105 protein-coding genes, 3 tRNA genes and 2 pseudogenes (1 of these 110 running past the window's edge) are annotated in these 114,158 nt (G+C 61.7%); 40 read left to right on the top strand and 70 right to left on the bottom strand.

The annotated features are described in order from the left end of the window. Positions 1-1,027 carry the 5' portion of an argininosuccinate synthase gene (locus tag G7016_RS19075; RefSeq protein WP_181117295.1) on the bottom strand. Its footprint begins 191 nt before the window's first position, so 1,027 of the gene's 1,218 nt are visible here — the first part of the coding sequence; it begins with the start codon at positions 1,025-1,027; its stop codon lies beyond the left edge, outside the window. 121 nt (positions 1,028-1,148) lie between these two features. Further along, positions 1,149-2,153, bottom strand: a complete 1,005-nt coding sequence (locus tag G7016_RS19070) for a flagellar protein MotY (protein ID WP_181117294.1) — start codon at positions 2,151-2,153, stop codon at positions 1,149-1,151. A 244-nt stretch (positions 2,154-2,397) separates the two neighbouring features. On the opposite strand from G7016_RS19070, the gene pyrC reads away from it, so the two are divergent. The 4 genes from pyrC (at position 2,398) to bfr (ending at position 5,100) form a co-directional block, all read left to right on the top strand. Next, complete coding sequence (gene pyrC, locus G7016_RS19065) at positions 2,398-3,444, top strand: dihydroorotase (protein WP_181117389.1); 1,047 nt, start codon at positions 2,398-2,400, stop codon at positions 3,442-3,444. Continuing rightward, entirely contained in the window at positions 3,441-4,115 is a 675-nt protein-coding gene (gene rnt, locus G7016_RS19060) for a ribonuclease T (RefSeq protein ID WP_181117293.1), read from the top strand. Before pyrC ends, rnt begins: the two co-directional genes overlap by 4 nt. A gap of 125 nt (positions 4,116-4,240) precedes the next feature. Further along, complete coding sequence (locus G7016_RS19055) at positions 4,241-4,459, top strand: bacterioferritin-associated ferredoxin (RefSeq protein WP_181117292.1); 219 nt, start codon at positions 4,241-4,243, stop codon at positions 4,457-4,459. Positions 4,460-4,620: 161 nt separating this feature from the next. Then, on the top strand, positions 4,621-5,100 hold the full coding sequence (gene bfr / locus G7016_RS19050) for a bacterioferritin (protein WP_181117291.1): 480 nt from the start codon (positions 4,621-4,623) through the stop codon (positions 5,098-5,100). A 67-nt stretch (positions 5,101-5,167) separates the two neighbouring features. Here the strand turns inward: bfr and grxD are convergent, their stop codons facing one another. Together grxD and G7016_RS19040 are read right to left on the bottom strand one after the other, a co-directional pair. Continuing rightward, the gene (gene grxD, locus G7016_RS19045) at positions 5,168-5,509 is read right to left on the bottom strand and encodes a Grx4 family monothiol glutaredoxin (protein WP_181117290.1); all 342 of its coding nucleotides are present in this window, start codon (positions 5,507-5,509) and stop codon (positions 5,168-5,170) included. Positions 5,510-5,637: 128 nt separating this feature from the next. Next, positions 5,638-5,931 carry a hypothetical protein gene (locus tag G7016_RS19040; protein WP_181117289.1) on the bottom strand — a complete coding sequence of 98 codons (294 nt, stop codon included), beginning with the start codon at positions 5,929-5,931 and terminating at the stop codon, positions 5,638-5,640. Positions 5,932-6,270: 339 nt separating this feature from the next. Between G7016_RS19040 and argF the strand changes: the two genes are divergently transcribed. Further along, positions 6,271-7,191 carry an ornithine carbamoyltransferase gene (gene argF, locus G7016_RS19035; protein ID WP_181117288.1) on the top strand — a complete coding sequence of 307 codons (921 nt, stop codon included), beginning with the start codon at positions 6,271-6,273 and terminating at the stop codon, positions 7,189-7,191. Continuing rightward, complete coding sequence (locus G7016_RS19030) at positions 7,188-8,255, top strand: ABC transporter ATP-binding protein (protein WP_181117287.1); 1,068 nt, start codon at positions 7,188-7,190, stop codon at positions 8,253-8,255. The genes argF and G7016_RS19030 overlap by 4 nt, the downstream gene beginning before the upstream one ends. Before the next feature lie 19 nt (positions 8,256-8,274). On the opposite strand, the gene G7016_RS19025 is transcribed toward G7016_RS19030, so the two are convergent. Beyond that, entirely contained in the window at positions 8,275-9,081 is an 807-nt protein-coding gene (locus tag G7016_RS19025; RefSeq protein WP_181117286.1) for a PhzF family phenazine biosynthesis protein, read from the bottom strand. Between the two features lie 33 nt (positions 9,082-9,114). Beyond that, the gene (gene ybaK / locus G7016_RS19020) at positions 9,115-9,585 is read right to left on the bottom strand and encodes a Cys-tRNA(Pro) deacylase (protein ID WP_181117285.1); all 471 of its coding nucleotides are present in this window, start codon (positions 9,583-9,585) and stop codon (positions 9,115-9,117) included. 274 nt (positions 9,586-9,859) lie between these two features. On the opposite strand from ybaK, the gene G7016_RS19015 reads away from it, so the two are divergent. From G7016_RS19015 to G7016_RS18975, 9 genes are all read left to right on the top strand, one after another. Continuing rightward, positions 9,860-10,723 carry an MIP/aquaporin family protein gene (locus tag G7016_RS19015; protein WP_181117284.1) on the top strand — a complete coding sequence of 288 codons (864 nt, stop codon included), beginning with the start codon at positions 9,860-9,862 and terminating at the stop codon, positions 10,721-10,723. 50 nt (positions 10,724-10,773) lie between these two features. Further along, positions 10,774-12,255 (top strand): glycerol kinase GlpK, encoded by a 1,482-nt coding sequence (glpK, locus tag G7016_RS19010; RefSeq protein ID WP_181117283.1) that lies wholly within the window; start codon positions 10,774-10,776, stop codon positions 12,253-12,255. 83 nt (positions 12,256-12,338) lie between these two features. Further along, complete coding sequence (locus G7016_RS19005) at positions 12,339-13,097, top strand: DeoR family transcriptional regulator (RefSeq protein ID WP_181117282.1); 759 nt, start codon at positions 12,339-12,341, stop codon at positions 13,095-13,097. Positions 13,098-13,266: 169 nt separating this feature from the next. Beyond that, positions 13,267-14,796 carry a glycerol-3-phosphate dehydrogenase gene (glpD, locus tag G7016_RS19000; RefSeq protein WP_181117281.1) on the top strand — a complete coding sequence of 510 codons (1,530 nt, stop codon included), beginning with the start codon at positions 13,267-13,269 and terminating at the stop codon, positions 14,794-14,796. 70 nt (positions 14,797-14,866) lie between these two features. Beyond that, positions 14,867-16,732, top strand: a complete 1,866-nt coding sequence (locus G7016_RS18995) for a sensor histidine kinase (RefSeq protein ID WP_375139184.1) — start codon at positions 14,867-14,869, stop codon at positions 16,730-16,732. Then, positions 16,729-18,075, top strand: coding sequence for a sigma-54-dependent transcriptional regulator (locus G7016_RS18990; protein WP_181117279.1), 1,347 nt, complete (start codon positions 16,729-16,731; stop codon positions 18,073-18,075). The genes G7016_RS18995 and G7016_RS18990 overlap by 4 nt, the downstream gene beginning before the upstream one ends. Before the next feature lie 59 nt (positions 18,076-18,134). Next, positions 18,135-22,574, top strand: coding sequence for a hypothetical protein (locus G7016_RS18985; protein ID WP_181117278.1), 4,440 nt, complete (start codon positions 18,135-18,137; stop codon positions 22,572-22,574). 116 nt (positions 22,575-22,690) lie between these two features. Then, positions 22,691-23,608, top strand: a complete 918-nt coding sequence (metR, locus tag G7016_RS18980) for a transcriptional regulator MetR (RefSeq protein WP_181117277.1) — start codon at positions 22,691-22,693, stop codon at positions 23,606-23,608. 67 nt (positions 23,609-23,675) lie between these two features. Then, positions 23,676-27,971, top strand: a complete 4,296-nt coding sequence (locus tag G7016_RS18975; RefSeq protein WP_181117276.1) for a DEAD/DEAH box helicase — start codon at positions 23,676-23,678, stop codon at positions 27,969-27,971. Positions 27,972-27,980: 9 nt separating this feature from the next. Here G7016_RS18975 and nadA read toward each other — a convergent pair whose 3' ends face one another. Both nadA and G7016_RS18965 read right to left on the bottom strand, forming a co-directional pair. Next, on the bottom strand, positions 27,981-29,039 hold the full coding sequence (gene nadA / locus G7016_RS18970; protein WP_181117275.1) for a quinolinate synthase NadA: 1,059 nt from the start codon (positions 29,037-29,039) through the stop codon (positions 27,981-27,983). A gap of 96 nt (positions 29,040-29,135) precedes the next feature. After that, on the bottom strand, positions 29,136-30,380 hold the full coding sequence (locus G7016_RS18965) for a sensor domain-containing phosphodiesterase (protein ID WP_181117274.1): 1,245 nt from the start codon (positions 30,378-30,380) through the stop codon (positions 29,136-29,138). A gap of 91 nt (positions 30,381-30,471) precedes the next feature. On the opposite strand from G7016_RS18965, the gene G7016_RS18960 reads away from it, so the two are divergent. Then, entirely contained in the window at positions 30,472-30,678 is a 207-nt protein-coding gene (locus G7016_RS18960) for a hypothetical protein (protein ID WP_181117273.1), read from the top strand. A 297-nt stretch (positions 30,679-30,975) separates the two neighbouring features. Here the strand turns inward: G7016_RS18960 and G7016_RS18955 are convergent. Further along, positions 30,976-31,110: pseudogene (locus G7016_RS18955) on the bottom strand (general stress protein); the annotation flags it as partial. Positions 31,111-31,570: 460 nt separating this feature from the next. Between G7016_RS18955 and G7016_RS18950 the strand changes: the two are divergent. Beyond that, a complete protein-coding gene (locus G7016_RS18950) occupies positions 31,571-32,857 on the top strand; it encodes an Nramp family divalent metal transporter (protein WP_181117388.1) in 1,287 nt (428 codons plus the stop codon). Positions 32,858-32,930: 73 nt separating this feature from the next. Here the strand turns inward: G7016_RS18950 and G7016_RS18945 are convergent, their stop codons facing one another. Then, positions 32,931-33,437: a DUF4142 domain-containing protein gene (locus G7016_RS18945; RefSeq protein ID WP_181117271.1), complete on the bottom strand. Its 507-nt coding sequence runs from the start codon at positions 33,435-33,437 to the stop codon at positions 32,931-32,933. Positions 33,438-33,546: 109 nt separating this feature from the next. Beyond that, positions 33,547-33,900 (bottom strand): copper homeostasis periplasmic binding protein CopC, encoded by a 354-nt coding sequence (gene copC / locus G7016_RS18940; RefSeq protein WP_181117270.1) that lies wholly within the window; start codon positions 33,898-33,900, stop codon positions 33,547-33,549. Positions 33,901-34,034: 134 nt separating this feature from the next. Here copC and G7016_RS18935 point away from each other — a divergent pair, with 134 nt between their 5' ends. After that, entirely contained in the window at positions 34,035-35,042 is a 1,008-nt protein-coding gene (locus G7016_RS18935) for a LacI family DNA-binding transcriptional regulator (protein ID WP_181117269.1), read from the top strand. A gap of 2 nt (positions 35,043-35,044) precedes the next feature. Here G7016_RS18935 and G7016_RS18930 read toward each other — a convergent pair whose 3' ends face one another. From G7016_RS18930 to G7016_RS18905, 6 genes are all read right to left on the bottom strand, one after another. Continuing rightward, positions 35,045-35,782: an SDR family oxidoreductase gene (locus G7016_RS18930; protein ID WP_181117268.1), complete on the bottom strand. Its 738-nt coding sequence runs from the start codon at positions 35,780-35,782 to the stop codon at positions 35,045-35,047. Further along, the gene (locus G7016_RS18925) at positions 35,775-37,316 is read right to left on the bottom strand and encodes an FGGY-family carbohydrate kinase (RefSeq protein WP_181117387.1); all 1,542 of its coding nucleotides are present in this window, start codon (positions 37,314-37,316) and stop codon (positions 35,775-35,777) included. Before G7016_RS18925 ends, G7016_RS18930 begins: the two co-directional genes overlap by 8 nt. A gap of 10 nt (positions 37,317-37,326) precedes the next feature. After that, a complete protein-coding gene (locus tag G7016_RS18920; protein ID WP_181117267.1) occupies positions 37,327-38,418 on the bottom strand; it encodes a zinc-binding dehydrogenase in 1,092 nt (363 codons plus the stop codon). Positions 38,419-38,493: 75 nt separating this feature from the next. After that, positions 38,494-39,498 (bottom strand): ABC transporter permease, encoded by a 1,005-nt coding sequence (locus G7016_RS18915; protein WP_181117266.1) that lies wholly within the window; start codon positions 39,496-39,498, stop codon positions 38,494-38,496. Next, on the bottom strand, positions 39,461-40,975 hold the full coding sequence (locus G7016_RS18910) for a sugar ABC transporter ATP-binding protein (protein ID WP_181117265.1): 1,515 nt from the start codon (positions 40,973-40,975) through the stop codon (positions 39,461-39,463). The genes G7016_RS18915 and G7016_RS18910 overlap by 38 nt, the downstream gene beginning before the upstream one ends. Before the next feature lie 36 nt (positions 40,976-41,011). After that, positions 41,012-41,941 carry a substrate-binding domain-containing protein gene (locus G7016_RS18905; protein WP_181117264.1) on the bottom strand — a complete coding sequence of 310 codons (930 nt, stop codon included), beginning with the start codon at positions 41,939-41,941 and terminating at the stop codon, positions 41,012-41,014. Positions 41,942-42,121: 180 nt separating this feature from the next. Between G7016_RS18905 and G7016_RS18900 the strand changes: the two genes are divergently transcribed. Both G7016_RS18900 and G7016_RS25820 read left to right on the top strand, forming a co-directional pair. After that, complete coding sequence (locus G7016_RS18900; RefSeq protein ID WP_181117263.1) at positions 42,122-42,850, top strand: DUF4198 domain-containing protein; 729 nt, start codon at positions 42,122-42,124, stop codon at positions 42,848-42,850. Positions 42,851-42,960: 110 nt separating this feature from the next. After that, positions 42,961-43,047, top strand: coding sequence for a hypothetical protein (locus G7016_RS25820; protein ID WP_442087941.1), 87 nt, complete (start codon positions 42,961-42,963; stop codon positions 43,045-43,047). A 1-nt stretch (position 43,048) separates the two neighbouring features. Here the strand turns inward: G7016_RS25820 and G7016_RS18895 are convergent, their stop codons facing one another. The 19 genes from G7016_RS18895 to G7016_RS18805 all read right to left on the bottom strand — a co-directional run bounded on the left by G7016_RS18895 (position 43,049) and on the right by G7016_RS18805 (position 58,654). Continuing rightward, a complete protein-coding gene (locus tag G7016_RS18895; protein ID WP_181117262.1) occupies positions 43,049-44,908 on the bottom strand; it encodes a bifunctional diguanylate cyclase/phosphodiesterase in 1,860 nt (619 codons plus the stop codon). A gap of 144 nt (positions 44,909-45,052) precedes the next feature. Beyond that, positions 45,053-45,128, bottom strand: a tRNA-Lys gene (locus G7016_RS18890). 61 nt (positions 45,129-45,189) lie between these two features. Continuing rightward, a complete protein-coding gene (queC, locus tag G7016_RS18885) occupies positions 45,190-45,864 on the bottom strand; it encodes a 7-cyano-7-deazaguanine synthase QueC (protein ID WP_181117261.1) in 675 nt (224 codons plus the stop codon). Positions 45,865-45,888: 24 nt separating this feature from the next. Continuing rightward, positions 45,889-46,536, bottom strand: coding sequence for a 7-carboxy-7-deazaguanine synthase QueE (queE, locus tag G7016_RS18880; protein WP_181117260.1), 648 nt, complete (start codon positions 46,534-46,536; stop codon positions 45,889-45,891). Between the two features lie 161 nt (positions 46,537-46,697). Next, positions 46,698-47,534, bottom strand: coding sequence for a tol-pal system protein YbgF (gene ybgF, locus G7016_RS18875; protein WP_181117259.1), 837 nt, complete (start codon positions 47,532-47,534; stop codon positions 46,698-46,700). 6 nt (positions 47,535-47,540) lie between these two features. Continuing rightward, positions 47,541-48,050 (bottom strand): peptidoglycan-associated lipoprotein Pal, encoded by a 510-nt coding sequence (gene pal / locus G7016_RS18870; RefSeq protein ID WP_181117258.1) that lies wholly within the window; start codon positions 48,048-48,050, stop codon positions 47,541-47,543. Between the two features lie 52 nt (positions 48,051-48,102). Beyond that, on the bottom strand, positions 48,103-49,401 hold the full coding sequence (gene tolB, locus G7016_RS18865) for a Tol-Pal system beta propeller repeat protein TolB (protein WP_181117257.1): 1,299 nt from the start codon (positions 49,399-49,401) through the stop codon (positions 48,103-48,105). Further along, the gene (gene tolA, locus G7016_RS18860; RefSeq protein ID WP_181117386.1) at positions 49,398-50,501 is read right to left on the bottom strand and encodes a cell envelope integrity protein TolA; all 1,104 of its coding nucleotides are present in this window, start codon (positions 50,499-50,501) and stop codon (positions 49,398-49,400) included. Before tolA ends, tolB begins: the two co-directional genes overlap by 4 nt. Continuing rightward, positions 50,501-50,953: a protein TolR gene (gene tolR, locus G7016_RS18855; protein ID WP_181117256.1), complete on the bottom strand. Its 453-nt coding sequence runs from the start codon at positions 50,951-50,953 to the stop codon at positions 50,501-50,503. The genes tolA and tolR overlap by 1 nt, the downstream gene beginning before the upstream one ends. Before the next feature lie 13 nt (positions 50,954-50,966). Beyond that, the gene (tolQ, locus tag G7016_RS18850; protein ID WP_181117255.1) at positions 50,967-51,662 is read right to left on the bottom strand and encodes a protein TolQ; all 696 of its coding nucleotides are present in this window, start codon (positions 51,660-51,662) and stop codon (positions 50,967-50,969) included. Continuing rightward, positions 51,652-52,119, bottom strand: a complete 468-nt coding sequence (ybgC, locus tag G7016_RS18845; protein WP_181117254.1) for a tol-pal system-associated acyl-CoA thioesterase — start codon at positions 52,117-52,119, stop codon at positions 51,652-51,654. The genes tolQ and ybgC overlap by 11 nt, the downstream gene beginning before the upstream one ends. A gap of 140 nt (positions 52,120-52,259) precedes the next feature. Continuing rightward, positions 52,260-53,297, bottom strand: a complete 1,038-nt coding sequence (gene ruvB / locus G7016_RS18840) for a Holliday junction branch migration DNA helicase RuvB (protein WP_181117253.1) — start codon at positions 53,295-53,297, stop codon at positions 52,260-52,262. A 1-nt stretch (position 53,298) separates the two neighbouring features. Beyond that, a complete protein-coding gene (gene ruvA / locus G7016_RS18835; RefSeq protein WP_181117252.1) occupies positions 53,299-53,910 on the bottom strand; it encodes a Holliday junction branch migration protein RuvA in 612 nt (203 codons plus the stop codon). A 116-nt stretch (positions 53,911-54,026) separates the two neighbouring features. Continuing rightward, positions 54,027-54,557 (bottom strand): crossover junction endodeoxyribonuclease RuvC, encoded by a 531-nt coding sequence (gene ruvC / locus G7016_RS18830; protein ID WP_181117251.1) that lies wholly within the window; start codon positions 54,555-54,557, stop codon positions 54,027-54,029. Beyond that, complete coding sequence (locus G7016_RS18825) at positions 54,554-55,300, bottom strand: YebC/PmpR family DNA-binding transcriptional regulator (RefSeq protein ID WP_181117250.1); 747 nt, start codon at positions 55,298-55,300, stop codon at positions 54,554-54,556. Before G7016_RS18825 ends, ruvC begins: the two co-directional genes overlap by 4 nt. A 93-nt stretch (positions 55,301-55,393) precedes the next feature. After that, on the bottom strand, positions 55,394-57,169 hold the full coding sequence (aspS, locus tag G7016_RS18820) for an aspartate--tRNA ligase (RefSeq protein WP_181117249.1): 1,776 nt from the start codon (positions 57,167-57,169) through the stop codon (positions 55,394-55,396). A gap of 83 nt (positions 57,170-57,252) precedes the next feature. Then, positions 57,253-57,474 (bottom strand): FmdB family zinc ribbon protein, encoded by a 222-nt coding sequence (locus G7016_RS18815; RefSeq protein WP_181117248.1) that lies wholly within the window; start codon positions 57,472-57,474, stop codon positions 57,253-57,255. A gap of 123 nt (positions 57,475-57,597) precedes the next feature. Beyond that, complete coding sequence (locus G7016_RS18810) at positions 57,598-57,942, bottom strand: ribbon-helix-helix domain-containing protein (protein WP_181117247.1); 345 nt, start codon at positions 57,940-57,942, stop codon at positions 57,598-57,600. Positions 57,943-58,180: 238 nt separating this feature from the next. Next, the gene (locus G7016_RS18805; RefSeq protein WP_181117246.1) at positions 58,181-58,654 is read right to left on the bottom strand and encodes a Dps family protein; all 474 of its coding nucleotides are present in this window, start codon (positions 58,652-58,654) and stop codon (positions 58,181-58,183) included. 368 nt (positions 58,655-59,022) lie between these two features. Here G7016_RS18805 and G7016_RS25395 point away from each other — a divergent pair. Both G7016_RS25395 and G7016_RS25195 read left to right on the top strand, forming a co-directional pair. Then, positions 59,023-59,343: pseudogene (locus tag G7016_RS25395) on the top strand (cold shock domain-containing protein membrane protein); the annotation flags it as partial. An 84-nt stretch (positions 59,344-59,427) separates the two neighbouring features. Beyond that, positions 59,428-59,625, top strand: coding sequence for a cold shock domain-containing protein (locus G7016_RS25195; RefSeq protein ID WP_225776263.1), 198 nt, complete (start codon positions 59,428-59,430; stop codon positions 59,623-59,625). Positions 59,626-59,632: 7 nt separating this feature from the next. Here the strand turns inward: G7016_RS25195 and G7016_RS18795 are convergent, their stop codons facing one another. Together G7016_RS18795 and G7016_RS18790 are read right to left on the bottom strand one after the other, a co-directional pair. Next, positions 59,633-59,842, bottom strand: coding sequence for a SlyX family protein (locus G7016_RS18795; protein ID WP_181117244.1), 210 nt, complete (start codon positions 59,840-59,842; stop codon positions 59,633-59,635). After that, complete coding sequence (locus G7016_RS18790; protein ID WP_181117243.1) at positions 59,842-60,267, bottom strand: HIT domain-containing protein; 426 nt, start codon at positions 60,265-60,267, stop codon at positions 59,842-59,844. The genes G7016_RS18795 and G7016_RS18790 overlap by 1 nt, the downstream gene beginning before the upstream one ends. Positions 60,268-61,013: 746 nt before the next feature. Here G7016_RS18790 and G7016_RS18785 point away from each other — a divergent pair. The 3 genes from G7016_RS18785 to G7016_RS18775 all read left to right on the top strand — a co-directional run bounded on the left by G7016_RS18785 (position 61,014) and on the right by G7016_RS18775 (position 65,112). Next, complete coding sequence (locus G7016_RS18785; RefSeq protein ID WP_181117242.1) at positions 61,014-62,321, top strand: OprD family porin; 1,308 nt, start codon at positions 61,014-61,016, stop codon at positions 62,319-62,321. 119 nt (positions 62,322-62,440) lie between these two features. Further along, complete coding sequence (locus G7016_RS18780; RefSeq protein ID WP_181117241.1) at positions 62,441-64,156, top strand: proline--tRNA ligase; 1,716 nt, start codon at positions 62,441-62,443, stop codon at positions 64,154-64,156. A 17-nt stretch (positions 64,157-64,173) separates the two neighbouring features. Further along, positions 64,174-65,112 (top strand): hypothetical protein, encoded by a 939-nt coding sequence (locus tag G7016_RS18775; protein ID WP_181117240.1) that lies wholly within the window; start codon positions 64,174-64,176, stop codon positions 65,110-65,112. A gap of 74 nt (positions 65,113-65,186) precedes the next feature. Here the strand turns inward: G7016_RS18775 and dinB are convergent, their stop codons facing one another. Continuing rightward, complete coding sequence (gene dinB, locus G7016_RS18770; protein WP_181117239.1) at positions 65,187-66,248, bottom strand: DNA polymerase IV; 1,062 nt, start codon at positions 66,246-66,248, stop codon at positions 65,187-65,189. Between the two features lie 173 nt (positions 66,249-66,421). Between dinB and G7016_RS18765 the strand changes: the two genes are divergently transcribed. The 4 genes from G7016_RS18765 (at position 66,422) to G7016_RS18750 (ending at position 70,871) form a co-directional block, all read left to right on the top strand. Then, positions 66,422-66,498: transfer RNA gene (locus tag G7016_RS18765), tRNA-Met, on the top strand. 162 nt (positions 66,499-66,660) lie between these two features. Next, positions 66,661-66,737: transfer RNA gene (locus G7016_RS18760), tRNA-Met, on the top strand. Between the two features lie 217 nt (positions 66,738-66,954). After that, on the top strand, positions 66,955-69,597 hold the full coding sequence (gene mprF / locus G7016_RS18755) for a bifunctional lysylphosphatidylglycerol flippase/synthetase MprF (protein WP_181117238.1): 2,643 nt from the start codon (positions 66,955-66,957) through the stop codon (positions 69,595-69,597). After that, positions 69,597-70,871, top strand: a complete 1,275-nt coding sequence (locus G7016_RS18750) for a virulence factor family protein (protein WP_181117237.1) — start codon at positions 69,597-69,599, stop codon at positions 70,869-70,871. Before mprF ends, G7016_RS18750 begins: the two co-directional genes overlap by 1 nt. Positions 70,872-70,931: 60 nt before the next feature. Here the strand turns inward: G7016_RS18750 and G7016_RS18745 are convergent, their stop codons facing one another. Further along, entirely contained in the window at positions 70,932-72,773 is a 1,842-nt protein-coding gene (locus G7016_RS18745; protein WP_375139183.1) for a potassium transporter Kup, read from the bottom strand. 300 nt (positions 72,774-73,073) lie between these two features. Here G7016_RS18745 and rimO point away from each other — a divergent pair, with 300 nt between their 5' ends. From rimO to tsaA, 4 genes are all read left to right on the top strand, one after another. Next, complete coding sequence (gene rimO / locus G7016_RS18740; RefSeq protein WP_181117235.1) at positions 73,074-74,411, top strand: 30S ribosomal protein S12 methylthiotransferase RimO; 1,338 nt, start codon at positions 73,074-73,076, stop codon at positions 74,409-74,411. Between the two features lie 66 nt (positions 74,412-74,477). After that, on the top strand, positions 74,478-74,945 hold the full coding sequence (locus tag G7016_RS18735) for a GNAT family N-acetyltransferase (RefSeq protein ID WP_181117234.1): 468 nt from the start codon (positions 74,478-74,480) through the stop codon (positions 74,943-74,945). 62 nt (positions 74,946-75,007) lie between these two features. Further along, a complete protein-coding gene (locus tag G7016_RS18730; protein ID WP_181117233.1) occupies positions 75,008-75,469 on the top strand; it encodes a YehS family protein in 462 nt (153 codons plus the stop codon). A 1-nt stretch (position 75,470) separates the two neighbouring features. After that, complete coding sequence (gene tsaA, locus G7016_RS18725) at positions 75,471-76,166, top strand: tRNA (N6-threonylcarbamoyladenosine(37)-N6)-methyltransferase TrmO (RefSeq protein WP_181117232.1); 696 nt, start codon at positions 75,471-75,473, stop codon at positions 76,164-76,166. A 49-nt stretch (positions 76,167-76,215) separates the two neighbouring features. On the opposite strand, the gene fpr is transcribed toward tsaA, so the two are convergent. Beyond that, positions 76,216-76,995 carry a ferredoxin-NADP reductase gene (gene fpr, locus G7016_RS18720; RefSeq protein ID WP_181117231.1) on the bottom strand — a complete coding sequence of 260 codons (780 nt, stop codon included), beginning with the start codon at positions 76,993-76,995 and terminating at the stop codon, positions 76,216-76,218. Between the two features lie 150 nt (positions 76,996-77,145). Here fpr and G7016_RS18715 point away from each other — a divergent pair, with 150 nt between their 5' ends. Continuing rightward, the gene (locus G7016_RS18715) at positions 77,146-78,072 is read left to right on the top strand and encodes a LysR family transcriptional regulator (protein WP_181117230.1); all 927 of its coding nucleotides are present in this window, start codon (positions 77,146-77,148) and stop codon (positions 78,070-78,072) included. Here G7016_RS18715 and G7016_RS18710 read toward each other — a convergent pair. Both G7016_RS18710 and erdR read right to left on the bottom strand, forming a co-directional pair. Continuing rightward, complete coding sequence (locus G7016_RS18710; RefSeq protein WP_181117229.1) at positions 78,069-78,431, bottom strand: diacylglycerol kinase; 363 nt, start codon at positions 78,429-78,431, stop codon at positions 78,069-78,071. The two genes, G7016_RS18715 and G7016_RS18710, sit on opposite strands and share 4 nt — an antisense overlap. A 68-nt stretch (positions 78,432-78,499) precedes the next feature. Beyond that, positions 78,500-79,150: a response regulator transcription factor ErdR gene (gene erdR, locus G7016_RS18705; RefSeq protein ID WP_181117228.1), complete on the bottom strand. Its 651-nt coding sequence runs from the start codon at positions 79,148-79,150 to the stop codon at positions 78,500-78,502. Positions 79,151-79,316: 166 nt separating this feature from the next. On the opposite strand from erdR, the gene G7016_RS18700 reads away from it, so the two are divergent. After that, positions 79,317-80,201 (top strand): DMT family transporter, encoded by an 885-nt coding sequence (locus tag G7016_RS18700; protein ID WP_181117227.1) that lies wholly within the window; start codon positions 79,317-79,319, stop codon positions 80,199-80,201. Here the strand turns inward: G7016_RS18700 and G7016_RS18695 are convergent. Next, positions 80,120-80,887 carry a tRNA-uridine aminocarboxypropyltransferase gene (locus G7016_RS18695; RefSeq protein ID WP_181117226.1) on the bottom strand — a complete coding sequence of 256 codons (768 nt, stop codon included), beginning with the start codon at positions 80,885-80,887 and terminating at the stop codon, positions 80,120-80,122. The two genes, G7016_RS18700 and G7016_RS18695, sit on opposite strands and share 82 nt — an antisense overlap. 162 nt (positions 80,888-81,049) lie before the next feature. On the opposite strand from G7016_RS18695, the gene G7016_RS18690 reads away from it, so the two are divergent. Then, complete coding sequence (locus tag G7016_RS18690) at positions 81,050-81,460, top strand: quorum-sensing-regulated virulence factor family protein (protein WP_181117225.1); 411 nt, start codon at positions 81,050-81,052, stop codon at positions 81,458-81,460. A gap of 61 nt (positions 81,461-81,521) precedes the next feature. Then, on the top strand, positions 81,522-82,604 hold the full coding sequence (locus tag G7016_RS18685) for an LOG family protein (RefSeq protein WP_181117224.1): 1,083 nt from the start codon (positions 81,522-81,524) through the stop codon (positions 82,602-82,604). Between the two features lie 177 nt (positions 82,605-82,781). On the opposite strand, the gene recX is transcribed toward G7016_RS18685, so the two are convergent. The 3 genes from recX to G7016_RS18670 all read right to left on the bottom strand — a co-directional run bounded on the left by recX (position 82,782) and on the right by G7016_RS18670 (position 84,983). Continuing rightward, entirely contained in the window at positions 82,782-83,243 is a 462-nt protein-coding gene (gene recX, locus G7016_RS18680; RefSeq protein WP_181117223.1) for a recombination regulator RecX, read from the bottom strand. Between the two features lie 41 nt (positions 83,244-83,284). After that, on the bottom strand, positions 83,285-84,370 hold the full coding sequence (recA, locus tag G7016_RS18675) for a recombinase RecA (RefSeq protein ID WP_181117222.1): 1,086 nt from the start codon (positions 84,368-84,370) through the stop codon (positions 83,285-83,287). A 112-nt stretch (positions 84,371-84,482) separates the two neighbouring features. Next, on the bottom strand, positions 84,483-84,983 hold the full coding sequence (locus G7016_RS18670) for a CinA family protein (RefSeq protein ID WP_181117221.1): 501 nt from the start codon (positions 84,981-84,983) through the stop codon (positions 84,483-84,485). A 257-nt stretch (positions 84,984-85,240) separates the two neighbouring features. Here G7016_RS18670 and mutS point away from each other — a divergent pair, with 257 nt between their 5' ends. Then, a complete protein-coding gene (gene mutS, locus G7016_RS18665; protein ID WP_181117220.1) occupies positions 85,241-87,808 on the top strand; it encodes a DNA mismatch repair protein MutS in 2,568 nt (855 codons plus the stop codon). A gap of 189 nt (positions 87,809-87,997) precedes the next feature. After that, positions 87,998-88,321, top strand: coding sequence for a ferredoxin FdxA (gene fdxA / locus G7016_RS18660; protein WP_181117219.1), 324 nt, complete (start codon positions 87,998-88,000; stop codon positions 88,319-88,321). Between the two features lie 442 nt (positions 88,322-88,763). Here fdxA and rpoS read toward each other — a convergent pair whose 3' ends face one another. The 8 genes from rpoS to G7016_RS18620 form a co-directional block, all read right to left on the bottom strand. Then, positions 88,764-89,768 (bottom strand): RNA polymerase sigma factor RpoS, encoded by a 1,005-nt coding sequence (rpoS, locus tag G7016_RS18655; protein WP_181117218.1) that lies wholly within the window; start codon positions 89,766-89,768, stop codon positions 88,764-88,766. A 108-nt stretch (positions 89,769-89,876) separates the two neighbouring features. Further along, complete coding sequence (locus tag G7016_RS18650) at positions 89,877-90,758, bottom strand: peptidoglycan DD-metalloendopeptidase family protein (RefSeq protein ID WP_181117217.1); 882 nt, start codon at positions 90,756-90,758, stop codon at positions 89,877-89,879. Between the two features lie 172 nt (positions 90,759-90,930). Next, entirely contained in the window at positions 90,931-91,566 is a 636-nt protein-coding gene (locus G7016_RS18645) for a protein-L-isoaspartate(D-aspartate) O-methyltransferase (RefSeq protein ID WP_181117385.1), read from the bottom strand. A gap of 38 nt (positions 91,567-91,604) precedes the next feature. Then, on the bottom strand, positions 91,605-92,354 hold the full coding sequence (surE, locus tag G7016_RS18640) for a 5'/3'-nucleotidase SurE (RefSeq protein ID WP_181117216.1): 750 nt from the start codon (positions 92,352-92,354) through the stop codon (positions 91,605-91,607). An 11-nt stretch (positions 92,355-92,365) separates the two neighbouring features. After that, positions 92,366-93,400, bottom strand: a complete 1,035-nt coding sequence (truD, locus tag G7016_RS18635; protein ID WP_181117215.1) for a tRNA pseudouridine(13) synthase TruD — start codon at positions 93,398-93,400, stop codon at positions 92,366-92,368. After that, positions 93,397-93,870: a 2-C-methyl-D-erythritol 2,4-cyclodiphosphate synthase gene (ispF, locus tag G7016_RS18630; protein ID WP_181117214.1), complete on the bottom strand. Its 474-nt coding sequence runs from the start codon at positions 93,868-93,870 to the stop codon at positions 93,397-93,399. The genes truD and ispF overlap by 4 nt, the downstream gene beginning before the upstream one ends. A gap of 73 nt (positions 93,871-93,943) precedes the next feature. After that, positions 93,944-94,792: an S-formylglutathione hydrolase gene (gene fghA / locus G7016_RS18625; protein ID WP_181117213.1), complete on the bottom strand. Its 849-nt coding sequence runs from the start codon at positions 94,790-94,792 to the stop codon at positions 93,944-93,946. Positions 94,793-94,802: 10 nt separating this feature from the next. After that, entirely contained in the window at positions 94,803-95,915 is a 1,113-nt protein-coding gene (locus G7016_RS18620) for an S-(hydroxymethyl)glutathione dehydrogenase/class III alcohol dehydrogenase (protein ID WP_181117212.1), read from the bottom strand. Between the two features lie 100 nt (positions 95,916-96,015). On the opposite strand from G7016_RS18620, the gene G7016_RS18615 reads away from it, so the two are divergent. Beyond that, complete coding sequence (locus G7016_RS18615) at positions 96,016-96,939, top strand: LysR substrate-binding domain-containing protein (protein WP_181117211.1); 924 nt, start codon at positions 96,016-96,018, stop codon at positions 96,937-96,939. Here the strand turns inward: G7016_RS18615 and ispD are convergent. The 15 genes from ispD to bamA form a co-directional block, all read right to left on the bottom strand. Continuing rightward, positions 96,936-97,622 carry a 2-C-methyl-D-erythritol 4-phosphate cytidylyltransferase gene (ispD, locus tag G7016_RS18610; RefSeq protein WP_181117210.1) on the bottom strand — a complete coding sequence of 229 codons (687 nt, stop codon included), beginning with the start codon at positions 97,620-97,622 and terminating at the stop codon, positions 96,936-96,938. The genes G7016_RS18615 and ispD overlap by 4 nt on opposite strands. Further along, positions 97,619-97,897: a cell division protein FtsB gene (gene ftsB, locus G7016_RS18605; protein ID WP_181117209.1), complete on the bottom strand. Its 279-nt coding sequence runs from the start codon at positions 97,895-97,897 to the stop codon at positions 97,619-97,621. The genes ispD and ftsB overlap by 4 nt, the downstream gene beginning before the upstream one ends. A gap of 139 nt (positions 97,898-98,036) precedes the next feature. Further along, the gene (gene eno, locus G7016_RS18600) at positions 98,037-99,326 is read right to left on the bottom strand and encodes a phosphopyruvate hydratase (protein WP_181117208.1); all 1,290 of its coding nucleotides are present in this window, start codon (positions 99,324-99,326) and stop codon (positions 98,037-98,039) included. A gap of 116 nt (positions 99,327-99,442) precedes the next feature. Next, entirely contained in the window at positions 99,443-100,288 is an 846-nt protein-coding gene (kdsA, locus tag G7016_RS18595) for a 3-deoxy-8-phosphooctulonate synthase (protein WP_181117207.1), read from the bottom strand. Between the two features lie 3 nt (positions 100,289-100,291). Further along, positions 100,292-101,935 carry a CTP synthase gene (locus tag G7016_RS18590; RefSeq protein ID WP_181117206.1) on the bottom strand — a complete coding sequence of 548 codons (1,644 nt, stop codon included), beginning with the start codon at positions 101,933-101,935 and terminating at the stop codon, positions 100,292-100,294. Between the two features lie 296 nt (positions 101,936-102,231). Further along, a complete protein-coding gene (gene tilS, locus G7016_RS18585) occupies positions 102,232-103,542 on the bottom strand; it encodes a tRNA lysidine(34) synthetase TilS (protein ID WP_181117384.1) in 1,311 nt (436 codons plus the stop codon). 43 nt (positions 103,543-103,585) lie between these two features. Beyond that, positions 103,586-104,533 (bottom strand): acetyl-CoA carboxylase carboxyltransferase subunit alpha, encoded by a 948-nt coding sequence (locus G7016_RS18580; RefSeq protein ID WP_181117205.1) that lies wholly within the window; start codon positions 104,531-104,533, stop codon positions 103,586-103,588. A gap of 152 nt (positions 104,534-104,685) precedes the next feature. Next, positions 104,686-108,207 (bottom strand): DNA polymerase III subunit alpha, encoded by a 3,522-nt coding sequence (gene dnaE, locus G7016_RS18575; protein ID WP_181117204.1) that lies wholly within the window; start codon positions 108,205-108,207, stop codon positions 104,686-104,688. Positions 108,208-108,286: 79 nt separating this feature from the next. Then, positions 108,287-108,907: a ribonuclease HII gene (rnhB, locus tag G7016_RS18570; protein ID WP_181117383.1), complete on the bottom strand. Its 621-nt coding sequence runs from the start codon at positions 108,905-108,907 to the stop codon at positions 108,287-108,289. A gap of 29 nt (positions 108,908-108,936) precedes the next feature. Then, positions 108,937-110,067 carry a lipid-A-disaccharide synthase gene (gene lpxB, locus G7016_RS18565; RefSeq protein ID WP_181117203.1) on the bottom strand — a complete coding sequence of 377 codons (1,131 nt, stop codon included), beginning with the start codon at positions 110,065-110,067 and terminating at the stop codon, positions 108,937-108,939. Beyond that, a complete protein-coding gene (gene lpxA / locus G7016_RS18560; protein WP_181117202.1) occupies positions 110,067-110,843 on the bottom strand; it encodes an acyl-ACP--UDP-N-acetylglucosamine O-acyltransferase in 777 nt (258 codons plus the stop codon). The genes lpxB and lpxA overlap by 1 nt, the downstream gene beginning before the upstream one ends. Beyond that, the gene (gene fabZ / locus G7016_RS18555) at positions 110,840-111,280 is read right to left on the bottom strand and encodes a 3-hydroxyacyl-ACP dehydratase FabZ (protein ID WP_040261126.1); all 441 of its coding nucleotides are present in this window, start codon (positions 111,278-111,280) and stop codon (positions 110,840-110,842) included. The genes lpxA and fabZ overlap by 4 nt, the downstream gene beginning before the upstream one ends. Positions 111,281-111,411: 131 nt before the next feature. Next, positions 111,412-112,473 carry a UDP-3-O-(3-hydroxymyristoyl)glucosamine N-acyltransferase gene (gene lpxD, locus G7016_RS18550; protein WP_181117201.1) on the bottom strand — a complete coding sequence of 354 codons (1,062 nt, stop codon included), beginning with the start codon at positions 112,471-112,473 and terminating at the stop codon, positions 111,412-111,414. After that, positions 112,470-112,973, bottom strand: coding sequence for an OmpH family outer membrane protein (locus tag G7016_RS18545; RefSeq protein ID WP_181117200.1), 504 nt, complete (start codon positions 112,971-112,973; stop codon positions 112,470-112,472). The genes lpxD and G7016_RS18545 overlap by 4 nt, the downstream gene beginning before the upstream one ends. Before the next feature lie 43 nt (positions 112,974-113,016). After that, positions 113,017-114,158 (bottom strand): outer membrane protein assembly factor BamA (bamA, locus tag G7016_RS18540; RefSeq protein ID WP_181117199.1); only part of this gene is annotated, 1,142 nt, incomplete at its 5' end.

Raw genomic sequence — 114,158 nt, 5'->3', positions numbered from 1 at the left:
CTACCCCATTCACATGGGCCTGGGAGGCATCGATCATCTGCTGCAGCATCAGCCGCTCGGGGCTCCACCAGTAACCGGTGTAGATCAGGCTGGCATAACGCGGCATCAGCTCATCCTTGAGGTGAGCGACTTCGCGGTCGAGGGTGATCGACTCGATCGCCCGGTGCGCCTTGAGCATGATGGTGCCGCCGGGGGTTTCGTAGCAGCCGCGGGATTTCATGCCCACATAGCGGTTTTCGACGATATCGAGACGGCCGATACCGTTCTCGCCACCGATGCGGTTGAGGTCAGCCAGCACGGTTGCCGGGCTTTTTTCCACGCCGTCGATAGCGACGATATCGCCGTTGCGGTAGGTCAATTCCAGATAGGTCGGCGTATTCGGCGCGGCCTCGGGTGAAACCGTCCAACGCCACATATCCTCTTCGTGCTCGGTCCAGGTGTCTTCCAGCACACCGCCTTCGTAGGAGATGTGCAGCAGGTTGGCATCCATCGAGTACGGGGACTTCTTCTTGCCGTGGCGCTCGATCGGGATAGCGTGCTTCTCGGCGTAATCCATCAGCTTCTCGCGGGACAACAAGTCCCATTCACGCCACGGAGCGATCACCTTCACGCCCGGCTTGAGCGCGTAGGCGCCCAACTCGAAGCGCACTTGATCATTGCCCTTGCCGGTAGCACCATGGCTGATGGCATCCGCGCCGGTTTCGTTGGCGATTTCGATCAGGCGCTTGGCAATCAGCGGACGGGCGATCGACGTACCCAGCAGGTACTCGCCTTCGTATACGGTATTGGCGCGGAACATCGGGAATACGAAATCACGCACGAATTCTTCGCGCAGGTCGTCGATGTATACCTCTTTCACGCCCATTGCCTGGGCCTTGGCACGCGCGGGCTCGACTTCCTCGCCCTGGCCCAGGTCAGCGGTGAAGGTCACCACTTCGCAGTTGTAGGTATCCTGCAGCCACTTGAGGATCACCGAGGTGTCCAGGCCGCCGGAATATGCCAGAACGACCTTTTTTACGTCCGCCATGCCATCACTCCACGGGGTTTTGCTGAAAGCCGCCGATTCTACCGCCGACCGCCGTGGAATTACAGTAGCGCGACAGGCACTGTTAGTGAAGCGACAATAAACGCGGCCATTCGCGCGGTCTTCAGCCCTTCGCGGCCGGTTTGCCTGCAGCCGGAGCAGAGGCAGGCACCGCCGCCGGTGCGCTTGCGGGTGCTGGCGCGGCGGCCGGCGCTGGTGCTGCCTCGGTTGGTGCAACCGCAGGGGCCGGCGCAACATCAGCCACCGGTTTTTTCGCAAGCTCGATGTTCACCCGCCGGTTACGGGCACGGTTGGCAGCGGAGTTGTTGGGCACCAGGGGGTACTGCTCGCCGTGGAAGCGCACGTCGATGCGCTCTTCCGGCACGCCATGGGCTTTGAGGTAGTCGGCCACAGCCAGCGCTCGTCGGCGCGACAATTCGCGGTTGGTGAGGCGATTGCCGCTGTTGTCCGAATGCCCATCCAGTTCGATATGGTTGACCGCAGGATCTGCCTTCATGAACGCCAGGATAGTGTCCAGGCGCGCCTTGGCCCCCGCACTCAGGTCCACACCGGTGCCCGGGAAGGGAATCTGGCTCATGCGCACCTGATCGAAATTCATCGGCAACAGCTTTGCCGTGCACGCTTGATAGTCATTCCATGCCTTGGTGAATTTGACCGGCAACAGGCGTACTTCCATTGGCTGCCCCGTCTCGCTGGAGACAGTGCGCACCACCGTGCTGCGACCTTCCATCAGCCCGCTGATAAGGCCGCTGGCCTGTCCTTGACTGGACGTCAGCACAACAGGCCCACCGCTCAGACGCGCCGCGCCAAGACTGATGTCTGCCCTGCCCGGCTGCCAAGGCGCCGCAGCGGCCATCAGTGTGGCGCTGCCCGTCCCCAGCGCGGCAATGCTGGTATTAAGGCGGAACACCACTTTTTCGCCAGCCCGGCGAACGAACTGGCCTTCGCCGAAATCAGCGACTGGCTGGCTCAAGCGGCATTCGAAGGCATCGCCCTCGACCTTCCACTCCACATTTTCCAGCCTTGTCTGGAAGGTGAACGCCATCGCCGGCGCTGTAGCGAGGCCACAGGCGATCAAGGATAAACAGGCAAGGAAACGATGGCCCACGGCGGACTCCGGTGCAGATGACTACGTACCCACTGCGTATCGGTCGTCTCGCGTCAAACTTGATAGCGGATGCTGCCACGAGGCTTTTCCGGTAGCATTCGCCCAAGCCCGTCATACTGGCAGCTAGCAGCGACGCCTCGGCGATGGCAGCGCCTGGCCGGGCCGCGCTCGGCCAGGGCTGCGGTTTCGCCGTACCCGCTTCGCTGCCGGCGCCCCCATGAGTTCGACCCGCCTGGTACCTTTCATGTCCGACCGCATTACCCTGCTACGTCCAGACGACTGGCACATTCACCTACGCGACGGCACCGCCCTGGCCCAGACCGTTGCCGACGTCGCGCGCAACTTCGGCCGCGCAATCATCATGCCCAACCTTGTGCCACCGGTGCGTAACGCCGAGCAGGCGGGCGAGTATCGTCAGCGCATCCTGGCCGCTCGCCCGGCCGGCAGCGCTTTCGAACCTTTGATGGTGCTCTACCTCACCGACCGTACCCAGCCCGATGACATCCGGTCGGCCAAGGCCAGTGGTTATGTACATGCCGCCAAGCTGTACCCGGCAGGCGCAACCACCAACTCCGATTCCGGTGTAACGTCCATCGATCGGTTGTTCCCGGTGCTTGAAGCCATGGCCGAGGAAGGCATGCCGCTGCTGGTGCACGGTGAAGTGACCCACGCGGATATCGACGTCTTCGATCGCGAAAAAGCCTTCATCGACGAACACATGAGCCGGATCGTCGCGCGCTTTCCCACGCTCAAGGTGGTGTTCGAGCACATCACTACCGCTGACGCGGTTGCGTTCGTGAACGCTGCCAACAGCAACGTGGGCGCCACCATTACCGCCCACCATCTGCTGTACAACCGCAACCACATGCTGGTCGGAGGCATTCGGCCGCACTTCTATTGCTTGCCGATCCTCAAGCGCAATACCCATCAGGACGCGTTGATCGAAGCCGCTACCAGCGGCAATACGAAGTTCTTTCTGGGTACCGATTCTGCGCCTCATGCACGTCATGCCAAGGAAGCCGCCTGCGGTTGCGCGGGTTGCTACACCGCCTATGCCGCGATCGAGCTGTATGCCGAGGCCTTCGATCAGGCGGGCAGGCTTGATCAGCTGGAAGGTTTCGCCAGCCTGCACGGGCCCCGGTTCTATGGCCTGCCGGTCAATACCTCGAAGATCACCCTTGCCCGCGAAAGCTGGATAGCGCCGTCGGCCCTGGCCTTCGGCGAACATGAAGTCGTGCCCCTGCGTGCGGGTGAAGCCCTGCAGTGGCGAGTAGTGGAGACACAAGCGTGAGCGAAGACCAATTCGAAGACGACCTCGACGGCCCGTCCTCATCCAGCAGCCGCCACCCCATGGCGGCTCGCTTTCGGGGCTATCTGCCGGTAGTGGTGGATGTGGAAACCGGTGGTTTCAACAGCGCCACCGACGCGTTGCTGGAAATTGCAGCGACCACGATCGGGATGGACGAAAAGGGCTTTGTGTTTCCGGACCATACCTGGTTCTTCCGTGTAGAGCCGTTCGCCGGCGCTAACATCGAGGCGGCCGCGCTTGAGTTCACCGGTATCAAGCTCGACCACCCGCTGCGCATGGCAGTGAGCGAGGAAAGCGCGCTCACGGATATCTTCCGCGGCGTGCGCAAGGCGCTCAAGGCCAATGGTTGCAAGCGCGCGATCCTGGTGGGCCACAACAGCAGTTTCGATCTTGGCTTCCTCAATGCGGCGGTCGCCCGCAACGACCTCAAGCGCAACCCGTTCCATCCGTTCTCCAGCTTCGACACCGCTACGCTTGCCGGGCTGGCTTATGGGCAGACGGTTCTGGCGAAGGCGTGCCAGAGCGCGGACATCGACTTCGACGGGCGCGAGGCCCACTCGGCCCGCTACGACACCGAGAAAACCGCCGAGCTGTTCTGCGGCATCGTGAACCGCTGGAAGGACATGGGTGGCTGGCGCGATTTCGACGCCTGATTTCATGACAAGCGCCGGGTACCTTTCATCGCCCGGCGCTTCAATCTCTCCTTGTCGTTTTGACACGCATTCTCATTAACATTAAGATCCGGGCATTCGAGTCATACAGCGACGGTGCCAGCGATATGTATGTTTGCCTCTGCACAGGTGTTACCGACGGTCAGATCCGTGAAGCCATCTATGAAGGCTGCTGCAGTTATCGGGAAGTCCGCCAGGCTACAGGGGTAGCCAGCCAGTGCGGGAAATGCGCCTGCCTTGCCAAGGAAGTGGTTCGTGACACCCTCGCGGAAGTCCGCACTGCCCAAGCCGTTTCGACCTTTCCAGCAGAGTTCACGGCTGCCTGACCAAACCGCCTGCTTTTCATTCGCTTTCCCATTGGCGGTTTAACGCAAATTCCTTCCATTGCCGTTCACATTCGCGATGGTTTGTGCTGCAAATGCCCGTTTGACACCGCCTTTTCCGGCGCGCAAACTTTCGGGCATCTGCACCTGCACAGGCAAAAATCATGAAAGGTGACGTCAGCGTCATACAGCATCTCAATCGTGTTCTCGGCAACGAGCTGATCGCCATCAATCAGTATTTCCTGCATGCGCGCATGTACGAAGACTGGGGCCTTAACAAGCTCGGCAAGCACGAGTACGACGAGTCCATCGATGAGATGAAACACGCCGACAAGCTCATCAAGCGGATTCTGTTCCTGGAAGGTATTCCCAACGTTCAAGAGCTGGGCAAGCTGTTGATCGGTGAGCATACCCGCGAGATGCTCGAATGCGACCTGAAGCTTGAGCAGAAAGGCGTAATGGACTTGCGCGCCGCCATCGCCCACTGCGAAACCGTAGGGGATTACGGTAGCCGGGACCTGCTCGAGGATATCCTCGAATCCGAGGAAGAACACATCGACTGGCTGGAAACCCAGCTGGGCCTGATCGACAAGATCGGCATCGAAAACTACCTGCAATCCGGAATGGGCGACGAAGACGCCTGATGTTCCCGAGCGCAATTAAAAAGCCCCGCCAGTGCGGGGCTTTTTATTCCAGGCTGCCGTCAGGCATTCATGCGCCGGCCTGAGGCTCTGCCGTTTTGGCGACAGCGCCTTTGATCAGGGTTTGCAGCTCGCCATTGGCCGCCATCTCGGCAACGATATCGCTGCCGCCTACCAGTTCGCCCGCTACCCACAGCTGCGGGAACGTAGGCCAGTTGGCGTACTTGGGCAGGTTGGCGCGAATTTCGGGATTCTGAAGAATATCCACATAAGCGAATTTCTCGCCGCAACCCATGATCGCTTGCACCGCACGTGCGGAGAAGCCGCATTGCGGAGCGTTGGGCGAGCCCTTCATGTAGAGCAGGACGGTGTTGCTGGCGATCTGGTCTTTGATGGTTTCAATGATATCCATGGGCACCTCAGGCTTGGCTACTCGACACCTGCGCGTCGACACGTGCCGCCATTGTAACGGAAAGCCGAGTGCAACGCTCGGTCTTCACCGGGCTGGCCTGCTGTTCCACCTGCTCCAGACAGCAACGCCTACTGCATCGCATTGCCGGAAGGCGGACTGAGCATTTCGATCTCGATAATGGTTTCGACTTCGTCCTGCGAAACATTTACGCCGGTCATCTCGCCGATGATCTGCCAGTGGGCGTCCAGCTCCGAGCTGATTGTCGCCATTCGATCGATCATGCGCCGACCCGTCTCGCGGGCTATCTTGTCTTCGCTTCGTAGCAACTCGAATGACATGGTGGTGATCGCTGCGGTGAGATGGGTCAGCGTGCGGGCCGTTAACCCAAGCAACTCCATCAACTGTTTTTCCTTCGCTTCCATTCGGGACTCCCTGTGTCGCGTGGGGCGCATTATCACCCACGGCAGAGCGTTGTGGAATGCTGTCACGTCAAAGCAGCCTGTTTGATGTGACACCCCTCAAGAAACGGACTCCACCCTGCGGCCGGCGTTCACCCCGATAGCGACGAATGGCATGGTGACATGCCCGGCAATGGTATGGCGTTGAAAATCTGTGACAGCCGTTGGTAATAGGCGACATTTTTTTATACCATCGCGTCCTCCTTAACGATTCGCCGCCCCGTGCGGCCTTCGCCGACAGGTGCTCGCCTCCCCAGGGTCAGCGCGGCCCTGTGTCCGGCATGTTGCAAAAAGGTAGTCAAAATGAGCGCCAGGCACTTTCTTTCCCTTATGGATCTCAGCCCCGACGAACTCTCGCGGGTGATTCGCCGAGGAATCGAGCTCAAAGGCCTGCGCGACCGAGGCGTGCTGCACGAGCCGCTGAAAAACCGCGTACTGGGGATGATTTTCGAAAAATCCTCAACGCGCACGCGCGTGTCCTTCGAGGCGGGGATGATTCAGCTCGGCGGCCAGGCAATCTTCCTGTCATCGCGAGACACGCAGCTGGGCCGTGGCGAACCCGTCGAAGATTCCGCCATCGTGATGTCGAGCATGCTCGACGCCGTGATGATCCGCACCTTCGCTCACTCCACCGTAACGACGTTCGCGGCAAATTCCCGCGTACCGGTTATCAACGGGCTATCGGATGATTCGCATCCCTGCCAATTGCTGGCAGACATGCAAACCTACCTCGAACATCGCGGCTCCATTCAGGGCAAGACCGTGGCGTGGATCGGCGATGGCAACAATATGTGCAACAGCTACATCGAAGCTGCCGTGCAATTCGATTTTCACCTGAATGTGGCATGTCCCGAAGGGTATGAGCCAGATGCGCGCTTCCTGGCCCAGGCCGGGGATCGTGTGACAGTGCTCCGCGACCCTCGCGAGGCGGTCCGCGGTGCTCACCTCGTCAGCACCGACGTGTGGACCTCCATGGGCCAGGAGGATGAAGCGCAACAGCGCCTGGCGCGCTTCAAGCCTTACCAGGTCACCAAGGAACTGCTCGATCTGGCCGCTCCGGACGTGGTATTCATGCACTGCCTGCCTGCCCACCGCGGCGAAGAGATCAGCCACGATCTGCTCGACGATCCGCGATCGGTCGCTTGGGATCAGGCAGAAAACCGCCTGCACGCCCAGAAAGCGCTGCTTGAATACCTCGTCAAACCTGCCATCCGAGCCGAATGAACGCTTCCGCATTATTGAGCTTGAACGCCCTGGCCTGTGGTTATGCAGGCCAACGCGTTGTCCAGAACCTCGACCTGCACCTTGCCCCGGGCGAAATCGGCTGCCTTCTCGGAGCCTCCGGCTGTGGCAAAACCACCACGCTGCGAGCCATTGCCGGCTTCGAGCCTGTGCACGAAGGAGAGATTCGCCTTGCCGGCGAAGTGATCTCCAGCCACGGCTACACCCTGGCCCCGGAAAAACGCCGTATCGGGATGGTGTTCCAGGACTACGCCCTGTTCCCCCACCTTACCGTCGCCCGGAATATAGCGTTCGGCCTGGGCAAGCGCGCCGACGCCCCCCAGGTGATCAACGAGATGCTGGAACTGGTGAAGTTGCAAGGGTTGGGAGAACGCTTCCCCCACGAGCTGTCCGGTGGGCAGCAGCAACGCGTCGCCCTTGCTCGGGCGTTGGCCCCCGAGCCCCAGCTGCTATTGCTCGATGAGCCCTTCTCCAACCTTGATGTGGAACTGCGCCGCCGCCTGAGCCGCGAGGTCCGCGATATCCTGAAGGGCCGTGGCATCAGTGCGATCCTGGTGACCCACGACCAGGAAGAAGCCTTCGCGGTGAGCGACAAGGTCGGGGTTTTCCGCCGGGGGAACCTTGAGCAATGGGATACGCCCTACAACCTGTACCATCAGCCGCAAACGCCTTTTGTGGCCAGTTTCATCGGCCAGGGATATTTCATCCGCGGTGAGCTCACCAGCCCTACCACGGTTCATACCGAACTGGGCGAACTGCGCGGTCACCGCTCTTACGGGTGGCCCACCAGTGCTGCGGTGGACGTGCTGCTGCGCCCCGATGATATCGTGCTGGCACCCGACAGCAGCCTGCGAGGGAAAATCACCGGCAAGAGCTTCCTGGGGGCATCCACCCTCTATCAGTTACGCTTACCCACGGGAAGCCAGGTCGAAGCATTGTTCCCCAGCCATGCGGATTACCCTGTCGGCGAAGCCGTAGGCATCGCTGTCGCGGCCGAGCATCTGGTGCTGTTCGAAGCGCCTGGCAGCGTTCCGGCACACCTGTAAACCATCCTGGCATCGCCGCTCAGGCGGCTCCCTGCTCCGCACCCACCCCCGCGAGCAACCGCCCGGAAGCCATCAGCGTTACCTGGCCCCCGATGTGAACCCGCTCACCCTCCAACCGGCAGGCCAGTTGGCCACCGCGCCGGGAGCACTGGTACGCGCTGAGCGTGTTCTTGCGAAGCCGCCGGGCCCAGTATGGGACCAGGCTACAGTGAGTTGTGCCCGTTACAGCGTCTTCTGGAATGCCCAGGCGGGGCGCGAAAAACCGGGAGACAAAGTCGTGCTGCTCACCTCGCGCGGTAATCACTACCCCGATCCACATCAGCCGCCCCAAGGCCGCGAAGTCGGGCTGGCAGGCACGCACCGCCGCCTCGGACTCCAGCACCACGAACAACTCATTGGCGCCTAGCACGTCGATGATATCCACGCCCAAGGCACGCTGGACCTCCAGGCTTACACCCTCCTCGTCGGGGTATTGGGCTGGCAGGTCCAGCCACAAGCGCTCGCTGTCACGGCTCACGATGAGTGGGCCGCTGCGGCTGATGAACTCCAGCGTGTCTGACGCTTCAGCGTAGATCAGCTGCAGCACATGGGCTGCGGCCAACGTGGCATGACCGCACAGTGGCACCTCCACACGCGGGGTAAACCAGCGGATGCGCCACCCTCCTCCCTCGCGAACCACGAAAGCGGTTTGTGAAAGGTTATGTTCAGTGGCTATCCGCTGCAGCAGCTCATCGGGCAGCCAGCGGTCCAGGCGATACACAATGGTCGGATTGCCGCCAAAGGGGCCGCTCGAAAACACATCAACCTGGTGATACTCCAGATGCATACACCCCCCTGATGCACTCCACCGTCTACCCGCTCAGCCTTTCCCTATAGCCGCGAACGCAGCTGTAGTGAGAGTGGCCAATGCACTGGCGGGCAGTTCAACTTCCAAGCCACGTCGCCCTGCACTGACGAATATAGTTTCGAAGCCGCTTGCGCGCGCGTCGATGAACGTGCGCAGGCGTTTCTTTTGCCCCAGGGGGCTGATACCCCCTAGCAGATAGCCCGTGGCTCGCTGAGCGGCCAAAGGATCTGCCATGTCACACTTCTTCACCCCGGCAGCCTGGGCCAGTGCCTTGAGGTCCAGGCTCCCCACCACCGGCACTACTGCGACCAGCAGCTCATGCCGCTCGCTGGCGGCAAGCAATGTCTTGAATACCCGCTCAGGCTCCAGCCCGAGCTTCTCGGCAGCTTCGAGCCCGTAGGAAGGCGCTTTGGGATCATGCTCATAAGCATGGACCTGATAGGTGACGCGGTGTTTCTTCAACAGGTCAATGGCGGGGGTCATGGTTTCGACGGCAACCGAAGCAACGATTTGAAGCCCAAGCTTATATGCAAAGACGCGAATTGGCGCGGCCCCCGTGCTCGGGCAAGGTTTTGACTCAAAAAGGTTCGAATCCGATCTTTACATACGCATTTACTGGTTATATTTTTTCGTTTACGAATGCAGGGCAGAACCTTTTTGCCTTGAGTTCGTCTATTCCGTCCGAGAACGTCGCCGGCTGATTTTGTGGCCACGCCGCGTGACGGTACGCTGAACAACAACAAAAATGAGGTACTGGATGTACAACGATGCAAGCAAGCCCCTGCTGTCCGGCCAATGCACGGCCGAGTTCCTGGGCACCGCCCTGCTGATCTTCTTCGGCACCGGCTGCGTCGCGGCTCTCAAGGTTGCCGGCGCCAGTTTCGGGTTATGGGAAATCAGCGTGATCTGGGGCGTAGGCGTAAGCATGGCGATCTACCTTACGGCTGGAGTATCCGGTGCGCATCTCAACCCGGCCGTCAGTATTGCCCTGTGCCTGTTCGGTGATTTCGAGCGGCGCAAGCTGCCGTTTTATATCGTTGCGCAGGTGGCAGGCGCGTTCTGCGGAGCAGCCTTGGTATATACCCTGTACAGCGCGCTTTTTTTCGAATATGAACACGCGCATCAGATGGTACGTGGCACCGAGGCGAGCCTGGAGCTGGCAAGCGTCTTCTCTACCTACCCCAACGCGGCGCTGAGCGATGGCCAGGCGTTCCTTGTGGAAGCGGTGATCACTGCCATCCTGATGGCCGTCATCATGGCGCTTACCGATGACAACAATGGCCTGCCGCGTGGGCCTCTGGCCCCCCTGCTGATCGGGCTGCTGATTGCCGTCATCGGTAGCGCCATGGGGCCGCTGACCGGCTTCGCCATGAACCCGGCACGGGATTTTGGCCCCAAGCTGATGACCTTCCTGGCCGGCTGGGGCGACATTGCCTTCACCGGTGGCCGCGAGCTTCCCTACTTCGTGATCCCCATCGCCGCTCCCATTCTGGGCGCATGCTTCGGGGCAGTGAGCTATCGCCTGCTGCTGGCGCGCCATCTCCCGGTCGCCTCCCCTGCAAGCCATACTTCCAGCACGGCCGAAGATCCCGCAAAAGAGGCCGATGCGCGCGTGTCCTGACCTGACCTGCGTGACAGTCGACCCAACCAACAACAATCAAGGCAACCGCCATGAACGACAAGAATTACATCATCGCCCTTGACCAAGGCACTACCAGTTCCCGCGCAATCATCTTCGACCGGGATGCCAACGTTGTCTGCTCTGCCCAGCGAGAGTTCGCTCAGCACTATCCTCAACCTGGGTGGGTAGAGCATGACCCGATGGAAATCTTCGCCACGCAAAGCGCGACCATGGTGGAAGCCCTCGCCCAAGCCGGCCTCAGCCATGCCCAGGTGGCGGCACTGGGCATTACCAACCAACGGGAAACCGTCGTGGTATGGGACAAAGCGTCCGGCCGCCCGATCCATAACGCTGTCGTCTGGCAATGCAGGCGCAGTACCGAAATCTGCGAACAGCTCAAGCGCGACGGCTTTGAGGATTACATCCGCGAAACCACGGGCCTGGTCATCGACCCCTATTTTTCCGGTACCAAGGTCAAGTGGATTCTCGACCATGTGGAAGGAAGCCGCGAACGCGCACGGCGCGGCGAATTGCTGTTCGGGACGGTGGATACCTGGCTGATCTGGAAATTCACTGGCGGCAAGGTGCATGTCACCGACTATACCAACGCTTCCCGCACCTTGATGTTCAACATCCATACGCTGCAGTGGGACAAGCGGATGCTGGAGGTGCTGGACATCCCTGAGCAGATGCTGCCGCAGGTGCGTTCGTCGTCTGAAGTGTATGGCCAGACCAAAAGCGGTATCGACATCGCAGGTATTGCCGGCGATCAGCAGGCCGCGCTATTCGGCCAGATGTGTGTCAACCCGGGCGAGGCCAAGAACACCTACGGCACGGGCTGCTTCCTGTTGATGAACACCGGCAGCAAAGCGGTATCGTCCCGCCATGGCCTGCTCACTACCCTCGCTTGCGGCCCGCGTGGCGAAGTGGCTTACGCACTGGAAGGCGCGGTGTTCAACGGGGGCTCCACCGTGCAGTGGTTGCGCGATGAGCTGAAGGTAGTCAATGACGCCCTCGATACCGAGTATTTCGCCACCAAGGTAAAGGACAGCAATGGCGTTTACCTGGTGCCCGCCTTCACAGGCCTGGGCGCGCCCTACTGGGACCCGTACGCTCGCGGTGCGCTGTTCGGCCTGACCCGTGGCGTGAAGGTGGACCACATCATTCGCGCCGCGCTGGAATCCATCGCCTATCAAACCCGTGATGTACTCGATGCCATGCAGCAGGATGCCGGTGCACGGTTGAGTGCACTGCGGGTGGATGGCGGCGCGGTGGCCAACAACTTCCTGATGCAATTCCAGGCCGACATCCTCGGCACACCGGTGGAGCGGCCGCAAATGCGCGAGACCACGGCCCTGGGCGCAGCGTATCTGGCGGGCCTGGCCTCTGGCTTCTGGGGTAGCCTGGATGAGCTGCGCAACAAGGCGGTGATCGAACGTACGTTCACGCCACAGATAGACGAAGCTCAGCGGCAGGCCAGTTATGCGGGCTGGCAACGGGCGGTCGAGCGCACCCGCGGCTGGGCCGAATGATCACCCTGCCCGCACCGGGCTAGCGAAACCGGGGGGCGCTGCGGCATCATGGGAAAATTTTGTTACTGCGACAAGGACTTCCCATGAACCTGCCCCCCCGTCAGCAGCAGATCATCGAACTGGTGCGAGAGCGCGGCTACGTGAGCATCGAAGAGATGGCTCAACTGTTCGTGGTCACGCCTCAAACCATTCGCCGGGATATCAACCAGCTTGCCGAGGGCGGGCTGTTGCGCCGCTACCACGGTGGTGCTGCCTACGATTCCAGCATCGAAAACACCGCATACGCCATGCGCGCCGACCAGATGCGCGATGAAAAACAACGGATCGCCGAAGCCATCGCGGCTCAGGTCCCGGACCACGCTTCGCTGTTCATCAATATCGGTACCACCACCGAATCCATCGCCCGCGCTTTGCTCAACCACAACCAGCTGAAGATCATCACCAACAATATCCATGTGGCGTCCATCCTCAGTGGAAAGGAGGATTTCGAGGTGCTGTTGGCCGGCGGTACCGTAAGGCGTGACGGCGGCGTGGTGGGCCAGGCATGCGTGGACTTCATCAGCCAGTTCAAGGTGGATTACGCACTGGTAGGCATCAGTGGGATCGACGAGGAAGACGGCAGCCTGCTGGATTTCGATTACCAGGAAGTACGGGTCTCCCAAGCGATTATCGCCAACGCGCGCCAGGTCATCCTCGCGGCGGACTCCAGCAAGTTCGGCCGCAATGCCATGGTACGGCTGGGCTCGATCGCCCTGATCGACTGCCTGGTAACGGACAGCGCGCCAGCCCCGGCCCTTGTTCAGCAGCTCAACCAGCACAAGGTGCGCCTGGACGTGGTGTGAAGCTCAGCCCCGGTCAAAGGTTCCTCGCATTTTCATAATTGTTGTTTTCCGCTCACCCGATGAAGATTTTCAATCATCATTGGGTAGCGGCTGCGCGAATGTTGGGCTACCATTTTCGAAAATGAACATTTGATGTTCGGATAAATTTCGAATCCGCCTGGAGGCCCACATGCCCGATACCTCAGCTTCGACCGAAACCCTTTACGACGTTGCGGTGATCGGCGGCGGTATCAATGGCGTGGGCATCGCTGCGGATGCCGCTGGCCGTGGGCTGTCGGTGTTCCTTTGCGAAAAGGACGATCTGGCCAGCCATACGTCATCAGCCAGCAGCAAGCTGATCCATGGTGGGCTGCGCTATCTGGAGCATTACGAATTCCGCCTGGTGCGAGAAGCCTTGGCTGAACGTGAAGTGTTGCTGGCCAAAGCGCCACACATCGTCAAGCCCATGCGGTTTGTGCTCCCCCATCAGCCGCACCTGCGGCCGGCCTGGATGATCCGCGCGGGCCTGTTCCTTTACGATCACCTGGGCAAGCGTGAAAAGCTGCCGGCCTCACGCAGCTTGCGCTTCGGGCCGCGAAACCCACTCAAGGCCGACCTCAAGCGCGGGTTCGAATACTCCGATTGCTGGGTAGATGACGCTCGGCTCGTAGCCCTCAACGCCATCGCCGCGCGCGAGCACGGCGCCCATGTACGCACGCGTACGCGCTGCCTTCAGGCGCAACGCAACAATGGCGTGTGGGAAGTGCAGCTCGAAGGGCCCGCGGGTGAGCGTTACACTGTTCGGGCCAAGGCGTTGGTGAATGCTGCGGGCCCTTGGGTCGCCCGTTTCATCCGGGAAGACCTCAAGCTGACCTCGCCTTACGGCATTCGCCTGATCCAGGGCAGCCATTTGATCGTCCCGCGGCTCTATGAAGGCGAGCACGCCTACATTTTGCAAAACACTGACCAGCGCATCGTGTTCGCGATTCCTTACCTTGATCGCTTCACCATCATCGGGACCACCGATCGCGAGTACACCGGTGACCCGTCCAAGGTTGCGATCACGCGCGAGGAAACGGACTACATCCTCAGGGTGGTGAATGACCACTTCAAGCACCAGCTCACCGCCGAAGACGTCCTGCGTACGTATTCCGGGGTGCGCCCATTGTGCAACGACGAGTCCGATAACCCATCGGCCATCACCCGTGACTACACCCTTGCTCTGAGCCACGAGCCCGGCCAGGCGCCGCTGCTGTCCGTGTTCGGCGGCAAGCTCACCACTTATCGCAAGCTGGCGGAGTCGGCCATGGCGCAGCTCAAGCCCTTCTTCCCTGAAATGGGCGCAGGCTGGACCGTCAACGCGCCATTGCCGGGTGGCGAAGGCATGACCACGCCAAAGGCACTGGCCGAGGCATTCCAGGCTCGCGCACCCTGGTTGCCTGCCGCCCTGGCCGCGCGGTGGTCCGTCACTTATGGCGCACGCGGCTGGAAGCTTTTGGAAGGCTGCGAACGCTTGTCCGACCTGGGCCAGCTGTTTGGTGAGGGCCTCTACAGCCGCGAAGTCGATTACCTCGTTCAAGAGGAATGGGCGCGCTCGGCCGAGGACATTCTCTGGCGGCGGACCAAGCTGGGGCTGTTCCTGGACGATGCCGCGCAGCAGGGGCTCGAGAACTACCTGGCTCGGGCGGTTATCAGCAACGGCAACCACCGCGCCGCCTGAGCCATTGAGCTCCGCCAGCATTGGCGGGCGGGTGTGCCTGTGTTGAAATGGCGCCCCGCTTGCCAATACCATCTTCGCTGCCGTGATTACCCCATTCATTCGCCGGTGGCTGCTGCTGCCACTGGCTGCCCTGGCTATTCCCGTGATAGGCCTGGCCGGCTACCTGTTGAGCGAAGCCATCGGTTTGCGCAACCAGGCAGACAGCGGCGCTCGCCAGTTGGAGCTTCACGCCCGCGCGGTCGAAAGCGAGCTCGATAAATACACCTACCTTCCCAGCGTGCTGGAGCTCGAGCGCAGTGTTCTGGATCTGCTCACCAGCCCTACTCCTGAAGGGCAACAGACAGTCAATGCTTACCTGAGCGGGCTGCAGGCCCGCAGCGCCAGCCGCGCCATTTTCCTGATGGACCTTCAAGGCCACGTCGTCGCCAGCAGCAACTGGCGTGAGCAAGACAGTTTCGTAGGGGAGGACCTGTCGTTCCGCCCGTACTTCAAGGATGCGATCGAGGGACGGCCCGGGCGCTATTACGGAGTAGGAAGCACCACCGGCGAGGCGGGTTATTTTCTGGCCCATGGGCTACGAGACCACGGCACATTGATTGGCGTGGCGGTGGTCAAGGTACGCCTTGACGCGCTTGAAGCACGCTGGCAAAAAGCCCGGCTGGAAGCCTTCGTCAGTGACGAGAACGGCATCATCATCCTGTCCAGCGACGCCACTCGCCGGCTGAAGTCGGTAGAGCCGCTGGATGCCGAGCATCGTGAACGCCTGGCCCGCAGCCTCCAGTACTACTGGGCACCGCTAAGCGAGTTGCAACCGCTTGAGCGCGAGCCGCTGAGCGCTGGAGCCGAGCGGCTTACACTCAATCGGGAAGACGGCGGCGGCCATGTACGCCCCGCCCGCTACCTCGCTCAAAGCTTGTCGATCACAGATACGCGTTGGCGCATGACGCTGCTCACGCCGTTAAAGGACCAGCGGCGGGAGTCCATCATCCACGGCGTTCTGGCCGCCATTGCTTTTGCCCTGATGGCGATCGTGTTGATTGCTCGCAACGAGCGCCGCAAGGTAATCGCTACCCGCCTGGCTGCGCGCGAGGCATTGGAGGCGGCGAACAGCCTGCTGGAAAAGCGAATCGCCGATCGCACCCAGGACCTGCGCAACAGCAACGAACGGCTCAAGGAGCAGATTCGCGAGCGCCGCCACGCCGAACAGACCTTGCGCCGCACCCAGGACGATCTGGTGCGGGCCGGCAAACTCGCCGCGATTGGCCAGATGTCCACCAGTATCGCCCATGAGCTGAACCAGCCCCTGGCGGCATTGCGTACGCTATCCGGAAACACGGTACGTTTTCTGGAGCGGGGCCGCCTTGACGTCGCCAGCACCAACCTTCACACCATCAACGACCTGGTTGATCGCCTTGGGCGGATCATTGCCAGCCTGCGAGCATTCGCCAGGGGCAGTGAACACAGCGGCCGCGCCCAGGTTGACGTCGCGGTGGATACGGCCCGGGGCGTGCTGGATCAGCGCCTGCAGGCGCGGCCGTTGACGCTGGGTTGCACGCTGGAACCGGCGCAAGTGAGCATCGACCAGACGCGACTTGAACTGATCCTTATCAACCTGATCGGTAATGCACTCGATGCGCTCGAGGGCGAAACGGCCCCGCGAATAGACATAACAGGGCAGATCATGGAAACGCATTATCAGCTCACCGTCAGTGACAATGGCCCGGGTATCGATGCCGAGAGCCGCGCCCACTTGTTTGAACCCTTCTTCACTACCAAACCCGGCGAGCAGGGGCTTGGCCTGGGGCTCACGCTTTCGGCGCAGTTGGCCGCAGCCGCCGGCGGCCAACTGCGCCTTGACACCGAGGCAACCCCTGGCGCCAGCTTCACCCTCATTCTGCCTTTGTACAACGCACAGCCCGGGAACGCCCAGCCATGAACGCAGCTTTGAGCGTATTGATCGTCGAGGATGACCCTCATGTATTGCTGGGTTGCCAGCAGGCCCTGGGGCTTGAGGACATCCCCAGTGAGGGCGTGGCCAGCGCGGAGCTCGCGCTGGAGCGGGTCGGGGCGGATTTTCAGGGCGTGGTAGTGAGTGACATCCGGTTACCGGGCATGGACGGCCTTCAGTTGCTGGCGCGGCTGAAGGCAATCGACGCCAGCCTTCCGGTGGTATTGATTACCGGGCACGGCGATGTTCCTTTGGCGGTGAACGCCATGCGCCAGGGCGCGTACGACTTTATGGAAAAGCCCTTTTCTCCGGAGCGGCTTGTGGAGGTGGTGCGGCGAGCCTTGGAACAACGGGCATTGGCGCTTGAAGTGTCGTCGTTGCGCCGCAGGCTTGCTGGCCGCGAAGCACTGGACCAACGCTTGATCGGCGGTTCCGCAGCCATGAGAAGCCTGCGTGAAACCATCAGCAATGTGGCCGACACCCCGGCCAATGTGCTCATTGTGGGCGAGACGGGTACCGGGAAAGAGCTGGTTGCCCGCTGCCTGCATGATTTCAGCCGACGCGCTTCCCAGCCTTTTGTTGCCTTGAATTGCGCGGCGTTGCCTGAGCCGATGTTCGAAAGCGAAATCTTCGGCCATGAGGCTCATGTGTTTGGCGGTGCCAATGCGCAGCGCATAGGCAAGGTTGAACACGCCGATGGCGGTACGTTGTTTCTCGACGAGGTGGAAAGCATGTCCGATCCGCTTCAAGTGAAGATGCTTCGCGTGTTGCAGGAGCGAACCCTGGAGCGGCTCGGCTCCAACCAGCCTGTAGACGTGGATATTCGTCTACTGGCAGCTACCAAGGCCGACCTGATTCATGGCAATTACGAACGCTACTTGCGCAGCGATTTCTACTATCGGCTGAATGTGGTCACCCTTGCCATCGCTCCGCTGCGTGAACGACGTGAGGACATACCCGAGCTGTTCGACCACTTCGTGCGCCAGGCCGCGCTGAGGTTCGACCGCGAGGTACCGCCGGCGACGCCCGCCACGCTCTCGGCGCTGGCCGCTCACAGCTGGCCAGGCAATGTGCGCGAGCTGCGCAATGTGGCTGAGCGCCACGCGCTGGGGTTGCCGCTGTTCAAGCACGGCCATGCACAGGCTTCTCGGTTGAACTTTGCCGAAGCTGTGGAGGCTTTCGAGCGGGGCCTTCTCGAGGACGCGCTGAATGCCAACGGTGGCAACCTTACTCAGGCCAGCCAGGTTCTGGGCATGGCCAAGACCACCCTGTTCGATAAGGTCAAGAAATATCGCCTTACCGAAGCGCATCGTGAGCCAAGCACTAAGTAACACCGGCAAACACCAGCGGCCCGCTTGAATGTCGGCTCCCTGTTCAGTGGAGCCAGCCCATGCCTATTACGTTCACCCCCGATCCCCTGATCGACCCTTTCGAGGTTATCCCTTCCATTGACGACAGCCCGTCTGTGCCTCCCACGTTATGGACGGGTGTAGACCAATGGCACGATCTGATCGAGCAACGACTCGACCCTGGGCGCGAGGCGGACGCTGTCAGCGCCTGGGACGCCCTGGTCGCAGCCTGCACTGACCTTCAGGGCTTGCATGAGCAAAGCCGTGAGCACGTCGAATGGTTGCTGGCGCTCGATCACCTGTCAGACGCGACTGCGACCAACCGCGCGTACCGAGAAACGCAGCTGGCAGGTGCCATGGCAGAGGCCCGGTTGAATCACCTTCTTGGCACACTCAGCGACAACGAATACCGCGCAATCCTTTACTGCTTGCAGCCTTTGCTCGACGGACGCGAGCCCCCGCAGGCCTACTTGCTGGGCAAGGTCGCAGTTGACGACGGGGAACAGCACGCTAGCTGGGCAGGCGCCATCACGCTGACCACCCTGACGGCATTGACCGACTTTTCCCAGGCACCAAGGGTATTGCTTTACCGCTTTGGCGTTCATGGTGGGTGGACCGCCCACGACACCAGCCGGGATGTCGTGAACGCGTTGGCGAACGCCCTGGGCGCCGACGAGAACCGCCGAATCAAGCTTCGCCCCGCAAGCTGGACGGCTTTCAGCGAAGTTTTGACTGACCAGCTTGCAGCCCTTCGTGCCGCACACACCTTTGATGCGAAAGACGACACAGGGGCGCTTGAGCGCACGCGGCTCGAAGCGCTGGACACGCTTTGTGTCCCACTCAACCCTCCCCGCCTGTTGGCCTTGACGCGGGCAGAGGAAGTCCGCAGATCGCTGCGCCTGGGAGACGAGGCCCGAACATGGCTTGACCGCACCCCGGCAAATGTACGCACGGAGCTTGCCGGGTTGATCATCCGGTATACGGCCGCGCTCGAGGCCAGCGAACGCCTGTTACGTCGAACGCTACCTACCCGTCAGGCGTACGTCGAGCAAAGGTTACGTGAACGATTGGAACGGGAATTTGACCTCACCGCACCCTGCCACGTAACGCTCACACTACCTATGCGCGTGATCCGGGTGGGCGAACTGATCAGCGGGGCTGCGGGCCCCGGAACACCGATACATTCGGTGGCGCGCCCCTCGGTAGAGACCGAACGGCTATCGCTGGAGGATCTGGCCCTCATACAAATCGATGAGCCAATGGCCGAGCGTCTCGAATTGCTCGAAGTGGGCGTCACCCCTGAACATCATCCTCAGGCCAACCGCATCAAGGGGACAATAACCCTGGCATGGCTGCGCCAGACCTTGCCCGATCTGGACGTGGCTGGCGATTATGAACGCTTGCTCGCTGACGTTTATCTACAGGCGGGCGAATCTTCGGCGCTCGCTGAGGAACGTGAAGCCCTGTATCAGCCGTATGCCTTGATGCTCGAGATGCACGAGCTGATTGCCTGGCAACAGCGTCGCCTCGATGCGCGGGGCCGACAAATAGTACGCGTTGCGCTTCACGCAACTACCGCTGACGCCTGGGCAAGCGAAGGGCTGAACATCACGATGCGTCCCGCCGCGCTGACCGTTTTCGATGAGCGCAGCCACAGCCATGGCAGCCCCCTGGCGGGGGTCGTTTTACTTCACGACCGGACGACCGACACCGCAGTGTTGTACCTGCCCCAGGCGCCGGACGGCTATGGGTTCAGCCAATATTCCACCCTGAAGGCCGCGACCGAGGCGCTGGAAGATCTGTTCATCGACACGAGGCTGCGCCGTTACCTGTGCGGTCGGGCGCTCGAAGGCGACGCGCGTGCGCTGGAAAGCAAGGTCAGCCAAGCGCTAGCGCGCGGCTACCATCGGCTGATCGAATTCCGGGCGCCTTGGCCCACGTGGCAGTCGCTCACTGCCAACCAATACCTGGCGGAGCTGGGCCTCATGATTACCGCGCACAGGAACAGTTCGGTATCCAACACCGACCGTGTATTCGAGCACGCTTTGCAGAGCCGGGGCACGGCGGTCAGCTACATTCGTATGGCACTGGGTTTTGTGCCCTTCGTGGGAAGCCTGATTGCACTGGCCGATGCGATCGAAGCCGGTATCGAAGCGGGCCGTGCCTTTGCATCCGGAGAAAGCACGAAGGGCCTTGAAGCCACACGCTCGGTGCTGCTGTCCATTACCGACGTCTTGTTCGATTTTTCCCCTGCCGGCCTTAGCTCAGGCTCGGCCAGCCTGTCGGCGACGGCAAGGGCGCGGCAACTGCGCCAGGGCTTGCCCGGCGCGGGGCGTTTCCGGCAACTATCGAAGTGGAACGCGCGGCATGCAGACCAGGCCTTCGCTGGCTATGAACGGCCAACGGCGCTGACATCCCAGCCAGGTACCAAGGGTCGCTGGCGCGAAGTGTACCGAGAGCCTGAAGGCGACTTCATCCTACGCGGTAGCACCACCTACGCCGTAGAGTGGGATGCAACCCACCGAACCTGGCGGCTACAGCAAACCCGCACCCGCCGCTACCGGCAGCCGGTGGCGCTGGATGAAAGTGGTTGCTGGCAAACCCATGGTCAACTGTATGGCAGCCTGGTCGAGGGTGGCCTACGGGGCGGCGGTGGCGTGCAGGGCTACCTGGCGGACCGACTCGACCCACTGTGGCCGGACACTCTACGGCGCTTGCTGCCGCGCTGGTGGACCGACGCTCAATTTCGTCGGCAACAGCAGTTACTCGGTGAATGCCAAACCCGGCGCCGTGCGACCCTACAAAGCGATGCTCAGCTCAAGCAAGCCGCCGCACCGTATCAAGCGGTGCATGGTTCGCCCCAGACCTCTGCCACTGCCCGAGCGATGTTCGAAGCGACCGACCGGTTCGTCGAGGTCGCCACGGCCTATCACGAGACCCTCGAAGCGCTCCGGGTACTGAGCCATGGGCGGCGACGGGCTGAATTCGAACAGGATCAAAGCCAGGTAGCAGCCACCCTGTGCGCAAGGTACCAGTTATCCATCAGGGTGGCGCTCGCCGAAGCTGATCGCCTGACAGACCTCGCGCTTTCCCAGCGAGCGGAAGTGACCCGCCTGCTCGATGCCGCTGGCACGGTCCCGGTGAGCGTCGATACGGTGATTACTCACTCCCGGCGCATTCAGGTTACCTTGGGCGAAACGCTGGAACTGACCAACCAGATTGATCAACGCCTGGAAGCCGCCTCGATATGGCAGCGGCGTGTAAGCCTGCAGGAGCATCGGCGAAGGCTGCACCAATCCCAGGACCAGCTTCGCCAGATGCTCGCGGGGCGCCATGGCACGCTGATACGCTTGGCGCTTCTGCTGGACCTGTCGCCCCGGGACAATCCCAACCTGCCTTCCTGGCTGTATATGCGCCGAGCCTATCGACCGGCCAGAGAGCGTTTCGACCGCCTTGCGCGCTCTGCCTATAATACGGGCTCTTTGAATCTATCGCCCCAGCAGCGCCAGCGGCTACAAGCCCAGCTACGCGAGAGCAGCAAGGCCCTGATGCGCACGGTACGCCGGCTTACTGTCAGTTACCCGGAACATTTTGACCTTCACTATTGCGAGTTGCTGCTCGAAGAATTACAGAAAATCCATGATGCTACTCCGGCGGCCCCGATACAGGCGTCCAGGACGCCCGCACCCGACCGCCGCCGCCTGTTCGAAGCGGGTGATTTGTTGCTCGTGGGCGAGCCCGTTTCAGGCGAACCGGATGTGCTGGTAATCCGGCAGCTCAACGAGAACCCCGAGCGGTGGATACGCCAACCCGACCGGCGTTGGGTACAGGCGGAGCAGCAACCGGCCTGGGATACTGTTCAACCGGCTGTTGATGTCAGCGTTCTTGCTCAACAGGCCGAGGCGCGCCTTCTGGAGTTGCCGGCGCTGCGCCTGCGGCTGCAGCGTTACCATCGGCCGAGCACATTAGCCGCAGACCTCGAAGACCTCTATATCGGTGAAAGCCAGGACCTGGAGTTTCGGCTGCGACAGCTGCAAGACGCAGGCGGAGCGCAGCAGGGCCCGCTCATGCAACGGCTGCAGCAGCAGGCCGCCGCGCTACGCGCTGAGGGGAGACAGGCCCGGATCGCGCATTGCAAAGCCTCGCAGGCTCCCACTGGCGGAATCCTGGAATACCTGGTGAGTGAGGGTGAAGCAACCATTCGCAGGGTAGAGGGCTTGCAAGCATCGGGCACCACGCCACGCAATCGCAATTGGCTGCAGGAATACGAAGTGCTGGATCGGGACAGCGGAAACCCACTGTTCTACGCGCACTTCCACTACCGCAAGGCTGAGCCACGCTTCGGAGATTTCGAGGCGGCCCACTTGAAAACGCCAGCGCAGCGGTACCTGGCCACGGCACCCGCAGGCGAACCCGCCATCTGGCGAGGAGAGATCAGCCGGCGCCTCGCAGCCACCTTGTTCGAACCCTTGTTCTCGTAAAGCACACGCGCCCTGTTCCGGCAGGGCGCGTTTCCATGGATGTCCGTGACAATTTCCCACGCATGACACAAACTCATGCGAAATGCGATCAACCGGAAATGTGCTCATGGTGCGCTGTGCTTGAAATTCGCCATCTCAAAACCCTCCAGGCCCTGCGCGAAGCGGACAGCCTGGTAGAGGCAGCCGAACGCCTGCACCTCACTCAGTCGGCCCTGTCGCACCAGTTCAAGGAGCTGGAGGACCGTCTGGGGATGTCGCTGTTTGTGCGCAAGACCAAGCCTGTGCGGTTTACCAGCGCCGGGCTGCGTTTGCTGCAACTGGCCGATGCCACCCTCCCCCTCATGCGCGCCGCCGAGCGGGATATGGCCCGGCTGGCGGGGGGCACCGCGGGTCGCCTGCATATGGCCATCGAATGCCATAGCTGTTTCCAATGGCTGATGCCGACCATCGATCAGTTTCGCGATGCCTGGCCAGAAGTGGAGCTGGACCTTGCCTCCGGTTTCGCCTTCGCGCCGCTTCCTGCGTTGGCCAGAGGTGACCTTGATCTGGTAGTCACCTCAGACCCGGTCGACCTGGCGGGCATCACCTATGTGCCCCTGTTTACCTACGAAGCCATGCTGGCCGTCGCCAACCAGCACGCGCTGGCCAGCAAGCCCTGGATCGAACCGGAAGACCTGCTCGATCAAACGCTTATCACCTACCCTGTGGAACGTGAGCGGCTGGATATCTTCACGCGCTTTCTGGAACCCGCCGACATCGAGCCGGCAGCGGTACGCACCGCCGAGCTGTCAGTGATGATGATGCAACTGGTCGCCAGCGGCCGCGGCGTGTGCGGGATGCCCCACTGGGCGCTGCACGAATACAGCTCCCGGGGCTATGTGAAAGCGCGCCGCCTTGGTGAAAGGGGCCTGTACGCCACGCTCTACGCCGCCATTCGCACCGACATGCTGGATGCGCCGTTCATGCGCGACTTTCTGCTTACCGCGAAGGACACGTCCTTCGCCACGCTCGACGGAGTGAGCGCGGTACGCTGAGTGCACGCTGGTCGGCGCCCTGGTGCCGACACTTGCAAGCGCAGGGCGGCAGCCCCATAAATGAGGCATGAACCTGCCTCCTTCAGACCTCGTCCCGGACAGCATCCTCGACGCCTTCCACCCGGCCGTTCAGCGCTGGTTCCGCCAAAGCTTCCCGGCCATGACCCCGGCCCAGGCCGCGGCCTGGCCATTGATTCGCGCCGGGCGGTCCACGCTGGTCGCAGCCCCTACCGGGTCGGGCAAAACCCTCACAGCCTTCCTGGCGGTGCTCGACGAACTGGTACGCCAGGCGCTTACGCCTCAGGGCCTACCGGAGCAGACCCTGGTGGTCTATGTGTCGCCGCTCAAGGCATTGTCCAACGACATCCAGATCAACCTTCAGCGCCCGCTCGCCGGCATCAGCGAACAGCTGGAGGCGATGGGCCTGCCACCCCTGCGGCTACGTACGGCGGTGCGAACCGGCGACACCCCTCAGAAAGAACGCGCGGCCATGCGCCGACAGGCACCGCATATACTGGTGACCACGCCAGAGTCCTTGTACGTACTGCTGGGCTCGGACGGGGGCCGCCAGTTGCTGGGCGGTGTGAACACCGTGATCGTGGACGAAATTCACGCCGTGGCGGACAGCAAGCGCGGTAGCCACCTCGCCTTGAGCCTGGAACGCTTACAGGCACTGGGCGACACGCCGCTACGCCGCATCGGGCTATCGGCCACCCAAAAACCTATCGAGCGCGTCGCGGCGTTTCTGGTGGGCCACGGGCGCACCTGTGAGATTGTTGACGTGGGCCACGCCCGCCCTCGCGACCTGGCGCTGGAAGTGCCGCCCGTGCCGCTCGGCGCGGTCATGGCCAATGACGTGTGGGAGTTGGTCTACGACCGCCTCGCCGCCTTGGCGCGCGAGCACCGCACTACGCTGATTTTCGTGAACACCCGGCGCCTGGCAGAACGGCTTACCCGTCACCTGAGTGAGCGCCTCAGCCGCGAAGAAGTCGCGGCGCACCATGGCAGCCTGGCGCGCGAGCAACGCTTGAGCGCCGAGCAGCGGCTGAAGAACGGCGAACTGCGGGTATTGGTGGCCACAGCCTCGCTGGAGTTGGGGATCGACATAGGCGAGGTGGAGCTGGTGTGTCAGATTGGCTCGCCGCGTTCCATCGCCGCGTTTCTGCAGCGTGTGGGCCGTTCCGGGCACCAGGTGGGGGGCACGCCCAAGGGGCGACTATTTGCGACATCCCGTGATGACCTGATCGAGTGCGCAGCCCTGCTGGACTGCGTACGAAGAGGCGAGCTGGATGAACTGAAAATGCCCAGGGCGCCGCTCGACGTGTTGGCGCAGCAGATCGTGGCTGAGGTGAGCTGTAGGGAATGGGACGAAAATGCCCTGCTGGCGTTATTCCGCCGAGCACAGCCCTACGCCGAACTGGCCGAAGCCGATTATCGCGAACTGCTGGCCACCCTTGCCGAGGGCTATAACACGCGGCAAGGGCTGCGCAGCGCCTACCTTCACCGGGATGCCGTCAGCGGAACGTTGCGCGGCCGGCGTGGCAGCAAGCTGACCGCCGTCACCAGCGGCGGCACCATCCCCGATAACGCAGACTACAGCGTGGTGCTCGAACCCCAGGGCTTGAATATTGGCAGCGTGAACGAAGACTTCGCGGTCGAGAGCCTGGCGGGGGATGTGTTCCAGCTCGGTAATGCCTCCTACCGGATCATTCGGGTCGAGGGCGGCCGGGTGCGGGTGGAAGACGCCAAAGGCATGCCGCCCAATATCCCCTTCTGGCTGGGCGAAGCGCCGGGGCGAAACGACGAACTTTCGCATTCCGTTGCCCGGCTGCAGGGCGCAATCAACGAGCGCCTGGCCGCCAGCGGTGAACAGCACGCGCCCTTGGTGGCTTGGCTCACCGAAGAGCTGGGGCTGGACGTTGCCAGTGCCGAGCAACTGTTGGATTACCTCGGGCGCACCCGCCAGGCGCTGGGGGCGCTGCCGTCCCAGAGTACTTTGGTGATGGAGCGTTTTTTCGACGAGTCCGGCGGTACTCAGCTGGTGATTCATTCGCCCTTCGGCAGCCGGCTCAACCGCGCCTGGGGGCTGGCCCTGCGCAAGCGGTTCTGCCGCACCTTTAACTTCGAACTGCAAGCGGCCGCCAGCGAGGACGCCATCGTGCTGTCGCTGTCCACCAGCCATAGCTTCGCCCTTGAAGAGGTGTGGCATTACCTGCGTAGCGCCACTGCCGAAGCCATCCTTATACAAGCCCTGCTCGACGCTCCGCTGTTCGGCGTGCGCTGGCGCTGGAACGCGGCCACGGCCTTGGCGCTGCCGCGCTACACCGGTGGCCGCAAGGTCGCGCCACAGCTGCAGCGCATGAAAAGCGAGGACTTGATCGCCAATGTATTCCCGGACCAGATCGCCTGCCTGGAAAACATCGTGGGTGAGCGGGAAATCCCCGACCATCCGCTGGTTCGCCAAACCCTGGACGATTGCCTTCACGAAGCCCTCGACAGCGAAGCCTGGCTGCACCTTTTACAGCGAATCGAGACCGGTGACGTGCAACTGATCAGCCGCGACCTCCCTTCGCCCTCCCCGCTAGCCGCAGCCATCCTGAATGCCCGGCCCTATGCATTCCTGGACGATGCTCCCCTGGAGGAGCGCCGAACCCAGGCGGTACTCAGCCGCCGCTGGACCGACCCGGAATCGGCCGACGACCTCGGCGCGCTGGACCCTGACGCGATCCGCGCCGTGAGCGAAGAAGCATGGCCGCAACCGCGCAACCCGGACGAAATGCACGAGGCATTGATGACCTTGGGCGTGGTAGCCCATGCGGAAGCGCGGCTGGGCGCGGACTGGCCGGCCTGGTTGAGCACCCTGGCCAGCACCGGCCGAGCCGGCGAGCTGGTGACTGACCAGGGGCTGCACCTGTGGTTCGCCCGTGAGCGGCTGGCCTGCGTGCGCGCTGCCTATCCAGGGGGCTCGATACCGGGTGAGCTGAAAGACCTTCCCGGCTTCGAACACACCTGGGCAGTAGAAGACGCGCAATTGGAGCTGGTGCGCAGCCGCTTGAGCGGATTCGGCCCCTTGCGCTGCAGCGACCTGGCCGGCGCAATGGGGCTGCCCCTGAATGCGACCGAGCAGGCATTGGCGCGGCTGGAAGGCGAAGGCTATGTGCTTCGCGGCCAGTTCCGCCCAGGCCTGGAGGGCGAACAATGGTGCGAGCGGCACCTGCTGGCGCGCATCCATCGCTATACCGTAAAGCGCTTGCGCCGGGAAATCGAACCGGTATCCCTGCAAGACTTCGTTCGGTTTTTATTCGATTGGCAGCACCTCTCCACCGCTACGCGCATGGACGGCAGCGCGGCGCTCGCGCAGGTGCTGGCTCAATTCGAAGGGTATAGCGCGCCTGTAAGCGCCTGGGAAAGCGACCTGCTGCCGGCCCGGGTAAAAGGCTATAGCTTTACCTGGCTCGACGAAGCCTGCCGGTCGGGTAAAACGCTGTGGTTACGGCGTGCAAACGGCGCCAAGAGCGCCGGTACCACCCTGCGAGGCACACCTATCATGCTGCTGCCACGGGCCCGCCTGGGGCTGTGGCAAGCACTGGCCCACGACGAGGCCAGCCCCACCGAACCCAGCCCAAGGGCGCAGAGGGTACTGGATGCGCTGCGTGAGCACGGCGCGCTGTTTTTCGATGAACTGCAGGACGAAGCCCGGCTGCTGCGCACTGAGCTGGAAAATGCATTAGCCGAGCTGGTCGCCGCCGGGCTGGTGAATGCCGACAGTTTCGCGGGTTTGCGCGCATTGGTTACGCCCGCCAGCAGCCGTCAGCAGCGCAGCAGCCGCCGCGGGATGGGTGCTTTTATAGGCGGCATGCAAGATGCGGGGCGTTGGGCCCTGCTCCGCCGCCCGGGCACCCCGCCACCGCGCAATGAACAGCTGGAGCAACTGGCGATGACCTTGCTGCGCCGCTATGGCGTGGTGTTTTGGAGGCTGTTGGAGCGTGAAGCGGACTGGCTGCCCAGCTGGCGGGAATTGTTGCGCACCTTGCACCGGCTCGAGGCGCGGGGTGAAGTGCGCGGCGGGCGCTTTGTGGCCGGGCTCTCGGGGGAACAGTTCGCGCTGCCCGAAGCCATTCCGTTGCTACGCGAAGTGCGTCGCCGGCCGCTCGATGGCAGCGTGATTGCCGTTAGTGCCGTAGACCCGCTCAACCTCGTCGGCACCTTGCTGCCCGGCACCCGCGTTCCCGCGTTGGCAGGCAACCGGTTGGCGTATCAGGACGGCATCCCGGCCGCCGCGCTTATAGGCGGCAAGCCGGTGTACTGGGTCGAGCAAGCCCCCGCCCTGCGCGATGCGCTGGTGAAGAAAGCGGGGTGGTAGTTTTCCCCCCTACGCGTTCCCCGCCAGCCGCATGCGAGCGGCCTGGGTGAAGTCGAGCATGCGCTTGAGCGGGCGGATGGCCTGAGGGATGAGCGCCGCGTCGACAAAGATCTCGTTGGTGCCTTCGCGTAGGCATTCCAGCGTGCGCTGCAGCGTGTTCATGGCCATCCACGGGCAATGAGCGCAACTGCGGCAAGCGGCGCCATTACCTGCGGTAGGTGCTTCGATGAAGGTTTTGTCCGGGCACAGCTGCTGCATCTTGTAGAAGATGCCCCGGTCCGTGGCCACGATGAACGTAGGGTTGGGCATTCGCTGCGCCGCGGCGATCAACTGGCTGGTGGAGCCTACGGCATCGGCCAGGGCGATCACGGCCTCCGGCGATTCGGGATGCACCAGCACCGCCGCCTCCGGATACAACGCCTTGAGGTCTTCGAGCTGCCGCGACTTGAACTCTTCGTGAACAATGCACGCGCCGTCCCACAACAGCATGTCAGCGCCCGTGTGCTTCTGGATGTAGCTGCCGAGGTGGCGATCCGGCGCCCAGAGGATCTTCTCGCCGTTGTCCATCAGGCTTTCGACGATTTCCACGGCGCAGCTGGAGGTCACCACCCAGTCGGCGCGCGCCTTGACCGCCGCGGAGGTGTTGGCATACACCACCACGGTGCGGTCGGGGTGCTGATCACAGAACGCGCTGAATGCTTCCACCGGGCAGCCCAGGTCCAGAGAGCAGGTCGCCTCCAGGGTCGGCATCAGCACGCGCTTTTCCGGGTTGAGGATTTTTGCGGTTTCACCCATGAAGCGCACACCCGCCACCAGAACGGTGCTAGCACTATGCTGGTTACCGAAGCGCGCCATTTCGAGTGAGTCGGACACACACCCGCCGGTTTCCTCCGCCAAGGCCTGGATCACCGGATCACAGTAATAGTGCGCGACCAGCACTGCGTCTCGCGCCTTCAGTTCTGCCGCGATGGCGCGCCGATATTCCGCCTCTTCGACAGGCGTAAGGGCCACGGGCTGGCGGGCATCCAGGTGGGCCTGGACCAGCAAGCGTTCGGAAATGTGAGACATGGACAAGACCTGCAAGCGCTGATGTGTACAGGACGCAACTATACACTGGCAGACCTTGCAGGGCTCGCGGCACTTGCCTGCGATGGCGGGCGGGGCTCAGGGAGCCTTCGGGTCGGACAACTCTGGCAGGCGCGGCACTTGCCAAAGGGTTGCCAAGGCCAACGGCATGGGCCGCCCGGTGAGGTAGCCCTGAACCTTGTCGGCGCCAAGGCGGCGCAGGGTCAGCAGGTCAGGCAGGGTTTCGACGCCCTCCGCCACCACGCTGCAGTTCGTTTCGCGCGCGAAGGCAATCAGCGCCGATGCCATGGCACGCTGTTGGGAATCTCCGTGTATGCCTTGGGTGAGCGCCATGTCGAGTTTGATGATATCGGGCCTTAGTTGAAGGATATGGCGCATGCTCGCATAGCCAGCACCTGCGTCATCGATTGCCAGACGCAAGCCTCTCGAACGCAACGGCTCGATGGCCTCGACCAGTGCGCCGTAGTCGGAAACGATCGAATGCTCCGTGAGTTCAAGCACGAGCCGCGATGGGTCACAGGTTGCCAATACGCGCGCCAGTCGCCCGGACAGGAACAGCTGCGGCGAACAATTGAGCGACAGGTAGTGGCCAGCCGGCAACTGGCTCAGCCCCGCCAGGCCTTTTTCGACGGCACGCAGTTCCATCTCCAGCCCTAACCCGGCTTCGGCCGCGTCCCTGAACCACAGGTCCGGGCTGCGCATGGGTTCGTCGGTAAAACGGGCAAGGGATTCCCAGCCGCAGATCTGCCCGCGGGCAAGGTCAACGATCGGCTGATACACCACATTGGGTTGAGCCTTTGCCAGCGCGGCGCAGATGACGCGATGCTTGCGCAAGCGCTCGTCTTTCGCCTGCTGGCCGACCTCAAGGCGATCGGCTATCAATTCGGCAAACACCTTGAGCATGCTCAGGTCGCGCTCGCCAAGACTGGTGTCCGCGTAGCCTGAGAAGCAGCACAAGGTGCCATACAACCGCCCATTGCTGAGGCGCACCGGAACGCTGATATGCGCGCCAATCGGCAAGGCGCGCGTTTCAGGAATAGCCATGGCCAAGGGCAAAGCCGCCGTGTTGGGAATAAGCTGAGGCAGCCGACCATCCACCACCTTCTTGCAATAACCCGCTTCAAGGGGCAGCACATCACCCGCCTTCAGCGGTGAAACGCCCCGCGCATCTACGTGGGTAAATACGCGGTCTCTCTCGCGAAAGCGGGAAACGAAAGCAACGTCCATATCCAGATGCGTGCGAAGGGCTCGCAGTACTTTATCAATTCCTTCTTCCCCCGCCGCTGGCGGGGTTTTCAGGGCCACCACACTGGTCAAACTCATTGACCGACCTCCCTGTTACAACGGCAATACAGAAAGGGTAGATGTTTTCAGGTTGGATCCGCCATCCTCCAATGCGACGAAGCTCACTGTTGTGCGTGCCATTCGTCGCCTGAGGGCCGTGCCGAACGAAGGCCTGACAATCAATACCGAGCCGGCGACTTCAACCGTCACCGCGCCGACGGGTACCACCATTGCTGTGCTGGCCGCCAATGCGCGCTTTCTCGGCCCGGTCGGTCTTGACATCAACTGGGGCCGGCGTGCCCTTGCCGCCGTGGCTGGAATTATGGGGATCGGTTGAACCATAGGAAGGTTTGTGATGGTTGGTCATCGCTGATACCTCTATGTTTGCGCCAGAAGTACACGAATACTATCCGGCTATTTGCATGTTAAATAATGTCGTGTAAGTAAAGCCCCGCTATCGAGACTGTTGTTTGCCAGTGAATAAAATGCCACTCTCCCTCACTGCCCGGCCATGTACAACTTTTGTTCACTACCACGGCCAGCATCAAGTTCAAGTGGCGTTTGAATCAGAAGCAGTATTCAGCGCTTCCTTTCAGCTTTGTGTCGTGCTACCGCTCTTGGCAGCACCCCGATGGCTACGTCTCCCGCCCTTGCGACCGGCTTCCGCCGCCCTGGCTGGGTCGTTGGCAAAATTACCACCTGAAACACTACCGCCCTTTCGCCCGGCTTCAGCGGCGCGGGTCGGGTTGTTTGCAAAGTTACCAGCGTTCTTACTCTTTACTGCCATGGCGATATCCTCCTGGATGTGGGTCGCTACATAGTTATGGAAGCAGGCCGCAGGAATAAGTTTTTCAAAAACCGAAACGAAGCTGACAAACGGTCCGGCCGGATCAGGCTGCTATTTTTGCCGATAAGCGAAAGTTGCATATGGATTAAGCATTTACTCGGCCTGATTGCAGCCTCCACCAATAGTGACGGACTTTTGAGCGGACCGACGGTGCATGGCCGAACGCTGCAGGTGGTATGAGGCAGCGCGCGCCGAATACCAACGCTTGAGGTACAGTGGTATCGGGCGTGAACGCTCGGCGTCCGCAGGGTTCATACCCTAGTGCTTTTTTATATCTCGTTGGAGCTGAACTGTGGCGGAGCCCGAAGACCGACCGAATTTCCGTGCCAATGATGGCGAGCCGGCATTGTTGAGCCGTTTCGGCGTAGGGGCGCAGCCCAGCATGGGGGATCTCAACGCCAGTATCCGCATTCCACAGAACGGCGGCTGGCTTCGCAGGCTGCTCGCGTTCGCAGGCCCTGGTTATATGGTAGCCGTGGGGTACATGGACCCAGGCAACTGGGCTACCGACCTGGCAGGCGGTTCACAGTTTGGTTACATGCTGCTGTCGGTCATCCTGCTGTCCAACCTGATGGCCATTGTGCTTCAAGCCTTGGCGGCACGCCTTGGCATCGCAACGGGCATGGACCTGGCCCAGGCTTGCCGGGCGCATTACAGCAAACCGGTACGCATTGCCCTGTGGCTTGCCTGTGAACTGGCAATCATTGCCTGCGACCTGGCTGAGGTCATCGGCACGGCCATTGCGCTCAAGCTGCTGTTCGATATTCCTCTGATATGGGGCGCAATCCTCTGTGCGTTGGACGTGTTCCTGATTCTGTTGCTGATGCAGCGCGGGTTTCGCTGGCTCGAGGCATTCGTGGTGGCGCTGCTTACGCTGATCTTCGTGTGCTTTGCCGCGCAGATGGTGATGTCTCATCCCCCGATCGGTGCGGTGCTGCAGGGCTTTATCCCACAAAAGGAAATCGTTACCAACCCCGCCGCGCTGTATCTGGCTATCGGAATCATCGGCGCGACGGTAATGCCTCATAACCTTTACCTGCATTCCTCGATCGTGCAAACCCGTGCATATGAGCGCACCGATGCCGGCAAGCGGCAAGGCCTGCGCTGGGCGGTAACGGACAGCACCATAGCCTTGAGCCTGGCGCTGTTTGTGAATGCGGCGATCTTGATCACCGCTGCGGCGGTGTTTCATTCGGCTGGGCGGACAGATGTGGTAGACATCGAAAAAGCCCACGAACTGCTCTCGCCGATGCTGGGTATCGGCATTGCCTCCACCTTGTTCGCGATCGCGCTGCTGGCCTCGGGCGTGAACTCTACGGTAACCGCTACCCTGGCAGGCCAGATCGTGATGGAGGGCTTCCTTCACCTGCGCATTCCCGATTGGGCCCGGCGGCTGCTTACTCGCGGCCTGGCGGTGATCCCTGTGGTAATCGTCACGGCATTGTATGGCGAGCGCGGCACATCCCAGTTGCTGGTGTTCAGCCAGGTGATTCTGTCCATGCAGTTGCCCATGGCTGTGATCCCTCTGGTGCGCTTTGTCACCGACCGCTCGAAGATGGGCGCACTGGTGGCAGGCCGGGGCCTGGCGGTAGTGGCATGGGTAATCTCGGGGATTATCGTGGTGCTGAACGTGAAGCTGCTGGTAGGTGCCGTGCAGGAATGGCTGTAGAGCAGTGTGGGGGAGTGGGCGAAGCCCGCGAATGATACTTCGCGAACTTCGCCTTGGCTAAAGCGCTCAGTGCTTAGTGAGCATCGCCACCGTGCTTGGCGGCCAGTTCCTTGGCGGCTTTGAGGTGAGCTTCGAGTTTGGGCAGGGTTTCCTTGGCGAACGCCTTCAGTTCCGGATCCTTGCCTTCGTTGGCTTCCTTCTGGAAGATCTCGATAGTGGCTTCGTGGGCTTTTACCTGGTTGTTGGCGTAGGACTTGTCGAACGACTCCTCACGGATATCCAGGATCATCTTCTTGGCTTTGTCCATCAATTCCGCGTCAGAAGCTACTTCAAGCTTCTTGGCCGTGGCGATGCCCTTGAGCTTCTCGTTGGCTGCAGTGTGGTCCTTGATCATCATCTGGGCGAAGGTTTTCACGTCAGCGGATTTGCTTTTCTGCTCCGCCAGCTTGCCCGCCTCGATTTCCGCGATGCCTTTTGCCGATGCGTCGTCGACGAAGTCTTCGGCATCCGCCGCGAAGGCCGTGTGAGCCCCCAGCAACAGGAATGCGCCACAAATGCCGGCTTTAAGCTTCTTGTTCATACGGATCGTCCTTTCATGAGTGACAGACAGGTGCGCGCAAAGCGCCTCACTCTTTCTCAGACGGAACGATCGCCGTACGGTTCAGGTTTTTTACCTGGCTACGCTGCAGCTATTTGACGTTGAAGGTGTACTGCCCCTCGCTACGGTGAGTGTCCACGGACACGACCTTCCAGTGCACCGTCCAGCTGCCGGCATGAAGCGGGGTGGCTGGGGTTGCCACAAGCACTACGGTATCGTTGTCCGCCCTGTGCACCTGTGCCTTGGTGCTGTTGCCGGTGCTGTCGGTCAAGGTCACTTCACTGAAGGCCGGCTCCACGCCTTCAGTAAACGTAAGCCGCAACTCAGCAGGCGCGGCAACAGTAGAGCCCTCGGCAGGGCTGGGCGCTTGCAGGTGGGCATGGGCCCAGGTAAGGGACGAGACAGTACTGGCAAACACGAAACAGAGCGCGGTGGAAAGCTTCATGGCTGAACTCTTATGGAAGGGCGACCGGCTGGCATCATAGCGGTGCACGGCCGGTCACGCGAACATGGCCCGCTTGCGGCCAGGGTGGGATGTGGGATCATGCCGTTACAGCCATTGCGGAGTACCGGGCCCCCATGAGCAAAAAGGCCTCCACGACCATCACGGATGTTGCTCGACGGGTCAACGTGACCACCATTACCGTTTCCCGGGCTTTCAACAAGCCACACCTGGTAAAGCCCGACACGCTGGAGCGCATTCTCGCTGCCGCGCGCGACCTGGATTACGTCCCCAATGCTTTTGCCCGCAGCCTCAAGCGCAGTGAAAGCCTGATCGTGGGCGTGGTCACCGCGTCGGTGGACAACCCCTTTTACAGCGAGATGATCAAGGCCATCTCCCGGGAGGCCAAGCAGCATGGCTATACGATCATGCTGATCGACACCGACGGGCTTGCCGATATGGAAGAAAAGGCCATTGAAACCCTGCTCGGCTACCGGGTAGCGGGCATCATCCTGTCGCCGGTGTCAGATGAACCGGGCTACAAGCCTGCCTACCTCAGCCGCCTCGGCAATGGTGACGTCCCGGTGGTCCAGCTCGATCGCGCCTTGGCAGACGCACCCTTCAGCCAGGTGGTGCTGGACAACTACCACAGCGGCATGAAAGGCGCGCGCTACCTGTTGGCCAAAGCGCCACAGCTCGAGCGCCTGCTGGTACTGACCGGGCCGGTGGGCTCGCGCATCAGCCACGACCGGTTGGAAGGGGTGAAAGCCGCCATCGCCGATAGCCATCGGCCGATCCAGCTGGACGTGCTTGCCGGAGACTACACGCTGGAACCCGCCTACACCGCTACCTTGGGCTATCTAAACGATCATTTGCGCCCCGACGCACTGTTCGGCTTCAACCAGTTGATCACACTGGGCGCGCTCAAGGCGCTGCGTGAGCGAGGCATTCACCGCAGCGACATGGCCATCTGCGGGATCGACCGCCTGCCTTTTGCCGATATCTTCGAGTTCCCGGTGGCGTGCGTCGCGCATGACGGCACCCAGGCCGGCACCAGCGCCATGCGCCTGCTGCTGGAGCGTATCCGGGACCCGCTGCGCCCCCAGGCACGGGAGGTGGTGGTGGGCGAGCTGGTGAATGCCTAGGCCTAGCGGCTGGTGTATCCGCCATCGACAGGCAAGCACACGCCGCTGATCATCGACGCTGCGCTACTGAGCAGGAACAGCACCGGCTCAGCGACTTCCGCGGGGGTGGCGAACCGTCCCAGCGGAATTGCCGCAAGCATGGGCGCGCTCTTGGCCGGGTCGCCCCAGGCATGGGTAGCCATGGGGGTAAGCGTAACGGTAGGGTTCACCGCGTTCACGCGTATACCATACTGGCCCCATTCGCCGCATTGCACCCGGGTCGTGGCATCCATGGCCGCTTTCGAGGCGCAGTAGCTCAAGTGATCGTCCAGGCCGACCATGGACGCCTGGCTGGAAACGTTGACGATGCTGCCGGCAATACCGGCGGCGATCATGTCCTTGGCCACGCGGCCGGCAATGATCGCCGCGGCACGCACGTTCACGGCCATCACTTGATCGAAGGTGGCGGGGTCCACAGTAACCGCCGGATGCAACAATGCGATGCCCGCGCAATTGACCAGCCCGTCCAGGGGCGGAAGTTCGGCGCAGGCTTTGAGCACTGCGCCAGGGTCAGCGATGTCTACCTGCAGCGCCATCGCGCCTTCTCCGGCCAGTTGTTCGAGGGCGTCGGCAGCACGCCCCATGGCGTATACGGTAGCGCCGGCCCGTAACAGTTGGTGCGCTACCTCCAGCCCAATGCCGCTGGTAGCCCCCGTGACCAGTACGCGCTGGCCGGTGAAGTCGAAGCGCAGGTTATTCATCGCGGGCACTCCGTAGCTGGTGGAAGATTGATTTAAGGGCCGGGTAGCATTGCCGGTAAGCATCGAACAGCGTGTCGTAACGCTGGCGAACCGCCGGGTTCGGTACGGCGCGTTGGCGCAGTTGTACCCAGCCGCGCTCCGACTGCGCCGGGCCCAATAACCCGGCTGTGTGAGCGGCCAGCAAGGCAGCGCCGTAGGCGGCTTCCACGTCCTGAGCGATGGTCACCACGTCGAAGCCAGTGACATCGGCGATGATCTGCATCCACACGTCGGAGTGGCTGGCACCGCCCACCACGATCAGTTGCTGATCCAGCTCACCCACCGCCTCGCGCCCGGCTTCGATATTGTGCCGAAGCGCATAGGTCACCCCTTCGAGTACGGCGCGGTACAGATGCGCCCTGCCGTGGTGCAGGCCCAGGCCGATAAAGCTGGCGCTGGCCTTGGCATCCCACACCGGGCTGCGTTCGCCCATCAGGTACGGCAGGAACAGCAACCCTTCGCTACCGGCTGGCACCGTTGCGGCCAGCCGCTCCAGCACAGCGTGAGGGTCTTGGCCCTCGATCAGCGGCAGTTCGCCTTCAGCCTGACTGAACTGGTCCCGGAACCAGCTCACCGATGCCCCTGCAGTCAGTGCCCCACCAAAGCTGTAGAGCTGCCGCTGGCCGTCATACACATGCGGGAAGCTCACCAGGCCATGACGGGCGTCGGCCTGGTGGTCGAGGTAGCCCCAGCACATGCTGGTGCCAATCATCGCCACATGTTTCCCTGGCCGGGATACCCCGGCGGCGAGCGTTGCCATGGCGGCATCCACGCCCCCGGCGAGCACTGCCGTTCCGGGCGCCAGGCCGAGTTTTTCCGCAGGCCCCGGTAGCAGCCCGCCTACCACTTCATCGGAGTGCAACAGCCGTGGCGGCATCAGGCGCGAGTCGATGCCAAGGGCGCTCAGCATCGGTTCGGACCAGGCACGCGCCTTGATGTCGTACACCCCGCCGATGTTGCCGGCGCTGCTGTGGTCTATGGCCAGTTCACCGGTAAGGGCATGGTTCACGTAGCTGTTGGGAGGTAGCAACCAACGCGTTTGTTGCCAGATGTCCGGGCGCTCCTGCTTGAGCCACAGCATTTTGGTGAAACCGTAGTAACTGTCCACGCCATTGCCGGTGATTGCCTGCAGCTGCTCGAGGTTCTGCTGCGCCTTCACCTGGGCCACCTGCGCCTCGGCGCGGCGGTCCATCCAGATCAGGCACGGGTACAGCGGCTCGATCGCGCTGTTAACCGCAATACCCGAACCGCCGTACAAGCTGCTGATGCACAGCGCCTTGATCTGCTCAGGCTCTACTTTCGCTACGGCAGTGCAGGCGGCAACGCAGGCATACACGGCGTCGAGCCATACCTGCGGCCATTGTTCGGCCCAGCCCGGCCTGGGGGTGTCTACCCGATAGGCCTGGCTGTGCCGCGCAATCAACTGGCCGTCGGGGGCCACCAGCACGGCTTTGGTGCTTTGGGTGCCAATGTCCACACCGATCACATACGCCATGACCATGGCCTCAGCCCTGCCCCACGGGTTTGAGCAGCACTTTGATCGATCGAGTGGAATCGGCGAGCGCGAAGGCTTCGGCGTAATCGTCCAGGCCGAAGCTATGGGTCACGATGCCTTTGGAGGTAATCAGGCCTCGCTCGAACAGGTCAATGGCAATGGGGTAGCAGTACGGTCCCAGGTGCGCGCCGCGAACGTCGAGTTCCTTGCGGTCGCCAATGATCGACCAGTCAGCACTGGTTTCGGCGCCGAACACACTGAACTCCACGAAGCGGCCCAGTTTACGGATCAATTCCAGGCCCTGGGTCACGCCCACCGGCACGCCAGTGGTTTCGATGTATACGTCGCAGCCGTAGCCGTCGGTGAGGTCGGCGATGATTGCCTTGGCGTCGTCACGGGACGGGTTGATTACCACGTCGGCACCGAACTGACGCGCCAGCTCCAGGCGTTCGTCCACCATGTCGATCACCACCAGCTTGCGCGGGGTTTTGAGGTGCGCCACCTGAACCATGCACAGCCCCAGCGTGCCCGCCCCGGCGATCACCAGCACATCGTCCAGCTGCACGTCGCCGCGGTTCACGGTATGAATCGCGCAGGACATGGGTTCGATCAAGGCACAGTCTTCGAGCGAAATCGCCTCTGGGATCTTGTGAACGATGGCCGTGCGGGGGATGCGCATGTATTGGGCCATGCCGCCTTCGGCCACTTCGCGCTGGAAGCCGAAGATGTTGTGCACTTCGCACATCCAGTACTGGCCGCTTTTGCAGAAGCGGCACTTTTCACAGGGTACGATCTGCTCTGCGATGACCTTGTCGCCTACCTTCACACCGAAATGCTCTTCGGCGCCCTCCCCGGCCTGCTCCACGTAACCGAAGAATTCATGGCCCGGCACCACGGGTGCCTTCACCCAAGGGTTTTCCCCGCCCCAGAACATCGCGGCGCCCGAGTGGCATTTGCAGTCGCTGGCGCAGATGCCGCACGCGCCGATGCGCAGCACCAGTTCCAGGGGCCGCGCCTGAGGCTTGCCGATACGTTCCAGCCGATAGTCCTTGGGTGCGTGACACACAACGGCTTGCATGGTGTTCTCTGTGTTGTTTTCCATGACGATGGTCCTTTCTTGAAGGCGAAGTGACCCAAGCAGCCGCGCAAGCTGCGCTTGGGTGTATTGAACGTGCGCCTAGCGGCGGCGCTGGCGGCTGATGAAGATAGCGAGCAGGATGATCCCGCCCTTGATCACACTTTGGACGTACGGCGAAACGCCGAGCATGTTCAAACCGTTATTGAGTACGCCCAGCAGCATGGCGCCTACCAGGGTGCCGAGGATCACCCCGCGGCCACCGGCGATGGACGCGCCGCCCAGCACCACGGCCGCAATGGCGTCCAGCTCGAAGGAAGCACCGGCGTTGGGCTGGCCGCTCATCAGCCGCGACGACAACACCAGCCCAGCCACCGCTGCGGTGAACCCGCTGATCACATACACCAGCAGTTTGAAGCGCCCCGCGCGCACCCCGGAGAGGCGTACAGCCTCCTCGTTGCCGCCAATGGCATACACGTAGCGCCCCATGCGGGTGTGTTGCAGCATCACCCACGCCAGCAAGTAGGTGACCAGCATGATCAGGATCGGTACCTGCACACCGAGCAGCTTGCCCCGGCCGAACCAGGCGAACCATTCCGGCAAGCCGGAGATGGGATAACCGTCGGTATACAGCAGCCCAAGGCCGCGGGCGATACCCATGGTGGCCAGCGTTACGATGATCGGCGGCATTTGCAGATAGGCCACCAGCAAACCATTGCCCAGCCCGAAGCCGGCACCAATGGCCAGCCCTGCTCCGATAGCCAGGGGTGGCGGTACTCCCGCCACGAGCAAACCGGCGCTGACGGTACCGCTCAACGCCATGACCGGGCCCACGGAAAGGTCGATGCCGCCGGTGAGAATCACGCACGTCATGCCTACGGCAATGATCGCGTTGATGGACACCTGCCGAACGATATTCTCCAGGTTGGCGCCGGTGAGGAAGTTGTCACTGGCGAAGATCATGAAGGTCGTTACCAGCAACAGGCCCACGAACGGATAGAACGCCGGGGAGCGGATCAGTTGCCGGGCAAGGTCGCCGCCTGGCCGGTGGCGCGGGCGCGCAGCGGTTTCAATGGACGCGTTCAGATCGCTGGCTTGCGGTCGCATGGCGCATGACCTCTTGAGGATTGATGGCGCTGCCCTGCAGGGTGGTAACGATGGCGCCCTTGTTGAATACCGCCACGCGGTCGCTCATGCCGATGATTTCAGGCAGCTCGCTGGAAATCAGGATGATGGCGTAGCCCTGTTCGGTGAGTTTGCGCATCAGGCCGTAGATTTCGGCTTTGGCGCCGACGTCGATGCCGCGCGTGGGCTCATCGAAGATCAGCACCGTGCAGTGATGGTTTATCCAGCGGGCGATCACCACTTTCTGCTGATTGCCGCCGCTGAGGTTGATCACCAGGCTTTCCGGGCCCGGGGCTTTTATCGCCAGGGCTTTCATCAGCCCGGCCACACTGTCGCGCTCCTGCCCACGGTCGATCAACCCGGTGGCCCGCTCGTACTTGGCCAGGTTGTTCAGTGAAATGTTTTCGCGAATGCTGAAGTCCAGTACCAGGCCCTCGGTCTTGCGGCTTTCCGGCAACAATCCGATACCGTTGGCCAATGCCGCCGCCGGGTCCTTCAGGTTCACCGGCGAGCCGTTCAAGGTCACTTCCCGGCTTACACTGGGCAGGGCGCCAATGACCGCCAGGGCCAGTTCCGTACGGCCTGACCCGACCAGCCCGGCGAAACCGAGGATTTCCCCGCGGTGTAGCGTGAAGCTGTTCTCCGGCCCCTTGCGGGCGAGCCGAAGGCGCTTGACGTCCAATACGATTTCCTGGCCCTGAGCGTACTCGGGCTTTGGTGGAAAGCTGTTGGCGAGCTTGCGCCCGACCATCATCTCCACCAGTTGGTCCAGATCACTATGGGCAGTCGCCATGCCGCCCACGTTGGCCCCATCACGCAGCACTGTGATGCGGTCACAGACCTCGAAGATTTCCTCCAGGTGATGGGAGATGAAAATCATCGCCACCCCCTGACGCTTGAGTTCGCGCATTACATCGAACAGCAACTCGGCCTCGCCAGGGGTAAGCGTGGCGGTGGGCTCATCAAGGATCAGCAGGCGCGCTTCAAGCGCCAGCGCCTTGGCTATTTCCACAAATTGCTGCTGGGCCACGCTCAAATGTTGCACCGGGCAACTCAGGTCGATGTCCACCCCAAGCCGATCGCACAACGCCGCGGCCCGCTCACGCATGTGCCGCTTGCGCAGCAAGCCGAAACGGCCGACCTGCTCATGGCCCAGGAAAATGTTTTCCACCGCGTTGAGGTAGGGAATCAGGCTGAATTCCTGGAACACGATGCCAATGCCCACCGCGATCGCGTCGTGGTAGGTGGCGAAGCGCCGGGCCTGGCCATCGAACTCGATCGTACCGCTGTCCGGATGCTCCACCCCCACGAGAATCTTCATCAAGGTGGATTTGCCGGCGCCGTTCTCACCCAGCAGCGCATGGATCTCCCCACGCTCCACACTCAGGTCGATCCCCTTGAGGGCGTGCACCCCGCGGTATCGCTTGGAAATGTCCGTCAGCTGCAAAAGGCTGCCCATCGCTCACCTCGGCTGTCACTCGTTCAGCGTTCGCGGTTACCAGGTGAAGGTTTTGGCCTTGTCGCGATCCACCAGCAGGATGTCTACCGGCACCGCCTTGGGCACCTGCGCACCCCATTTGCGCGCGAGCGCCAGCCCGAGGGCGATACGCACCTGGTCGCGCGGGTACTGGGCTGAGGTGGCGATGAACTTGCTGTCTGGTTTCTGGATTTCCTTGATGGCATCGGGCGCGCCATCCACGCTCACCAGCTTCACGTCCATGCCACTGGCTTCGATGGCTGCCAGGGCACCCAGGGACCCGTTGTCGTTCACGCTGAACAGGCCCTTGAGGTTAGGCTGCGCCTGCAGCATGTTCTCGGTCACGCTCAGGGCCTGGTCCCGCTCCTGCTTGCCGTTCTGGGTGCTGACGATCTTGATGCCGGGGAATTTGCCCAAGGCCTCCTTGCAGCCTCGGACACGCTCCAGGATAGGCACCACGGCGATGCCGTCGAGGATGGCGACGTCGCCCTTGCCTCCCAGCTTCTCGCCCAGGTATTGGCACGCCTGTACGCCCGCGTCGAAATTCTTCGAACCCACAAAGGCATCCAGCGGCCCCTCGGCCTGGGCGTCGACGGCCACAACGACCACGCCTTTGTCATGGGCCATTTTTACCGCCGACTGCACGCCGACCGAATCCGTCGGGTTGATGACCAGGATATCTATGCCCTTCTGCAGCATGTCTTCGATGTCGCTGAGTTGCTTGGAAACGTCATGGCGGGCATCGGTGACTAACAAGGTCGCGCCGATGCTGGTGGACGCGTCTTCGAGCGCGCCTTTCATGGTCACGAAGTAAGGGTTATTGATTTCCTGGAACGAGGCGCCGATCTTCAGCGGAGCGGGCGCGGCGCTGGCGGCCAATGGGAGCGTGACTAAAAGCGCAGCGGACAGGAACGTACGGGCGAAGCGAAGCCGAGGATGCTTGTTCATGCGAGGGACCCTGTGGTTTTCTTGTTTTTGTACAGAATGTCATCGTTAACATTTTGTAACCTAGCAGAGGGATATGGCCCTGGCAAGGTGACTACCGCTTAAATATTCGGTAACAGTGTAGCCGAGGCGCCGGGAAGGCCCTGTCGGTAGGATTGCCGGCTTGAACCTAGAGAACCGCTCATGAACCCAGTTCGCCTGTCCGCCCTTTTCATTGCCCTTCCCCTTCTGTTCGCAACCGCCGCCCAGGCGCATGGCCTGTGGACGGAACAACGCCGCGGCCACACCGAAGTGGTCTTTGGTGAAGGCGCCGAAGACGATGCCTTCGAGCCGGCCGCGGTAAAAGCGGGCTGGGCATGGGCGGCCGACGCAAAGCCGGTGCCTCTTACCATCGAACGGCTCACCGACCATGCTCGCCTGGCGCCTGCCAGCCCTGCCGCGATAACCGCTGTGGAATTCGACGCCGGCGTGTGGAGCGAGACCAAAGACGGCCGCTGGGAAAACAAGGGGCGCAAGGAGATAAAAGACGCCAAGCAGTCGATGCAGGCCACCAAATACACCATCGCCCTGAATGGCCCCTACCAGCAACTGCCAAAACTGGACCAGCTTGGCCTGGTCATCGTGCCCGAGGTAGACCCAGCTACGCTCAAGCCCGGCCAGGCGCTACCGGTAAAGGTATTGTCAGCCGGCAAGCCAATGGCTGATGTAGACGTGTTCGCGGATTACCGTGGTGCGCCAGGCACGGTAAGCGGTAAAACCGACGCCAACGGCCGGGTCAGTATCACCATCCGCAATGAAGGGCTGAACGTACTGGCCGCCGAAGCCCTGGTTCCGGTAAAGGGGGATAACAACATCGACAGCTATGCATACTTCGCATCGCTCACGTTCGTTGGCGCCAGGCACGCCGAATAGCCCCGAAGCCGTCTGGTTGAAGCCTTGTGCACCTTCAGCGCTTCGATTGAAGGAAACGGAACGCGCAACGCCATGGTCTATCTCCTACACATCGGATAAGGAGCAAGACCATGCTGAAGTTCCTGGGCGGTACCGTAGGGATCATTTTCCTGATCGGCTTGATCGTGGTGATCGCGCTCTTCAAGTTTATCTTCTAGGTTACGTCGCTACCGGTAGCCGAGCATCACCGCTGGCTACCTGGTAGCCGTTGCGCCCACGCCGCTTTGCCTCATACATCGCGGCATCTGCCAGGTTAAGAATGTTGTCCAGCTCGTCCAGCGGATGGCGTGAACGCAGTGCCACACCTACGCTGGCACTGATGTCTGCCGTACCGGCACTGAGCAGGAACGGCTGGGCAAGGGCCGAGCACACCTTTTCGGCAATCCGGCCGGCAATGGCCTCGCTCGCTATGCCTTCAGCCACCACAACGAACTCATCCCCTGCCAGGCGGCACACAAAATCTGCCTTGCGAACCGTTTGCTGCAACCGTAGCGCGACTTCCTTGAGCAGTTCATCGCCCACGTCGTGGCCGAACGCATCGTTGACGGCCTTGAACCCATCAAGGTCAAGGAACAGCATGGCAAACGACGATGCAGGCTCCTGCCCCATCTGCGCCAACAGCTCAGTGAGCGCGCGACGGTTCGGCAGGCCCGTGAGTGGATCGCGCATGGCCTTGTCACGCAGCGATCGCTCTACTTGCTTGCGCTCGGTCACGTCCTGGGACATCACGAAGAAACCATGAACCTCGCCGTCCCGAATGTCAGGTATGTAGGTCGCGGCCCATACACGCGTGCGATCAGCCACATAATGCACATGGTCGTTTACCGTACGTTCGCCAGCCAATGCCCGCCGGAACCAGGGCAGCAGTTCCTCATAGAGGGCCGGCGATAGTACATCCTGGATCCGCCGACCTACGAGAGCCTGCGGAGCCACGCCGAACACTTGGCGGTACACGTCATTATTGAAGAGGTAGCGAAGGTCCTTGTCCACGTGAGAGATAAGGATCGGCAGGTTGTCTGTGATCGTCTGCAAGGTACTGCGGCTTCTCACCAATTCTGCAGTGCGAACCTGTACCCGTCGTTCCAGCTCAGCCTGGTAATCCTTGAGCAAGGCTTCATCCTGCTTGCGCAGCGAAATATCCAGGATGTCCGCGATGAGATGCTGGGGGTCCCCCCGGGCATCGCGTACCAGTGCAACGCTAAGCTCGACCCAAACGGCCGTGCCGTCCTTGCGGATATAGCGCTTTTCCAGAGAATAGGTATTTCGGCGACCATCCAAGAGCTCGGCGTGCAGCGACAAATCAGCCTGAAGGTCGTCCGCATGAGTAATGGCGACGAACGTCTGGCTCATCAGCTCAGTGCGGCTATAGCCTGTGAGTTCGCAGAGTTTGGCATTCACCTCTGTGAAGTGGCCGGTGAGGTCTACCAGGGCCTTGCCGGTCGGCGCCTGCTGAAAGACGGTCGCAAACCGTGCCTCCACCACCGCCCTGGCTTGCCGCTCGTCTTCATTTACACGTCGAACGTCCCGGGCCACGGAGCGCTGCAAAAGGTCCCGTTCAACCATGCGTGCAAGGTCCATCATTCCGGCTTTTTCCGCATCCGAAAGCTGCCGCGGCACTGTGTCTATGGCGCACAGCGTGCCCAGTACCAACCCATCGGTCGTACTCAAAGGCACCCCGGCATAAAAACGCACGTACGGGGCCTCGGTCACCAGCGGGTTATCCGCAAAGCGTTCATCCGCCAAGGCGTCTTCAACGAGCAGCATGTGCTGGGCATTCAGAGCGTGTGCGCAGAACGCGATGTCACGTGAGGTTTCGCATACGTCCAAGCCAACCCTGGACTTGAACCACTGCCGGTTGGCATCTACCAATGACACCAGTGCAATGGGCACCCGCAGGAGCTGCGCCAATAGCCGGGTCGCACGGTCAAAGCATTCTTCCGCGGGGGTATCCAGCAGGTCGAGGCTGTGCAGCATGCGCAGGCGTGCTGTTTCATTCAACGGAGGGGTGGCAATTTGCATGACGTTCTACCGCACCAATCAGACCATTTGACGTTCCCGCGCCTCGGCGCACGAGGGAACGGCAATTCCTTTATCGGATGCAGGTATAGCAAACTGAAGGGCCGGAAACGAAAAAGGCACCGCCTTGGCGGTGCCTCTTGAATATGGTGGGTCGTGTAGGATTCGAACCTACGACCAATTGGTTAAAAGCCAACTGCTCTACCAACTGAGCTAACGACCCTCTTGGTGGTGCGCATCATACTGATTTTTAAGCAGTAATCAACCCCAGCCAGGCAAAAAAGTTACTGATAACGGGTGGGATCCGCCACGCCTGCCGCCGCAAAGCCCTCCGCGCGCAGCCGGCAACTATCGCACTTGCCACACGCGCGACCGTGGTCATCTGCCTGATAACAGGAAACCGTAAGGCTGTAATCCACCCCATGCCGCACGCCTGCCCGCACGATGTCAGCTTTGCTGAGGTTCTGCAGCGGGGCACGAATGGTGAAGCCCTGCCCTTCAACGCCCGCCTTGGTGGCCAGGTTGGCCATGCGCTCGAACGCCTCCACGAACTCGGGACGGCAATCCGGATAACCGGAATAGTCCACGGCATTCACCCCGATGAAGATATCCCTCGCGCCCAGCACTTCCGCCCAGCCGAGCGCGAGCGACAGGAAAACGGTATTGCGGGCAGGAACGTAGGTAACAGGGATCCCCTCGGTTGGCGCTTCCGGGACAGCGATGCTGCTGTCGGTCAATGCCGAGCCGCCGATGCCATTGAGGTTGAGGCCGATCACCTTGTGCTCCACCGCACCCAGGTCCCGGGCTACCTGGGCGGCGGCGTCGAGTTCGGCGCGGTGGCGTTGGCCGTAGTCGAAGCTCATGGTGTAGCAGGCGTACCCGTCGGCGCGGGCCATGGCAACCACGGTGGCGGAATCGAGACCACCGGACAGCAGGATAACGGCTTTCTTGTCAGACACAGGAAGTTCCTCGTTCAGCGGGGTTCAACGGCCAGGCTCATCGTTCCAGAGCAATTTGTGCAGTTGGAACTGGAAGCGAACCGGCAGGTTGTCCGCGACGATCCAGTCTGCCAGTTCGCTTGCTTTCAAATCGTGATGGCTGGGGGAAAAGAGTACTTCACCGGCTCGTTCGCTCAGGTTGTACTCAATGACCTTGGACACTGCCCAGTCGTAGTCCTCGCGCGAGCAGATCACGAACTTCACCTGGTCGTTGCGCGTAAGCAACGCAATGTTTTCATAGCGATTACGGTGGCATTCGCGGGAGCCCGGTGTTTTCAGGTCCACTACCCGGCTTACTCGAATATCGGTTGCACTGATGTCCAATGCTCCGCTGGTTTCGAGCGATACCTCATAGCCAGCGTCGCACAACCGTTGCAACAGCGGGATCGCATTAGGTTGCGCCAGCGGCTCGCCGCCGGTCACGCACACATAGCGTGGCCGCAGCGCAGCAACCTGCTCCATGATGCTGTCCAGGCTGAACAGCGTACCGCCGCTGAATGCGTAGGCGCTGTCGCAATACTGGCAGCGCAACGGGCAACCCGTGAGCCGAACGAATACCGTGGGCAGGCCAGCGGTACGGGTCTCGCCCTGGAGCGAGTGGAATATTTCGGTAATACGTAGAGTGTCAGACATGGTCGCCACGGGCGTAGCAGCTAAACAGGCCACCCGCCTCCGCCAGCACCCTCACCCCTCGGCGGGGCCGAAAAGGTGGAGGGTTGTTGATAAGGGGCGAAGATTCTAACGAAAAAACCCGCGGCATGCGCGGGTTCGTTCATGAAGCTTCACCGGTACGATCAAAGCCGCTGAAGGTCTCGCTGTGCCAACTGGGCGGCTGCAGTGCCCGGGAACTGGCTGATGACCTGCTGAAGGATGGGCTTCACCCGATCAGTGTGGCCCAGCCGACGCTCCACATCCGCCAGTTTGTACATGGCATCAGGCACCTTGGGGTGCTTGGGGTACAGCTGGCTTACCTTGGCGAACGCCTGGCCGGCACCCTGAAGGTCGCCCTTGGCCAGGTTCACTTCGCCGAGCCAGTACTGGGCATTGCCCGCGTACTGGCTATTGGGGTACTTGCGCAGAAACGCAGCGAACGCCTGGCTCGCCTTGTCGAAGTCTTTCGCCTTGATCAGGTCGAAGGCTGCGTCGTAATAAAGTTTTTCTTTGGCGGGGTCTGCCGGCTCAGCGCTGGCAGCGGCCTGGTCGACGGGCGCGCCCGCCGCAGCCATGTCGGCGCCTGGGGCACCGCCAGTGGCGGAATTCTGGGAAGCATCGGCAGGAGCTGCCGACTGTTGCACAGGTGCACCCGTGCCGATACGGCGATCGAGGTCCTGATAGCGATCCAGTGCTTCTTGCTTCATTTGCTGGATCTGGTTTTGCTGGACTTCCAGTTGACCGCGCAAGCGGGCAATGTCTTCCTGCATTTGTTGCAGCTGCATGAACAGCTCGCCCTGCGCCGAGACAGGGGCCGATGAGACCCCCGTCCCGGCGTAGGCGCCGCTCGTGCCATAACCGGAGGGTGGATAGCTGCTGCCGTTTCCGGCACCACTTCCATCAACCACGGGAACCGCTGCCCATACCGAAAACGGCAGGGCAAGCGCGATAGCAGTTAAAGCACGACGGCACGCTCGCATGACGAATTACTTACGCAGTTCGACGCGACGGTTTTGAGCCCAGGACTGCTCGTCGTTGCCGGTAGCGACTGGACGCTCTTCGCCGTAGGAAACAACTTCCAGTTGAGCTGGGGAAACGCCCTGCAGAACCAGGTAACGCTGAACAGCCTTGGCACGACGCTCACCCAGCGCCATGTTGTATTCGCGGGTACCGCGCTCGTCGGTGTTACCTTCCAGAACGACGCGAGCACCGCTGGCTTTCAGGTCCTTGGCATGGACGTCCAGGGCACGCATGGCTTCCGGCTTCAGGTCGGAGCTGTCGTATTCGAAGTAGAAGGTAGTGATAGCGCGCAGAGCGGCTTCGTCGCTCAGGCTGCCATCGACGGCGCCGGTGTTTGCACCGTAGCCAGCGTTTGGATCGACAGCACCAGCACCAGCGCCTTCACCAGCGTTGTCACCGCCCTTGGAGGAGCAACCTACAGCTACAGCCATGGCCAGGGCCAGCGCAGCGAATTTACCAAACTTCAGCATTTCCATCGTGAAACTCCTAATGAACCCCAGTGTGTTAAGTATAACGTTGTGCGCCGCATCAGTTCAGGTAAGGGGACCAGGAAGGTTCTCTGACTTCGCCTTGAGCGGTAGGAAGCGGGAGCCTTACGCGTCCATTGAGGGACACGAGCATCAAGACTCCCCGGCCCTGCGAGCGGGTGGCGTAGATTACCATGGTGCCGTTGGGCGCAACAGTAGGCGACTCATCAAGACTCGAGTCCGTGAGGATCTTCACGTTACCGCGCTCGAGGTCTTGCGAAGCCACCTTGAAATTGGTGAAGCCATCTTGACGATGAATCATCACCAAAGTTTTCTCGTCGGCAGACAGTTTAGGGTTTGCGTTGTAGTTGCCGACGAAAGTCACCCGTTCAGCGTTGCCGCTGCCAACCGCGGTTTTGTAGATCTGCGGCTTGCCGCCACGGTCGGAGGTGAAATACAGAGTGGAACCGTCCTTGCCCCAGAAGGGTTCGGTATCGATTGCCGGGCTGTTGGTTACGCGGGTCAGCCCACGGCTGCCCAGGTCCATTACGTAGATTTCCGGGTTGCCGTCTTTGGACAGCACGAAGGCCAGGCGATTACCGTCGGGCGAGAACGCTGGCGCGCCATTGAGGCCTTCGAAGTTGGTCAACTGCTCGCGGCGGCCGGTATCCACGTATTGAATGAAGATACGCGGACGCTTCTGCTCGAAGGACACGTAGGCAATGCGCTTGCCGTCCGGAGCGTAACGCGGCGAGAGGATGGGCTCGCGCGATTGCAGCAGGGTCACGGCGCGGGCACCGTCGTAGTCCGAACGCTGCAGGGTGTAGCGGGTGTTGGTGCCACCGAAGCGCTCGGCGGTGACGTACAGCATGCGGGTAGAGAACGCGCCCTTGATGCCGGTGAGCTTCTCGAACGACTGGTCCGCGATGTAGTGGGCCATGTCGCGCAGCTGGTCAACACCTCCGCTCACGCTGCCGGTGCTGACCTGTTGCTCAGTGGCCACGTTGAACAGTGTGTACTGAACCTGAAGCCGGCCGCCGGCTGGCACGATATTACCCACCATCAGGTACTGCGCGCCGAGGGCCTTCCAGTCACGGAAGATCACTTCGCTGGCCTGGGAAGGCAGGCTGATCATGTTCTGCCGCGGAATCGGCGCGTAGTAGCCCGAATTGCGCAGGTCGTCGCCGATGATCTGTGCCATGTCGTCAGGCAGCGCACCGCCCTGGTAGCCGAACGGCACCACCGCGATGGGGGTGGCGCGGTCGGAACCGCTGGTGACCATAATGTTTTTTTCATCGGCGCTGGCGAACCCCGCCGCGCAACACAGCACGACAAGCAGGCCTCGGAGAAGATTAATCACAACGCAAGATCCTCAGGTGTGAATGTCATTTTGAATGAACGGTAAGGGTTGAAATCTGCAGGCTTGAGGCCTTGCATCTCGGTCAACCGGCCAATGTTCTTCACTGCCGCCACCGCGGAACTGTCGTACGGGCCATCGCCGCTGGATTTCGCGACGCTGACATTGGTGATGGTACCGTCGGGCAACATGTTGATCTGCAGCACTACGGTCATCCCCTTGCGCGCCGATGGTGGGCGAGCCCAGCCTTCGGCAGCCCGTGAGCGGATGAGGTCATCGAAGTTGCCCGCGACTTCATCACCCTGCTCGTCCGCCAGTGCCTGTTGCCGCTGCGGCGTATCGGACAACAGGTCCGCCAGCGCCTGGGCTTTCTTGTCTTCGGCAGCCTTGCGGGCAGCATCCTGCGCTTTCTTCTTGGCCGCATCGGCAGCCGCTTTCTTCTTGGCTTCCTCTGCCGCCTTGGCTTTCGCCTCTTCGGCGGCCTTGGCCTTGGCGTCGTCAGCTGCTTTTTTCTTCGCGTCTTCGGCCGCCTTGGCAGCATCCGCCGCGGCTTTTTTCTTCGCGTCTTCAGCGGCTTGCTTCTTCGCGTCTTCCTCGGCCTGTTTCTTCGCCTCTTCTTCGGCCTTCTTCTTGGCGATATCCGCCTGCTCGGCTTTTTTCGCTTCGGCGGCTTTCGCGGCATCGGCGGCCTTGGCAGCTTCTGCGGCCTTGGCGGCGTCCGCAGCTTTCGCGGCAGCCTCGGCTTTCTTGGCTTCGTCGGCCTTGGCGGCAGCCTCGGCCTTTTGAGCGGCCTCGGCTTTCTTTTGTTCCGCCGCCTTTATTTCCTCCTGCTCGACCTTTTTGGTTTCCATCTGCTCGACTTCCGTTTGGCGCGCGGCGGATTTTTTCGCCTCGCCAGCGAGCTTCTGGTTGGTCTGCGTGGTGGCCTGGCTCTTGGACTTGAGCTGGTAAAGCGTGGCCTGAACGATAGGCTTGGCGGGCGGAAGCTCCGGCGTCATGGCAAAGCTTGCGAACAGCATGCCGAAGATGAGCACATGCAACGCGACGGCCCACACACTGGGCCAGAAGTAGTTTTCCGAGGCGGAAGGCTCTCGATGTCGCATCACGGGGCCTCGGTGATCAAGCCGACATTACCCACGCCAGCTTTCTGCAGGCCACCCATGGCACCCATCACGGCGCCGTAGTCGACGGCCTTGTCGCCGCGGATGAACACCTGGGTCTTTTTGCCGTTTTCGTTGCCCTGATTGATGATCGCCGTTACCGCCTGGGTCATTTGCGGCAAGGTACTGGCGCGTGCCTGCTGCTTGTCGGTATCGACTTCGCTGCCCAGGTTCCAGTAGTAGGTTTTGTCGGCCTTGATGGAAATGGTCAGCACCTGGGTGTTGTTGTCTTGCGGCAAGGCCTCGCTGGACACCTTGGGCAAGTCCACTTTCACGCCCTGATTGAGCATGGGTGCGGTGACCATGAAGATGACCAGCAGTACCAACATCACGTCGATGTAGGGCACTACGTTCATCTCGGCCACCGGCTTGCGTTTTTGCCGAACTCGAGCCATTGGAAGTACCTGCTTACTCTTCGCTGGTGTGCACTTTGCGGTGCAGGATCGCCTGGAACTCGTCGGCGAAGGTGTAGTAACGGCTGATCAGGGTTTCGCTGCGCGCGGCGAAGCGGTTGTAGGCGATCACCGCTGGAATGGCCGCGAACAGGCCGATGGCAGTGGCAATCAGCGCCTCGGCGATACCCGGCGCCACGGTGGCGAGGGTGGCTTGTTGCACGGCCGCCAGGCCGCGGAAGGAGTTCATGATCCCCCATACGGTACCGAACAGGCCGATGTACGGGCTGGTGGAACCTACGGTCGCCAGGAACGGAAGCGTTTGCTCGAGCTTTTCTTCCTCGCGGGAGATGGCCACGCGCATGGCACGGCCCACGCCTTCCATGACCGCATCCGGGTCTACCCCTGGCTGCTGGCGCAGGCGGGAGAACTCCTTGAAGCCGGCGCGGAAGACCTGCTCCACACCCGAATCCGGATCAGGGTTGCTGCCGGCCTGCCGATACAGCTTGGACAGGTCGATCCCAGACCAGAAGCGCTCTTCGAAGGAATCGAGGGCACGACGGCCCGCGCGAATCAGGTTGCTGCGCTGAAAGATGATGACCCACGAGGTGACCGAGGCGGCCACCAGGATCAGCATCACCAGCTGCACCACGATACTGGCGTTACTGACCAGGCTCCACATGGAGGTATGGTCGACGGCGTTAGCTTCCACGCTGGTTCTCCTGCTCTTTAGTTGTACCCAAGCCATCATCGGCGGCAAATGCCGCATGCATGGCGGGTGGAATGGCTCGGGGTTTGAAATTGTCGGCACGCACGCAAGCCACCAGGAACTGGCCCTCGCATAACAGCCGGTGATCCGATGCTCGCCGTACCTGCTGGACAAACCGCAGGCTGACGCGGTTCAACTCGCTTACCTCGACGCTCACCAGCAGTTCGTCGTCCAGCCGCGCCGGCACGTGATAGCGCGCCTCGCTGGAATGAACGACGAACAGGAGGTTTTCCGCCGCGAGCACGGACTGGACATAGCCCAGCTCGCGCAGACGCTCGGTGCGTGCCCGTTCCATGAACTTGAGGTAATTGACGTAGTAAACGATGCCGCCGGCATCGGTGTCTTCGTAGTACACGCGACAACGATGAACGAACGGCGCAAGCCCGTTTTGCGCGCGCATACTCTAGTGCGAACTCCCTGGGTTGCCAATCCGGCCGAGCAATTGTTTTTTCAATGACTTGGAGGCTCTCGACGACCCAACCGTCACAACAGCGACTATGACCATCGAAACGCGCATTCGATCAGCCCGCACGCACCCTTTCATTGCAACTCCTCGGAGGGCCCTGGCTCGAAGCGTTCGGGGCGGTTAAGCCCGAAATGCAGGTAGGCGTGCCGTGTGACCACCCTCCCCCGCGGTGTGCGCATGATGTAGCCCTGCTGAATGAGGTAAGGCTCCAGCACGTCCTCGATGGTGTGCCGTTCCTCGCTGATCGCCGCGGCCAGGTTATCCACGCCAACGGGGCCACCATCGAACTTCTCGATCATGGTGAGCAGCAATCGGCGGTCCTGGTGATCGAAGCCACGCTCGTCCACATCCAGCAGGTTGAGCGCCAGGTCTGCCACGGGCTTGGTGATGTCGCCCTTGCCACGCACCTGGGCATAGTCGCGTACGCGCCGCAGCAGGCGGTTGGCGATACGCGGCGTTCCCCGGGCCCGGCGAGCGATCTCGTAGGCACCTTCAGCGTCGATGGCCAGGCCAAGAATGCGCCCGGAGCGGGCAACGATGGTGGCCAGGTCTGCGTCGCTGTAAAACTCCAGCCGCTGCACGATGCCAAAGCGATCGCGCAACGGGTTGGTGAGCATGCCGGCGCGAGTGGTTGCGCCCACCAGGGTAAACGGCGGCAGGTCCAGCTTGATGGAACGGGCGGCAGGCCCTTCGCCGATCATGATGTCCAGCTGGAAGTCTTCCATGGCCGGATAGAGCACTTCCTCGACAATGGGCGATAACCGATGGATTTCGTCAATGAACAGGACGTCGTGAGGCTCGAGGTTGGTGAGCATCGCAGCCAGGTCACCCGGGCGTTCCAACACCGGCCCGGAGGTGCTCTTGATCGAGACGCCCATTTCCTCGGCGATGATATTGGCCAGGGTGGTCTTGCCCAGCCCGGGCGGCCCGAAGATCAGGGTGTGGTCGAGGGACTCGGAGCGCCCGCGAGCCGCCTGGATGAACAGCTCCATCTGCTCGCGCACCACGGGCTGGCCAATGTACTCGGCCAGCTTGAGCGGCCGGATGGCGCGGTCCTGTTGATCTTCGCGGTCTCGCCCGGCGGCGGATATGAGGCGGTCGGCTTCGATCACGTCAGATCATCCCCTTGAGCGCCCGGCGGATAAGGTCCTCGCTCGACAGGCCCTTTTCATTCACGGCAGACACAGCCTTGCTGGCTTCCTGCGGTTTGTAGCCCAGTGAAACGAGCGCGCTCACCGCGTCGGTTTCGGCGGTGGCCACCGGCGCGCGCGGCATTACGCCGTCGTCGGGCACCAGTTCGAACATCGCCGGCGAGGTTTGCCAGGCCTTGAAGCGGTCCTTGAGTTCGACCAGCAGGCGTTCGGCGGTCTTCTTGCCCACACCCGGCACCTTCACCAGCGCACTGGTGTCCTGCGCCTGCACGCAGCGCACCAGTTCATCCACCTCCAGGCTGGACATCAAGGCCAGGGCCAGCTTGGGGCCTACCCCGTTGAGCCGGATGAGCTCGCGGAACAGCTCACGCTCGCGGCGCTCGTAGAAGCCGTACAGCAGCTGTGCATCCTCACGCACTACCAGATGCGTATGCAGGGTAAGCGGCTGGCCCACCGGCGGCAGGCGATAAAGCGTGGTCATGGGCACTTCCAGCTCGTAGCCAAGCCCATTCACATCGAGAATCAGGTGAGGCGGTTGTTTTTCCGCCAAGGTGCCGCGCAAGCGTCCGATCACGTAAAAGTCCTGAAATGCCGACACCCATGGGGGAACCGGGGCCCTTCACGAGCCAGTGCGCATGATCGCAGCATGAGCAGCGTCGGCAAATAAAAATGTTGTAAGGGATGATGCGGTCAAAGCCGTAGGCGACCACCGCGGCTACGGGCCGTACTCAAGCCATGCGGAACCAGGCTGGAACGCGTGTGAGCGTGACAGAGCGCGATCGCCAAGGCATCGGACGCATCGATCTGCGGTTTGGTGGTGAGCTTGAGCAGGTGCATGACCATCAACTGCACCTGCTCCTTGCTCGCGGCGCCCGTACCGGTGATTGCCTGCTTGACCTGAGTGGCCGAGTACTCGGCGATTTCCAGGCCCTCTTCCGCCGCCGCAACGATCGCCGCGCCCCGCGCCTGCCCCAGTTTCAGGGCAGAGTCGGCATTACGGGCCATGAACACCCGCTCGATGCCCATGGTTACAGGGCCATGGGCGGCAATCACTTCGCGCACGCTGCGATAGACCACTTGCAGGCGTTCGTGCAGCTCGCCGCTACCGGTGCGGATACAGCCGGAGGCGATGTATTCGCACCCTCGCCCCAGGCCACGGTCAAGCACCACGCCATAGCCTGTAATGCGCGAACCAGGGTCAATCCCGAGAATAAGGCTCAACCGAGTTGTTCCATGACGTCATCGGCGATGGCCGCGTTGGAATAAACGTTCTGCACGTCGTCCAGGTCCTCGAGCATATCGATCAGTTTCAATACCTTTTCGGCGCCCTCACGGTCCAGGTCGACCTGGGTACTGGGTTCCAGAATGATCTCGGCGTCGACCGCCTTGAAACCCTGGGCTTCCAGCGCCGTGCGTACGCCGTAGAAACTGGCGAACGAGGTGAACACGTCCACCGAACCATCTTCATGGCTGACTACATCGTCGGCTTCGGCCTCGATGGCCGCTTCGGTCAGGGCGTCTTCATCCACGCCGCTGGCAAAGCTGAGGTGGCCCTTGCGCTCGAACAGGTACGCTACCGAGCCATCGGTACCCAGGTTGCCGCCGCATTTACTGAAGGCATGGCGCACCGCGGCCGCCGTACGGTTACGGTTATCGGTCATGGCCTCGACCATGATGGCAACCCCACCCGGGCCGTAGCCTTCGTAACCCAGCTCCTCGACGTTCTCGCCCTCGGTAGAGCCCACGCCGCGAGCAATTGCGCGATCGATGATATCGCGGCTCATGTTGGCGCCCAGGGCCTTGTCCAGCGCCAGGCGCAGGCGCGGGTTGGAACCGGGATCACCCCCACCCTGCTTGGCCGCGACCGTCAGTTCGCGAATCCACTTGGTGAAGATCTTGCCCCTTTTGGCATCCTGGCGTTCTTTGCGGTGCTTGATATTCGCCCACTTGGAATGACCGGCCATACAGACTCCGAAACGTTTTCATAACAAACCGCCCCCGCGCGTGAAACGCGGCGGGGGCGCGGGGAATTGCCGGGCTGCGCGGGGCGCGCCCGTTTATTCGGCCTTGGGTTGTTCGCGCAGGCGAATATGCAGCTCGCGCAGCGCCTTGGCGTCCACTGCCCCTGGTGCCTGGGTCATGACGTCCGCGGCGCTTTGGGTTTTCGGGAACGCAATGACTTCACGGATCGACTGCGCGCCGGTCATCAGCATCACCAGGCGATCGAGGCCGAAGGCCAGGCCGCCATGGGGTGGAGCGCCGAACTTGAGCGCGTCGAGCAGGAAGCCGAACTTCTCTTCCTGTTCCTCCGCCTGGATGCCGAGCAGGCGGAACACCGCCTGTTGCATTTCCTTGCGGTGGATACGGATCGAACCACCACCGAGCTCGGTGCCGTTGAGCACCATGTCGTACGCACGGGACAGCGCGCCAGCCGGGTTGGCTTCCAGCTCTGCGGGGGTGCACTTGGGTGCGGTGAACGGGTGGTGCAAGGCACTGAAGCTGCCGTCGTCGTTCTCTTCGAACATCGGGAAGTCCACTACCCACATCGGCGCCCACTCGCAGGTAAGCAGGCTGAGATCGTGACCGAGCTTGATACGCAGCGCGCCCAAGGCTTCGCTGACGATCTTCGCCTTGTCTGCGCCGAAGAAGACGATGTCGCCGTCCACCGCGCCTACGCGATCCAGGATCACGTTGAGGTTGGCCTCAGGGATGTTCTTCACGATAGGCGATTGCAGGCCTTCCACGCCCTTGGCGCGCTCGTTGACCTTGATGTACGCCAGGCCCTTGGCACCGTAGATGCCTACGAACTTAGTGTAATCGTCGATCTGCTTGCGCGGCATGTTCGCGCCACCTGGCACGCGCAGGGCGGCAACGCGGCATTTCGGATCGTTGGCCGGGCCGCTGAATACCTTGAATTCCACGTCCTTGAGCTGGTCGGCAACGTCAACCAGTTCCAGCGGGTTGCGCAGGTCTGGCTTGTCCGAACCGTAGCGGCGCATGGCTTCTTCGAACGTCATGTGCGGGAATTCACCGAATTCCAGGTCCAGCACTTCCTTGAACAGCTTGCGGATCATGCCTTCGGTGAGGCCCATGATCTCGCTTTCGTCGAGGAAGCTGGTCTCGATGTCGATCTGGGTGAATTCAGGCTGACGGTCGGCACGCAGGTCTTCGTCGCGGAAGCACTTGGCGATCTGGTAGTAGCGGTCGAACCCGGCGACCATCAGCAGCTGCTTGAACAGCTGGGGCGACTGCGGCAGGGCGAAGAAGCTGCCGGGGTGGGTGCGGCTTGGTACCAGGTAGTCGCGGGCGCCTTCCGGCGTGGCGCGCGTGAGGATCGGGGTTTCGACATCCAGGAAGCCGTTTTCGTCGAGGTAGCGACGGATGCTGCTGGTAATGCGCGAACGCAGGCGCAGTTTGTCGGCCATTTCCGGGCGACGCAGGTCGATGAAACGGTAACGCAGACGGGTTTCTTCGCCCACGTCGGAGTATTCGTTCAGCGGGAACGGCGGGGTTTCGGCTTCGTTGAGCACTTCGAGCTCGTAGCCCAGCACTTCGATGGCGCCGGAGGCCATGTTCGGGTTTACCGCGCCCGCCGGGCGAAGGCGCACCTTGCCGGAAATACGCACCACGTATTCGCTGCGTACGCGGTCGGCAGCGGCGAAGGACTCGGCGCGATCAGGGTCGAAGACCACCTGGGCCATGCCTTCACGGTCGCGGATGTCCAGGAAGATTACCCCGCCATGGTCACGACGGCGGTGGACCCAGCCGCAAAGGGTGATTTCCTGGCCGTCCAGGCTCTCGTTCAATTGGCCGCAATAGTGGCTGCGCATCATGATGGTTGGTTCACTTATAGTCAGTCGTGTTCGGGCAGGCCCGCATTACCGGGAGTGTGCAGCACCCGGCGAAGGGGGGCAACTCAGTCGGCCTTGTCGGCGCCAGCGAGGTTTTTCTTGGCGCCGGTCTTGAAATCGGTTTCGTACCAGCCAGTGCCGCCCAGCCGGAAACCGGCGCGGGATACGGTTTTCTTCAACTGTGCCGCCGCGCAGGCCGGGCAGTCGGTCAAGGGGGCGTCACTGATTTTCTGGATGGCTTCCAGTTGGTGACCACAGCTTTCGCATTGGTAATTGTACAGGGGCATATTACAGGCGCTCGGCTACAAACGTGGCCCTGATGGGCGCTGGTTGACGTAAGCGCGGAATTATATCTGGTTAACCGCGCCCACCTGCAAGCGCCCCGCTATGCGTTCATCGCCTTAAAGCAGTCAATCACGGCCTGGTGCACGGTCTTGGCCGTCCTGTTCCAGCAGATACGCCACACACACTACCCGTACCAGCCCGCTGAAATTCTTCACGCCGCCGTGGCGCAAATGCACTTCCCGGTCCAGATACGACAACAACTGGCTCACCGAGCATCCGTTTCGCCCAGCCAGGGCCTCGAGAATGTTCCAGTACACCTGTTCGAGGCGCAGGCAGGTAGCGAAACCGTTAAGCCTCACCGAGCGGGCAGTGGGTTGCGCCAACGCCATGTCGAAATCTTTCTGGAATGGATCAAGCAGCAGCTTCGCCGCGCCGCAGCCGCGAACGGGATTAGGGCAATCAGTAAACATCAGAGCACCTTCCTTGGCAGTGTCCGCGCACGCAACGGCGCAGCCCAGGCCTATCTAAACCCTGAGACGTGGAAGGCGGGAGGGAGCGAAGCGATAAGAAAGGTAGGAAAACGGCCTTCAGGCCGCAGGCCTGGAGGTACAAGCCATAAGCTGCAAGCCTCAAGCCGCAAGCCGTTCGCGGTGGCCGTACCACCGCATTCCAGCTTGAAGCTTGCCACTTGCCGCTTGAGGCCCGGTGTTACTGGTTCTCGAGCATGGCACGGAGCATCCACGCGGTTTTCTCGTGGGTTTGCATGCGCTGGGTCAGCAGGTCGGCGGTCGGCTCATCGCTGACCTTTTCCAGCAGCGGGAACAGGCTGCGCGCAGTCCGAACCACGGTTTCCTGACCGGTGACCAGTTGCTTGATCATTTCCTCGGCCGCAGGCACGCCCTCTTCAACCTTGATGTTCGACAAGCGCTCATAGGTGGCATACGTACCTGGCGCCGGGAAGCCCAGCGCACGGATACGCTCGGCAATCGAGTCGACCGCCAGAGCCAGTTCGTTGTATTGCTCTTCGAACATCAAATGCAGGGTGCGGAACATCGGGCCGCTGACATTCCAGTGGAAATTGTGCGTCTGAAGGTACAGCACGTACGTGTCCGCCAGCAGGCGCGACAAGCCGTCAACGATCGACTTGCGGTCTTCTTCATTGATACCGATATCAATTGCCATGGAGTTCCCCTTGTTGGTTTAAACGTTTCAAAAGGTGCACGGGCTACTGTAACAAGAGCGCCTGAATGGCGCAGCCTCCCCTTTGCGACAGGGCCAGGCGCCGGACGTCGGCAAAGGGGGTGCAAAGTGCCACGCCAGCCGGATGGAATTGAGTCCGGGGGGTAGTTTCCTGTTAAATACCCAGTGTGTCGCTCGCGCATTTCCAATTCCCTTCGAGTCACCGCTTCCTTTTCTGTTCCATGCGGTTGTCATGCAGGGCCGGTGCGCTGGCGCATAGGCCTATCCCTCCGGTCGTCCGTTCACATTACACACGTGTGCCACGAGGGATCAGCGCTTCTTGATCCTCTGAAAAAATGTGAGTCATAAACATGTTGAAAAACGTTCATCTCCTAACGGGCGCGGGCGCATTGCTCCTGGCAGCCCTGCCCGGCCTTGCGCCGGGCGCCCTGCCGTACTTGTCGCAGACCGATGCCTTTCATCTGGCCTTCATCGGGTTGGGCAACCTGCTGTTCGCCCCGCTGATCCCACAGTGGAAACACAACCCGCGCCAAACGCTGCAAGGCTTTGTCAGTGCCTTGCTGGTGCTGGCTGCGGTGCTTCAGGCATTGGTGCTCTACGCGCCCTTGCCGCTGGTAGCTGGCGAACCCGCGGTATGGCTCGGCCTGCTGTCCATGCTTGCTGCCGTGTTCCTGCAGCTTGCGGCCAGCCGCCCGAAGAAATACGTAGCCCCCGCGCCGGCGAGCTTCAACGCGGCCAACCGTGATACCGGGACCGTGAAGTGGTTCAACACCTCGAAAGGCTTCGGGTTCATTTCCCGGGATTCGGGTGATGACATCTTCGTTCACTTCCGCGCCATCCGTGGCGAAGGCCACCGCGTACTGGTCGAAGGCCAGCGCGTGGAGTTCTCTGTAATGAACCGTGACAAAGGCCTGCAGGCCGAAGACGTAGTGGCGGCCGCCCCAGGGCGCTAATAACGTTTCAGTAATGGGGCGGTGGGGGTTCCTCTCCGCCCTCTTCAAACTGCCCACCAGCCATTTCCCGATAACGCTCTATCAACTGCCCCAGTTGCGCTTGCATATGGGTCAACTGACGTTGCTGCTCCACCAGTACCTCGTTCAAGGCCTGGATGGTGTCTTCCTGGAATGCCAGGCGGGTTTCGAGCTCGGTTACACGGTCGTCAGTGCTCATCAATTCTCTACCCACGTGAACGTGGCGGGCAGCATGGCCCGCAAGGTGTCTTTCAGCGCATCGAGCTGTTCAGGGCGATATTCAACCGCTGGTACCTTTCCCCATACCGGAGCTGGCCATGCCGGATCTGCGGTGTAACGGGCAATCACGTGAACATGTAGCTGCGCCACGACATTTCCCAGGGCGGCCACATTGATCTTGTCGGCCTTCAGTGCCGTTTTCACGCCTTCAGCGAGCTGGGCGGTTTCTACCGCAAGCTGGGCTTGCTCGGCCTCGGTGAGCTCGAATATTTCAGTGGTAGCCGCACGACGTGGCACAAGGATCAGCCAGGGATAGTTGGCATCCTTGCTGAGCAGCAATCGACAAAGGGGAAGATCCCCCAGCACCCAGGTATCGGCCTGCAGGCGTGGATCGAGTTCGAACATGGCGGGCTCCTGTGAAGACGAAAGCGGCAATTGTGCCACGGGACGCCAATGTTCACCCGGCACCGCTCCGCTTTGGATCATTAAAGTGAGCAGTCGCACCATTACGAGGCCTGTAGGCTGCTGTTTCGAATACGAATGGCTGACTCGGCAAGGCATTCTGGCTCCAAAAGCCTCTCTCCCGACAATCACAATCTGACCGGGGCTTGCCAAGCGGTGGGTTTGGGCTAGCCTCTGTCAGCGCCAGTGCTACTTTTCGCACCATTTAGGAACATAGCGGCTACTATCAGTGCACCGGAACCGTTGATCATCAATAAGTAACGTGACATTGGTAACACTCTGCCGAGGTTTTGCGGAGCACCATATTAAAGCGTGAAGGGTGTCAAGCCTGAGCCGAAGGGGCTTTGACCCCAGTGGCAGCGGGGTTTTCCGTTGCCTCGCGAAAAAAAGTGAAAAAAATGTGAGCTGGCGGCAGAGTTGAGCACAGTTGTTGCAATTGCTTCGATACGCCGCACACGGCAGGGACGTCGGCCCAGTGCTTACCTCGCGAAATGATCGAGGCAGCAAACACGACGCGACAGGTTAACAGCGGCATGTGAAGCGGTTCCCGGGAGGCGTTTCAGTGTGCACAGGACAGAACAAGGTAGGCGCAACCCCGGTTACGCCCTCCGAATTAAAGAAAGAGCCGACCTGATAAAAAACCAAGCGGCCGGCAGTACTCTTCCTAAAAACCAAAGGAGCAAGTCACGATGAGAGTGATGAAGTGGAGCGCAATCGCACTGGCAGTAACCGCGGCGGCGACCTCGCAGCTGGCAATGGCTGAAGCCTTCGTTAGCGATCAGGCCGAAGCCAAGGGTTTTGTTGAAGACAGCACGCTGAATCTGCTGCTTCGCAGCTACTACTGGAACCAGGACAACAAAGACACTGCCGCTGATGGCAAAGGGGCCTATGGTGCCGTCCAAGGCGTCTACAGCTCCGGCTTCACTACCGGTACCATCGGCGTAGGTTTTGATGCCTTCGGCTACTTCGCAGCCAAGCTCGACGGCGCCAGCGATGGCACCGGCAACCTGCCGGTAGGCTCCGATGGCGATGCAGACTCCACCTTCAGCAAGGGCGGCGCAGCGGCGAAGTTCCGCATCTCCAAGACCATGCTGAAAATCGGCGACATGCAGCCCTCCACCTCTCCTGTGTTTGCAGTCGGCGGCTCGCGCATCACGCCTCAAACGGCCAGCGGCATCAACCTGATGAGCAGCGAGATCGACGGCCTGGACCTGGAAGCCGGTCACTTCTACTCTGCCAGCTCCGCCTCCAACAGCAACCGTGATGGTGAGCTGTGGGCGACTTATGCCGGCGTTACTGCCAGCACCGTCGACTTCGGTGGCGGCCGCTACACCATCAACGACAACCTGAGCGTCGGCGCTTACGTCTCCGAATTCAAGGATGTGTGGAACCAGTACTACGGCAACGTGAACTACATCCTGCCGTTGACCGACGACCAGTCCCTGACCTTCGACGCCAACTACTACAACACGCAGGACCAAGGCAGCGCCAAGGCTGGCGACATCAACAACAACACTTACTCTCTGGCGGCGGCGTATTCGTTCCTGCAGGCCCACACCGTTACCCTGGCCTTCCAGAAAGTGAACGGCAGCACTGCGTTCGACTATCTGGGCGTGGGTAATAACGGTTCCGGCGAAGGCGCGGACTCGATCTTCCTGGCCAACTCCATCCAGATCTCGGACTTCAACGGCGCCGGCGAGAAATCCTGGAAGCTGCAGTACGAGCTGAACATGGCCTCCTACGGCGTGCCTGGCCTGACTTTCATGACCCGTTACGTGAAGGGTGATGACATCAAGGGCTACTACGGTGAGCGCTTCGCGAGCGACGCTGACCACCACGAAACCAACGTTGAAGCCAAGTACGTCGTTCAGGAAGGCCCGGCCAAGAACCTGTCCTTCCGTACCCGCCTGGCCTGGCACCGCGCCAGCGCTGAGCAGATCGACGGTAATGGCAACAACTTCCGTCTGATCGTCGACTACCCGATCTCGATCCTGTAATCGAATCACGGGTAACTGCTCCACCGAAAAGCCCGGCCCAGCGCCGGGCTTTTCATTGGCGGCGCTTGCTCCGTACAATGCCCAGCTCTATCTGAATTCAGCAACCGACACGGCCTACCATGCGCACCAGTCAATTCCTGCTCGCCACACTGAAAGAAACCCCGTCCGACGCGGTGGTCATCAGCCATCAGCTGATGCTGCGCGCGGGGATGATTCGCAAGCTCGCCTCCGGCCTGTACACCTGGCTGCCGATGGGCCTGCGGGTGATGCGCAAGGTGGAAGCCATCGTACGCGAGGAAATGAACGCCGCCGGCGCCCTGGAAGTGCTGATGCCGGGCATCCAGCCTGCCGAACTGTGGCAGGAATCCGGCCGCTGGGAGCAATACGGCCCCGAATTGCTGCGCCTCAAGGACCGGCATGCCCGGGATTTCTGCGCGGGCCCTACCCACGAAGAAGTGATTACCGACATCGCGCGCAACGAGCTGAACAGCTATAAACAGTTGCCGATCAACCTGTACCAGATCCAGACCAAATTCCGCGATGAAATCCGCCCGCGCTTCGGCCTGATGCGCGGCCGCGAATTCATCATGAAGGACGCCTATTCCTTCCATGCCGACCAGGCTTCCTTGCAGGAAACCTACGACCGCATGCACCAGGCGTACTGCAATATCTTCTCTCGCCTGGGCCTGAACTTCCGCCCCGTTGAAGCCGACAACGGCTCGATCGGTGGCGCCGGCTCCCACGAGTTCCATGTGCTGGCATCGTCGGGTGAAGACGACATCGTGTTCAGCAACGGCTCGGACTACGCCGCCAACATCGAGAAGGCCGAAGCGCTGCCGCGGGAGACCGCCCGCGCCGCCGCCTCCGAGGCATTGCGCCTGGTGGACACGCCGGATACCAAGACGATCGCTGCACTGGTGGAAGGCTTCGACCTGCCCATCGAAAAAACCGTCAAAACCCTGGTGGTGCATGCCGCCGAAGCTGGCAAGCTGATCGCTCTGGTCGTTCGCGGCGATCATGAGCTGAACGAAATCAAGGCTGCCAACCATCCGCTGGTGGCCAGCCCGCTGGTAATGGCCGGTGAGGCCGAGCTGCGCGAGGCCATCGGCGCAGGCGCAGGCTCGCTGGGCCCGCTGAACCTGCCGCTGCCCTGCATCATCGACCGCTCCGTGGCCATGATGAGCGACTTCGCCGTGGGCGCGAACATCGACGACAAGCACTACTTCGGCGTGAACTGGGAGCGTGACCTGCCGCAGCCGGAAATCGCCGACCTGCGTAATGTGGTCGAGGGCGACCCTAGCCCGGATGGCAAGGGCACCCTGGAGATCAAGCGCGGTATCGAAGTGGGCCATATCTTCCAGCTGGGCACCAAGTACAGCGAGGCGATGAAAGCCCAGGTACTGGGCGAGAACGGCAAGCCGGTGACCATGACCATGGGCTGCTACGGCATTGGCGTTTCCCGCGTGGTGGCCGCAGCCATCGAGCAGAATCACGACGCCAACGGGATCATCTGGAGCGATACCCTCGCCCCCTTCCAGGTGGCCCTGGTACCGCTGCGTTACGAGACCGAGCAGGTGCGCGAAGCCACCGACACGCTTTACCGCGAGCTCACCGCCGCCGGGATTGAGGTATTGCTGGATGATCGCGACAAGAAAACCAGCCCGGGGATCAAGTTTGCCGACATGGAACTCATTGGCATCCCTCACCGCATCGTCATCAGCGATCGCTCCCTGGCCGACGGCAAGCTGGAGTACAAGCAGCGGACCGAAAGCGACGTCCAGAGCCTCGATGTGACCGAAGTGCTGCCGTTCCTGCGGGCACGCCTGGGCCGTTGATCACCGAGTAAGCGTTCATGTCTACACGAAGTTTTTCCTGGCCCGGTGTCGCCGCCTTGTGCGGCGCCTGCCTTCTGGCCGGATGCGCGAACCAGATGTCCCAGCGCAGCGAGCATGAGGCACGTACCGAGCGCAAACCCATCGAGCATCACCTCTCGGTGGACATTGGCGAGCCGTTGATGGACCAGCCCCAGCGTCGGGTTCGGGTAATGGAGCAGGCCACGTTCGAGGCAACGGATTTCGACGTAACCCGCCGTTATGACCGTTACACGCCGTATCAAGCCTGGCGGGAGTTCTATGAGGTTCCGTTGGGCGCGGTGGCGATCGTTGGTGGTGTGGCGGCCAATGCGCTCAACGTGGTGCTGCTTGGCCGGCTGCCGGAAAACGTCACGCATGGCTGGATCAACTACGGCTTTGCCGGGATCAACCCGTTCATGAACGCGCAGTCCAACGGCCGTGCGGAGCAGAACCTGGCCGCGATCGACGAGGTGCAGGGTAACAAGCGACAGGAAGTGACCTTGGAGCCTTGGGCCGAAAAGCCCGTTGAAGTCACCGCTGGGCCGGAAGTTTATGCCCTGAACACGGACCGCAAGGGCTACCTGCGCCTGAACCTGCTGGATGCGCCGTTCGCCGACCAAGAGTTGCAACATGTGGATCGGCTGGTGCTGACGGCCAGGGACGATGACGGCACCTCACGCGCCACGGCCACCCTGCAACTGGCCCCCACCCTGCGAACCCGAGTTACCGAAGCTCACAAGCTGATCTATGACGACCTTGAGGACGACGAGGTAAGCCAGTGGGTATACCGGGTAAAACGGCTGTCGCAGTTGGGCTTCGAGGACGAGGCCAATGAGCTGCAACAAAGCTTGCTGGAGCTCACCCACAACGACCCGGAGTTGCAGCGTGACTTCATCAAGGCCTTGGCCAAGGATGCGGGCCGCAAGGTAGACCAGTAACCTGATAGCATTGGTGTACGAACTTCGCTGGCACCCGCTCCCGCCGCTTACAGAGGCGGGAGCGCTGCCCGCACCTATTCCCCAAACAATTCCAACTGGGTAAGCGCACCGCGCAAGTCGTGCAACCGCACCCCTATGCCGAGCAAACGCACGGGCTTGTTTCCGCGGGCATAGGCCTGGGTCAACAAGCTGCGGTAGCTGTTCAGGTCCCTCGCGGCGTTGGCCTGTTCCAGGGTGGTCTGGGTGAAGTCGTGAAACTTCACCTTTACGAAGGGCTTTCCCAATCGGTAGCTGTCATCGATCCGTTGCAGGCGGCCGGCGAGGGTTTCCATCAGCTCGGGCAGTTTATCCAGGCAGGCCTCCAGCCCTGGAAGATCATGGTCGTAGGTGTTCTCCACGCTCACCGACTGCCGCCGGCTATCCACATGCACGGGGCGATCGTCGATACCCCGCGCCAGTTGATACAACCGCTCTCCAAAACCTCCAAACTCCCGGATCAGGTTCAGCCGTGACCACTGCAGAAGGTCGGCGCAACGTTCTATGCCCAGGCGCACGAGCTTTTCTGCCGTGACCTTGCCTACCCCATGCAGCTTGGCCACAGGCAGGTCGGCAATGAAGGCGTCCACTTCGGCGGGCGTAATGACGAACAGCCCATTGGGCTTGCGCCAGTCGCTGGCGATCTTGGCAAGAAACTTGTTTGGCGCCACCCCTGCTGACACGGTGATATGCAAGCGCCGGGCGACATCCTGGCGAATGGCCTGAGCAATGCGCGTTGCGCTGCCGCTGAAATGTGGCGACTCGGTAACGTCCAGGTAGGCCTCATCCAGCGAAAGCGGCTCGATCAGGTCGGTGTACTGTTGGAATATCGCGTGGATTTCCCGGGAGGCTTCTTTATAGGCATCGAAGCGAGGCCTTACGATGGTGAGATCTGGACACAGCTTCAGCGCATGCCGTGAGGACATGGCCGAACGCACCCCATAGGCACGCGCTTCATAGTTACAGGTGGCGATCACGCCTCGCCGATCGGCGGAGCCACCCACGGCCAGAGGCTTGCCCGCAAGCTGGGGATCGTCGCGCATTTCGATCGCGGCGTAAAAGCAGTCGCAGTCGATATGAAGTATTTTCCGCTGTGCCATCACTGATCGAAATCGTTTGATACAGGTGAATGAATATACAGTGTTTTCGAACGGCTCGCCTGCCCTGCTGCGTCGTCGCGCATCAATCAAACGCTAAACATTTGACCTAAAAGCAGTTTTCCGTAGATAACGGTTGACATGCGCAGCGGCAAGCGTAGAATCCACCCCACAGACGCGGGATGGAGCAGTCTGGTAGCTCGTCGGGCTCATAACCCGAAGGTCGTCGGTTCAAATCCGGCTCCCGCAACCAAATACGAAAGGCCACTTGAAAAAGTGGCCTTTTTTATTGCGCCTGAATCACTGCGGACCCTCGCTTGTGATACCCCAGCGCAGTGCGAACCGATGCACAAAGGTCTTGAAGCAGATTCATGTTGACTTCCTGCCAAACGTCCCTATAATGCGCAACCACAGACGCGGGATGGAGCAGTCTGGTAGCTCGTCGGGCTCATAACCCGAAGGTCGTCGGTTCAAATCCGGCTCCCGCAACCAATTAAAGAAAGGCCACTTGAAAAAGTGGCCTTTTTTTTTGCCTGTGCCAACCTTGGTGCTGTCTGGTGCAACCACTGTAGGCATGAACTTCCCTCCTGCCGGAAGGGTCTGGTCGAAGAGCGGGCAGGCACAGAATTTCGCAAAAATTTCATTTTGTAGGGATTGGTAAGTTGTTCAGATACCTCCATCCTGTCGCGCTCAATAGGCGAGGTCATTGATGCGCCCCGAAATGCCTGAAGTAAACGACACCCCAACTTCTCCAGAACCTCTACCCCGCGGCCGTCTACGGTGGCTGGAACTGCTGAGCCAATACCGCCAGCCTTTGGGGATCGGGCTTACCCTGGTCATGTTTGCCATCGCGTTGATCGCCTGCCGGCGAATGCTTCGCGACCTGGACATCTATGCACTCCACGATTCGGTAGCGGCAACGCCGAGCTCCGCGCTGCTGGCCGCGCTAGGGTTCACCGTTGCCGGGTTTGTAGTGCTGCTGGGCTATGAATGGTCTGCATCGCGGTACGCTGGCGCCGCCCTGCCCCCTCGCGCCCTGGCGACAGGCGGGTTCACGGCGTTCGCGATCGGCAATGCGGTCGGGCTGTCGCTGCTGTCTGGTGGATCGGTCCGGTACCGCTTGTATTCACGACTGGGTGTAGGCCCGGCAGAAGTCGCACGCATGACGCTTTTCGCCAGCCTCTCGCTGGGCTGTGCGCTGCCCCCCCTGGCGGCGCTCGCTTGCCTTAGCGACCTGTCGGCTGCTTCCACTGCCCTGCGCCTGCCACCCGCATTGCTCGGGGTTATCGCCGCAGCGGTGTTGCTGCTCACGGCGGGGCTGGCGGTAGGTGTATACCGTCGGCGCGCGCCCGTGCAGCCGTTCCCGCACAACCTGATCGTTCGTGCCGGGCGCAGCACCCTGCGGCTGCCATCACTGCGGCTGTGCCTGTTGCAGCTGGTGATCACAGCCCTGGATGTCGCGATCGCCGCGGCCGTGCTTTATAGCCTGCTGCCCGAGGCGCCGCCCTTCGGTGCTTTCCTGCTGGTCTACCTGCTGGCACTGGCTGCAGGGGTGCTCAGCCATGTACCCGGTGGTGTAGGCGTTTTCGAAGCCATCCTGCTGGCTGCCTTTGCGAACCAATTGGGCGCCGCTCCCTTGGCCGCGGCCCTGCTCCTCTATCGGCTCATTTATGTAATGCTGCCGTTCCTGGTTGCCTGCCTGTGGTTGCTGGCCACAGAGGCCCGCCGCCTGCTGTTCGCGCGCAACGCCATCCGGGCGGCTTCGGGGCTGGCTGCGCCCATTCTGGCGGTGTTGGTGTTCCTGTCAGGCATGGTGCTGCTGTTTTCGGGCGCCACCCCGGAGATCGACACCCGGCTGCGCCACATGGGCTTCTTGATCCCGCACCGGCTGATCGACGCCTCGCACTTCGCGGCAAGCCTGATCGGCGTGCTTTGCCTGCTGCTGGCGCAAGGCTTGCGCCGCCGCCTGTCCGCCGCCTGGATGTTGACCGTGATCCTGTTGCTCGTGGGCGCGCTGTTGTCGCTGCTCAAGGGCTTCGACTGGGAAGAGGCCAGCGTACTCACGCTCACCGCCTGCCTGCTGGCAGTGTTCCGTCGCTCGTTCTACCGGCCCAGCCGTTTGATGGAGCTGCCGCTGTCCCCCTTCTACCTCATGGCCGCTGCCTGTGTGGTTGGCGCATCGATCTGGCTGCTGTTCTTCGCCTATCAGGATGTGCCCTATAACAACCGCCTGTGGTGGCAGTTCACCCTGGATGCCGATGCCCCCCGCGGCTTGCGCTCGGCATTGGGCAGCGCTGTGCTGCTGGTGGTAGTGGTACTGACCTGGCTGCTGCGCACCGCGCGGCCAGTGATTCACCTGCCCGGCCGAGATGAATTGGAGCGGGCGCACAAGATCCTCATGGCTTCGCATCAACCCGACGGTGGCCTGGCACTTACCGGCGACAAGGCGTTGCTGTTCCACCCCAACGACAAGGCATTCCTGATGTACGCCCGTCGGGGCCGCAGCCTGGTAGCGTTGTACGACCCCATAGGGCCTACCCAGCCCCGGGCAGAAATGATCTGGCAGTTCCGCGACCTGTGCGACTTTCACCATGCGCGCCCGGTGTTCTATCAGGTGCGGGCCGAGAACCTGCCCTTCTACATGGACATCGGCCTTACCGCCATCAAGCTGGGCGAGGAAGCCCGGGTGGACCTGCGCCGGTTCGATCTCGAAGCCAAGGGCAAGGAGATGAAAGACCTGCGCTACACCTGGAACCGGGGCACCCGCGATGGCTTGAGCATGGAAATCTACGAGCCCGGCACCGCGCCGCTCGATGAACTGAAAGTTATCTCCGACGCCTGGTTATCAGGTAAGAATGTACGCGAGAAAGGGTTTTCCCTTGGCCGCTTCAGCCCGGACTACCTCAAGCATTTCCGTATCGTGATCATCCACTTCCAGGGCCGGCCGGTGGCGTTCGCCAACCTGCTGGAAACCAACAGCCATGAACTGGCCAGCCTGGACCTGATGCGCTCACATCCGGAAGCACCGAAGCTGACCATGGAGTTCATGATGGTGGGGCTGATCCAGCACTACAAACAGCTGGGTTACGGCCGTTTCAGCCTGGGCATGGTGCCGCTGTCCGGCCTGCAGCCGCGGCGTGGTGCGCCCCTCACGCAGCGGCTGGGCTCGATGGTGTTCCGCCGGGGCGAGCAGTTGTACAACTTCCAGGGGCTTCGCCGGTTCAAGGATAAGTTTCAGCCTGACTGGGAACCTCGTTACATGGCCGTGCCCGCGGGGCTGGATCCGCTCGTGGCGCTGGCTGACACCGCCGCCCTTATTGCAGGCGGCCTGACTGGATTGGTGAAACGCTGATGATTCGACGTTACTGGCGCCCCGCGCTGTTTGCGCTGTTGATCGTGATCGTAGTAGCAGCCGTGGTTTTCTGGTGGGTGAACCGTCCGGTGCCACCTGCAACGGCAGAGCCTGTAAAACTCAGTGACGGCAGCGAAGCGACTTTGGTAACCCCAGGCCAGCGCGCGAAAAGCGTGATGGCGGTGGCGGTGCCGGCCGATCAGGTACTCACCGAGCGGCAGCTGACTGACCTTAGCCGCACGGGCGCGGCGCGCATCATTCAGGTGGTTCTACCCAAGGAAGACTGCGTTGCCCAGCAGGCCGCCTTCGATGCCGCGCTCAAGCAGTTGAAGGCCGCTCCCGACGTTGTCGGTGGCATTGGCCCGGGTGCCTCGCTCGCCTGGCACTGGCTTGCCACCCAAGGCAACGACAAGGCCCGCGCAGTGTCGGTGGACTTCACCGTCGAGCAGCCCAACTGCAAAGCGGACGTGCCGAAAAAAGCCGACCACGGCAGCTGGTCCGTTGCCTGGAACGACTGGCCAGACGACGTGAGCGCGACCTTCGTACGCGGCCAGGCGAACGCCCAGAACAGCATCAGTGACTACGACGTAAAGCTCCCGCAACTGCTCAAGACGCAGTTGACCCAAGCGGTGATGGGAGAAAACGACAAAGGCCTGAAAATGCCCGTGGTCGAAGTGCCGTCGAGCAAACCGAATGACACCGTGACCCTGTTCCTGTCGGGTGACGGCGGCTGGCGCGACCTGGACAAGGACGTGGCCGAGGACATGGCCAAATCCGGCTACCCCGTGGTGGGCATCGACACGCTTCGCTATTACTGGCAGCACAAGTCGCCGGAAGAAAGCGCCGAAGACCTGGTAGAGCTGATGCAGTACTACCGGCAGAAATGGGGCGCCAAGCACTTCGTGCTGGCGGGCTATTCCTTCGGCGCGGACGTACTACCTGCCATCTATAACCGCTTGCCCGCCGAGGAGCAGGCCCGGGTAAGCAGCATGATCCTGCTGGCCTTCGCCCGCAGCGGCAGCTTCGAGATCCAGGTTGAAGGCTGGCTGGGCCAGGAAGGCAAGGAAGCACCCACCGGCGTGGAACTGGCCAAGGTGCCAGGGGCGAAGGTGCTGTGCGTGTATGGCGCCGAGGAAGCCGACGAAAGCGGCTGTACCGAAGCCACCGACACCGGCGAGAAACTCCAGCTGCCCGGGGGCCATCACTTCGATGAAAACTACCCGGCCCTGGCGCAGCGCCTGATTCAAGCGATCGACAAGCGCAACGCTCAATAAAGAAGGGCCGCTCCCGGGCTTTACCGCCCGGGAACCGCGCCCCGATGAACATACGGCTTGCTACATCTCCACCTGCGTACCCAGTTCGATCACCCGGTTCAGCGGCAGCCTGAAGAAGCGCAGGTTACCGTTGGCATTCTTGAGCATGAAGGCGAACAGCCCTTCTCGCCAGCGGGCCATGCCGGGCAGGCGGGACGGGATGACGGTTTCCCGGCTGAGGAAGAAGGTGGTGCGCATCGGGCTGAAATCCAGGTCCTCGAGGTGGCACAGCGCAAGCGCCGCCGGCACGTCGGGCTCGTCCATGAAGCCGTAATGCAGGATCACCCGGTAAAAGCCTTCGCCAAATGCCTCGACCTCTACCCGTTCCTGTGCGGGCACGCGCGGCTGATCCTCGCTGAGCACCGTAAGCAGCACGATCTGCTCGTGCAGTACCTGATTGTGCAGCATGTTATGCAGCAAAGCGTGGGGGACGGCGTCCTGCCGGGCAGTGAGGAACACCGCTGTGCCTTGAACACGGTGCGGCGGCTGCACCCGAATGCTGCCAATGAAGATAGGCAGCGGCAGGCTGCCTTCGTCCAGGCGCTCGACCAGCAGCTGTTTTCCGCGCTTCCATGTGGTCATCAGGATAAACAACGCAGCACCTGCCAGCACAGGGAAGGCGCCGCCTTGGACCACCTTCGGCACGTTCGCGGCAAAGAACAGCATGTCCACCATCAGGAAGCTGCATAGCAGTGGCACAGCCACTACCACAGGCCACTTCCACAACCGCAGGATCACCGCCGACAGCAATACCGTGGTGCACAGCATGGTACCGGTCACCGCTACGCCGTAGGCTGAGGCCAGCGCACTCGACGACTCGAAGCCCAGCACCAGCAGGATCACGCCCACCATCAGCAGCCAGTTGACGGCGCTGATGTAGATCTGCCCCTGCTCGCTGCTGGAGGTGTGCTGGATGTGCATGCGCGGGATATAGCCTAGCTGGATGGCCTGGTGCGTGAGCGAGAACGCACCGGAAATCACCGCCTGGGACGCAATTACGGTGGCCATGGTGGAAAGCACCACCAGCGGAATCAGGGCCCAGCTCGGCGCCAGCAGGAAGAACGGGTTACGCGCCGCTTCGGGGTTTTCCAGCAACAGGCCACCCTGACCGAAGTAATTGAGCACCAGGGCCGGCAGGATGAGGGCAAACCAGGCGCGGGCAATAGGCTTGCGGCCGAAGTGGCCCATGTCGGCATACAGTGCCTCTGCCCCGGTCAGGGCCAACACCACGGCACCCAACACTGCGATGCTGATGCCCGGGTGGCTGGCGAAGAAACGCACCATCCAGATCGGGTTGATGGCGTGGAGTACTTCGGGGTGATGGGAAATACCCAGCACGCCGAGCGCGGCCAGCACCACGAACCAGCACACCATGATCGGCCCGAACAACTTGCCGATACGGGCGGTGCCGTGTTTTTGCAGGATAAACAGGCCGATCAGGATAACCAGCGCCACCGGGATCACCCAGTGCTCCACCCCGTCGAACGCCAGCTCCAGGCCCTCGACCGCGGACAATACCGACACCGCCGGAGTAATCATGCTGTCGCCGTAGAACAGTGCGGCGCCCACCAGGCCGAACGCTACCATTACGGAACTTACCCGGGGGTGGCCGGCCACAGCGCGGCGTGCCAAGGACAGCAATGCCATGGTGCCCCCTTCGCCCTGGTTGTCAGCGCGCAGCACGAACAGTACGTACTTGATCGACACTACCCAGATGAGCGCCCAGAAAATAAGCGACAGCACCCCAAGCACTCCCTCATGGGTGACGGTAACCCCATATCCGCCCATGAACACTTCCTTGAGGGTATACAACGGGCTGGTACCGATGTCGCCATAGACCACGCCCACTGCCGCGACCAGCATGCTCAGCGGCTTCGCCGCGGCATGGCCGCCCTCTGCCTCATTGCTTGCCTGAACCATCCACTTCTCCTGCTACCCTTGATCCCGGCTTCGAGCGCCGAGCGGTGTTTTTGTTTCGTGCCCGTTGCAGCGCGCAACCGGTGCTTCACGAGGGGGCGAAGCATAGCGCAGCGCTGGTCGCATTTCCCCCGTTTAACGCTGGCAATGAAGCGCGCGCATCGCTAGAATTGCGCACTTTTTGATCAGACGCGCCCAGCGCGCAACCGGGTGAACCCACGGCTTCGCCCCACACCGAGGTTAGTCATGTCTACTGTCACTCCGCCCGCCGCCAATCCAAAGGTCGGCTTCGTTTCTCTGGGCTGCCCCAAGGCCCTGGTCGATTCGGAGCGGATCCTGACCCAGCTGCGCATGGAAGGCTACGAGGTCGTCCCTACCTACCAGGATGCCGACGTGGTGGTGGTCAACACCTGTGGCTTTATTGACAGTGCCAAGGCCGAATCGCTCGAAGTGATCGGCGAAGCCATCGCCGAGAACGGCCGCGTGATCGTGACGGGCTGCATGGGCGTGGACGAAAGCGTTATCCGTGACGTGCACCCCAGCGTGCTCGCCGTGAGCGGCCCCCAGCAATACGAGCAGGTGGTGAACGCCGTGCACGAGGTGGTGCCACCGCGCCAGGACCACAACCCGCTGATCGACCTGGTACCACCGCAGGGCATCAAGCTCACGCCGCGCCACTACGCCTACCTGAAGATTTCCGAAGGCTGCAATCATAGCTGCAGTTTCTGCATCATTCCGTCCATGCGCGGCAAGCTGGTCAGCCGCCCGGTGGGCGATGTGCTGGATGAAGCCCAGCGGCTGGTGAAGGCCGGTGTGAAGGAACTGCTGATCATTTCCCAGGACACCAGCGCCTATGGCGTAGACGTGAAATACCGCACGGGGTTCTGGAATGGCCAGCCGGTGAAAACCCGCATGACCGAACTCTGCCAGGCGCTCAGCACCCTGGGCGTGTGGGTGCGTCTGCACTACGTGTACCCCTACCCGCATGTGGACGAGCTGATCCCACTGATGGCAGCCGGCAAGATCCTGCCGTACCTGGACATCCCGTTCCAGCACGCCAGCCCCAAAGTGCTGAAGCTGATGAAACGCCCAGCTTTCGAAGACAAGACCCTGGCGCGCATCAAGAAGTGGCGCGAGCTGTGCCCGGAGCTGGTCATCCGTTCCACGTTCATCGTGGGCTTCCCGGGCGAAACCGAAGAAGACTTCCAATACCTGCTGGAGTGGCTCACCGAGGCGCAGCTGGACCGCGTGGGTTGCTTCCAGTACTCCCCCGTGGAAGGCGCGCCAGCCAACGAACTGGCCGACGCCGTGCCGGATGACGTGAAACAGGACCGCTGGGATCGCTTCATGGCGCATCAGCAAGCGATCAGTGCAGCACGCCTGCAAACCCGCGTGGGCCGCGAGATCGAAGTATTGATCGACGAAGTGGACGAGCAAGGCGCCATTGGCCGGTGCTTCTACGACGCGCCGGAAATCGACGGCAATGTGTATGTAGAAGCCGATCGGCCGCTCAGCCCGGGTGACAAGGTAATGTGCCGCGTGACCGAGGCGGACGAATACGACCTGTGGGCAACCGCCCTCTGAGGTTGCAAGAAAACAACGCCCAGGCGGGCTATAGTGGTGCTGGCAAGTGTCAAGGAGACCTTAGCCATGCCAGCGCCCTTTTCCATCGGTACCCCGGGCCCCGGGGACTATCCCGAGCTGCTTCGTGTGTGGGAAGCCTCAGTGCGGGCAACTCATAGCTTCCTTCCGGACAACTATATCAACGAGTTGAAAGCGCTCATGCTCGAGCGCTACCTCGACCTGGTGATGTTGATTTGCATCCGTGATGGCAACAAACGAATAGCAGGCTTTGCCGGCGTTGCCGCGGGAAGGGTGGAAATGCTGTTCATCGACCCGCCCTATCGCGGGCGCGGGCTGGGCAAACGGCTGTTGTGGTACGCCATCGACCACCTCAATGCCGAGGCCCTGGATGTGAACGAGCAGAACGCGCAAGCCGTGGGGTTTTATTTCAGGCAGGGGTTTGAAGTGGTCGGCCGCAGCGAAGTGGATGGCATGGGCCAGCCGTATCCCCTCTTGCACCTGCGCCTGGTTGCGCGCCCTGCCCGCTCGGCCTGAGCAGCAGGCGGCTGCGGCAGGTACACTATGCGCTTTTTACGCTCAGGGGCTTTTGACTACCCATGATTCACAACGATGTACTGCGCGGCCTGCGCTACATGCTCAATATCAGCGACGGCAAACTGGTCGACATCATCGCGCTGGGCGGCCTGGCCGTGCCGATCGAAGCGGTGCGCACCTACCTGAAGAAGGAAGACGAAGCGGGGTTCGTTCGCTGCCCGGACGCGGTGATGGGCCACTTCCTGGACGGCCTGGTGGTTCATCGCCGCGGCAAGGACGACAGCCGCCCGCCGCAACCTGTGCAACTGCCGGTGACGAACAACGACATTCTGAAAAAGCTTCGTGTGGCCTTCGAGCTGCGCGAAGACGACATCCGTCAGATTCTCGAACGGGTCGATTTTCCCGTATCCAAGCCGGAGCTCAGTGCGCTGTTCCGCAAGGTTGGCCACGATAACTATCGCCCTTGCGGCGACCAGTTACTGCGTAACTTCCTCAAGGGCCTCACGCTCCGGCTGCGCCCCTGACATGACCTACACAATGGCACCCGTGGGTCATGTGCGGTCATGCTTCAAGGAAAAATTCGCTATCCCCCGGCAACCGGCACTGGCCAGCGCTGCCCGGGGCTGCCTGGAACTGCTGGCGCCCTACGACCGCGCAGAAGCGGTGCAGGGCCTGGAAGGTGTAAGCCACGTGTGGCTGCTGTTCGTGTTTCATCAGGCGCTCGAAGCACAGCCACGGTTGAAGGTCCGCCCCCCACGCCTGGGCGGCAACCGCAGCATTGGTGTGTTCGCCACTCGCGCAACGCATCGCCCTAACGGGATAGGCCAATCCGTGGTTAAGCTGGACCGGGTAGAGCCGGGAAGGCTATGGCTATCCGGCATCGACCTGCTCGATGGCACGCCTGTTCTGGACATCAAGCCTTACGTTCCCTACGCCGACCAGGTGCCGGGCGCGGTGAATATCCTGGCCGACGCGCCGCCCCCAGGGGTGGCGATGGAATGGAACGAGCAAGCGCTTGAACAGGCGAGCGCACACGGCCAGCGACTGGGCGAGCCCCTGGTAGCACTGATCGAACAATGCCTGGGGCAAGATCCCCGCCCTGCGTACCAGGTACCCGAGCCAAGCCGCCAATACGGGGTAAAACTATGGGACGTGGAAGTGCGCTGGCATTACCCTGACCTCCACACCATCAAGGTGCTGGAGGTTGTACCCCAGGCATGAAAAAGCCGCTCGGCCTCTACAGCGGAGCGGCTTTTTTACGCCAGCGAGCTTATTTCTCGACGAAGGCACGCTCGATCAGATAGTCGCCCGGCTCGCGCATGCGCGGCGAAACGGCCAGGCCGAAGCTGTCGAGCACTGCGCTGGTTTCGTCCAGCATGCTCGGGCTACCGCAGATCATCGCGCGGTCGTCCTGCGGGTTGATCGGCGGCAGGCCGATATCGGCGAACAGCTTGCCGCTGCGCATCAGGTCGGTCAGGCGGCCCTGGTTGCGGAACGGTTCACGGGTAACGGTGGGGTAGTAGATCAGCTTGTCACGCACGCCCTCGCCGAAGAATTCGTTCTGCGGCAGGTGCTCGGTGATGAACTCGTGGTAAGCCACTTCGTTGGTGTAGCGCACGCCATGCACCAGGATCACTTTCTCGAAGCGCTCGTAGGTTTCCGGGTCCTGGATGACGCTCATGAACGGCGCCAGGCCGGTGCCTGTGCTAAGCAGGTACAGGTGCTTGCCGGGCTTGAGGTCGTCGAGCACCAGCGTACCGGTAGGCTTCTTGCTGATGATGACCTCATCGCCTTCTTTCAGGTGTTGCAGCTGGGACGTGAGCGGGCCATCCGGCACCTTGATGCTGAAGAACTCCAGATGCTCTTCCCAGTTCGGGCTGGCGATGGAATACGCGCGCATCAGTGGGCGGCCGTTGGGCTGCTGCAGGCCGATCATCACGAACTGGCCGTTCTCGAAACGAAGGCCCGGGTCGCGGGTGCACTTGAAGCTGAACAGGGTATCGTTCCAGTGATGAACACTGAGCACGCGCTCGTGGTTGAAGTTGCTCATTGAAGAAAGGCTCCTGAAAACTCGGTACCCTGTCTGGCAGGTGCATGCCTGGCAGGCGCCGACACTGCGGCATGATTGCGCGGTATTCTAGAGCCCGCCACAATATCTGTTAAATGAATTATCAAGATATACCTAATCGGTTATATAGATATGCGATTCACACTTCGACAGCTACAGGTTTTCGTTGCCGTTGCGCAGCAGGAAAGCGTGTCTCGCGCGGCTTCACTGTTGGCCCTTTCGCAATCTGCGGCCAGCACCTCCATCACCGAGCTGGAGCGGCAATCGAGCTGCCAGCTGTTCGACCGCGCCGGCAAACGCCTGAGCCTGAACGCGCTCGGCCATCAACTTTTGCCCAAGGCCGTTGCGCTGCTTGACCAGGCCAAGGAAATCGAAGACTTGCTTAACGGCAAGTCCGGTTTCGGCTCGCTGGCTGTCGGTGCCACCCTCACCATCGGCAACTACCTGGCCACGCTATTGATCGGTAGCTTCATGCAGCGCCACCCGGAAAGCCAGGTGAAGCTGCACGTACACAATACCGCGCATATCGTGCAACAGGTGGCCCAGCATGAGCTGGACCTGGGGTTGATCGAAGGCGATTGCCATCACGGCGACATAGCGGTCCACCCATGGGTGGAAGACGAGCTCGCGGTGTTCTGCTCACCCTCCCATCCACTGGCGGCCAAGGGCGAAGCAAGCCTGGAGGAGCTGGTGCAGGAAGCGTGGATTTTGCGTGAACAGGGCTCCGGTACTCGCCTTACGTTCGACCAAGCCATGCGTCACCACCGCTCGCTGCTCAACGTACGCCTGGAGCTGGAGCACACCGAAGCTATCAAACGTGCGGTAGAGTCCGGGCTGGGTATTGGCTGCGTGTCCCGCCTGGCCCTTCGCGATGCGGTGCGGCGCGGTAGCCTGGTGTACATCGCCACGCCGGAGCTGGACCTGTCCCGGCAGTTCTTCTTTATCTGGCATAAACAGAAATACCAGACCTGCGCGATGCGTGAATTCCTCGAGCTGTGCCGCACGTTCACTGCCGGCGTGCGCCGCAGTGACGAGATTGTGCTGCGCCCGGTGGCCTAGATCAGAATAATGCCCCACACCAAGGCAATAAGCGTGAGCGCCACGAATTGCGCGGCGCTGCCCATGTCCTTGGCGTTCTTGGACAGCGGGTGGCGTTCCAGCGAAATACGGTCAACGGTGGCTTCGATAGCCGAGTTGACCAACTCCACGATCAGCGCCAGCAGGCACGCAAGCACCAGCACAGCATGCTCTACCCGGCTCACCGGTAGAAAAAAGCTCAATGGAATGAGCACGGCATTGAGCAAGACAAGCTGGCGGAACGCGGCCTCGCCGACGAAGGCGGCCTTTAGCCCGGCCATTGAATAACCGGCTGCGTTAACGACGCGTTTGAAGCCACTATGGCCTTTGAAAGGAGACATGAACGGGCCCTACGGTTGCGGTGCTGCACCTTACCCGATCGGCCTGTCGGATGCAGCTACCGAAGCGGTCAACTACTGCTGACAGAGGCCAGTTGTTGAAGTAACAGCGCCGCCTGGGTTCGGGTGCGCACACCAAGCTTGCGGAAGATCGCCGTGACATGGGCCTTGACGGTGGCTTCCGAAACGCTCAGCTCGAAGGCGATCTGCTTGTTCAGCAGCCCCTCGCACACCATGGTCAGCACTCGGAATTGTTGCGGCGTGAGGCTGGCCAGCCCTTCCCCTGCTTCGCGCGCCTGAGCGCTGACTTCCACGGGCTCGAAGGCTTGCGGTGGCCACCAGTCATCCCCTTCCAATACGGCTTGCACTGCGGCCTGGATCGTTTCCAGCGGGCTGGACTTGGGAATGAACCCGCTGGCGCCAAACTCCCTGGCGCGGACCACCACGGCGGGCTCGTCCTGGGCAGAAATCATCACTACGGGCACCTGCGGGTATTGCCCCCGCAGCAACACCAGGCCGGAAAACCCATAGGCCCCGGGCATGTTCAGGTCAAGCAGCACCAAGTCCCAGTCATCCTTCTGGGAAAGCCGGGCCTCGAGTTCAGCAATGCTTTCGGCTTCGGAGATCTTCGTCTCGGCCCCGGGGCCCAAGGTCAATGCCTGGCGCAAGGCACTGCGAAAGAGCGGATGGTCATCGGCGATGAGAATGTCGTGGCTGGCCATCAGCGGAGATCCTGTGTGAACGGGCAAGGTACGGCCAGGCGGCCATCACCGGCGTGACGATCTGCCGCAACCAAACCGGCGCCAAGCATGCCCAGACCGACAGGGGTGGTCAAGTTGCCTGCATTGGGGCACAGTTTCGCCCCCAGAATATTCATGGAGTGAATGAATGCACCGCCAAGCCCTGCGCGCCGACCTGTTGATGCTGCTTACCGCAATGATCTGGGGGTCTGGCTTCGTTGCGCAAACCGCCGGCATGGAGCATGTCGGGCCGTTCCTGTACACCGGGCTGCGCTTCGCCCTGGGTTCGCTCTGCCTGCTGCCCCTGCTGTACTGGCGCACCCGCCGCGCGCCTCAAGCGGCAACCCGAGGTCAGTGGGGCGCAGGCATCGCCATGGGCCTGGCGCTTGCGTTGGGCATCAACCTGCAGCAATTCGGCCTGCAGTTCACCACCGTGACCAACGCCGGGTTCATTACTGGGTTGTATGTGATTGTAGTACCGGTAGTGGGCCTGTTTCTTGGCCATGCTACCGGCGCCGGCACCTGGCTGGGCGCTTGCCTGGCGGTGATCGGGATGTACCTGCTGAGCGTGAACGAGCATTTCGAAGTCGCGCCTGGCGACTGGCTGCAGCTGGCAGGCGCCTTTGTATGGGCGGGGCACGTATTGCTGGTAGGGCATTTCGCCAGCCGCCACGACGTAATCCGCCTGGCGTTCATCCAGTTTGTGGTCTGCGCCCTGGTCAGCCTTGGGCTGGCCGTGGTCTTCGAGCCCTTCCACGCCCAGGCGATGATAGATGCCATCCCCGCCGTTGCGTACGGAGGTATGGTCGCGGCCGCACTCGGCTACACCCTGCAGGTGATCGCCCAGCGGCACGCCATCACCTCTCATGCAGCGATCATTTTCTCGCTCGAAGCCGTGTTCGCAGCGATCGCCGCCACGCTGTTTTTAGGCGAGGTGCTGACGCCGCGGGGTTATCTCGGCTGCGCGGTGATGCTCGCTGGCATGCTGGTGGCGCAACTCTGGCCTTCACGCGCCAAGGCCGCGCTGGCCTGAGGGCCGGCAAGCTGCGGCCGGGGCAGGCCGCGCTTGGCCGCCAGGTAGTGGCTGCTGAACAAGTCGAGCCATGTGTCCAGGGCCTGCGCTGCGCCGGTTTCTCCGGCCAGCCCCAGGCACATGGCGGCGACCTCCGCCGTGCAGAAGTGATCGTCGCGCCGCGAACGGCGCAGCCGGTAACGGGATATTTCCTCGGGCGCCAGGCTCAACACGGGAAACCGGTCCAGGTACGGGCTTTTGCGGAACATCTTGCGGGCTTCGGTCCAGGTAGCATCCAGGAGAATGAACAGGGGCCGCTTGCCGGACGCCGTTGCTACGGTGTTCACCACCCGGCTCGGTGGCTGTACGAACTCGCCTGGAAACACCAGGTAAGGCTCGAAGCGGGAATCTTCGAGCAAGGCCAATAGTGCCGGGTCCACATGGGTTCGCTGCCAACCGAAGGCAAAGGTATCCCGAATCACGTCGGCAATCAGCCAGCCGGTATTGGTGGGCTTCAACGCCTCAACGTCGTGCATCAGCAGGCATACCGCCGCGTTGCTGGATGCTTGAGGCTGTAACGCGCACAGGCAATGGCTGGGAAGCACCCGGCAGCGTGGGCAACGGGGGCTTTTAGAGCCTCTGGCAATGAAGGGCCGGGTACTGCGCGCCAGGCGCTCGGCGCGCAGGCGAAAAACGGCATGGGACATGAGACGGCCAGGCAGGGTAAAGCACGCATTCTACCACCCGGCCTGAGGGTACGGCGCTATCGGCAACGGTTATACTCCCCACCGCCTGCCGTCCGGAACACGGGCGGGCGCAGCCGGTCCAACAGGCTCGCGCCGAGGGCGCCATCAGATCGAGGAGGTTTCATGCCACGCTTCACCATCGCTGTTTCCCTGCTTCTGGCGCTGCCCCTGGGCATCGCTCAGGCAGCTTCGCTACAAGACTATGAGCTGACCAAGACGCTCGAGAAAGTAGCCAAGGAAAGCAGTGTGGGCACACCGCGGGCAATCAACGAGGACATCCTCGACCAGGGCTACACCGTCAAGGGTAATGAGCTGATTGATCACCTGGCCGTGCGCCCCAGCCATGCGGCGAAAATGCGCGAGAACCCTCAAGAGGTTTACCTGCAACTGGGCGCCAGCGTGTGCCGCAATGAGGGTTATCGGCAACTTATGGCGCGTGGGGCCGTGATGCGCTATGAATTTACTGAGAACAAGACGAAAAAACCTGTAGCTACGCACCGCTACACCGCCGCCGACTGCGGCATGAAACCCTGACCTGCTTTCCTGGCCGGCGCGGGCATTGCAGCCGCGCCGCCTGCTGTGACGGAGAGGTTGCATGCCTTATCACCCTAACCAGAACCTGACCGAGCATTTCGCCGTGCATGGCCGCGACCTGCTTGAACAGGTGGAAGCGCAGCTCTCGCAGCTGGCTCCGAATAGCCGCAACCTGCCGCTGTACCGCGATATGCTGCTTACCGTGTTACGCATGGCGCAGGAAGACCGCAACCGCTGGGATGCCAAGATCACCCTGCAGACCCTTCGGGAGCTGGACCACGCGTTTCGCGCCCTGCATACCCATAAAGGTAGGCGCAAGGTCACCGTGTTCGGCTCGGCGCGCACCCCCAGGGAGCATCCTGTTTACGCCCTCACCCGCGCGCTGGGCGAAGCATTGGCCTGCGAAGACCTGATGGTTATCACCGGTGGTGGCGGCGGCATCATGGCAGCCGCCCATGAAGGCGCCGGGCGGGACCATAGCCTGGGCTTCAATATCACGCTGCCTTTCGAGCAGCACGCCAACGCGACGATCGAGGGCTCGGATCGCCTTTTGTCGTTTCATTTCTTTTTCGTGCGCAAGCTGTTCTTTGTGAAGGAAGCCGATGCGATCGTGCTCTGCCCTGGCGGTTTCGGCACGCTGGACGAGGCGCTGGAAGTGCTCACGCTGGTACAAACCGGCAAAAGCCCATTGGTGCCCGTGGTATTGCTGGACGCACCGGGCGGCACCTTCTGGCAGGGTGCCCTGCGCTTCATGAAAGAAGAGCTGGAGGCTAATCACTACATTCTGCCCAGTGACCTGAAGCTGATGCGGCTGGTTTACAACCCTGAGGACGCGGTGGATGAAATACGTCGGTTCTACGCCAACTTCCACTCCACTCGCTGGCTGGGCACCACCTTCATCGTACGCATGCGCCACCCGCTAAGCAGTGCTGCACTGGCAAAAATGGAGGAAGCCTTCCCAGACCTGAAGCTGGGCGGCACGTTCGAGCAACACACTGTCGCACATGAAAGCGCAGACGAGCCGGAACTGGCTCACCTGGCACGGCTGACCTTCGCGTTTACAGGGAGAAACCAGGGGCGTTTGCGGGAACTGGTGGACTTCATCAACCAGCCCGAGCATTGGGTTGGACCGCCGAAAGATTAGGAGCTCTCCAACCCTGTGGGAAGCAACTGCCTTGAGCTGTTTTCTGCCCATATTCGCAAGCTCCGCCTGCGGCTTCGCTTGCTCCTACAACAGCCTCAAGAACCTGTAGATCCTGTGGGGACGCGGACACAGCCCGCGAATGCCGTAGAGCAGAATCGACGGGCAGGTACGGAAGGGCTAATCCCTTCCGCTAAGCAGCCGCCCGACCATGTCCATCGAGTAACCCCGGTAGAGCAAAAAGCGGGTCTGACGGGCGCGTTCCTTTGGGTCGGTTGGCAACTGTGCAGCAAACTTGCGTTCCCACACGTCGCGCAGCAGTGCCCCCCAGTCCATCCCGCAAACACGCAATGCCTGGTCTACATCAGCCCGCTGCAACCCTCGCTGGGTCAGGTCTTCGCGAATACGCGCCGGTCCATAGCCCGAACGTGCCCGGTAGCTGATAAAGCTTTCCAGATACCGGGCTTCAGACAGCAGCCCTTCCTCGGCCAAGCGGTCCAGCTCTGACGCGATCAGCTCGGGAGGCGCGCCCCGCTGGCGGAGCTTGCGCTCCAGCTCGACTCGCCCGTGCTCCCGCCTGGCCAGTAAATCCATTGCGGCGCGACGAACAGCGACAGGAGTATCAAGTATTACGGCCGGCATGAAGAATGCCGACCGTTGACCAGGCGAAGATAAACGTTCAATTACAGATCGCTGTCGGCGTCTACGACTTCGTCAGGGGCCAGTGCGCCTTTTTTCACATCCTTGGCGTCTTTCGCGTCCTTGGCATCTGCGGCTGCACCGCTATTGAGCAACTTGTCACGGATCTGCTTCTCCAGCGCGGCCTTGACCTCTGGGTTCTCTTCCAGATACTTGGCGGCGTTAGCCTTGCCTTGGCCGATCTTGTTTCCCTGGTAGGCGTACCAGGCACCGGATTTGTCGACGAAGCCATTGGCCACGCCGAGGTCGATGATCTCGCCGTTCAGGTAAATACCCTTGCCATAAAGGATCTGGAATTCGGCTTGACGGAACGGAGGCGAAACCTTGTTCTTGACGACTTTCACCCGGGTTTCGCTACCCACGATGTCATCGCCTTCCTTCACCGAACCGGTACGACGGATATCCAGGCGAACCGAGGCATAGAACTTGAGCGCGTTACCGCCGGTGGTGGTTTCCGGGCTACCGAACATCACACCGATTTTCATGCGGATCTGGTTGATGAAGATCACCAGGCAGTTGGCGGTCTTGATGTTACCAGTGATTTTGCGCAGGGCCTGGGACATCAAGCGGGCTTGAAGGCCCACGTGCATGTCGCCCATTTCGCCTTCGATCTCGGCCTTCGGCACCAGTGCCGCCACGGAGTCGACGATGATCACGTCCACCGCGTTGGAGCGCACCAGCATGTCGGTGATTTCCAGCGCCTGCTCGCCGGTGTCCGGCTGGGAAACCAGCAGGTCATCGACATTCACGCCCAGCTTGCCGGCGTACTCTGGGTCCAGTGCGTGCTCGGCGTCAACGAAGGCACAGGTTGCCCCGCTGCGTTGAGCCTGGGCGATCACAGACAGGGTAAGCGTGGTTTTACCCGAGGATTCCGGGCCATAGATTTCAACGATACGGCCTTTTGGCAGACCGCCGATGCCCAGCGCGATGTCGAGCCCCAGCGAGCCGGTCGAGATGGCAGGAATGGCCGAACGCTCATGGTCACCCATGCGCATGACAGCACCCTTACCGAATTGACGCTCGATTTGACCCAGGGCCGCAGCCAAGGCACGCTTCTTGTTGTCGTCCATTGATGTCCTCACGATTTCGATTTCGATAGGGCCGACAGCGCGCGGTGCGCGACCTGAGCGGGCCAATAACTGTATAAGTAGACAGTATTATTCCACACCTTCGGCGGATCGCCTACCCCTGCCCGGGTTTTTCTCCAGCGGCCAATGCCACCAGCCCCTGCAGCGCGGCGACCACCGTTTGCTGCCTCACACTATGTCGATCACCATCGAACTGCTTGCGTTCGGTAAAGGTGCGATCGCCATCCGCCCACGCCAGCCATACGGTGCCCACCGGCTTGTCCGCCGAGCCGCCTCCAGGCCCTGCCACGCCGCTTACCGCCACGGAAAACCGCGCTTGGGCCTGGCGCGCCGCGCCGAGGGCCATGGCCACCACAACCTCCTCGCTCACGGCACCCACTTCGGCGAACAACGGCTCAGGCACCTGAAGTTGCAAATGCTTCTGACGATTGGAGTAGGTCACGTAGCCTGCTTCGAACCAGGCAGAGCTACCGGCGACGCGGGTGATCGCTTCGGCAATGCCGCCACCGGTACAGGACTCTGCCGTTGTCACGGTCGCGCCCAACGCTTGCAGCCGGCTACCCAAGGCAGTGGCAAGATGAGTGATGTCATCCATGGAAGCTCCTTGTTCATCTGGTTTGATCAGCCGTGCAACGTCCGGCCCTGGGGGTAGACTTTCCGACGGAACCGCCCTGCTGTCCATCGCCCATAGGCAACGAGGGATTTCAGGCCACTCGTTCTGCCACGATCACATGCACTTGAACGATGAATCACTGTTCAACCGCAGGCGCAGCACGTTTGGCAGCACGGAAAATCCCTGTACCATTGTCGGCTTTCGTCCTCTGTTACACGACAGCCGAGCCAAGCCCCTGAATGTCTGATCTGTCCAATCACACCCCGATGATGCAGCAATACTGGAAGCTGAAAAATCAGCATCCAGACCAGCTCATGTTCTACCGCATGGGTGATTTCTACGAGATCTTCTACGAAGACGCTAAGAAAGCCGCCAAGCTGCTGGATATCACCCTCACCGCCCGGGGCCAGTCGGCTGGGCAGTCCATCCCCATGTGTGGCATCCCTTATCACGCTGCCGAAGGGTACCTGGCCAAGCTGGTGAAGTTGGGCGAATCGGTGGTGATCTGCGAACAGATCGGCGACCCGGCCACCAGCAAAGGCCCGGTGGAACGCCAGGTCGTGCGCATCATCACTCCAGGGACGGTAAGCGATGAAGCCCTGCTCGATGAGCGCCGTGACAACCTGATCGCGGCGCTGGTCGGGGATGAGCGGCTGTTTGGCCTGGCGGTGCTGGACATCACCAGCGGGCAGTTCATCGTGCAAGAGCTCAAGGGTTGGGAGCACCTGCTCGCCGAACTCGAGCGCATCAACCCGGTAGAGCTGTTGATTCCGGACGACTGGCCGCAGGGCTTGCCAGCCGAAAAACGCCGAGGCTCGCGCCGCCGGGCCCCCTGGGAATTCGAACGCGATACCGCGCGCAAGCTGTTGTGTCAGCAGTTCGGCACGCAGGACCTTAAAGGCTTCGGCTGCGAACAGCTGACCCTCGCGATCAGTGCCGCCGGTTGCCTGCTGGCTTACGCCCGGGAAACCCAGCGCACCGCTCTGCCCCATCTGCGCAGCCTGCGCCACGAGCGATTGGACGACACCGTGGTGCTGGACGCGGCAACCCGGCGCAACCTTGAGCTGGACGTGAACCTCAGTGGTGGGCGCGACAACACCTTGCAATCCGTGCTGGACCGTTGCCAGACCGCCATGGGCAGCCGCCTGCTGGCCCGTTGGCTCAACCGCCCGCTGCGTGATCTGAAGATTCTCAACGCCCGTCAGGCGTCAATCCGGTGCCTGCTGGAAGGCTATCGCTTCGAAGGGCTGCAGCCCCAGCTGAAGGCTATCGGAGACCTGGAGCGGATTCTTGCCCGTATCGGCCTGCGCAATGCGCGCCCCCGCGACCTGGCACGCCTGCGGGATGCCTTGGCGGCACTCCCTGAACTACAGAATCAACTGGCCGATCTCGAAGCCCCGCATCTCGCTCAACTGGCGGCCATCGCCGGTACTTATCCAGAGCTGGCTTCGCTGCTGGAGCGGGCGATCATTGATACACCTCCCGCGGTCATTCGCGACGGCGGTGTACTGAAGGTCGGCTATGACGCCGAGCTCGACGAACTGCTGTCGCTGAGCGAAAACGCCGGGCAGTTCCTTATCGACCTCGAAGCCCGTGAAAAGGCCCGCACCGGCCTTGCCAACCTCAAAGTCGGCTACAACCGCGTGCACGGCTATTTCATCGAGCTGCCCAGCAAGCAGGCCGAGCAGGCGCCTGGCGATTACATCCGGCGGCAAACGCTCAAAGGCGCCGAGCGCTTCATTACCCCGGAACTCAAGGCATTCGAAGACAAGGCCCTGTCAGCGAAAACCCGTGCCTTGGCGCGGGAAAAAATGCTCTATGAGGCGTTGCTCGAAACGCTCATCGGCCACCTTGCGCCGCTGCAGGACACCGCCGCCGCGCTCGCCGAGCTGGATGTGTTGAGCAACCTGGCCGAGCGCGCGCTGACCCTGGACCTGAACTGCCCCGCTTTCGTGGACGAGCCCTCTATCCGGATCGAGCAAGGGCGACACCCCGTGGTAGAGCAGGTGCTTACCACGCCGTTCGTGGCCAACGACCTGAGCCTGAACGACCAGACGCGCATGCTGGTGATCACCGGGCCAAACATGGGCGGCAAGTCGACCTACATGCGCCAGACCGCGCTGATCGTACTGCTGGCCCATATCGGCGCATTCGTACCCGCCGCCCGCTGTGAACTGTCCCTGGTGGACCGCATTTTCACCCGCATCGGGTCCAGCGATGACCTGGCCGGCGGGCGGTCCACCTTCATGGTGGAAATGAGCGAAACCGCGAACATTCTTCATAATGCCACCCACGCAAGCCTGGTGTTGATGGACGAAGTAGGTCGGGGCACCAGCACGTTCGACGGGCTTTCTCTGGCGTGGGCCGCAGCCGAACGGCTGGCACACCTCAAGGCCTTCACGCTGTTCGCGACGCATTACTTCGAGCTCACTGTATTGCCGGAGAGCGAGCCAGTGGTCGCGAACGTTCACTTGAACGCTACCGAGCACAACGAGCGCATCGTGTTCCTTCACCATGTGCTGCCGGGGCCGGCGAGCCAAAGCTATGGCCTGGCCGTGGCGCAGCTGGCAGGCGTGCCGGGGCCGGTCATCGAGCGGGCGAAAGAGCACCTGGGCCGCCTTGAAACCGCCAGCTTGCCCCGCGAAGTGAACCCCGTTCGACCGGGCAAGCCGCAGGTGCCGCACCAGAGCGACCTCTTTGCACAGCTGCCTCACCCGGTGCTGGACGATCTGGCCAAGGCCGACCTGGATAACATGACGCCACGCGCAGCGCTCGAACTGCTCTACACATTGAAACAGCGGGTCTAACGCCAAGGCCCGCAAGCTGATAGAATCCCGCGCGGTTTGGGAAGTCCACCCTAGAGACTGGGGCCTATAAGGTCCCGCAGGGTCCGCGAGGCACACCTGTGACCATCAGCCTGGAACACCAGGCCAGCCCCGAACCTGCCGGGCCCTTTCCGTGGGGCCCGCGACAGCCGCCTGAGGAGAGAATTTGAAATGACCTTCGTCGTCACCGACAACTGCATCAAGTGCAAGTACACCGACTGCGTAGAAGTGTGTCCGGTGGACTGCTTTTACGAAGGCCCGAACTTCCTGGTCATTCATCCCGATGAATGCATCGACTGTGCGCTCTGTGAGCCTGAATGCCCGGCACAGGCGATCTTCTCCGAAGACGAGGTCCCGGATGACATGCAGGAATTCATTGCATTGAACGCCGAGCTGGCGGAAGTGTGGCCGAACATCACCGAGCGCAAGGACGCCCTGCCGGAAGCGGAAGAGTTCGATGGCTTGAAAGGGAAGATCAAGGATCTGGAGCGCTGAGAGGCGTGGCCTGACTGCCGGCCCGCTTTTTTCCGCGCAATAAAAAAGGGGGGTCTAGGCCCCCCCGTATTGTCTTCCCTGGTCCCTGTATTTCCTTTTCATCATCCTGATGAATCGCATCATGCGATGTCCTGGCAACCTTCCGTGGAAGCCTGTGTCTGTCCGTGGACACAGTTCAAATAATAGGCTTTTCGGAGCGGCGAACAACCCAAGGGTTTTTGCAAGAAAAGTCGTTTCCAAGCTATTACAACCAAAAAACATTGATAATTCAGTGTCTTAGACTTTTTCTTGGCACGCCAAGGAATTTTTTCACACAGCCAAGCGCTGTTTTCTCACGCAATGCGTAAGCTTTTTCCTACGCTTTATTGAGAAATCCAAGGCTCAAGAAATGCGGTCAAAGAAAAGCCCCGCATGGGCGGGGCTTTTCTCGATCGAATGGGAATCACTGGAACAGTGATTCGCTCGACAGGCCATTGCGTTCGAGAATTTCGCGCAAACGCTTGAGGCCCTCCACCTGGATCTGCCGCACGCGCTCACGGGTGAGCCCGATCTCCAACCCTACGTCTTCCAGCGTGCTGCTTTCATGGCCACGCAGGCCGAAGCGGCGCACAACCACTTCACGTTGCTTGTCGGTCAGTTCGGACAGCCACTGATCGATACTCTGTGACAGGTCATCGTCTTGAAGCAGTTCGCAAGGATCGGTGGGTCGATCGTCGGTCAGGGTATCGAGTAATGTCTTGTCGGAATCCGGCCCAAGGGAAACATCGACCGACGACACTCGCTCGTTCAACCCCAGCATGCGCTTCACCTCGCACACAGGCTTCTCGAGCAGGGCGGCTATCTCTTCAGGCGACGGCTCATGATCGAGCTTCTGGGTGAGCTCGCGGGCCGCCCGGAGGTATACGTTGAGCTCCTTGACCACGTGAATGGGCAAGCGAATCGTGCGGGTCTGATTCATGATCGCGCGTTCGATGGTTTGCCGAATCCACCAGGTGGCGTAAGTGGAAAAGCGGAACCCACGCTCGGGGTCGAACTTCTCGACAGCCCGGATAAGCCCCAGGTTGCCTTCCTCGATAAGGTCGAGCAGCGACAGGCCGCGATTCACATAACGCCGGGCGATCTTCACCACCAGGCGCAGGTTGCTCTCGATCATCCGCTTGCGGCCGGCGGGATCGCCCTTCTGGGACAAGCGCGCGAAGTGAACTTCTTCCTCGGGGGAGAGCAGCGGGGAAAAGCCGATTTCGTTCAGATAAAGCTGAGTGGCATCAAGCGCACGGGTGTAATCGATGTACTTGTGCTGTTTGAGCGCAGAAGATTGCCTGGCCTTGGAGCGTACCGCTGCCAGCGGGGCGTCCTCATCGACCGCCGAATCAAGGACGATGCCGGTTTCTACCAAAAGCACCTCATCGTCGATGTCAAACTCCGGCGCTTCTCTGTTAAGAGCCATTGTTATAGTCCCTTTGCGAGTTCGACCTCAAGCCCAAGCGCGCCTGGTTTCCATGGCTGCGCAGGAGCCTGTCCCCACTACGTGGTCAGTGACAGGCTGCAGCGTTGTTCAACGTCGTGGCAGAAACTGCATGGGATCTACCGGCTTGCCCTGACGGCGAATTTCGAAGTGAAGTTTCACCCGGTCGGTACCCGTGGAGCCCATTTCGGCAATCGTCTGCCCGGCCTTGACTTGCTGCCCCTCCCGAACCAGTAGCCTACGGTTATGACCGTAAGCACTCACGTAGGTGTCACTGTGTTTGATGATCACCAACTCGCCGTAGCCCCGTAATCCACTTCCGGCGTACACCACGGATCCATCAGACGCAGCGAAAACAGGCTGTCCCAAATCCCCTGCGATATCAATTCCTTTATTCAAACTACCGTTTGAAGCGAATTTGCCTATCAAAACGCCATTCGCCGGCCAGGTCCAACCCCCCGCCACTACTTCGCCAGCAGGCACTGGCGTGCTCACGGGCGGGGTGACAGCGGCGCTTTCGGGACTCGAAACACCCGGTGTAACCGCTGCGGGTGCCACAACCGGACGTCGTATGATTGTGGTTGTGCTGGAGGATGACGTGGAGCTGCTTCGGGTCACGACGGTGGGGGCAGGCGCGCTTGCCACCGCTGGGCTACCGGCCTGGCCATCGAAGCGCAGCACCTGGCCCGGACGAATGGTATAGGGGGCCGGGATATTATTGCGTGCGCCGAGGGCCTTGTAGTCCCAGCCGTAGCGGAATGCGATGGAGTACAAGGTGTCGCCACGCTTGACCACATACTGACCCGTGGTTGTCTGAGGGCGCTGGGGTGTGGCTGCCGCACGGTCGACCACTCGCACGCCACTGCTCGGCGTGCTCGAACAACCGGCCAGCAAAGCCGCGATAGCCAGCGCGGGGAGCAGGCGCTTGGCGCGCAGCACACTCACACACTGACCAGAAACTGTCGAACTCACCCGCTACTCCCTTTGGATGATGGATTCACAAGGCCGGCAGTATAACCGAGCCTGATAACCGGCCATGCCCATAAAGGCGTTGATAAACAAAAAGATGGACGAAGAAACTCAAGCCCCTCTATGACCGGCCATGGGTGAGGGAATTCCGGAACATATATTGCGGCCCGGCCGCTCAGGCCAGCGGGCCGGTCAGCAGCGGAACAAAGCGGACAGCGCCCAGCACGTGGCGGGCGAAGCCATGCTCCTCGCGGATAATCAGCATCAGCTGCTGTACCTCGCCGGCGCCCACGGGAATGACCATGCGGCCGCCAGGCGCCAGTTGGTCCAGCAAGGCCTGGGGCACGTCGGTGGCTACCGCGGTAACGATAATCCCGTTATACGGCGCCAGCGCCGGCCATCCCTCCCAGCCATCGCCCCAACGGAACACCACATTACGCACGTTCAGGGCCTGCAAGCGCTCCTTGGCGCGGTCCTGAAGGCCTTTGATGCGCTCCACCGAGAATACCCGTTCAACCAGCTGGGCAAGGACGGCGGTCTGATACCCGGAGCCCGTGCCGATTTCCAGCACCTTGTCCAATGGCCCGGCGGCCAGCAGCAGCTCGCTCATGCGGGCAACCATATATGGCTGGGAAATCGTCTGGTTGTTGCCAATGGGCAGCGCGGTGTCTTCATAGGCGCGGTGCGCGAGTGCCTCGTCCACGAACAGATGACGTGGCGTCTTGCGCAGCACATCCAGCACCTGTCGGTTGCAGATGCCCTCCTCCGACAGCCGCTGGATCAGCCGTTCACGGGTACGCTGGGAAGTCATGCCAATGCCATGGTGCAGCAGATCGTCTTGCCCTCGCATCAGCGCAGCTCCTCCAGCCAGGCCCCAAGCGCCTCGAAGGCTGGATGGAACGTGCGGTCAAGCTGCAAAGGCGTTACTGAAACATAGCCCTGCATCAGGGCGTGGAAGTCAGTACCGGCACCACCGTCTTCCGCGTCTCCCGCCGCCGCGATCCAGTAGCCGGGCTTTCCTCGCGGGTCTACCACCAGGCTTGGGCGTGCCGCGCGTGCCCTGTGCCCAAGGCGAGTGAGCCGAATACCACGGATGGCCTCGAGCGGAAGGTTGGGGACGTTGACGTTTATCACGGTGCGCGGCGGCAGTTTCAACTCATTCTGCGCTTCGACCAGTTTGCGAGCGTACCAGGCAGCGGTCGGCAGGTTGTCGAGCTGGCGCGACGCCAGTGAAAACGCGAAAGACGTGTGCCCCGAGAAACGCCCTTCAAGGGCAGCCGCTACAGTGCCGGAGTAGATCACGTCATCACCCAGGTTTGCGCCCAGGTTGATACCGGACACCACCAGGTCGGGGTCCTCATCCAGCAAGGCGTTCAAGCCCAGGTGAACGCAGTCCACAGGGGTACCGTTCAGGCTGATGAAGCCATTGTCGAGTGTGATCGGATGCAGCGGCCGATCGATCGTCAGGGCGCTGCTGCACCCGCTGCGGTCCTGGTCTGGCGCAATCACCGTGCAGTGGGCGAAATCCGCCAGCGCAGCATGAAGCGCGGCGATGCCTGGGGCGGTGACCCCGTCGTCATTGGAGATCAAGATACGCATGGGCTTTCCGTCTACCCCGCTTGCACCAGATCGAACAGCTCACGAACCACCACGGTGGCGAAGCATCCGGTGGGCAGGATGAAATCCAGTTGCAGAATGTCAGGCTCGGGATAATGCCACGACAGCTCCCGTATGGGCAGTCGAAGAATGCGACGTTCGTGATCCAGCCCTGCTTCGGCCAGCCAATCGCACAACGTAGCCTCACGGGTATGAACGGCCTGTTCCAGCGCTAGCGTATCGCCACTAGCCGGGGAAATGCCCTTGCCGTATAGCGCACCAGTGGGATGCAGGTCCAAAGCCTCCAGCCGGGGGTCGGCGCATTCAGCCTCGCCCGCAATGAAGAAGCTTCGGCTGTCAGTGAACGCGAGTACGTCGCCCGGCCGCGCGTGGTTCCAGCTGCCCTCCTCTACCCGCTTGGCCAATATCTGGTTGAACAGGTAACTGCGTGCGGCGGAAAGAATGCGCGAGCGCACGTTGCGCTGCTCAGGCAGGCGGGCGTTTTCGGCATAGTGCCGGGCGTGCGCAAGGTTACCGCCGTCATGGCCGAAACGCTGGCTGCCAAAATAATTGGGCACCCCGCATTGTTTGATTTGATTCAGTCGCTGCTCTAGAGCGGCGTGGTCCGCCGTCAAGGACGTCAACCGCAAGGAAAAGCCGTTGGCCGAATGAGCACCGCGCTGAAGCTTGCGGCGGTGGCGTGTCGCCTGGAGGATACGCAGGCTGGCGTCTTCGGCCTGGGTGAGGTCTGGCTCACCCTTGCCCGGCAAGTGCAGGCTGAACCATTGCCGGGTGAGCGCCTGGCGGTCCTTGAGGCCCGCGTAGCTGATCATCTTCACCGGCACGCCAGCCGCGCGAGCCAGCCGCCGGGCCGCCTCTTCGGTATTGAGCTCGCGCTTTTCTACCCACAGCCACAAGTGCTCACCATCCCCGGCCAAGGGAATGTCGAGCACCTCGTTGACCTGGAAATCTTCGGCCGTGGCCTTGAGCACAGCGGTGCCCAAGGCATCGCCTGAAGCGCGAGGGCCCAGCAGCTCCCACTCGTTCATGAGGCGAGCAACAGGGCAACAGCGTGAACCGCAATCCCCTCCTCGCGACCGGTGAAGCCCAGCTTCTCGGTGGTTGTGGCCTTCACGTTCACCTGATCGAGCGCAACCTGAAGGTCTGCCGCAATGGCCTCGCGCATGGCTTCGATATGCGGCGCCATTTTTGGCGCTTGGGCAACGATGGTGGCGTCCACGTTACCGACCACCCAGCCCTTTGCCTGGACCAGTTCGACCACATGACGCAGCAGCGCCCGGCTGTCGGCGCCCTTGAAGCGCGGGTCTGTGTCGGGGAAATGCTTGCCGATATCGCCCAGCGCAGCCGCGCCCAACAGCGCGTCGCTGAGGGCATGCAGCAGCACATCGCCGTCGGAATGGGCAATCAGCCCGGCGGTATGGGGGATACGTACCCCGCCCAGCGTGATGAAATCGCCGTCACCAAAACGGTGAACGTCATAGCCGTGCCCGATACGCATAGAAAAACGCCCTGTATAAGTCAGGGCGCGATTCTACCTTGCCGGGGCGGGCTTGGGCATCGTTGCCGCCGGTTCACGCCAACCCGAGGGCCGCGGCGTGGTGGCGCAGGTGGTCATCGATGAAGCTGGCGATGAAATAATAGCTGTGGTCGTAACCCGGCTGCAGCCGCAGGGTGAGCGGATAACCGGCGTTGTCGGCCGCTTTTTGCAACGCTTCGGGTTTCAGCTGCGTTGCGAGGAAATCATCGCGATCACCCTGGTCGACCAACAGCGGCAATTGTTCCTTCGCCTGCCCCAGCAACACGCTGCTGTCCCATTCGCGCCAGCGGTTGCGCTCCTGGCCCAGGTATCGCCCGAATGCTTTCTCCCCCCAAGGGCAATCCATCGGATTGCTGATGGGCGAAAACGCCGAGATCGAACGGTACTTGCCGGGGTTTCGCAAGGCACACACCAGCGCGCCGTGCCCGCCCATGGAGTGGCCCGCGATAGACCGGGCATCGCTGGCAGGGAAGTTCGCTTCGATCAGCGCGGGCAGTTCGCTCACTACGTAGTCATGCATGCGGTAGTGCTGCGCGTACGGCGGCTGGGTTGCATTGAGGTAAAAACCCGCACCCAGGCCAAAGTCCCAGGCGCCGTCCGGGTCGCCGGGCACATCCTGGCCGCGCGGGCTGGTATCTGGCGCCACGATGATCAGCCCCAGCTCGGCGGCCAGGCGCTGGGCGCCGGCCTTGTGCATGAAGTTTTCATCGGTGCAGGTCAGGCCGGAAAGCCAGTAAAGCACTGGCAGGGCTTTACCCGATTCCGCCTGGGGTGGCAGGTATACCGCAAATACCATGTCGCACCCCAGGGTACTGGAGCGGTGTTTGTAGCGCTTGTGCCAGCCGCCGAAGCTTTTCTGGCACGAGAGGTTTTCAAGGCTCATGGCGCCACCTTCAAAAATGAATCACGCTGCGGATGCTCTTGCCTTCGTGCATCAGGTCGAAGGCCTTGTTGATGTCTTCCAACGGCATGGTATGGGTGATGAAGGTGTCCAGCGGAATTTCGCCCTGCTCGGCCATTTCCACATAGCTGGGCAGTTCGGTACGGCCGCGCACGCCACCGAAAGCACTGCCGCGCCATACGCGCCCGGTCACCAGCTGGAACGGCCGAGTGGCGATCTCCTGCCCGGCCCCGGCCACGCCGATGATCACCGATTCGCCCCAACCTTTGTGACAGCATTCGAGCGCGGCACGCATCAGCTGCACATTGCCGATGCATTCGAAGGAGAAGTCCACGCCGCCATCGGTCATGTCGACCACCACTTCCTGGATCGGCTTATCGAAGTCCTTCGGGTTGATGCAGTCTGTGGCGCCGAGCTGGCGGGCAATCTCGAACTTGGCCGGGTTGATGTCGATGGCAATGATGCGGCTGGCCTTGGCCTTCACCGCGCCCAGAATGGCCGAGAGGCCGATGCCACCCAGGCCGAAGATCGCGACTGTATCCCCTGGCTTGACCTTGGCGGTGTTAAGCACAGCGCCGATACCGGTAGTTACGCCGCAGCCCAGCAGGCATACCTTTTCCAGCGGCGCTTCCTTGGGAATGCGCGCCACGGAAATTTCCGGCAATACGGTGTATTCGGAGAAGGTGGACGTACCCATGTAGTGGAACAATGGCTTGCCCTGATAGGCGAAGCGGGTAGTGCCGTCTGGCATCAGGCCCTTGCCTTGGGTGGCGCGTATCGCTTGGCACAGGTTGGTCTTGCCGGACAGGCAGAACTTGCACTGGCGACATTCGGGGGTATACAGCGGGATCACATGATCGCCCACGGCGACGGATGTGACGCCTTCGCCAACCGCTTCCACGATGGCACCGCCTTCATGGCCCAGGATGCTTGGGAAGATGCCTTCCGGGTCCGCGCCAGACAGGGTGTAGGCATCAGTGTGGCAAACGCCGGTGGCCACTACGCGCAGCAGCACTTCACCGGCCTTGGGCATGGCCACATCCACTTCAACGATCTCCAGCGGCTTCTTCGCTTCGAAGGCGACCGCGGCACGGGACTTGATCATGAGAACTCCAGGGGGCATAGGTAAAACCAAAGTGTACGCTACGCCTCGACTGTGGATAATTGGCTCATTCGGGAAACATTATTGCTGCTCAGGGATAATCATGGGTCTTTTGCGGTGGGAAGGGCTGGATGAGTTCGTCGCGGTGGCTGAGCACGGGCAATTCAGCGCGGCAGCGGTTGCATTGGGCGTGTCTTCGTCCCATGTGAGCCGGCAAGTGGCCCAGTTGGAAGAACGCTTGCAAGCGCGGTTGTTCTACCGCAGTACCCGGAGGGTGAGCCTGACCGAGGCCGGCCATACGTTTCTCCAGCACTGCCGTCGGCTACAGGACGGTCGCGAAGAGGCCATGCGCGCGGTGCACGACCTGGCCAGCGCTCCAAAAGGCCTGCTGCGCATGACCTGCGCGGTAGCCTATGGCGAGCGCTTTATCGTGCCGCTGGTCACCGATTACCAGGCCCGCTACCCGCAGTTGCAGGTAGACATCGAACTGACCAATCGAACGCTGGACCTGGTGGACGAAGGGCTGGACCTCGCCGTTCGGCTGGGCCGTTTGCAGGATTCCCGGTTAGTGGCCAGCCGCCTCGCCCCTCGCCGCATGTACCTCTGCGCTTCGCCTGGCTATCTGGAACGTTATGGGCGGCCCCACAGCCTGTCCGAGCTGTCCCGGCATAACTGCCTGATCGGCAGCAGCGATCAGTGGCTGATGCAAGAACACAACCGCGAGGCCGTTGTACGGGTGCAGGGCACCTGGCGCTGCAACAGCGGCCAGGCTGTGCTCGATGCCGCGCTCAAGGGTATGGGCTTGTGTCAGCTGCCGGACTATTACGTGCTGGAGCACCTGCGCAGCGGTGCACTGGTGTCGTTGCTCGAAGCCAACCAGCCGCCCAATACCGCCGTGTGGGCACTCTACCCCCAGCAGCGTCACCTTTCGCCCAAAGTGCGCGGGTTGATCGAGCATTTGCGGGAGGGGTTGGCGGGGCGAGAGGAATATTCCCGGGCTACGCTTGGCCCCACAGATCAGGGCTAGCGGCGCAGCCAGGCCAGGTCTTCGGGGCGGGTGACCTTGATGTTGTCGGCCCGGCCTTCAATCAAGCGCGGGGCATGGCCCGCCCATTCCATGGCAGACGCTTCGTCGGTCACGGCAACGCCGGCCACCAGCGCATCGGCCAGTGCCCGCTGCAGAGGCCCAAGGCGGAACATCTGCGGTGTGAAGGCATGCCAGATCACGCTTCGGTCGAGGGTATCAGCGACCCTGCCGTCAGCGCCCGCGCGTTTGAGGGTGTCCTTGGCAGGCACAGCCAGCAAGCCACCCACGTCGTCGTGGGCCAGCTCGGCCAGCAGGCGCTCCAGGTCAGTGGCCGCCAGGTTAGGCCGGGCAGCGTCGTGAACCAGCACCCAGTCACGGCTGCCAGCGCCCAGCTCATTGAGCTTGAGCAAGGCATTGAACACTGAGTCGCAGCGCTCACGCCCGCCCGCAGCGCGGTGGACAGCGGGGTTTGCGGCGCAGCCGAGGTGCGGCCACCAGGCGTCGTCCACCGCCAGGCTTACCACCATCCCGCGTAGCTCCGGGTGGCCAAGGAAGCAGTCCAAGGTATGTTCGAGCAAGGTTTTGCCAGCGAATGACAGGTATTGCTTGGGGCGGTCGGCTCCCATGCGCGAGCCAACGCCGGCGGCAGGGATGACCACCCAGAAAGAGACAGGCGGGGTCATTGGGTAATCTGGTAGAGGGTTTCGCCATCCTTGACCATGCCCAGCTCATGGCGGGCACGCTCTTCGACAGTTTCCATGCCTTTTTTGAGCTCGAGCACTTCGGCGTCCAGCACGCGGTTGCGTTCGAACAGGCGCTCGTTTTCGGTTTTTTGATCGGCGATCTGCTGCCTCAGGTCAGCGGCCTGGGCAAAACTGCCCGTGCCCACCCATAGCCGATGCTGCAAGCCAGCCAGCAACAGAATGAGTACCAGAAACAACCAATAGGGACTGCGCATCGAAGAATCCAGTGAAAAGTCGGTCCAGATAGCACAAAGCCTGGCATCCGCCAGGCCCTATGCAGTCCGTATCGCCGGAAGCCATCAAGGCGACAGGGCCGAGTATTACCCTGCCCGCCGCCTTTTTACCACTTCCTGATCAACCGCGAAACTCGGCGCGACCTTTGTACGGTGCGCGCTCACCCAATTGCTCTTCGATACGCAGCAGTTGGTTGTACTTGGACACGCGGTCCGAACGGCACAGCGAGCCGGTTTTGATCTGACCAGCGGCAGTGCCTACGGCCAGGTCGGCGATGGTCGAATCTTCGGTTTCGCCCGAGCGGTGCGAAATGACCGCGGTGTAGCCGGCGGCCTTGGCCATCTGGATGGCTTCGAGCGTTTCGGTCAGGCTGCCGATCTGGTTGAACTTGATCAGGATGGAGTTACCGATTTTCTTGTCGATGCCTTCTTTCAGGATCTTGGTGTTGGTCACGAACAGGTCGTCACCGACCAGCTGCACCTTCTCGCCGATCTTGTCGGTCAGGATTTTCCAGCCTGCCCAGTCGGACTCGTCCAGGCCGTCTTCGATCGAAATGATCGGGTAGCGCTCGGTCAGGCCCTTCAGGTATTCGGCAAAGCCTTCGGCGTCAAAGCTGTGGCCTTCGCCGGAGAGGTTGTACTTGCCGTCTTCGTAGAACTCGCTGGCCGCGCAGTCCAGGGCCAGGGTTACATCGGTGCCCAAGGTGTAGCCAGCTTTTTCAACGGCTTCGGCAATGGCTTTCAGCGCGTCTTCGTTGGAGGTGAGGTCAGGTGCGAAGCCACCTTCATCACCTACGGAAGTGCTGAGACCGCGAGCCTTGAGTACCGCCTTGAGGCTGTGGAAGATTTCAGCGCCCATGCGCAGGCCATCGGCGAAGGTTTTCGCGCCAACCGGCTGCACCATGAATTCCTGGATGTCGACGTTGTTATCGGCATGCTCGCCGCCGTTGATGATGTTCATCATCGGCACAGGCATGGAGTAAACACCCGGGGTGCCGTTGAGGTTGGCGATGTGTGCGTACAGCGGCAGGTCCAGGTCCTCGGCCGCAGCCTTGGCGGCAGCCAGGGACACCGCGAGGATAGCGTTGGCGCCCAGGTTGGCCTTGTTCTCGGTACCGTCGAGCTCGATCATGGTGTGGTCGAGGGCTTTCTGGTCAGCCGGGTCCTTGCCCAGCAGCGCCTCGCGGATCGGGCCGTTGATGTTGGCCACGGCCTTGAGTACGCCCTTGCCCAGGTAACGGCTCTTGTCGCCATCACGCAGCTCCAATGCTTCGCGTGAACCGGTGGATGCGCCGGACGGCGCGCAGGCGCGACCGATAATGCCGTTGTCCAGAAGCACGTCAGCTTCTACGGTCGGGTTACCACGGGAGTCCAGAACCTCACGACCTTTGATGTCGACGATTTTTGCCATTGTTGTAAACACTCCAGATTGGACGAGAACGACGCAGCTGAGGGATGGAACACGCCCCGCGACTCCTGTCATCAGTGCGGGGCGTTGAAAGGCGTTGCTGACCGGCGAAACCGCGATCAGGCGGTCTCTATGATCGGAAAACTCTTCACCAGTTCATCGAGTGCCTTGAGTTGGCTCAGGAACGGCTCCAGCTTGTCCAGCCGCAAGGCACAGGGGCCGTCGCAGCGGGCGTTGTCCGGGTCGGGATGCGCCTCGAGGAACAGCCCGGCCAGGCCCTGGCTGATACCAGCCTTGGCCAGGTCGGTGACCTGGGCGCGGCGGCCACCGGCCGAGTCGGCGCGGCCACCCGGATTCTGCAGGGCGTGGGTCACGTCGAAGAACACCGGGTACTCGAATTGTTTCATGATGCCGAAGCCCAGCATGTCGACTACCAGGTTGTTGTACCCGAAGCTCGAGCCACGCTCGCACAGCACCAACTGGTCGTTACCGGCTTCCTCACACTTGGTCAGGATGTGTTTCATTTCATGCGGCGCGAGGAACTGCGCCTTCTTGATGTTGATGACGGCATTGGTTTTTGCCATCGCGACCACCAGGTCGGTCTGCCGCGACAGGAAGGCCGGCAGCTGGATGATGTCACACACCTCTGCGACCGGCGCGGCCTGGTGCGGCTCGTGCACGTCGGTGATCACCGGCACGTTGAAGGTGCGCTTGATCTCTTCGAAAATCTTCAGCCCTTCTTCCATGCCTGGGCCACGGTATGAATTGACCGAGGAGCGGTTGGCCTTGTCGAAGCTGGCCTTGAACACATATGGGATGCCGAGTTTGTCGGTTACCCGTACGTATTCTTCGCACACTTTCATGGCCAGGTCGCGGGACTCCAGCACGTTCATGCCGCCGAACAGGGCCATGGGCTTGTCGTTGGCCAGCTCGATGTTGCCAACGCGGATCGTTTTCTGTGCCATGGGTCAGCCCTTGTTCCTTTGCGTCAGGCTCCGTTGAGCGAGCGCGGCTTTTACAAAACCGCTGAACAGCGGGTGGCCATCGCGCGGGGTAGAGGTGAATTCGGGGTGGAACTGGCAGGCGACGAACCACGGATGGTCATTGCCTTCCACGACTTCGACCAGTGCGCCGTCGCCGGAACGGCCGGAAATCACCAGGCCTGCCTCTACCAGCTGCGGCAGCAGGTTGTTGTTCACTTCGTAGCGATGGCGATGACGCTCGACGATCACATCTTTCTGATAGCAGGCGTGTACTTTGGAGTTGGGCTCGAGCAAGCATTCCTGGGCGCCAAGGCGCATGGTGCCGCCCAGGTCCGACGTTTCGGTGCGGGTTTCGACCGCGCCGGTGGAATCCGCCCATTCAGTGATCAGGCCCACCACGGGGTGGCCGCTGTTGCGCTCGAACTCGGTGGAGTTGGCATCCGCCCAGCCCAGTACGTTACGGGCGAACTCGATCACCGCTACCTGCATGCCCAGGCAGATGCCCAGGTAAGGAACCTTGTTTTCACGAGCGAACTGCACCGCGCGGATTTTGCCCTCGACACCGCGCAGGCCGAAGCCGCCCGGTACCAGGATGGCGTCCACACCTTCGAGCAGGCCGGTGCCCTGGTTCTCGATGTCTTCGGAGTCGATGTAGCGCAGGTTCACCCGGGTGCGGTTCTGGATGCCGGCATGGCTCATCGCTTCGATCAGCGACTTGTACGCATCCAGCAGCTCCATGTACTTGCCGACCATGGCGATGGTCACTTCATGCTCGGGGTTGAGCTTGGCGTCGATGACCTTGTCCCACTCGGCCAGGTCCGCGCTGCCGCACTGCAGGCCGAAGCGCTCGACAACGAAATCATCCAGGCCCTGGGCATGCAGCACACCCGGGATCTTGTAGATGGTGTCGACGTCTTCGAGGGAGATGACCGCACGCTCTTCAACGTTGGTGAACAGCGCGATCTTGCGACGCGAGGACGCGTCCACCGGGTGGTCGGAGCGGCAGATCAGCACGTCCGGTTGCAGGCCGATGGAGCGCAGCTCCTTGACCGAGTGCTGGGTAGGCTTGGTCTTGGTTTCGCCAGCGGTGGCGATATACGGCACCAGGGTGAGGTGCATCAGCATGGCACGGCGAGCGCCGACCTCGACCCGCAGCTGGCGGATGGCTTCGAGGAACGGTTGGGACTCGATGTCACCAACGGTGCCGCCGATTTCCACCAGGGCCACGTCGGCATCGCCGGCGCCCTTGATGATGCGACGCTTGATTTCGTCGGTGATGTGGGGGATGACCTGAATGGTCGCGCCCAGGTAATCACCGCGGCGCTCCTTGCGCAGCACGTGCTCGTACACACGGCCGGTGGTGAAGTTGTTGTTCTGGGTCATGGTCGTGCGGATGAACCGCTCGTAGTGACCCAGGTCCAGGTCGGTTTCGGCGCCGTCATGGGTGACGAACACTTCGCCATGCTGGAAGGGGCTCATGGTGCCTGGATCGACGTTGATGTACGGATCCAGCTTGAGCATGGTGACCTTCAGCCCCCGCGCCTCCAGGATGGCTGCCAGTGAAGCCGAGGCGATGCCTTTCCCCAATGAAGAAACAACACCGCCCGTGACGAAGATGTAACGCGTCATGAAAAACCCTAGAAGTCTGCGTTAAAGCGGTCGGAGCCGCCGGGGAAAGCGAAGGAAGGCCCGCCGCGCGGAACAGCGTCCCGCCTGCGAGGGCCCCGACAACCAGCGACATTTGCCGCGCACGGTACGAAACACTGACGCATACATACGAACCGGCGCATGTCGCCGGCAAGTGAGCTGCTACACATTTCAACCATCGCCCAGCAAAGACTGCTCGGTAATCGGCAACTCCGGCGGTTACAAGCACGCGCAGAAGCTGTATCAAGAAGGGAGGGTAGTCTACCGGAAAGCGGCTTTCATCTCAAACACCGGTCAATCGTCGGTGGCTGCCAACGCAGTTCGCCCGGGATGGCAGACAGCCGTGGCAGGTTCGCCACGGCCACCAGTTGCCCCTCCAGAAACAGCAAAGGCAAGCGCCCTCGAACGAAGCCGGGCACACCCGCTTCGTTCAACAACCGCTTCAGATCACGGCTGCCGCGCCCGGGAACCGACAAGCGTTCACCTCCCTGGCGGTAGCGCACCTCGAGCTGACCAAGCGGTAGCGGGCCGTGCCAATAGGCCGCACCGTTGCCTGGCAAGTTCAAGGCCTGGCCGGGCCTCTCCCAGGCGGGAGGCGAGGCCGTGGCCTCCCGCCAAGGGCCGGCCACCCACCACACGCGATCCACCGCCCGGTATACCGCACCGTCTGCCAATGCCCACACTGGCGTTGCATCGGGTGCGGCATCCCTGAGCACCGCCCAACCTGCCCAATGCTCTGTATCCGGTAGCCGGCTCAGCGGCGCCAGCCAGGCGCGGATAGCGTTGCGCTGGCGGGCTTCACTCAGCCTGCACAGCGGCGCCAGCGCCAGCGAGGGCAGCGGCAGCCACGGAAACGGCGTGCCTTCCTGCGCCAGCCGCAGGTCTTGCTCGGCAACCTCGTCGAGCAGGCTCAGCGCCTCGGCAAAATGCCCTGCGCTTCGGGCCAGGTTCGCCGAGGCAGCCGGCCAACGCGCCCGCAGCGCTGCCATTACATGATGACGAAGATAGTTACGGCTGTACCGAGGGTCGGCATTGGAAGGGTCTTCTATCCAGTCAAGGCCATTGGCCTGCGCGTAGGCCTGCAGCGTATCGCGCTCCACATCCAACAATGGGCGTATCAGCATGCCGCTGCCCAGCGCGCGTTGCGCAGGCATGGCTGCGGCGCCACGCACGCCTGCGCCGCGCAGCAAGCGCAACAGCAAGGTTTCGGCCTGGTCATCACAATGCTGCCCAGTGAGCATCACCTCGTTGCTCCCAAGGGCGGCACCCAGCGCGGCGTAGCGGGCATCGCGCGCGGCCTGCTCCACGCTGGGGCCTGGCGCTACCCGGACCTGCACGACCGCGAACGGCACACTGAGACGTTCGCACAATTGCCGGCAATGAGCTGGCCAGGTATCGGCAACCGCTTGCAGCCCATGGTGAATGTGGATGGCCCGCAGCGGCGGCAGTGCATGCGTGCGGGCCATTGCCGCCAGGGCATGCAGGAGAACAGAGGAGTCCAGCCCGCCGGACAGCGCAACAACCCACCCGGGGGCGTTACGCCACGGGCCAAGCCGGGTGAGCAAATGCTCGAGGAGGTTCACGCGCAGCTCCCGAAGGGCGCCGTGCCAAGGGTTGGCACGGCGGCAGGGCTTACAGGCCGTAGCTCATCAGCCGCTCATAGCGGCGGTCGAGCAGTGCCGGAAGGTCGAAACCACTGAGCATGTCCAGCTGTTCGATCAGCGAGGCACGCAGGGTTTGCGACGCCAACGCTACATCACGGTGTGCGCCGCCCAGCGGTTCGTCGATCACCTTGTCGACGATACCCAGGCCTTTGAGGCGCTCGGCGGTGATGCCCATGGCCTCGGCGGCGTCAGGCGCCTTGTCGGCGGTTTTCCAGAGAATGGACGCACAGCCTTCAGGGGAGATGACCGAGTAGGTCGAGTACTGCAGCATGTTGAGCTGGTCGCACACGCCGATCGCCAGCGCGCCACCGGAACCCCCTTCGCCGATCACCGTAGCGATGATAGGGGTTTTAAGCCGCGCCATTACCCGAAGGTTCCAGGCGATGGCTTCGCTCTGGTTACGCTCCTCGGCATCGATACCCGGGTACGCACCTGGTGTGTCGATGAAGGTGAGGATCGGCATCTTGAAGCGCTCGGCCATTTCCATCAGGCGGCACGCCTTGCGGTAGCCTTCGGGGCGCGGCATGCCGAAGTTGCGACGAACCTTCTCGCGCACTTCGCGGCCTTTCTGGTGGCCGATCACCATCACCGGCCGACCTTCGAGGCGGGCGGTACCGCCAACGATAGCGGCGTCATCCGAGAAGTGGCGGTCGCCGTGCAGCTCTTCGAATTCGGTGAAGATCTGCGGGATGTAATCCAGCGTGTAAGGGCGGCGCGGATGACGTGCCAGGCGCGCGATCTGCCAGCTGGTCAGGTTGCCGAAGATGCTCTCGGTCAGCGTGCTGCTCTTTTCCTGAAGGCGAGAGATCTCATCGCTGATGTTGAGTGAGTTGTCGTTGCCGACAAGGCGCAGCTCTTCGATCTTGGCTTGCAGGTCAGCGATTGGCTGTTCGAAATCCAGGAAATTCGGGTTCATAGGCTTCCGTCTTGGGTCGACGGCCAGGCGGCCGGTTGATCCGTTTGGCGCCATACCATACGTAAGTGGCGCCTTGAGGTCGAGATGTAAAAACAATGCGCTCGCAGCCCTTGGGCCCGAGCGCGTGCCGGAGCGGGATCGGTGGCCCTGGCTCAGCGATAATTCAGGAAGACGTTCTCCCGTCCGAACTGGTCACGCAAGGCCTGGATGAGGCTGTCGGCCGGGTCAATGCGCCAGGCTTCGCCAAACTGCAACAGGGCCCGGGCCTCGCTTGAACTGTAGTCCAGGGTAATCGGGCAAGCGCCCCGGTGCTTGTTCAGCAGGTTACCGAGCCAGTTGATGCGGTCGCCGCCCAGCGCCTTGATATCCACCTTGATCCGCAGGCTTTCGGCCAACTGGGTACGGGCATCTTCCATGCTCAGTACACGCTTGACCCGCAGCCGCAAGCCGCCGGAGAAGTCGTCGTTACTTACCTCCCCTTCCACTACTACTACGGTGTCGGTCTGCAGCAGGGCCTGGGCACCGTGGAAGGCATCGGCGAACAGCGACGCTTCGATCCGCCCGGAGCGGTCGTCCAGGGTAATGAAGCCCATCTTGTCGCCCTTCTTATTCTTCATCACGCGCAGCGCTACCACCATGCCGGCGATGGTCTGGGTATCCCGGGCGGGCTTGAGGTCGATGATACGCTGGCGGGCAAAGCGGCGGATTTCCGTTTCGTACTCGTCGATAGGGTGACCCGTGAGGTACAGGCCCAGCGTGTCTTTCTCCCCCTTGAGCCGCTCTTTGAGGGACAGCGGCCGGGCCTTGTCGTGATTGGCATAGACATCCGCCTCGACATCGGCGAACACGCCGCCGAACAGGTCCACGTGGCCACTGTCCTGGGTGCGCGCGGTTTGCTCCGCCGACTTGATTGCCTCTTCCATGGCCGCCAGCAGCACCGCGCGGTTGCGGTCGATATTTGCCTGATACGCCTTGGGTTCGTCCTGGAAATACGGGCCCAGGCGGTCCAGCGCACCGCTGCGCACCAGGGCATCGAGGGTGCGCTTGTTGATACGCTTGAGGTCTACCCGGGCGCAGAAATCGAACAGGTCCTTGAAGGGCCCTGCCGCGCGGGACTCGACGATCGCTTCCACAGGGCCCTCGCCTACCCCTTTGATCGCGCCCAGGCCATAAACGATGCGGCCATCGTTGTTCACGGTGAACTTGAATTCCGAAGTGTTCACGTCCGGCGCGTCGAGGCGCAGCTTCATGCTGCGTACCTCCTCGATCAGCGTGACCACCTTGTCGGTGTTGTGCATATCCGCAGACAGCACCGCCGCCATGAAGGGCGCCGGGTAGTGGGTTTTCAGCCACGCGGTCTGGTAGGACACCAGCCCGTAGGCCGCGGAGTGAGACTTGTTGAAGCCATAGCCGGCGAACTTTTCCACCAGGTCGAAAATGTTACCGGCCAGGTCCGCGTCGATACCGTTGCTGGCGCACCCTTCGATGAAACCGCCACGCTGCTTGGCCATTTCTTCGGGCTTTTTCTTACCCATGGCACGGCGCAGCATGTCGGCGCCGCCCAGCGTGTAACCCGCCATCACCTGGGCGATCTGCATCACCTGTTCCTGATACAGGATGATGCCGTAGGTAGGTGCCAGCACGGGCTTGAGCCCTTCGTACTGGTAGTCCGGGTGCGGGTAGGCCAGCTCGGCACGGCCGTGCTTGCGGTTGATGAAGTCGTCCACCATGCCCGACTGCAGCGGGCCGGGGCGGAACAGCGCTACCAGAGCGATCAGGTCTTCGAGGCAGTCGGGCTTGAGCTTCTTGATCAGCTCTTTCATGCCGCGCGATTCAAGCTGGAACACCGCCGTGGTTTCGGCCTTCTGCAGCAAGCTGTAGGTCGGCTTGTCGTCCAGCGGAATGAACGCAATGTCCAGCGGTTCCTCGCCCACCTTGGCGCGGTCACGGTTGATGGTGCGCAGGGCCCAGTCGATGATCGTGAGGGTTCGCAGGCCCAGGAAGTCGAACTTCACCAGCCCGGCCGCTTCCACGTCGTCCTTGTCGAACTGGGTCACCAGGCCGTCGCCGGCCTCGTCGCAGTAGATGGGCGAGAAGTCCGTAAGCTTGGTAGGCGCGATTACCACGCCCCCGGCATGCTTGCCCACGTTCCGGGTGATGCCCTCGAGCTTGAGTGCCATGGTCCAGATTTCGGCGGCTTCTTCGTCACTGGCAAGGAAATCGCGGAGCATTTCCTCCTGCTCGAAGGCCTTTTCCAGGGTCATGCCCACTTCGAAAGGGATCATCTTTGACAGGCGATCCGCCAGGCCGTAGGACTTCCCCTGCACGCGGGCTACGTCACGCACCACCGCCTTGGCCGCCATCGAACCGAAGGTGATGATCTGGCTGACTGCGTTACGCCCGTACTTGTCCGCCACATAGTCGATGACCCGGTCGCGGCCATCCATGCAGAAGTCCACGTCGAAGTCGGGCATCGACACCCGTTCGGGGTTGAGGAAGCGCTCGAACAGCAGGTCGTATTCGAGCGGGTCCAGGTCGGTGATCTTCTGCACGTACGCCACCAGCGAGCCGGCGCCCGACCCTCGGCCCGGGCCCACCGGCACGCCGTTGCTCTTGGCCCACTGGATGAAGTCCATCACGATCAGGAAGTAACCGGGGAACCCCATCTGGATGATGATATCCAGCTCGAAATTCAGCCGGTCCACATACACCTGGCGGCGCGCTTCGTAGTTCTCGGTGGTTTCACGGGGCAACAGTACGGCCAACCTTTCCTCGAGGCCGTCGAAGGAGACCTTGCGGAAATATTCGTCGATGGTCATGCCGTCGGGAATGGGGTAATCCGGCAGGAAGTGCTTGCCGAGCTTGACCTCGATATTGCAGCGGCGGGCGATTTCCACGGAATTGCGCAGCGCATCGGGCAAGTCACTGAACAGCTCGGCCATTTCTTCCGGGCTTTTGAGGTATTGCTGGTCGCTGTAGTTGCGTGAGCGGCGCGGGTCGTCCAGCGCCCGCCCCTCACCGATGCATACGCGGGTTTCGTGTGCGTCGAAATCCTCGGCCTTGATGAAGCGTACGTCGTTGGTCGCTACCAATGGCGCGCCGAGGCGATCAGCCAGGGCGACAGCGGCATGCAGGTACTCTTCATCCCCGGCCCGATTGGTGCGTTGAAGTTCCACATAGAAGCGGTCCGGGAACACGCCCATCCAGTAGCGCAGCAACGCCTCGGCCTGGCCTGGATCGTTGCCCAGCAGTGCCTGGCCGATTTCCCCTTCCTTCGCGCCGCTCAGCGCGATCACCCCGGCGCTGGCCTCGGCGACCCACTCCCGCTCGATGATGATCAAGCCGTTGCGCTGGCCTTCGATGTAGCCGCGAGAGATGAGCTCGGTAATGTTGCGGTAGCCCTGGGCGTCCATGGCCAGCAAGGTAATGCGACTCAGCGGGGCGTCCGCGCTCGAGCCGGCGAGCCACAAGTCTGTGCCGCAGATCGGCTTGATGCCGGCGCCCATGGCGGCCTTGTAGAACTTCACCAACGCGCACATGTTGCTCTGGTCGGTAACCGCTACCGCCGGCATGTTCATGGCTGTAAGCGACTTCACCAGCGGCTTGATCCGTACCAACCCGTCTACCAGGGAATATTCGGTGTGCAGGCGAAGGTGTACGAATGAAACCGACATGGGAGGTCCGTTGGCGAGAAAAACGATAGCGGGGAATTGTAGCGGCGGCTGGCTGTTAATGCAGCCGCCGAACAGCGCGTCAGGCTTCGGCGAAATCCGCGTCGCGCGCTTCGAAGGCGGCACGCACGGGTGCGAAGGAACGCCGGTGGATCGGCGTGGGGCCAAGCCGGGCCAGGGCCTCCAGGTGTACCGGTGTACCGTAGCCCTTGTGGCTGCCCAGGCCATAGCCCGGGTAGATGAGCTCGAAAGCGGTCATTTCACGGTCACGGCTTACCTTGGCCAGGATCGATGCTGCGGCGATGGCCGGCACCTTCGCATCCCCTTGCACCACTGCGGCGCTGGGTACCGCCAGCGTGGGGCAACGGTTGCCGTCGATCAATGCCAGCCGAGGAGTGATGTGCAGGCCGGCAACCGCCCGCTGCATGGCCAACATGGTGGCGTGCAGGATGTTGAGGCGGTCGATCTCGTCCACTTCTGCGCGGGCGATGCTCCAGCTCAGGGCTTTTTCGCAGATCTCTTCATACAAGGCTTCGCGGCGGGCCTCGGTGAGTTTCTTCGAATCGTTGAGGCCAAGGATCGGGCGGGCCGGGTCGAGAATGACCGCGGCCGTGACCACCGCACCACACAGCGGGCCACGGCCCACTTCGTCGACGCCGCAGACCAGTTCTTCGACCAAGGTGTAATCCAGGCCCATTTGCAGTTGTGTCGGTTCCATCACGGGGTTCCTGGTCAGCGTGCCAACAGTTGCAGCACGGCGTCCGCCGCCTGATTGGAGGCGTCCTGACGAAGCGTACGGTGAATCGCATCGAAGCCGGCGGTCTGCTCGCCCGGGTTATCCAGCAGCGGCAGCAGGGCTTCGGCCAACGCCTCGGGCGTGGCGGCGTCCTGCAGGATTTCCGGGACCAGCGCACGCTGGGCAAGGAGGTTGGGCAGGGACACGTATGGGCTTGTGACCATACGTTTGAGCAACCACCAGGTCAACGGGGCAAGGCGATAAGCCACCACCATTGGTCGTTTGTACAAGAGTGCTTCAAGGGTAGCGGTACCGGAAGCGATCAGTACTGCGTCGCAAGCGGCCAATGCTTCGTGGGACTGCCCGTCGAGCAAGGTGATGGGCAGCGAACGCCCGGCAAGCAAGGCCTCCAGCTGAGCCCGGCGTTCCGGGTTGGCGCATGGCACTACGAAGCGAAGGCCCGGGCGGGCTGCGAGCAAACGCTGCGCCGTGTCGAAGAACAGTGCACCCAGGCGACGGACCTCGCCCCCCCGGCTACCTGGCATCAGCGCCACCATCGGCCCTTCCGGCGCAAGCCCCAGGGATTCTCGCGCCTGGGCCCGATCGGCCTGCAGCGGGATCTGATCAGCCAGCGAATGGCCCACGAAACGTACCGGCACGCCCTTCTCTTCGTAGAACCTGGCCTCGAAGGGGAAAAGCGTAAGCATCAGGTCACAGCCTTCGCGAATCTTCAGCACCCGCTTTTGCCGCCATGCCCATACCGACGGGCTCACGTAATGCACGGCCTTGATGCCCTCGCGGTGCATCCGGGCTTCGATAGCCAGGGTGAAATCCGGCGCGTCTATACCAATGAACACGTCCGGCCGGGCTTCGAGGAGGGTCTGTACCAGCTGCTTGCGGCGTGCCAGCAGTTCACGCAGCCGGCCGAGCACCTCTACCAGCCCCATCACGGCCAGCCGCTCCATGGGGAAGTAGGAGCGCAAGCCCTCGGCTTCCATCCGGGGGCCGCCCACGCCGATGAAACGCACCTGCGGATGGCGAGCCCTGAGCGCACGCATCAGGCCTGCCCCCAGGATATCGCCGCTGGCTTCTCCTGCTACCAGCGCGACGCAAAGTTCGGCTGGCATCAGCGGGTGATGCCGCGGGTAGCTTCCCGGATGGTCGACACAAACAATGCCACTTCCGCGCAATTTTGCGCGGGCTCCTCAAGCCGGGCCAGCGCCTGGTCGATGGTCAACCCTTGGCGGTAAACCACCTTGTAGGCGTTGCGTAGCGTGTGAATGGTCGCATCGCTGAAATTGCGACGGCGCATGCCTTCGAAATTCATGCCACGCGCCTCAGCCGGGTTGCCGAATACGGTCACAAAGGCCGGAACGTCCTTGCCGATGGCCGTACCCATGCCCGAGAAGCTGTGGGGGCCGATGTGGCAATACTGGTGCACCAAGGTATAACCGGAAAGGATTGCCCAATCACCTACGTGCACGTGGCCAGCCAGCGCCGTGTTGTTGACCAGGATGCAGTGGTTGCCGATCACGCTGTCATGCCCCACATGGGCATAGGCCATGATCAGGTTATGGTCGCCGATGGTTGTTTCGGACCGGTCCTGCACCGTACCGCGATGGATGGTCACGCCCTCTCGAATCACGTTGTGATCACCAATGACCAGGCGCGTGGCTTCGCCCTTGTATTTCAGGTCAGGCGTGTCCTCGCCGATGGACGAGAACTGATAGATCTTGTTGTGCCGGCCGATGCGGGTAGGCCCGCGCAGCACTACGTGAGGCCCGATAACCGTGCCTTCACCGATTTCTACCCCTGCGCCGATGATCGACCACGGGCCTACCTCGACACCTTCAGCCAATACAGCCGAGGGGTCGATGATTGCACGAGGGTCGATCAAGCTCATAGTTTGCGTTCCGCGCAGATGATTTCGGCGGAGCACACAGGCTTGCCATCTACGGAGGCCTGGCAGTCGAATTTCCAGATCTGGCGTTTGCAGCTGATAAAGCGTGCTTCGAGGATAAGCTGGTCGCCCGGGGTAACCGGCTGGCGGAAGCGCAGCTTGTCCGAACCTACGAAGTAGTACAGGGTCCCGTCCGCAGGCTTTACGTCCAGCATCTTGAAGCCGAGGATGCCGGCGGCCTGGGCCATTGCTTCGATGATGAGCACCCCTGGCATGATTGGATGCGCTGGGAAATGACCGTTGAAGAACGGTTCATTGATGCTGACATTCTTGTAGGCGCGAATGCGCTGGCTCTCGACATCCAGTTCCACCACCCGGTCCACCAGCAGGAAAGGGTAGCGATGAGGCAAGTATTCGCGAATCTCGTTGATGTCCATCATGTCGGGGGAAAGCCTGTATAAAAGAGAGGGAGCGCGCAGCCTGCGGGGCCGCATAGGTGGGCCGCGGGTACGGCACTCCTTGCCTCAGCAGCGCAGTCTAGCGGTAGTGCGCTGCTGATAGTGAAAAGGAATCAGCCATCTGATGACCCATCGTCGGCCCGGGTCACCGCTTCGATCCGCTTTTCTGCCTGAGCCAGCCGGCGGTACATGTCGTCGAGCTGGCGAATGCGCGCCGCACTCTTGCGCCATTCCGCGGCCGGCTGCATCGCGGTGCCGGAGGAGTATGCACCCGGCTCGGTGATGGAGCGCGTGACCATGGTCATTCCGGTAACGAATACGTGGTCGCACAGTTCGATATGGCCAACCAGCCCCACGCCGCCCGCAAGCATGCAGTGCTTGCCGATCTTGCTGCTTCCCGAGATACCCACGCATGCCGCCATGGCCGTGTGATCGCCAATCTGGACGTTGTGGGCAATCTGGATCTGGTTGTCGAGCTTTACGCCGTTGCCGATCACGGTGTCTGCAAGAGCGCCGCGGTCTACCGCGGTGTTCACGCCGATTTCAACGTCATCGCCGACCGTTACGCCGCCGATCTGGGCAATTTTCTGCCACACGCCTTTTTCATTGGCGAAGCCGAAGCCCTCGCCACCGATGACCGCCCCCGATTGAATCACCACTCGCTTGCCGATGCGCACGTCGTGGTAAAGGGTGACCCGGGGCGCGAGCCAGCCGCCTTCCCCGACCACGCTGCGGGCACCAATGAAGCAGTGTGCCCCCAGGGTAACGCCGGCGCCGATAACGGCACCGCTTTCGATAACCACGAACGGGCCGACGCTTGCCGAAGGATCGACCTCGGCGTCGGCGGCGACCACTGCGCTGGGGTGCACGCCAGCGGGTGCACGAGGCTTGGGATCGAAGCGGTGGGAAATGTGGGCGTATGCCAGGTAAGGATCCGGCACCACAAGGGCATTGCCCAGGTAGCCCTGCGCATCCTCACGCTTGAGCAGCACCGCCCCGGCGCGAGTGGTCGCCAGGTGCTTGCGGTATTGAGGGTTGGCCAGGAAGCTCAGCTGAGAAGGGCCGGCCTCCTGCAAGGTGGCCAGCCCATCTATCAAGTGCTCCCGGGCGCCGATGACTTCGGCGCCCAGGGTATCGGCAATGTCGCCGAGGGTAAGGCTCGACGTCATCATCACTTGGTCTGGTTCATGCGCTCGATGACCTGACGGGTGATGTCGTACTGAGGCTTGACATCAATGACTGCGCCGCGCTCGAGCACGAGGTCGAAGCCACCGGCCTTGATCACGCCTTCGACAGCGCTGTCGAGCTTGGGCTTGAGTACCTTGAGCATGTCGCGGTCGGCCGAGGCCTTGGCTTCGTTCAGCTCCTTGGACTGGAACTGGAAGTCCCGGGCCTTTTGCTTGAAGTCCAGCTCCAGGCGCTCACGCTCAGGCTGCTGCATCTTGTCGCCGCCTTTCACCAGACGGTCCTGAATATCCTTGGCGCTGCTTTCCAGGGACTTGAGCTTGGTCAGCTGCGGGCCGAATTTCTTTTCGGCATCCACGGCGTACTTCTTGGCAGCGTCGGATTCGAGCAGCGCCATTTGATAGTTGAGCACCGCGATCTTCATTTCGGCGAAGGCGGGGGTTGCGAACATGGCCGCGGCCACGATAACCAGTTGAGTCAGCTTGCGCACGATAAACTCCTGCGAATTCGTTGTGTGTGGGCCGGGGAGACGCTTAGAACGTCTGCCCCAACGAGAATTGGAAGATCTGGGTTTCGGCTTCGTCGGGCTTCTTGATCGGCATGGCCAGGCTGAAGCTCAACGGGCCCAGGGCGGTGATCCAGGTAACGCCCAGGCCAACCGAGGCGGCCATGTTGGAGAAGTCGATGGACCCGCAGTCCTTGGTGCTCACCGGATAGGTAGCGCTGGCCGAGGAGTACTGGCACTTGGAGTCGAAGACGTTACCCACATCGGCGAACAACGAGGTACGCAAGGACTTCTGGTCCTTCACGAACGGCATCGGGAAGAGAATCTCCGCGCCGCCGGTGATCATCACGTTGCCACCGAAGGCCAACGGATCCTGATCGGGGTCGTTGGTGGCCGGGGTACTGCGCGGGCCCAGGGTGCTGTCCTTGAAGCCGCGCACGGAATTGAAGCCGCCTGCGTAGTAGTTCTCGTAGAACGGCAGGCCGTCGGTAGAACCGTAGCCGTCGCCGTAACCCAGTTCCGTGTGGAAACGCATGGTGTAGTTTTCGGTGATCGGCGTGAACAGCTGGCCGCGGTAGTCCAGCTTGTAGAACGACAGGTCGCTGCCCGGTGTGGTGGTCTCCAGGGTGAGGCTCTGGGAATGCCCACGCGTCGGCAGGGTGCCGCGGTTCAGGGTGGAATCCGACCAGCCTACCGACGCCTTGAAGTTGGTGAAGCTGTCGCCTTCCCGGTCGATGAAGTCGTAGATCTCGCCAACGGTATAGGTACCGGTGTTGATCTCGTCCTTCTGCACGGTAAGGCCGAAGGTGAGGCGCGAGGTTTCGCTGATCGGGTAGCCGAAGTTCAGGCCGGCACCCAGGCTGTCCACTGCATAGCTGGCCACGTCGACGTCAAGGTCGTCGTAGTCGGTTTTACGGTAGAAGGCGTTGTAACCGAGGCTCACGCCGTCCGGGGTGTAGTACGGATCGACGAAGCTGAAGTTGTAGCGGGTCTGGTACTCGGACCGGGTAAGGCCGATGCTGACCTTGTTACCGGTACCCAGGAAGTTGCTCTGGCTGATCGAGCCACCCAGGATCAGGCCCGCGCTCTGGGCGAAGCCCACGCTGGCGGTGATCGAGCCGGACGGTTGTTCTTCCACGGTGTAGTTCACGTCCACCTGGTCGTCGGTGC

Source organism: Pseudomonas japonica (assembly GCF_013522925.1).
In the GTDB taxonomy this organism is placed as follows: domain Bacteria; phylum Pseudomonadota; class Gammaproteobacteria; order Pseudomonadales; family Pseudomonadaceae; genus Aquipseudomonas; species Aquipseudomonas japonica_A.
Note: the sequence above shows the minus strand (reverse complement) of the source record. Positions and strands in the feature narration are given on the sequence as shown.

Excerpts from the sequence above, each read along its gene's own strand:
- G7016_RS18965 (WP_181117274.1), bottom strand. The coding sequence starts at position 30,380 with ATGAGTTTGACCAGTGTGGTGGCCCTGAAAACCCCGCCAGCGGCGGGG.
- G7016_RS18815 (WP_181117248.1), bottom strand. The coding sequence starts at position 57,474 with ATGCCCCTGTACAATTACCAATGCGAAAGCTGTGGTCACCAACTGGAA.
- G7016_RS19055 (WP_181117292.1), top strand. The coding sequence starts at position 4,241 with ATGTATGTTTGCCTCTGCACAGGTGTTACCGACGGTCAGATCCGTGAA.
- G7016_RS18790 (WP_181117243.1), bottom strand. The coding sequence starts at position 60,267 with ATGTTCGAACTCGATCCACGCCTGCAGGCCGATACCTGGGTGCTGGGG.
- G7016_RS18580 (WP_181117205.1), bottom strand. The coding sequence starts at position 104,533 with ATGAACCCGAATTTCCTGGATTTCGAACAGCCAATCGCTGACCTGCAA.
- rpoS (WP_181117218.1), bottom strand. The coding sequence starts at position 89,768 with ATGGCTCTTAACAGAGAAGCGCCGGAGTTTGACATCGACGATGAGGTG.
- lpxA (WP_181117202.1), bottom strand. The coding sequence starts at position 110,843 with ATGAGCTTGATCGACCCTCGTGCAATCATCGACCCCTCGGCTGTATTG.
- ispF (WP_181117214.1), bottom strand. The coding sequence starts at position 93,870 with ATGCGTATCGGGCACGGCTATGACGTTCACCGTTTTGGTGACGGCGAT.
- fghA (WP_181117213.1), bottom strand. The coding sequence starts at position 94,792 with ATGAGCCTTGAAAACCTCTCGTGCCAGAAAAGCTTCGGCGGCTGGCAC.
- G7016_RS18620 (WP_181117212.1), bottom strand. The coding sequence starts at position 95,915 with ATGATCAAGTCCCGTGCCGCGGTCGCCTTCGAAGCGAAGAAGCCGCTG.
- tolA (WP_181117386.1), bottom strand. The coding sequence starts at position 50,501 with ATGCGACATCGAGAGCCTTCCGCCTCGGAAAACTACTTCTGGCCCAGT.
- G7016_RS19015 (WP_181117284.1), top strand. The coding sequence starts at position 9,860 with ATGTACAACGATGCAAGCAAGCCCCTGCTGTCCGGCCAATGCACGGCC.
- G7016_RS19025 (WP_181117286.1), bottom strand. The coding sequence starts at position 9,081 with ATGCATCTGGAGTATCACCAGGTTGATGTGTTTTCGAGCGGCCCCTTT.
- G7016_RS18685 (WP_181117224.1), top strand. The coding sequence starts at position 81,522 with ATGCCTTATCACCCTAACCAGAACCTGACCGAGCATTTCGCCGTGCAT.
- G7016_RS18690 (WP_181117225.1), top strand. The coding sequence starts at position 81,050 with ATGCCACGCTTCACCATCGCTGTTTCCCTGCTTCTGGCGCTGCCCCTG.
- rimO (WP_181117235.1), top strand. The coding sequence starts at position 73,074 with ATGTCTACTGTCACTCCGCCCGCCGCCAATCCAAAGGTCGGCTTCGTT.
- G7016_RS18710 (WP_181117229.1), bottom strand. The coding sequence starts at position 78,431 with ATGTCTCCTTTCAAAGGCCATAGTGGCTTCAAACGCGTCGTTAACGCA.
- recX (WP_181117223.1), bottom strand. The coding sequence starts at position 83,243 with ATGCCGGCCGTAATACTTGATACTCCTGTCGCTGTTCGTCGCGCCGCA.
- G7016_RS18935 (WP_181117269.1), top strand. The coding sequence starts at position 34,035 with ATGAGCAAAAAGGCCTCCACGACCATCACGGATGTTGCTCGACGGGTC.
- G7016_RS25820 (WP_442087941.1), top strand. The coding sequence starts at position 42,961 with ATGCTGAAGTTCCTGGGCGGTACCGTAGGGATCATTTTCCTGATCGGC.
- mprF (WP_181117238.1), top strand. The coding sequence starts at position 66,955 with ATGCGCCCCGAAATGCCTGAAGTAAACGACACCCCAACTTCTCCAGAA.
- fabZ (WP_040261126.1), bottom strand. The coding sequence starts at position 111,280 with ATGATGGACATCAACGAGATTCGCGAATACTTGCCTCATCGCTACCCT.
- G7016_RS19005 (WP_181117282.1), top strand. The coding sequence starts at position 12,339 with ATGAACCTGCCCCCCCGTCAGCAGCAGATCATCGAACTGGTGCGAGAG.
- G7016_RS18975 (WP_181117276.1), top strand. The coding sequence starts at position 23,676 with ATGAACCTGCCTCCTTCAGACCTCGTCCCGGACAGCATCCTCGACGCC.
- G7016_RS18915 (WP_181117266.1), bottom strand. The coding sequence starts at position 39,498 with ATGCGACCGCAAGCCAGCGATCTGAACGCGTCCATTGAAACCGCTGCG.
- G7016_RS18780 (WP_181117241.1), top strand. The coding sequence starts at position 62,441 with ATGCGCACCAGTCAATTCCTGCTCGCCACACTGAAAGAAACCCCGTCC.
- G7016_RS18895 (WP_181117262.1), bottom strand. The coding sequence starts at position 44,908 with ATGCAAATTGCCACCCCTCCGTTGAATGAAACAGCACGCCTGCGCATG.
- G7016_RS18715 (WP_181117230.1), top strand. The coding sequence starts at position 77,146 with ATGCGATTCACACTTCGACAGCTACAGGTTTTCGTTGCCGTTGCGCAG.
- G7016_RS19030 (WP_181117287.1), top strand. The coding sequence starts at position 7,188 with ATGAACGCTTCCGCATTATTGAGCTTGAACGCCCTGGCCTGTGGTTAT.
- erdR (WP_181117228.1), bottom strand. The coding sequence starts at position 79,150 with ATGGCCAGCCACGACATTCTCATCGCCGATGACCATCCGCTCTTTCGC.
- G7016_RS18930 (WP_181117268.1), bottom strand. The coding sequence starts at position 35,782 with ATGAATAACCTGCGCTTCGACTTCACCGGCCAGCGCGTACTGGTCACG.
- pal (WP_181117258.1), bottom strand. The coding sequence starts at position 48,050 with ATGGAAATGCTGAAGTTTGGTAAATTCGCTGCGCTGGCCCTGGCCATG.
- copC (WP_181117270.1), bottom strand. The coding sequence starts at position 33,900 with ATGAAGCTTTCCACCGCGCTCTGTTTCGTGTTTGCCAGTACTGTCTCG.
- tsaA (WP_181117232.1), top strand. The coding sequence starts at position 75,471 with ATGACCTACACAATGGCACCCGTGGGTCATGTGCGGTCATGCTTCAAG.
- G7016_RS18905 (WP_181117264.1), bottom strand. The coding sequence starts at position 41,941 with ATGAACAAGCATCCTCGGCTTCGCTTCGCCCGTACGTTCCTGTCCGCT.
- G7016_RS18785 (WP_181117242.1), top strand. The coding sequence starts at position 61,014 with ATGAGAGTGATGAAGTGGAGCGCAATCGCACTGGCAGTAACCGCGGCG.
- G7016_RS18825 (WP_181117250.1), bottom strand. The coding sequence starts at position 55,300 with ATGGCCGGTCATTCCAAGTGGGCGAATATCAAGCACCGCAAAGAACGC.
- G7016_RS18795 (WP_181117244.1), bottom strand. The coding sequence starts at position 59,842 with ATGAGCACTGACGACCGTGTAACCGAGCTCGAAACCCGCCTGGCATTC.
- ispD (WP_181117210.1), bottom strand. The coding sequence starts at position 97,622 with ATGACCCCGCCTGTCTCTTTCTGGGTGGTCATCCCTGCCGCCGGCGTT.
- G7016_RS18750 (WP_181117237.1), top strand. The coding sequence starts at position 69,597 with ATGATTCGACGTTACTGGCGCCCCGCGCTGTTTGCGCTGTTGATCGTG.
- G7016_RS19040 (WP_181117289.1), bottom strand. The coding sequence starts at position 5,931 with ATGGAAGCGAAGGAAAAACAGTTGATGGAGTTGCTTGGGTTAACGGCC.
- G7016_RS18670 (WP_181117221.1), bottom strand. The coding sequence starts at position 84,983 with ATGGATGACATCACTCATCTTGCCACTGCCTTGGGTAGCCGGCTGCAA.
- G7016_RS18645 (WP_181117385.1), bottom strand. The coding sequence starts at position 91,566 with ATGACTTCCCAGCGTACCCGTGAACGGCTGATCCAGCGGCTGTCGGAG.
- glpD (WP_181117281.1), top strand. The coding sequence starts at position 13,267 with ATGCCCGATACCTCAGCTTCGACCGAAACCCTTTACGACGTTGCGGTG.
- pyrC (WP_181117389.1), top strand. The coding sequence starts at position 2,398 with ATGTCCGACCGCATTACCCTGCTACGTCCAGACGACTGGCACATTCAC.
- ftsB (WP_181117209.1), bottom strand. The coding sequence starts at position 97,897 with ATGCGCAGTCCCTATTGGTTGTTTCTGGTACTCATTCTGTTGCTGGCT.
- dnaE (WP_181117204.1), bottom strand. The coding sequence starts at position 108,207 with ATGTCGGTTTCATTCGTACACCTTCGCCTGCACACCGAATATTCCCTG.
- surE (WP_181117216.1), bottom strand. The coding sequence starts at position 92,354 with ATGCGTATCTTGATCTCCAATGACGACGGGGTCACCGCCCCAGGCATC.
- grxD (WP_181117290.1), bottom strand. The coding sequence starts at position 5,509 with ATGGATATCATTGAAACCATCAAAGACCAGATCGCCAGCAACACCGTC.
- G7016_RS18990 (WP_181117279.1), top strand. The coding sequence starts at position 16,729 with ATGAACGCAGCTTTGAGCGTATTGATCGTCGAGGATGACCCTCATGTA.
- G7016_RS18745 (WP_375139183.1), bottom strand. The coding sequence starts at position 72,773 with ATGCTGGTCGCGGCAGTGGGCGTGGTCTATGGCGACATCGGTACCAGC.
- G7016_RS18730 (WP_181117233.1), top strand. The coding sequence starts at position 75,008 with ATGATTCACAACGATGTACTGCGCGGCCTGCGCTACATGCTCAATATC.
- G7016_RS18615 (WP_181117211.1), top strand. The coding sequence starts at position 96,016 with ATGGGTCTTTTGCGGTGGGAAGGGCTGGATGAGTTCGTCGCGGTGGCT.
- G7016_RS18810 (WP_181117247.1), bottom strand. The coding sequence starts at position 57,942 with ATGTTTACTGATTGCCCTAATCCCGTTCGCGGCTGCGGCGCGGCGAAG.
- G7016_RS18920 (WP_181117267.1), bottom strand. The coding sequence starts at position 38,418 with ATGGAAAACAACACAGAGAACACCATGCAAGCCGTTGTGTGTCACGCA.
- truD (WP_181117215.1), bottom strand. The coding sequence starts at position 93,400 with ATGAACGAGTGGGAGCTGCTGGGCCCTCGCGCTTCAGGCGATGCCTTG.
- G7016_RS18700 (WP_181117227.1), top strand. The coding sequence starts at position 79,317 with ATGCACCGCCAAGCCCTGCGCGCCGACCTGTTGATGCTGCTTACCGCA.
- recA (WP_181117222.1), bottom strand. The coding sequence starts at position 84,370 with ATGGACGACAACAAGAAGCGTGCCTTGGCTGCGGCCCTGGGTCAAATC.
- G7016_RS18695 (WP_181117226.1), bottom strand. The coding sequence starts at position 80,887 with ATGTCCCATGCCGTTTTTCGCCTGCGCGCCGAGCGCCTGGCGCGCAGT.
- G7016_RS18900 (WP_181117263.1), top strand. The coding sequence starts at position 42,122 with ATGAACCCAGTTCGCCTGTCCGCCCTTTTCATTGCCCTTCCCCTTCTG.
- G7016_RS18910 (WP_181117265.1), bottom strand. The coding sequence starts at position 40,975 with ATGGGCAGCCTTTTGCAGCTGACGGACATTTCCAAGCGATACCGCGGG.
- G7016_RS18925 (WP_181117387.1), bottom strand. The coding sequence starts at position 37,316 with ATGGCGTATGTGATCGGTGTGGACATTGGCACCCAAAGCACCAAAGCC.
- nadA (WP_181117275.1), bottom strand. The coding sequence starts at position 29,039 with ATGTCTCACATTTCCGAACGCTTGCTGGTCCAGGCCCACCTGGATGCC.
- ybaK (WP_181117285.1), bottom strand. The coding sequence starts at position 9,585 with ATGACCCCCGCCATTGACCTGTTGAAGAAACACCGCGTCACCTATCAG.
- kdsA (WP_181117207.1), bottom strand. The coding sequence starts at position 100,288 with ATGGCACAGAAAACGATCCGCGTTGGCAACATCGAGCTGGCCAACGAC.
- G7016_RS18950 (WP_181117388.1), top strand. The coding sequence starts at position 31,571 with ATGGGGGATCTCAACGCCAGTATCCGCATTCCACAGAACGGCGGCTGG.
- G7016_RS18985 (WP_181117278.1), top strand. The coding sequence starts at position 18,135 with ATGCCTATTACGTTCACCCCCGATCCCCTGATCGACCCTTTCGAGGTT.
- aspS (WP_181117249.1), bottom strand. The coding sequence starts at position 57,169 with ATGATGCGCAGCCACTATTGCGGCCAATTGAACGAGAGCCTGGACGGC.
- ybgF (WP_181117259.1), bottom strand. The coding sequence starts at position 47,534 with ATGCGAGCGTGCCGTCGTGCTTTAACTGCTATCGCGCTTGCCCTGCCG.
- queE (WP_181117260.1), bottom strand. The coding sequence starts at position 46,536 with ATGTCTGACACTCTACGTATTACCGAAATATTCCACTCGCTCCAGGGC.
- fpr (WP_181117231.1), bottom strand. The coding sequence starts at position 76,995 with ATGAGCAACTTCAACCACGAGCGCGTGCTCAGTGTTCATCACTGGAAC.
- ybgC (WP_181117254.1), bottom strand. The coding sequence starts at position 52,119 with ATGCGCGCGCAAAACGGGCTTGCGCCGTTCGTTCATCGTTGTCGCGTG.
- tolR (WP_181117256.1), bottom strand. The coding sequence starts at position 50,953 with ATGGCTCGAGTTCGGCAAAAACGCAAGCCGGTGGCCGAGATGAACGTA.
- eno (WP_181117208.1), bottom strand. The coding sequence starts at position 99,326 with ATGGCAAAAATCGTCGACATCAAAGGTCGTGAGGTTCTGGACTCCCGT.
- G7016_RS18775 (WP_181117240.1), top strand. The coding sequence starts at position 64,174 with ATGTCTACACGAAGTTTTTCCTGGCCCGGTGTCGCCGCCTTGTGCGGC.
- mutS (WP_181117220.1), top strand. The coding sequence starts at position 85,241 with ATGTCTGATCTGTCCAATCACACCCCGATGATGCAGCAATACTGGAAG.
- bfr (WP_181117291.1), top strand. The coding sequence starts at position 4,621 with ATGAAAGGTGACGTCAGCGTCATACAGCATCTCAATCGTGTTCTCGGC.
- G7016_RS18590 (WP_181117206.1), bottom strand. The coding sequence starts at position 101,935 with ATGACGCGTTACATCTTCGTCACGGGCGGTGTTGTTTCTTCATTGGGG.
- G7016_RS18805 (WP_181117246.1), bottom strand. The coding sequence starts at position 58,654 with ATGGCAATTGATATCGGTATCAATGAAGAAGACCGCAAGTCGATCGTT.
- G7016_RS18735 (WP_181117234.1), top strand. The coding sequence starts at position 74,478 with ATGCCAGCGCCCTTTTCCATCGGTACCCCGGGCCCCGGGGACTATCCC.
- glpK (WP_181117283.1), top strand. The coding sequence starts at position 10,774 with ATGAACGACAAGAATTACATCATCGCCCTTGACCAAGGCACTACCAGT.
- G7016_RS18945 (WP_181117271.1), bottom strand. The coding sequence starts at position 33,437 with ATGAACAAGAAGCTTAAAGCCGGCATTTGTGGCGCATTCCTGTTGCTG.
- dinB (WP_181117239.1), bottom strand. The coding sequence starts at position 66,248 with ATGGCACAGCGGAAAATACTTCATATCGACTGCGACTGCTTTTACGCC.
- argF (WP_181117288.1), top strand. The coding sequence starts at position 6,271 with ATGAGCGCCAGGCACTTTCTTTCCCTTATGGATCTCAGCCCCGACGAA.
- lpxB (WP_181117203.1), bottom strand. The coding sequence starts at position 110,067 with ATGCCAGCCGAACTTTGCGTCGCGCTGGTAGCAGGAGAAGCCAGCGGC.
- fdxA (WP_181117219.1), top strand. The coding sequence starts at position 87,998 with ATGACCTTCGTCGTCACCGACAACTGCATCAAGTGCAAGTACACCGAC.